77 protein-coding genes, 1 tRNA gene and 1 pseudogene (2 of these 79 cut by a window edge) are annotated in these 115,343 nt (G+C 67.4%); 30 read left to right on the top strand and 49 right to left on the bottom strand.

Annotated elements, in window-relative coordinates; all coding sequences use genetic code 11:
• Window positions 1–429, bottom strand: partial view of an ABC transporter ATP-binding protein/permease gene (locus tag GV792_RS09410; protein WP_163823662.1) — the beginning only. The gene continues 2,217 nt to the left of window position 1, outside the view; 429 of the gene's 2,646 nt are visible here — the first part of the coding sequence; the start codon lies at window positions 427–429; its stop codon lies beyond the left edge, outside the window.
• Window positions 430–695: 266 nt separating this feature from the next.
• Here GV792_RS09410 and GV792_RS09415 point away from each other — a divergent pair, with 266 nt between their 5' ends.
• Window positions 696–1,325, top strand: a complete 630-nt coding sequence (locus tag GV792_RS09415) for a DUF3558 family protein (protein ID WP_309139091.1) — start codon at window positions 696–698, stop codon at window positions 1,323–1,325.
• Between the two features lie 57 nt (window positions 1,326–1,382).
• On the opposite strand, the gene GV792_RS09420 is transcribed toward GV792_RS09415, so the two are convergent.
• From GV792_RS09420 to GV792_RS09440, 5 genes are all read right to left on the bottom strand, one after another.
• The gene (locus tag GV792_RS09420) at window positions 1,383–2,372 is read right to left on the bottom strand and encodes an ABC transporter substrate-binding protein (RefSeq protein WP_163823664.1); all 990 of its coding nucleotides are present in this window, start codon (window positions 2,370–2,372) and stop codon (window positions 1,383–1,385) included.
• A gap of 51 nt (window positions 2,373–2,423) precedes the next feature.
• On the bottom strand, window positions 2,424–7,988 hold the full coding sequence (locus GV792_RS09425) for a non-ribosomal peptide synthetase (protein ID WP_163823665.1): 5,565 nt from the start codon (window positions 7,986–7,988) through the stop codon (window positions 2,424–2,426).
• Between the two features lie 47 nt (window positions 7,989–8,035).
• Window positions 8,036–8,986, bottom strand: a complete 951-nt coding sequence (locus GV792_RS09430; RefSeq protein ID WP_163823666.1) for a methionyl-tRNA formyltransferase — start codon at window positions 8,984–8,986, stop codon at window positions 8,036–8,038.
• Window positions 8,987–9,049: 63 nt separating this feature from the next.
• Window positions 9,050–10,336: a SidA/IucD/PvdA family monooxygenase gene (locus GV792_RS09435; RefSeq protein ID WP_309139092.1), complete on the bottom strand. Its 1,287-nt coding sequence runs from the start codon at window positions 10,334–10,336 to the stop codon at window positions 9,050–9,052.
• A gap of 205 nt (window positions 10,337–10,541) precedes the next feature.
• Entirely contained in the window at window positions 10,542–11,450 is a 909-nt protein-coding gene (locus GV792_RS09440; protein ID WP_163823668.1) for an NADP-dependent oxidoreductase, read from the bottom strand.
• 115 nt (window positions 11,451–11,565) lie between these two features.
• Here GV792_RS09440 and GV792_RS09445 point away from each other — a divergent pair, with 115 nt between their 5' ends.
• On the top strand, window positions 11,566–12,006 hold the full coding sequence (locus GV792_RS09445) for a winged helix-turn-helix transcriptional regulator (protein WP_163823669.1): 441 nt from the start codon (window positions 11,566–11,568) through the stop codon (window positions 12,004–12,006).
• 56 nt (window positions 12,007–12,062) lie between these two features.
• On the opposite strand, the gene GV792_RS09450 is transcribed toward GV792_RS09445, so the two are convergent.
• Complete coding sequence (locus tag GV792_RS09450) at window positions 12,063–13,316, bottom strand: flavin-dependent oxidoreductase (RefSeq protein ID WP_163823670.1); 1,254 nt, start codon at window positions 13,314–13,316, stop codon at window positions 12,063–12,065.
• Window positions 13,313–13,861 carry a chorismate--pyruvate lyase family protein gene (locus GV792_RS30210; protein ID WP_163823671.1) on the bottom strand — a complete coding sequence of 183 codons (549 nt, stop codon included), beginning with the start codon at window positions 13,859–13,861 and terminating at the stop codon, window positions 13,313–13,315. Before GV792_RS30210 ends, GV792_RS09450 begins: the two co-directional genes overlap by 4 nt.
• A 227-nt stretch (window positions 13,862–14,088) precedes the next feature.
• Here GV792_RS30210 and GV792_RS09460 point away from each other — a divergent pair, with 227 nt between their 5' ends.
• The 3 genes from GV792_RS09460 (at window position 14,089) to GV792_RS09470 (ending at window position 16,354) form a co-directional block, all read left to right on the top strand.
• Complete coding sequence (locus GV792_RS09460) at window positions 14,089–14,529, top strand: TIGR03667 family PPOX class F420-dependent oxidoreductase (protein WP_163823672.1); 441 nt, start codon at window positions 14,089–14,091, stop codon at window positions 14,527–14,529.
• 81 nt (window positions 14,530–14,610) lie between these two features.
• Window positions 14,611–15,555 (top strand): RluA family pseudouridine synthase, encoded by a 945-nt coding sequence (locus tag GV792_RS09465; protein WP_163823673.1) that lies wholly within the window; start codon window positions 14,611–14,613, stop codon window positions 15,553–15,555.
• Window positions 15,556–15,607: 52 nt separating this feature from the next.
• A complete protein-coding gene (locus tag GV792_RS09470; RefSeq protein ID WP_163823674.1) occupies window positions 15,608–16,354 on the top strand; it encodes a CPBP family intramembrane glutamic endopeptidase in 747 nt (248 codons plus the stop codon).
• 79 nt (window positions 16,355–16,433) lie between these two features.
• Here the strand turns inward: GV792_RS09470 and GV792_RS09475 are convergent, their stop codons facing one another.
• From GV792_RS09475 to rpsJ, 13 genes are all read right to left on the bottom strand, one after another.
• Window positions 16,434–17,423, bottom strand: a complete 990-nt coding sequence (locus tag GV792_RS09475; protein WP_163823798.1) for an LLM class F420-dependent oxidoreductase — start codon at window positions 17,421–17,423, stop codon at window positions 16,434–16,436.
• A gap of 133 nt (window positions 17,424–17,556) precedes the next feature.
• Complete coding sequence (locus GV792_RS09480) at window positions 17,557–18,150, bottom strand: hypothetical protein (protein WP_256668014.1); 594 nt, start codon at window positions 18,148–18,150, stop codon at window positions 17,557–17,559.
• 158 nt (window positions 18,151–18,308) lie between these two features.
• The gene (gene rpsQ, locus GV792_RS09485) at window positions 18,309–18,581 is read right to left on the bottom strand and encodes a 30S ribosomal protein S17 (RefSeq protein ID WP_163823675.1); all 273 of its coding nucleotides are present in this window, start codon (window positions 18,579–18,581) and stop codon (window positions 18,309–18,311) included.
• Complete coding sequence (gene rpmC, locus GV792_RS09490; protein ID WP_036533190.1) at window positions 18,578–18,817, bottom strand: 50S ribosomal protein L29; 240 nt, start codon at window positions 18,815–18,817, stop codon at window positions 18,578–18,580. Before rpmC ends, rpsQ begins: the two co-directional genes overlap by 4 nt.
• Complete coding sequence (rplP, locus tag GV792_RS09495) at window positions 18,817–19,233, bottom strand: 50S ribosomal protein L16 (protein WP_163823676.1); 417 nt, start codon at window positions 19,231–19,233, stop codon at window positions 18,817–18,819. The genes rpmC and rplP overlap by 1 nt, the downstream gene beginning before the upstream one ends.
• A 3-nt stretch (window positions 19,234–19,236) precedes the next feature.
• Window positions 19,237–20,034 (bottom strand): 30S ribosomal protein S3, encoded by a 798-nt coding sequence (rpsC, locus tag GV792_RS09500; protein ID WP_163823677.1) that lies wholly within the window; start codon window positions 20,032–20,034, stop codon window positions 19,237–19,239.
• Window positions 20,035–20,433, bottom strand: a complete 399-nt coding sequence (rplV, locus tag GV792_RS09505) for a 50S ribosomal protein L22 (protein WP_014349057.1) — start codon at window positions 20,431–20,433, stop codon at window positions 20,035–20,037.
• A complete protein-coding gene (gene rpsS / locus GV792_RS09510) occupies window positions 20,430–20,711 on the bottom strand; it encodes a 30S ribosomal protein S19 (RefSeq protein ID WP_067861069.1) in 282 nt (93 codons plus the stop codon). The genes rplV and rpsS overlap by 4 nt, the downstream gene beginning before the upstream one ends.
• A 15-nt stretch (window positions 20,712–20,726) precedes the next feature.
• Window positions 20,727–21,563: a 50S ribosomal protein L2 gene (gene rplB, locus GV792_RS09515; RefSeq protein WP_163823678.1), complete on the bottom strand. Its 837-nt coding sequence runs from the start codon at window positions 21,561–21,563 to the stop codon at window positions 20,727–20,729.
• 33 nt (window positions 21,564–21,596) lie between these two features.
• Window positions 21,597–21,902, bottom strand: coding sequence for a 50S ribosomal protein L23 (gene rplW / locus GV792_RS09520; protein WP_014981657.1), 306 nt, complete (start codon window positions 21,900–21,902; stop codon window positions 21,597–21,599).
• Window positions 21,899–22,579 carry a 50S ribosomal protein L4 gene (rplD, locus tag GV792_RS09525; RefSeq protein ID WP_163823679.1) on the bottom strand — a complete coding sequence of 227 codons (681 nt, stop codon included), beginning with the start codon at window positions 22,577–22,579 and terminating at the stop codon, window positions 21,899–21,901. Before rplD ends, rplW begins: the two co-directional genes overlap by 4 nt.
• Complete coding sequence (rplC, locus tag GV792_RS09530) at window positions 22,576–23,241, bottom strand: 50S ribosomal protein L3 (protein ID WP_163823680.1); 666 nt, start codon at window positions 23,239–23,241, stop codon at window positions 22,576–22,578. Before rplC ends, rplD begins: the two co-directional genes overlap by 4 nt.
• A gap of 14 nt (window positions 23,242–23,255) precedes the next feature.
• On the bottom strand, window positions 23,256–23,561 hold the full coding sequence (gene rpsJ, locus GV792_RS09535) for a 30S ribosomal protein S10 (protein ID WP_003938093.1): 306 nt from the start codon (window positions 23,559–23,561) through the stop codon (window positions 23,256–23,258).
• 469 nt (window positions 23,562–24,030) lie between these two features.
• Between rpsJ and GV792_RS09540 the strand changes: the two genes are divergently transcribed.
• Window positions 24,031–24,507 (top strand): hotdog fold domain-containing protein, encoded by a 477-nt coding sequence (locus tag GV792_RS09540; RefSeq protein WP_163823681.1) that lies wholly within the window; start codon window positions 24,031–24,033, stop codon window positions 24,505–24,507.
• Between the two features lie 12 nt (window positions 24,508–24,519).
• Here the strand turns inward: GV792_RS09540 and GV792_RS09545 are convergent, their stop codons facing one another.
• Window positions 24,520–25,473, bottom strand: coding sequence for an esterase/lipase family protein (locus tag GV792_RS09545; RefSeq protein ID WP_175584173.1), 954 nt, complete (start codon window positions 25,471–25,473; stop codon window positions 24,520–24,522).
• 1 nt (window position 25,474) lies between these two features.
• Window positions 25,475–26,485, bottom strand: a complete 1,011-nt coding sequence (locus GV792_RS09550) for an alpha/beta hydrolase (RefSeq protein ID WP_163823682.1) — start codon at window positions 26,483–26,485, stop codon at window positions 25,475–25,477.
• A gap of 242 nt (window positions 26,486–26,727) precedes the next feature.
• Between GV792_RS09550 and GV792_RS09555 the strand changes: the two genes are divergently transcribed.
• Complete coding sequence (locus GV792_RS09555) at window positions 26,728–27,924, top strand: lycopene cyclase family protein (RefSeq protein WP_163823683.1); 1,197 nt, start codon at window positions 26,728–26,730, stop codon at window positions 27,922–27,924.
• Between the two features lies 1 nt (window position 27,925).
• Here GV792_RS09555 and GV792_RS09560 read toward each other — a convergent pair whose 3' ends face one another.
• From GV792_RS09560 to GV792_RS09570, 3 genes are read right to left on the bottom strand one after another with little or no spacing between them, the layout of a single operon-like run.
• Window positions 27,926–28,798, bottom strand: coding sequence for an ABC transporter permease (locus tag GV792_RS09560; protein WP_163823684.1), 873 nt, complete (start codon window positions 28,796–28,798; stop codon window positions 27,926–27,928).
• Window positions 28,795–29,610 carry an ABC transporter permease gene (locus GV792_RS09565; RefSeq protein WP_163823685.1) on the bottom strand — a complete coding sequence of 272 codons (816 nt, stop codon included), beginning with the start codon at window positions 29,608–29,610 and terminating at the stop codon, window positions 28,795–28,797. Before GV792_RS09565 ends, GV792_RS09560 begins: the two co-directional genes overlap by 4 nt.
• Window positions 29,607–30,590, bottom strand: a complete 984-nt coding sequence (locus GV792_RS09570) for an ATP-binding cassette domain-containing protein (RefSeq protein WP_163823686.1) — start codon at window positions 30,588–30,590, stop codon at window positions 29,607–29,609. Before GV792_RS09570 ends, GV792_RS09565 begins: the two co-directional genes overlap by 4 nt.
• Window positions 30,591–30,862: 272 nt before the next feature.
• On the opposite strand from GV792_RS09570, the gene GV792_RS09575 reads away from it, so the two are divergent.
• Entirely contained in the window at window positions 30,863–32,383 is a 1,521-nt protein-coding gene (locus GV792_RS09575) for an aldehyde dehydrogenase family protein (RefSeq protein WP_175582976.1), read from the top strand.
• Between the two features lie 120 nt (window positions 32,384–32,503).
• Here GV792_RS09575 and GV792_RS09580 read toward each other — a convergent pair whose 3' ends face one another.
• Window positions 32,504–33,727 carry a TetR/AcrR family transcriptional regulator gene (locus GV792_RS09580; RefSeq protein ID WP_163823687.1) on the bottom strand — a complete coding sequence of 408 codons (1,224 nt, stop codon included), beginning with the start codon at window positions 33,725–33,727 and terminating at the stop codon, window positions 32,504–32,506.
• 130 nt (window positions 33,728–33,857) lie between these two features.
• Between GV792_RS09580 and GV792_RS09585 the strand changes: the two genes are divergently transcribed.
• Together GV792_RS09585 and GV792_RS09590 are read left to right on the top strand one after the other, a co-directional pair.
• Window positions 33,858–34,649, top strand: a complete 792-nt coding sequence (locus tag GV792_RS09585; RefSeq protein WP_163823688.1) for an enoyl-CoA hydratase-related protein — start codon at window positions 33,858–33,860, stop codon at window positions 34,647–34,649.
• Window positions 34,650–34,699: 50 nt separating this feature from the next.
• Window positions 34,700–35,770 carry an SDR family oxidoreductase gene (locus GV792_RS09590; RefSeq protein WP_163823689.1) on the top strand — a complete coding sequence of 357 codons (1,071 nt, stop codon included), beginning with the start codon at window positions 34,700–34,702 and terminating at the stop codon, window positions 35,768–35,770.
• A gap of 63 nt (window positions 35,771–35,833) precedes the next feature.
• Here the strand turns inward: GV792_RS09590 and GV792_RS09595 are convergent, their stop codons facing one another.
• From GV792_RS09595 to GV792_RS09620, 6 genes and pseudogenes are all read right to left on the bottom strand, one after another.
• The gene (locus GV792_RS09595) at window positions 35,834–36,859 is read right to left on the bottom strand and encodes an alpha/beta hydrolase (protein ID WP_163823802.1); all 1,026 of its coding nucleotides are present in this window, start codon (window positions 36,857–36,859) and stop codon (window positions 35,834–35,836) included.
• Window positions 36,860–37,096: 237 nt separating this feature from the next.
• On the bottom strand, window positions 37,097–53,893 hold the full coding sequence (locus tag GV792_RS09600; protein ID WP_163823690.1) for a non-ribosomal peptide synthetase: 16,797 nt from the start codon (window positions 53,891–53,893) through the stop codon (window positions 37,097–37,099).
• A 249-nt stretch (window positions 53,894–54,142) separates the two neighbouring features.
• Window positions 54,143–66,673 (bottom strand): annotated as a pseudogene (locus tag GV792_RS09605) (amino acid adenylation domain-containing protein); the annotation flags it as partial.
• Window positions 66,674–67,137: 464 nt separating this feature from the next.
• Window positions 67,138–74,517, bottom strand: a complete 7,380-nt coding sequence (locus GV792_RS09610) for a non-ribosomal peptide synthetase (protein ID WP_163823692.1) — start codon at window positions 74,515–74,517, stop codon at window positions 67,138–67,140.
• A 194-nt stretch (window positions 74,518–74,711) separates the two neighbouring features.
• Complete coding sequence (locus GV792_RS09615; protein WP_163823693.1) at window positions 74,712–75,695, bottom strand: LuxR C-terminal-related transcriptional regulator; 984 nt, start codon at window positions 75,693–75,695, stop codon at window positions 74,712–74,714.
• 87 nt (window positions 75,696–75,782) lie between these two features.
• Window positions 75,783–76,655, bottom strand: a complete 873-nt coding sequence (locus GV792_RS09620) for a M23 family metallopeptidase (protein WP_163823694.1) — start codon at window positions 76,653–76,655, stop codon at window positions 75,783–75,785.
• A 228-nt stretch (window positions 76,656–76,883) separates the two neighbouring features.
• On the opposite strand from GV792_RS09620, the gene GV792_RS09625 reads away from it, so the two are divergent.
• Window positions 76,884–77,912 (top strand): nitronate monooxygenase, encoded by a 1,029-nt coding sequence (locus tag GV792_RS09625; RefSeq protein ID WP_175582975.1) that lies wholly within the window; start codon window positions 76,884–76,886, stop codon window positions 77,910–77,912.
• 75 nt (window positions 77,913–77,987) lie between these two features.
• Window positions 77,988–78,380 carry an SCO5389 family protein gene (locus tag GV792_RS09630; RefSeq protein WP_163823695.1) on the top strand — a complete coding sequence of 131 codons (393 nt, stop codon included), beginning with the start codon at window positions 77,988–77,990 and terminating at the stop codon, window positions 78,378–78,380.
• Between the two features lie 81 nt (window positions 78,381–78,461).
• Here the strand turns inward: GV792_RS09630 and GV792_RS09635 are convergent, their stop codons facing one another.
• Entirely contained in the window at window positions 78,462–80,108 is a 1,647-nt protein-coding gene (locus GV792_RS09635; protein ID WP_163823696.1) for a long-chain fatty acid--CoA ligase, read from the bottom strand.
• 385 nt (window positions 80,109–80,493) lie between these two features.
• Between GV792_RS09635 and GV792_RS09640 the strand changes: the two genes are divergently transcribed.
• Window positions 80,494–81,966 carry a flavin-containing monooxygenase gene (locus tag GV792_RS09640; protein ID WP_163823697.1) on the top strand — a complete coding sequence of 491 codons (1,473 nt, stop codon included), beginning with the start codon at window positions 80,494–80,496 and terminating at the stop codon, window positions 81,964–81,966.
• A 60-nt stretch (window positions 81,967–82,026) separates the two neighbouring features.
• Here GV792_RS09640 and GV792_RS09645 read toward each other — a convergent pair whose 3' ends face one another.
• Entirely contained in the window at window positions 82,027–82,599 is a 573-nt protein-coding gene (locus tag GV792_RS09645) for a TetR/AcrR family transcriptional regulator (protein WP_163823698.1), read from the bottom strand.
• Between the two features lie 78 nt (window positions 82,600–82,677).
• Between GV792_RS09645 and GV792_RS09650 the strand changes: the two genes are divergently transcribed.
• The 3 genes from GV792_RS09650 (at window position 82,678) to GV792_RS09660 (ending at window position 85,843) form a co-directional block, all read left to right on the top strand.
• The gene (locus GV792_RS09650) at window positions 82,678–84,357 is read left to right on the top strand and encodes a nitroreductase/quinone reductase family protein (RefSeq protein ID WP_163823699.1); all 1,680 of its coding nucleotides are present in this window, start codon (window positions 82,678–82,680) and stop codon (window positions 84,355–84,357) included.
• A 188-nt stretch (window positions 84,358–84,545) separates the two neighbouring features.
• A tRNA-Arg gene (locus GV792_RS09655) sits at window positions 84,546–84,618 on the top strand.
• Between the two features lie 292 nt (window positions 84,619–84,910).
• Window positions 84,911–85,843, top strand: coding sequence for a hypothetical protein (locus GV792_RS09660; protein ID WP_163823700.1), 933 nt, complete (start codon window positions 84,911–84,913; stop codon window positions 85,841–85,843).
• A gap of 278 nt (window positions 85,844–86,121) precedes the next feature.
• Here the strand turns inward: GV792_RS09660 and qcrB are convergent, their stop codons facing one another.
• Entirely contained in the window at window positions 86,122–87,750 is a 1,629-nt protein-coding gene (gene qcrB / locus GV792_RS09665; protein ID WP_163823701.1) for a cytochrome bc1 complex cytochrome b subunit, read from the bottom strand.
• Window positions 87,751–88,016: 266 nt separating this feature from the next.
• Window positions 88,017–88,733 carry a histidine phosphatase family protein gene (locus GV792_RS09670; RefSeq protein ID WP_163823702.1) on the bottom strand — a complete coding sequence of 239 codons (717 nt, stop codon included), beginning with the start codon at window positions 88,731–88,733 and terminating at the stop codon, window positions 88,017–88,019.
• A 258-nt stretch (window positions 88,734–88,991) separates the two neighbouring features.
• Here GV792_RS09670 and GV792_RS09675 point away from each other — a divergent pair, with 258 nt between their 5' ends.
• Entirely contained in the window at window positions 88,992–89,951 is a 960-nt protein-coding gene (locus GV792_RS09675) for a transporter substrate-binding domain-containing protein (RefSeq protein WP_163823703.1), read from the top strand.
• Between the two features lie 63 nt (window positions 89,952–90,014).
• Window positions 90,015–91,631 carry a BCCT family transporter gene (locus tag GV792_RS09680; protein WP_163823704.1) on the top strand — a complete coding sequence of 539 codons (1,617 nt, stop codon included), beginning with the start codon at window positions 90,015–90,017 and terminating at the stop codon, window positions 91,629–91,631.
• An 89-nt stretch (window positions 91,632–91,720) separates the two neighbouring features.
• Here GV792_RS09680 and GV792_RS09685 read toward each other — a convergent pair whose 3' ends face one another.
• Window positions 91,721–92,197, bottom strand: coding sequence for a YybH family protein (locus GV792_RS09685; RefSeq protein ID WP_163823705.1), 477 nt, complete (start codon window positions 92,195–92,197; stop codon window positions 91,721–91,723).
• A 198-nt stretch (window positions 92,198–92,395) separates the two neighbouring features.
• Between GV792_RS09685 and sigJ the strand changes: the two genes are divergently transcribed.
• Window positions 92,396–93,286 carry an RNA polymerase sigma factor SigJ gene (gene sigJ / locus GV792_RS09690; protein ID WP_163823706.1) on the top strand — a complete coding sequence of 297 codons (891 nt, stop codon included), beginning with the start codon at window positions 92,396–92,398 and terminating at the stop codon, window positions 93,284–93,286.
• Window positions 93,287–93,294: 8 nt separating this feature from the next.
• On the opposite strand, the gene GV792_RS09695 is transcribed toward sigJ, so the two are convergent.
• On the bottom strand, window positions 93,295–93,939 hold the full coding sequence (locus GV792_RS09695; protein WP_163823707.1) for a dihydrofolate reductase family protein: 645 nt from the start codon (window positions 93,937–93,939) through the stop codon (window positions 93,295–93,297).
• Window positions 93,940–94,046: 107 nt separating this feature from the next.
• On the opposite strand from GV792_RS09695, the gene GV792_RS09700 reads away from it, so the two are divergent.
• Window positions 94,047–94,757, top strand: coding sequence for a helix-turn-helix domain-containing protein (locus tag GV792_RS09700; RefSeq protein ID WP_163823708.1), 711 nt, complete (start codon window positions 94,047–94,049; stop codon window positions 94,755–94,757).
• On the opposite strand, the gene GV792_RS09705 is transcribed toward GV792_RS09700, so the two are convergent.
• Complete coding sequence (locus GV792_RS09705) at window positions 94,739–95,314, bottom strand: dihydrofolate reductase family protein (protein WP_163823709.1); 576 nt, start codon at window positions 95,312–95,314, stop codon at window positions 94,739–94,741. The two genes, GV792_RS09700 and GV792_RS09705, sit on opposite strands and share 19 nt — an antisense overlap.
• Before the next feature lie 168 nt (window positions 95,315–95,482).
• On the opposite strand from GV792_RS09705, the gene GV792_RS09710 reads away from it, so the two are divergent.
• Window positions 95,483–96,229: a DsbA family protein gene (locus GV792_RS09710; protein WP_163823710.1), complete on the top strand. Its 747-nt coding sequence runs from the start codon at window positions 95,483–95,485 to the stop codon at window positions 96,227–96,229.
• Window positions 96,230–96,316: 87 nt separating this feature from the next.
• Here the strand turns inward: GV792_RS09710 and GV792_RS09715 are convergent, their stop codons facing one another.
• Together GV792_RS09715 and GV792_RS09720 are read right to left on the bottom strand one after the other, a co-directional pair.
• Complete coding sequence (locus GV792_RS09715) at window positions 96,317–96,781, bottom strand: SgcJ/EcaC family oxidoreductase (protein ID WP_163823711.1); 465 nt, start codon at window positions 96,779–96,781, stop codon at window positions 96,317–96,319.
• A 76-nt stretch (window positions 96,782–96,857) separates the two neighbouring features.
• Complete coding sequence (locus GV792_RS09720) at window positions 96,858–97,433, bottom strand: nitroreductase family protein (protein WP_163823712.1); 576 nt, start codon at window positions 97,431–97,433, stop codon at window positions 96,858–96,860.
• A gap of 191 nt (window positions 97,434–97,624) precedes the next feature.
• On the opposite strand from GV792_RS09720, the gene GV792_RS09725 reads away from it, so the two are divergent.
• Complete coding sequence (locus GV792_RS09725) at window positions 97,625–98,032, top strand: nitroreductase family deazaflavin-dependent oxidoreductase (protein ID WP_163823713.1); 408 nt, start codon at window positions 97,625–97,627, stop codon at window positions 98,030–98,032.
• Window positions 98,033–98,093: 61 nt separating this feature from the next.
• Here the strand turns inward: GV792_RS09725 and GV792_RS09730 are convergent, their stop codons facing one another.
• Complete coding sequence (locus tag GV792_RS09730; protein ID WP_163823714.1) at window positions 98,094–99,683, bottom strand: GMC family oxidoreductase; 1,590 nt, start codon at window positions 99,681–99,683, stop codon at window positions 98,094–98,096.
• Between the two features lie 28 nt (window positions 99,684–99,711).
• The gene (locus GV792_RS09735; RefSeq protein ID WP_309139093.1) at window positions 99,712–101,427 is read right to left on the bottom strand and encodes an aldehyde dehydrogenase family protein; all 1,716 of its coding nucleotides are present in this window, start codon (window positions 101,425–101,427) and stop codon (window positions 99,712–99,714) included.
• 480 nt (window positions 101,428–101,907) lie between these two features.
• Between GV792_RS09735 and GV792_RS09740 the strand changes: the two genes are divergently transcribed.
• Entirely contained in the window at window positions 101,908–103,122 is a 1,215-nt protein-coding gene (locus GV792_RS09740; RefSeq protein ID WP_163823716.1) for a PucR family transcriptional regulator, read from the top strand.
• Window positions 103,123–103,186: 64 nt separating this feature from the next.
• Here GV792_RS09740 and ppnP read toward each other — a convergent pair whose 3' ends face one another.
• Together ppnP and GV792_RS09750 are read right to left on the bottom strand one after the other, a co-directional pair.
• On the bottom strand, window positions 103,187–103,498 hold the full coding sequence (gene ppnP / locus GV792_RS09745) for a pyrimidine/purine nucleoside phosphorylase (RefSeq protein WP_163823717.1): 312 nt from the start codon (window positions 103,496–103,498) through the stop codon (window positions 103,187–103,189).
• Between the two features lie 115 nt (window positions 103,499–103,613).
• Window positions 103,614–104,588 (bottom strand): SDR family NAD(P)-dependent oxidoreductase, encoded by a 975-nt coding sequence (locus GV792_RS09750; protein WP_163823718.1) that lies wholly within the window; start codon window positions 104,586–104,588, stop codon window positions 103,614–103,616.
• A gap of 84 nt (window positions 104,589–104,672) precedes the next feature.
• On the opposite strand from GV792_RS09750, the gene GV792_RS09755 reads away from it, so the two are divergent.
• The gene (locus tag GV792_RS09755; protein WP_309138487.1) at window positions 104,673–105,263 is read left to right on the top strand and encodes a TetR/AcrR family transcriptional regulator; all 591 of its coding nucleotides are present in this window, start codon (window positions 104,673–104,675) and stop codon (window positions 105,261–105,263) included.
• A 35-nt stretch (window positions 105,264–105,298) separates the two neighbouring features.
• On the opposite strand, the gene GV792_RS09760 is transcribed toward GV792_RS09755, so the two are convergent.
• Window positions 105,299–106,036, bottom strand: a complete 738-nt coding sequence (locus GV792_RS09760) for an HD domain-containing protein (protein WP_163823719.1) — start codon at window positions 106,034–106,036, stop codon at window positions 105,299–105,301.
• Window positions 106,037–106,309: 273 nt separating this feature from the next.
• Window positions 106,310–107,689 carry a glutamate decarboxylase gene (locus GV792_RS09765; RefSeq protein WP_163823720.1) on the bottom strand — a complete coding sequence of 460 codons (1,380 nt, stop codon included), beginning with the start codon at window positions 107,687–107,689 and terminating at the stop codon, window positions 106,310–106,312.
• Between the two features lie 148 nt (window positions 107,690–107,837).
• On the opposite strand from GV792_RS09765, the gene GV792_RS09770 reads away from it, so the two are divergent.
• From GV792_RS09770 to GV792_RS09780, 3 genes are all read left to right on the top strand, one after another.
• Window positions 107,838–108,761 carry a universal stress protein gene (locus GV792_RS09770; protein WP_256673788.1) on the top strand — a complete coding sequence of 308 codons (924 nt, stop codon included), beginning with the start codon at window positions 107,838–107,840 and terminating at the stop codon, window positions 108,759–108,761.
• The gene (locus GV792_RS09775) at window positions 108,758–109,636 is read left to right on the top strand and encodes a universal stress protein (protein ID WP_163823722.1); all 879 of its coding nucleotides are present in this window, start codon (window positions 108,758–108,760) and stop codon (window positions 109,634–109,636) included. Before GV792_RS09770 ends, GV792_RS09775 begins: the two co-directional genes overlap by 4 nt.
• A 99-nt stretch (window positions 109,637–109,735) precedes the next feature.
• Complete coding sequence (locus GV792_RS09780; protein WP_163823723.1) at window positions 109,736–110,902, top strand: thiolase family protein; 1,167 nt, start codon at window positions 109,736–109,738, stop codon at window positions 110,900–110,902.
• On the opposite strand, the gene GV792_RS09785 is transcribed toward GV792_RS09780, so the two are convergent.
• Window positions 110,903–111,487: a helix-turn-helix domain-containing protein gene (locus tag GV792_RS09785; protein WP_163823724.1), complete on the bottom strand. Its 585-nt coding sequence runs from the start codon at window positions 111,485–111,487 to the stop codon at window positions 110,903–110,905.
• A gap of 91 nt (window positions 111,488–111,578) precedes the next feature.
• Here GV792_RS09785 and GV792_RS09790 point away from each other — a divergent pair, with 91 nt between their 5' ends.
• The 3 genes from GV792_RS09790 to GV792_RS09800 form a co-directional block, all read left to right on the top strand.
• Window positions 111,579–112,175 carry a class I SAM-dependent methyltransferase gene (locus GV792_RS09790; RefSeq protein WP_163823725.1) on the top strand — a complete coding sequence of 199 codons (597 nt, stop codon included), beginning with the start codon at window positions 111,579–111,581 and terminating at the stop codon, window positions 112,173–112,175.
• 105 nt (window positions 112,176–112,280) lie between these two features.
• On the top strand, window positions 112,281–114,350 hold the full coding sequence (locus tag GV792_RS09795; protein WP_163823726.1) for a CocE/NonD family hydrolase: 2,070 nt from the start codon (window positions 112,281–112,283) through the stop codon (window positions 114,348–114,350).
• A gap of 70 nt (window positions 114,351–114,420) precedes the next feature.
• Window positions 114,421–115,343: the 5' portion of an adenylate/guanylate cyclase domain-containing protein gene (locus tag GV792_RS09800; protein ID WP_163823727.1), read on the top strand. It continues 85 nt past the right edge of the window; only the first 923 of its 1,008 coding nucleotides appear in the window; the start codon lies at window positions 114,421–114,423; its stop codon lies beyond the right edge, outside the window.

Here is a 115,343-nt window from a genome sequence, read left to right on the forward strand (position 1 = left end):
GTTGATCGCCGGGATCGACGCCGAATCGCCGATCAGCAGGTATCCGGCCTGCTCCTCGGCGACCGAGAAGCCCTTCGATCCGAACGAGGTGACCTCGATCGTTTCGCCGCCCTCGACGGCCATCGCCCAGGCCGATGCCGGCCCCGCGGGTTCGTGCAGGACGAAATCGATGGCGAAGCGCCCGGTCGCCAGATCCGCCTCGGCGATGGTGTATCCGCGTTGGAATTCGGTATCCGAGCCTGCGGGGTCGGGGAACCAGATCCGCAGCCACGCGGTGGGTTCGATGTCGATCTCATCGAACAGCGAGGGTGCACTCAGCCACACTCGCCGCATCCGTGGTGTCGTCTGCTCGGTGCTGAGCACTGTGGCGTCGTGGTACTGAACGCCGAACGCATTCAGGACCACAGCCGAGAAACCTCTGCGCGCCATGTATTACTCGTCCTCCATCCCGTATGCCGCGAGTAGCCGACCCGGCACAGCATCGATGGATGCGATCGGGCAGGGCGGTGGCGACGATCCGCTCATCCCAAAACTTAGGTAAGCCTACACATGGCAAATCCGAATAACCAGAGCGCGAGATGAGCTCGCACCCACCGAAAAGGGGCGTCGGCGCCCGTTCCGGGCCTATGGGGGCACTCCCGGTTTCGGGCAATGAGGCGGGATCGGTATCACCAGAACCGGTTGGGCAGTAGTCTGTGCGCGTCCGGCGGCGACAACCAGCCGCCAAGGAAGGGAAACCGTTGCTTCGCAAGGCGCTCACTGCATTCGCAGCTACCTCGGCCGCGGCGATCGCCATCGGCACTGCCGCCGGTCCGGCATCCACCGCTCCGGTCCATACGCAGGCGCCCACCGTCGTATCGCCTGCGGCATTCGAAGGGCTCGACCCGTGCGGACTTGTTCCGCCTGATGTGGCCGATCGGGTCAGCGGCGTCCCCGGAATCCAGCCGATCCGCCAACCCGGCCTCGCCCCCGGCCAGCACCTGGAGGACTCCGACGGCTGCAGCTGGCTCGTCGGCGACGCCGAGCGAATCAGCGTGATGTTCTGGGTCCGCCAGCGAGTCGAACAGTTCCCACAGAACCCCGACGACCCGACCGCGCGCCGCCTCATGCAGCAATTGGGCCGCCCGTTCCAGGTGTTTCTTCCCCACCCGGGCGAAACCACCGAATACTGCAGCATCACCGCCCCTTACAGCGCCAACCGGGAGGTGACGGTCATCCTGCGGCCGCCGGCGCCCGGCCCCGCTCCTGCCACCCCGGCCGACAATCCCTGTTCCCGCAATGCGGAAGCGCTCGGGGCAATTTTCGGCAAGGTCCCGTGGAGCTGAGCTCGCCGTTCAGATGGGCCGGGCACGCCCTGTTCGGGGTGCCCGGCCGATCGCGTCTTATTTACCGACCGCGGCGAAGGTCGGGTCGAGCTTTTCCAGCACGTACGGCACCGACAGCGCGGTCGGAGTGTTGATCGCACTGATGGTCATGGTGTCGAGGAAGGTCATGCCGCCCGACTTCACGGCCGGCAGGTCGTTGTACCCCGGCAGTTCCTTGAACTTCTGCTCGTAGGTGGGCATGGCACCGCACATCAGGATGTCTGAGGTCAGATCACCGAGCCGCTCCGGCGACAGCGCCAGCCGGCCGCCCTCGGGAGCTTCGTCCACGATGTTCTGCGGAATGCTCAGCCCCAGATCGTAGAACAGCTTCGATGAACCATCCTCGGGGTCGGCAAGCACCATGAGTTGCGAGGGACCGGTCAGCATGCAGGTCAGGAAGGTCTTTCCGGCCAAGTTCGGGTACTTGGCGGAGACGTCGCTGATCTTGGTGTCGACGTCGGCGATCACCTTGCCCGCAGCGTCCTCCTTGTGCAGCACCTTGCCGAGTGTGGTCACCTGATCGGTCCACAGGTCGACCTGCGCGCCCTCGGTGACGGGACCGATGGTCGGTGCCAGCTTGGAGAGCTTGTCGTACATCGCCTGATCCACCAGGAACGCGGGCACCAGAATCAGATCGGGTTCGAGGCCAGCGATCTGCTCGGCGAGATCGGAGCCCTGTTTCAGCACCGTGGCCTCGGACAACGAGTCCGGCTCCCATGGCACCTTCTGACCGCCCGCGAGGACGGAAACGTTGTCGGCGTAACCGACTGGCGTCACCCCGAGCGACAGGGTGGCGTCGAGCCACTGGTTGCCGATGGTAACGACACGCTCAGGCGTACCTTCGACGGTCGTTTCGCCGAGGCCGTGCTTGATCGTGACGCCCTCGCCACCGTCGCTTCCGGAGCCGGAGCCACAGGCCGCCACCGAGGCGGCGAGCGCCGTCGCGATCGCAGCCATTCCCAACCGCGCGAGCACGCCGCGCCGCGCTGTCGTTCGTGCCAATCTCATTCCGTACTCCTTGCGGTTCAACCCGACCAATTGAGCTGATTGTAGGTAAGCCTAAGCTCGCGCGAACGCGAGACATCCATCGGCGGTCCAACGCGCCGAATCTCCGGTGCGGAGCAGGCGTTGCCCGGGTTCGAACGGGTCGTCGACGAATACGCAGACCGCTGCTCCCCTCGTGAACTCCGAGGCCAGCGCGATCCCGCCGATGTAGACGTCACCGAGCACGCCGGGAGCCACCGGCCGCATCTGATCGTCGAGCAGCAAGATCTTCGCCCCTGGCACCGGGCGGGCCCGGCCGGTGTCGCGCAGCGGACCACGCGCGACAGCACCCAGATAGCCGGGCGCCCGGTAGGCGAAGGTGGCAACGGAAGCGGGCGCCAGCTCCCGCAGCCGTTCGGAAATGCCTGGGGTCCAACCAATTCCGGTGACATCCCAACGATGCACTGTCGGCAACAGCTCGATATCGCTTGCGGCGAGATCGGCGAGCAGGCGTGGCGATGCGATCACCTGCGTCACGGCATGCTCGATGACGACCTCCGCCAGCGCCGCCGGATCCGTACGCTGCACCTCGGTGGCGAGTATCAGGGTCGCACCGTCGGTCAGCGCAGCGAGCAGATCCGCGCCGAGCTGGGCGTCGCCGGGATGGAGCGCGAACAGCCGTACATCCGGGCGGCGGCGAGCCGGATCGGATCCCGCGCAGCGGCGGTCGGCGGCCACGGAACGGCGGTCGGCCACGGCCGCCGTGAGAGCGAGCGTGGATAAGGTCAGCGGACCGACAGTCACCTCCGGTATCGGGACGGTGATCTGCCGATCGAGTTCGGGTCGAGCGGATCCGGCGCCGAGCACGCCCACAGCCACCGGTGCAGTGGGCTGTGGCGCAAGCTCGGCCAACATACCGATCAGCCGGTCCAGCTCGGATTCGTTCGAAGCGCGCGTCCCGGCGGCATGGTCATCGAGCCGCTGGAACAGCTCACCGAAGCTGAGCATCTGCGCACCGTGGCGCAGGGCGATCCGGACGCCGGGCACCGCCCGGCCGTGCCGGAACACGGCCGCCAGTCCACGCAGGTCGGACGGCTCGACTCCGGTCGACCATTCACCGAGCACTCGTTCCTGCTCGGCCGAGGTCATCAGCCGCAGTTCGCCCACACCACGCTCGGGCAGATCGGCGAACTGCTCCAGCACATTCAGCAGGTAGCGCGCGATCATTCCGGCGGTCGCGGGCTCGTAGCGGCCGGCATCGGCGATCACACCGGCATCGACCTCACCGTCGCCGGATGGGGTGAACACGAAGGTCAGTGCCCGCCGCGCGACCGGTGCGGCAGGCAGTAGCGTCATGTGGACATCGTCGGTGAGCCAGGCAGCGCCGATGCCGTCCGCGCTATCGCAGCGGATCACCGCCTGCGGCAAGGACGTAGCCGGGCCGGGCCGGGAATCGGTCAGCAGATCCCCATTCCGGAGGGCACCGAGGGCCGCGTCGCGGGCGCGATCGAGCACATCGGCCAGGCTCGGATCGCCGGACAGATCGGTGTGCAACCGCCGCATCCCCGCCAGCGGTCCGACCAGATCGGTCGCCGCGGCGTCGGTACGCCCGCTATCGGGGATCTCGATGACGATATCGGTGCCTGCCCCGAGCCTGAACAGCAACGCGGTCACGGCCGCCTGATACAGCATGAAATCCGAAGCACCGCAGGCCTCCGCCCGCGCTTCGAGACGACGGCGCAGGCCGGACGGGATACCGAATGTGACGGTATGGGCACCCGCCGATGTTCCCGAGTCCGGTCGGTCGACGGTGAGTCCCGCGGACGCGGGAGGCTCCTGCTCCACTCGATGCGGGTCGCGGAGACCCACGATGTCGGCCGCCGCGGCCTGCCACAGCGTGAAATCGGCGTGGTCGATCGCGGGTACGCCCCACTGCGGTGGGTGCCCGGAAGTGATCCGGCATCCATAGGCGATCGCCAGATCCGAGATCACCGTGCGCAACGAAGGGTCGTCGGCGACCAAGCGGTGGGCCAGCAATGACAGCACACGGGCGCCGTCGTCCAGCAAGAACAGCCGTGCGGCCAGCAGCGGGCCAGAAGCGAGATCGAAGTGATGATCCCGCGCATCGGCCAGCGCGGCGGCCAACCCACCCTCGTCCACCGTGGTGACCGGAAGCCGCACCTCGGCCACGGGCTGGATCGACTGTCGCGGTTCACCGTCCTCGCTGGGGAAAACGGTACGCAGCGCGGCGTGGCGGCCGATCACATCGCCGAGCGCCGCGGTCAATACGGCCTCGTCCACCGGTCCGGTCAGCCGGACGGCGGCCTCGACCACACCCGTTGCACCCATCACCCATTCAGCACGCTGCGCCTGTGACAGCGGAATTCGTTCGGGCCGCTGATGTTTCGTCAACGGCGGCAAACCGTTCGGACCGATGGTCACCGGCGTGGACTCGATCAGTGCGGCCAGTCCGGCGACCGTCGGGGTGTCGAACGGAGCACGCACGTCGATCTCGACACCGAATTCGGCGCGGATCCGCACCACCAGCTGGTTGGCCAGCAGGGAATGACCACCGAGCTCGAAGAACGAGTCATCGGCGCCCACCTCGTCCCTGCCGAAGATCTCGCCGAACAGCGCGGCGAGACGAACCTCGGTGACGGTGGCCAGTTCCGTCCGGGTTCGGGCACCGACGCGGCGCGGCTCGGGCAGTGCGCGCTTGTCCAGTTTGCCGTGCTCGGTCAATGGAATTCGGTCGACCTGGGCGAACGCCGAGGGAATCATGAACTCCGGCAGCGAATTCGCCGCGTGATCACGGACATCGTCGAGGTCGAGCGCGCTCCCGGCGGGGACGACATACGCGGCCAGAGTGACCCCGAGCGCACGATCGGCCGTCGCGACCACCACACAGTGCGCGACACCGGGATGTCCCGCGATCGCGGCCTGCACCTCTCCCAGTTCGATCCGGTAACCGCGCACTTTCACCTGTTCATCGGCGCGGCCGACGAATTCGAGTTCGCCTGCGGAATTTCGACGCGCCAGATCACCGGTGCGATACAACCGTTTGCCCGGATCGAAGGGGTCGGCGACGAAACGTTCGGCGGTCTGCCCGCGTAGGCCCAGATAGCCGCGGGCCAGCTGGTCACCGCCGAGGTAGATCTCTCCGACGACTCCCGCGGGTACCAACCGCAGCCGTTCGTCGAGCAGGTAGGCGCACACATTGCGATTGGGCACACCCACCGGCACGATCCGGGTCCCCTGCGGGCCCTCGACCGGCATATGCGTCGCCGACACCACAGCCTCGGTGGGCCCGTAATGGTTACGCAGTTCGGCATCGAAGACGCCGGCGAACCGGTCGGCGACCTCACCGAGCAGCGCCTCACCACCCACCGGAACATGGCGCAGCGCACGCCATTCGCTCACCGCTGGCAACAGCAGCAAGGTGCTGAGCAGGGACGGCACCATATGCAGCACGGTGACCCCGTATCGGCTGATCAGGTCAGCGATATAACCGATATCGCGGAAGGCGTCCTGGCGTGGGATCACCAGGCGGGCACCGAGAGCCAGGGTGAGAAAGATATCCAGCAGCGAGGCGTCGAAACTCACCGATGACGACTGCAGCAGCCGATCATCGGCCGTCATGCCCCATTGCGCGCCGAACCCGATCAGATGATCGGCGATCGCGGCATGGGCAACGGGCACGCCCTTGGGCGTACCGGTCGAGCCGGACGTGTAGATGATGTAGGCGAGATTGTCCGGGTGCAACGGCCGGACCCGATCGCCATCGGCCGGATCGTGGTGCGGACGGGCGAGCGCCGACTCCTCGGCGGCGGCCAGTTCGACCCGGCCGAGCACCAGCCGTGGCTTCGCGTCGGCGACCAGGTGTTCGATGCGCTCGTCCGGATACGCCGGGTCGACCGGCAAATACGCTGCCCCCGATTTGAGCACGGCCAGCACCGCGACGACGAATTCGACGGAATTCGGAATGCGCAGCGCCACGATGTCTTCGGTACCGATCCCGGCGTTGATCAGCCAATGCGCCAACCGGTTCGCCCGCCGGTTCAGTTCGGCGTAGGTCAACTCCAGGTCGGAGGCGGGGCGTTCGGCGGGCGCGATAACGGCCACGGCGTCGGGCGCGGCCGTCACACGCCGCTCGAACAACGACACCAGCGTGTCCGGCACGGTCTCGACCTGCTCGCCGCGGGAGACCGCGAGCAACCGGGCCCGGCCGTCCGGGCCGAACATGTCTAGCTCGCCGAGATGCTGTTGAGGGCAGGCGAGCGCGCTGTCGAGTAGCTGAAGGTAATGACCGAGCATCTGCGCGGCCAGCTCGGCGTCGAGTCGGCCCGGCCGGTACTCGATGTCGATGCGCGGCGCTGCCGGATCAAGGGTGACAGTGAACCGCAGTGGCACCGGCAACCGCGGCCCGCCGAGCTCGAGCTTTGTCGCGGTGACACCGTCGAGCGCGAAACCCGAACCGCTGCCACGCACTCCGAAACCTACCTGCACCAGATGCTCGAGCCCGTCACGGGAACCGGTGCGGTCCGGATTGATCGCGTGGACGACACGGTCGATACCGGTGTGCTTGTGCGCGAACGCCCGCGCGCAGCTCGCGGTCACCGCTTCGGCGAAATCGGCGAAGGCACAATCGGTTCGCGGGGTGGCGCGCAGCAGGAGCGTATTGCCGTAGTAGCCGATGTGAGTGCCCGGGTCCGAGTCTCGCAGCGTCACCGGCATCGCGACGAGGAAGTCGGTTGCGGCCGTGTAGCGGTGGATGAGTGCGGAGTACGCGGCGAACAGGACAGCGGTCGGCGTCGAATCATGCGCACCGGCGTAGGCGCGCACTCGCTCCACCAGAGCAGGGGGGAGCGCACGGCCATGACATTCGGCTGCGCTCCCGGCGGCATCGGCCACCGGGCCACCCGGAAGTTCCAGCAGATCGGGCAGTGGGGTGAGTGTGCGCCGCCAGTAGTCGAGGGCGACGCTGTCGTCGGCACGGCGGATCGCGGCATCGCTGAACCGGGTAGGTGCGCGATGGGCGGGAGCCGAGACGTTGTAGGCGGCCTCGAGCTGCGCGGTGAATACGCTCAGCGATTCGTCGTCCCATGCGATCGTGTGCGCGACCAACACCAGCACGAATTCGTCACCGCCGGTGCGAATCAGGCTCAGCCGCAGCGGCGCGTCCGCGGACAGGTCGAACGGACGGCCGAGTTCCCGCCGCACCAGCACCTCGACCCGGCGGGCCAGCCCGGCCGCGGAACGCCCCGACAGATCATGTTCGCGCCAGGAGGGCGACAGGTCCGGGCGGACCACCTGATAGGCCTCGCCGTCGATGCCGAGACCGTAGCTGGTGCGCAGCATGTCGTGTTCGGCGACGACCGTTGCGACCGCGGTGCGCAACCGCGTCACATCGAGGGCACCGGAAAGCCGGTAGGCCACACCGATATTGAGCGAGGAACTGTGGGGTTCCCTGGTGTGCAGGAACCAGGCGCGGGACTGGCCCGGTGACAGTGGGCGGCGCGGTCCGGAGACCGGTGCGCTCACCGTCATCCGGCCGGTGACACCGGTGTCACCGCCGCGACGGCGCACCAGATCGGTCCGACGCGCCCGTGGACTCGCGGCGTCGTTGGCAATGGTCGACATGGTTCCTCCGGCCCCGCGCTTGGTCTTCGCCGCTGATCTGGTTGGCTCTATGCCGGCTCGGCCGGTGAATCGGTGAGATACCCACCGCGGCGGAAGAATTCGGCGCCGTCGTGTTCGACGCCGTCGGCGGTGCGCACCTTGGTGATCACCAGGCCGTGGTTACCGCCGCGGAACGCATCGGGGCCACAGACCACGGCGCCGCCGTCCTCCTGCACGATCACCCGGCCGGGAGTACCGCCGTAACGTGCGGACGACACCCGAGAGGCCAGGATCTCGACCTTCGCACCGCGGTAATAGCTGAACGCACGTGGGTACGGCGCGGACAGCGCCCGGACGAAACGCTCCAGATCGACTGCGGGCCAGTTCCAGTCGATGCGACTGTCACGCTCGGAACGCTTGTGGAAGTAGGTCCGCTCGGCCTTGTTCTGCGGCCGCCACACCGCTGTTCCGGAGGCGACGGCGTCCAAGGCCTCGTTCAGCGCGCCCGGGATCAGGTCCATGCCCGCCAGCACCAGCTCTGTGCCGGTGGCGTCCGGGCCGATGGGCAGCGAACGCTGCACGAGGATGTCGCCGGTGTCGAGCTGCTCGTCCATTCGGTGCACGGTGAGCCCGAATTCGCTCTCACCGCTGATCAGCGCCCACAGCACCGGAGAGAACCCGGTGAACCTGGGTAGTAGCGAGTCGTGCAGGTTGAGCGTGCCATGGGTGGGCATGTTGTACAGCTCCGACGGCATCCAGGTGTACCAGCTGTTCACCACGATGAGATCCGGTTCGGCCCGCTTGACCAGGTCGATGGTCTCCTCATCGGCCCGCTCGGTCAGATGAATCGGGATGCTGTGGTCCCGCGCCAGGTCCTCGACCGAATCCGACCAGATGCCCTTGTAGGAATGCTCACTGGCTGGATGCGTGACCGCGAGCACCACCTCGTGCTCGGAATCGATCAGAGCCTGCAGAGTCTTACGACCCCAGGTCTGGAAGCCGAACGAAACGATACGCATGAACCGAACCTCATTCCCGAAACTTAGTAAGGCAAGCCTAGCCTACGACCTGCCGGGCTGCGCTCAGGGGCGAGCCGCGTACGCGGACTCCACCATCCGCACACCCGCGGCCGCCGCCGGTGTCGCCAGGACCCGATCCGAAAGCTGGCCGAGACAACTGAGATTCGGAAAACCCGGGCCCTGCGCCAACCCCGCCAGATTGGGCAGATACAACTTGGCATCCAGCCCCTCGACAGCAAGGTCGTGCCCGATCGCGGTCTCGATCCGCGCCTGCGTGATCGGACCGCCGATAGCGAGTTCCACCAGATCGGCGGCATCGGCGTCGAACAGATCGAGGAACCACAGCGCCTGACCGCCGGTGGCATCGACCACCAGGTCGAACCCGTGCACCTGATCGGGGCGTAGTTCGTTGCGCAGGGTGAGCCCGACCCCATCACCCTGTTCCGCCACCCGGACGACGCGGCCCTGGAGGTGATGCACACGACTGTCGGCCATCAGTGCGTCCTGCACCCGCACCGAGAACACGCCGCGATCAGCGCGGCGCACCACATCCCGGCGCTCCTCGATACTCAGCGCACGCCATTTGGCCGGATCACTGAACAGGGAATTCTCGAAGTAGCTCTCGCCGCGCGTGTAGATGGTGGCGGCCGGTGAGATCACCGAGACGATCAACACATCGTGGCGAACCAGCTCATCCATCACCGAGCCCGCGGTTTCCCCGCCGCCGATCACCGCCGCCCGCGAGGACGCCGGTAGCTGACGTTTTCCGGCCAGGTCCCAGAATTCGGCGACGCTCAACACCTTCGGATGGCGGGCCAAGGCGCGACCGCTGTCGCCGGGGCCGGAAATCATGAGGCGATCGGTATCGATCTCACTGATCAGGCCGTCCGCGTCGGCCACGGTGACCAACCAGCCGTCGGCCGCGGCCGAGATCTTGCGCACACTTCCGGCAACCAGGTCGAGACCGATCTTGCGAGCGACCCACTGCAGATATTTGGCCCAGACATTGTGCTGCGGGCTTGGCCTGCCGCGGTCGATCCATTCGGCATAGGTGCCGCGCTCGACCAGGAACGAGGTCCAGCTGAAGGCCATCATCGCCTCGTTGATCGCCTGATTGTGACCGCGCGCCCAGGTGGAGTGATACGGGAACCCGATGTCCTTCTCCGGGCTGGTGCCGAGCCGATGCCGCCCGTCGGTCCAGCCGCCGGTTCCCAGCCAATTGCCTCCCACCGCATGCGGCTCCACCACCGTCACCTGCGGTGCGGGCAGGCCGAGCGAGCGCAGCACATGCGCCTTGGCCGCGACAGCCATCGCTTTCGGTCCGGCGCCGACTACGAGAAGTCTGTCCACTGGCTCTCCACTCTTTCGTCGCATCGCAGCCGCCGCGATTCCAGGCACCGCTCGGCTATCGATATCGGCGATCAGCTGCGGCGGCGCGGGCGCGGGACGCGCTGCCCCTCCGCAGAATCAACTACCCCTCCCAGGTTTGCATAGGCTTACCTTATACGGCGTGGGTGATGCGGCCCCGGACGGGTCCCCGCCCAGGCCACGATCCTCAGGGGCGCAGGACGTACTTGCCGCGCACGCCGCCCTTGGCGACAGCGCGGTGTGCGTCGGCAGCATCGACGAGTGGCACGACGGCATGCACCCGCGCAGGCAGGTGACCGCTCGCGGTGGCCTCGAGGAGCTGAGCCAGCCGGGCACCGTCGGGGCGAGCCTGCACCGCGTGCACCGTGATCCCCCGCTGCGGAGCCGGTGCCGCGCTCGGCCGCACACCGACGAACACGCCGCCGTCACGAACCAGCGCGAGCCCTTCATCCTGTAGCGCGGCCGCGTCGGCGACCGCATCCCAACCGGGCTCCGGCGACGCAGTGAAATCGGCGCCGAGTCCGCGGACGAACTTCTCATCCGTGGCCCGGGCGGATCCCGTCACCCGCCAACCACGATCCTGGGCGAGCGCGATCACGTATCCCCCGACCGTGCCCGCGGCCCCGGTGACCAGGAGGTCGCGCCCGGCGCTGTCACCGAGCAGGTCGACCAGCTGGGCCGCGGCCAGGCCATTGACCGGAACGGTGGCCGCCGCCACCAGGCCGAGACCATCGGGTACGAGCGCGATATCGCTCGCCGCGACCACGAGCTGCTCGGCGTAGGTGCCGTAGTCACGGTCGAATCCGGCGACCAGCCCTGCCACTCGACTGCCGACCGGTATGTCGACTCCGGGTCCGGCGGCGATCACGGTGCCCGCGAAGTCCCAGCCAAGCCCGACGTGGTCGGGCTGGTCGATCAGCCCGAGCTGATGGAACACCCCTGCGACCACCCCGAGGTCGACGGGGTTGACCGTAGCCCCGGCAATCTGGACCCGGACCTGGCCCGGACCGGGCTCGGCGACCGGAACGTCGATGATCTCGATGGACTCGGGGCCACCCGGGGTGCGGATGATCGCGGCGCGGAACGTACTGGGCATAACAGCCTCCTATAGATTTTCTGTCGTTGCCACTCCACAATGGATGTGTAACTCTCTATCGGGAAGCAGGCACTTCGGAGTGCGTAACTCTCCGCACGGTAGGAAGGAGCGGTCGATGCCGACGATGACGGCGGCCCAGCAGCGGGCACAGGCGAAACTGGACTACGACGCCTTTTTGGCGAAATGCCCCAGCCGTCAACTGCTCGACCGGATCTCCGACAAGTGGGTGGCACTGGTGCTGGCCGCGCTCGGCAGCGACGGCCCACACCCTCAGCCCGACGGCGCAGGCGAACCGCGCGCGATGCGCTACTCCGAATTGTCGCGGCGGCTGGCCGGGGTCAGCCAGAAGATGCTCACCCAGACGCTACGGTCCCTCGAGCGCGACGGGCTGCTCATCCGTACGGTGACGCCAACCGTGCCAACCACGGTGACCTACGAACTGACCGAACTCGGCCTGTCGTTGCATGGCCTCGTGTACGGCATCAAGCTGTGGGCCGAGGCTCATATGGACGAGGTGCTGGTCAACCGCGACGCGTACGACCGCGCGGCCGGCTGACTCCGCCGCGGTCGAGCCGTGCGTGACCGGCCCGATCACCATGCGGGGAAACAGCGTCAGCCCGGCGTCGAAGGCAGGCCGGCTCCCGGCCCCGAACCCGCCCCGCTGGTACGGCGGTAGGCCGTACCGATGGCGGCCAGTTCGTCGGTGGTGAGCACGTCTTCGATGCGGGTGAATCCGTTCGGCGCCCGTTCGGCGACCAGGTGCAGAACGAGGTCCATCGGCATGTCTCGGTTCGCGAGGACGATGGCGTTGGCCTGTTCGCGGCGAGCCGATTCGTAGCGGGTGAGGCCCGTGACGGGGTCCGGGGCTGCGGCGAGCTCGGCGGCAAGCACCCGCGCGCCGAGAATCGCCTGCGAACCACCGTTGGAGCCGATCGGATACATCGGATGCGCGGCGTCACCGACCAGCGTGATGCGACCGGTGCCCCAGTGCGGCAAGGGGTCTCGATCGACCATGGGGTACTCGAGGATCTCACCGCTGGCCGAGATCAGTTCGGCGACATCGAGTCCGGCGATCCGCCAGCCCGCGTAGTGGGGCAGTACGTCCTCGAGGCGACCCGTGCGATTCCAGTCGGGATCCTGTGCCGCCTCGTCGTCGACCCGGACTTCGGCAACCCAGTTGATCACTGCCCGACCACGCTGTTGCGCTGCAACGGAAATCGGGTAGGCGACGAATCGGGCCGCCGTGTTGGAGCCGGCCAGGATCATTGTCTGCCCGTCGAGGAAGGGATCGGCCTCGGCGATACCGCGCCACATGCGAATGCCGTTCCAGCGTGGGGCCTGCTCCCCCGGATGCAATTGCGCACGGACAGCGGAGTGCAGACCATCGGCGCCGATCAGCACGTCGGCGACCAACTCGACGGTGGTCCCGGCCGCGCGGTCGCGAACTCGGCAGCTGACATCGTCCGGGCCCTCGGTGGCGGCCTCGAAGCGCAGCCCTTCACGCACGGCGCCGTCGCCGAGACGCTCCCGCACCGCCCGCAGCAATATGGTGTGCAGCTCGCCCCGGTGGATCGAGTACTGCGGCCACCGATGGCCGGCGGCGAGACCGCGAGGATCGCTCCAGATCCGGTTGCCGAATCGATCGAAATGCACTGCCGCGGCGGTGGGAATCGCGCTGTCGGCCAGCGCCGCACCCACACCGAGCCCGGTCAGTTCCGCCACCGCATGCGGTAGCAGATTGATACCGACGCCCAGCGGGCGCAGCGCCCGAACACCATCGATGACCTGCACATCGATGCCAACGGCGTGCAGGCTCAGCGCAGTTGTCAATCCCGCTATTCCGGCTCCGGCGACGAGTACCTTCACCGCGCCGCACCGCTCGGGACCAGGGCAGGGTTGAACTGTTCGCGGATGTGGGCGATGGCGGTCGTTTCGTCGGACAAGACGTACTCCTTGTAGGCACACGCTGCTGCTTCGTCCCCGTGCCAGATATCCCAGCCGATGGATACGACGGTCCGGCCGAGAAACCGGCGTGAGGCCAGGAGACCGTGTCCGATCGGTATTCGGGCGTCGGTCAGAATCGCGGTCAGTTTCGGGTCCCGGCACGTGACGGTCACCTCGTTGCGCGATACCGCAGTGCCGTCGACGCGCAGTTCGGACCTCCTGGACACCACCTGTTCCTCACTGGTGCACGCCAGCAGCTCACGCACCCGGTCGGACAGTCCCGCCGCAGTCGAGATCCGCTGATCGAGCAGCGTGAGCGACACCGTCTCCCCGAGCAGAGCTTCCAGCATCCGAGTGGTCGACCCATCGGCGTGCAGCAGCATCCGCGTCACCGGCGGAAACTCCGCGGGCACCCCCGGTCCCGTATCGCCGTCGACGACCTGCCCATCGATGCTTCCGATACTCACCGAGCCGCACTCCCCCGCTTTCCAGGAACCACCAGCGCCGATCAACCGACACCCACCATCACGGCCGTCTGCACGATGCCGCCGAGGGCCGTCGACATTGAGCAGACCCGTTGTCGTGCAATGTCTTCAGCGTACTTCTCGCCGGCCGATGGGTCATGCCCGGGAATGGTGGTGCAGGTCATGGTGTTGTGGCTCGACAAGTGACCGCAACGACCGAGGAGATCACCATGACCACCACCGGATCCGCGCAACTCGTCGACACCTCGACCGAATTCGGCGCCCGCGTCGCCGAGCGCCTGGACAAGGAGCAGGTCGTCTGGCTCACCACCGTCGGCCCGACCGGGACACCTCAGCCGAATCCGGTGTGGTTCCTCTGGCACGACGGCGAGTTCCTGCTGTTCAGCCAGCCCGACCGCCCGAAGCTGCGCAACATTGCCCGCAACCCACGGGTCGCGCTGCACCTGAACAGCACCGAGTCCGGTGGCGATGTGGTGGTGGTGACCGGCACAGCCCGCGTCGACGACACCGATATCTCCGCCGAAGAAGCCGACGCCTACGTCGAGAAGTACACCGATGGCCTGGTCAGTATCTCCATGACCAGGGAACAGTTCTTCGACGAGTACTCGGTGCTCGTGCGCATCAGCCCGGACCGGTTGCGCGGATTCTGAGCCACCCATCCTGCGCCGACAGCTCGAGGGCAGTCGACGGTCGGCGGGCCCGCAACCGACCGTCGATTACTGTCGTTACCGATGAGACGAAGGCAGCAACCTCCGCTGCCGAAGCGGTACGGCTTGGATCCGGCCCGACTCCGGCTGCCGGAAGACGGCGAATGGGCGACGATCCGCGACCATCTGGTGCATCGTCTGCCCCGGGTGCCTGCCGCCCGCATCGATGAACTGCTGAGCGAAGGCGGCATCGTCGACCTGGACGGGCCGATCGCACCCGATGCGCCCTACGTTCCCGGCGGCGCGGTGTGGTTCCACCGGGATCTGCCCAAGGAGACCGAGGTCCCCTTCGACATTCCGATCGTGCATCGCGACGATCACCTGCTGGTCGTGGACAAACCGCATTTCCTCGCCACCATTCCGCGCGGTCAGCACATCCTGCAGACCGCACTGGTGCGGTTGCGCCGCGAGCTGGATCTGCCCGATCTGATCCCTGCGCATCGCCTGGACCGCGCCACCGCAGGTCTGGTGCTGTTCGTGATCGATCCCACCCGGCGGGGCGCCTATCAGACGATGTTCCACAAGCGCACCGTCCGCAAGGAGTACGAGGCGATCGCGCCCCACGATCCGGCTCTGGAGCTCCCGCGGACCGTGCGCAGCCGCATCATCAAGGAAAAGCAGGTGCTCGCGGCGCAGGAGGTTCCCGGTGAACCCAATGCGGAAACCCGTATCGAGCTACTGGAACACCGCGACGGACTCGGCCGCTACCGGCTCTACCCGCACACCGGCCGTACCCATCAGCTCCGGCTGCATCTGAACTCGCTCGGCGTACCCATCCTCGGCGACGACTTCTACCCCGTCATCACCGACAAACCCGTGAGCGACTTCACCCGCCCACTCCAGCTGCTCGCCTCCGCCATCGAGTTCACCGACCCGATCAGCCGGGAGCCGCGGCGCTTCGAAACCCACCGCACGCTGCAGGCCTGGGCCGATCCGGAAGGATGGGCACGCGGATCGATCACAGGGTGATCAGGATCTCGACGCCGCCGAACGCACAGGTTCGGTCCGTACACTAGCGGCGATGTCTTCCACCGTCCCCGACGCCGCGGTGCCGGTCCGTCGCCACAAGATCCACGCTTACCTCGACGTAGCGGTCGTGGTCGCGGTGCTGGCGGGTACCAATCTGATCGCGCATTTCACCACCGCATGGGCCAATATCGTCACCGTGCCGGTCGCGGCGCTCGTGCTGCTGACGATGATGCGGCGCCGTGGTCTCGGCTGGACCGAGCTCGGACTGTCCCGTCGACATTGGAAGCGCGGCGCCCTGTACGCCCTCGCCGCGGTCGGCGTTGTGCTCACCGTCGTCGCGATCGGTGCGGCGCTACCGATCACCCGGCCGTTCTTCATGGCCGACCGCTACGCCACCATCTCGGGCGCCCTCATCGCGTCGATGATCATCATTCCGCTACAGACGGTGATCCCGGAGGAGCTGGCGTTCCGCGGTGTCCTGCACGGCACGCTCGGCCGCGTCTACGGCGCCCGCGGGGTCTTCGCGGCAGGTTCGTTGCTGTTCGGTCTGTGGCATATCGCCTCCTCCCTCGGGTTGACCTCCGGCAACCGGGGCTTGTCCGAGATCGTCGGCGGCGGTGTCGCTGGCCAGATCGCGGGTATCGCGCTGGCGGTAGCGGCCACCGCGGTGGCGGGTGTGGTGTTCACCTGGTTGCGCCACCGCAGCGGCAGCCTGCTCGCGCCCATCGCGCTGCACTGGTCGGTCAACGGCGCCGGGGCGTTGGCAGCGGCCGTCGTCTGGCAGACGACGATCGCCTGAGACGGTCGGGCCCGGAGGCGGCAGCGCGCGTCACCATGTAGGTCCCCGGATCAGGCAGGACAAGCACGGCCTGAGACGCTCAGCGCAGCGCCGGGATGACCTCCCGCTCGAACAGCTCGATTCCGGACAGGTCGTAGGCGGCCTCGGGGAAGTAGCAGATCGCGTACTCCAGACCGAGATCGCGCAGCTCGGTCAGGTTGGCAATCACCTGATCGACCGTGCCGACACCGGGCATGCCACGGAATGCGCTCAGCGACGCCTCCACCTGCTCCGGCGGGGCGAACCGCGCCAGATGGGCGCGCAGATCCGCCAGGCGCTGCTGTACCTCGGCCTCGGTGCGCCCGATGGCGATGTTGTAGTCGGCGGTGCGGGTGATGGCCTCGAAATCGGTCCCGGCCTCGGCGCAGTGTTTACGCAGGATCTCGGACTTGTGCGCGAAGCCCGCGGGCGTGCCGTCGAAATTGGTGTAGTCGGCGTATTTCGCCGAGATGGCGAGCGTGACCTTCTCACCACCGCCCGCGATCCAGATCGGAATCCCGCCCTCCTGGAGCGGACGCGGGGCGACGATGGCGTCGTCGACCTGGTAATACTTGCCGTCCAAGCTCGCCCGGCCCTGTGTCCACGCCTGCCGGAAGATCTGCACGCCCTCGCGCAGCCTGCCCAACCGCTCCCCCGCGGACGGGAACCCGTACCCGTAGGCCCTCCACTCGTGCTCGTACCAACCGCCGCCGATTCCCATCTCCACCCGGCCACCGGAGATCACATCCGCGGTCGCCGCCACCTTGGCCAGGTAGACCGGGTTGCGGTAGCTCATCGCGGTACACATCTGGCCGAGGCGAATCCGGTCGGTCACCGCGCCGAGCGCAGACACCAGCGACCACGCCTCGTGGGTCGCCTCGTCAGTGGGGACGGGCACGGTGTGGAAGTGGTCGTACACCCACAGCGATTCCCATTCGGTGCCCGCGTCGGCTCGCAGGGCGAAGTCCCGGATGACCGGCCACTGACGCTGCGGTTCGATCCCCACCAGGTCCAGCCGCCACCCCTGCGGAACGAACATCCCGAATCGCATGATCACACCCATCCGTGTTGTCGAGCGCGCGCGAAACGCGAACGCGGCCGCCGTCAGCGACCGCGTTCCATCCTGCCCGCCCCGCCGTGCGCCCAGCAGGATTTACTGTCGTCCGCGCGGGCGCTACCGAACCTCAGCAGTGTTCGCAGATACCGGTGGCAGGCAGCTGGATGAAGCAGCTCGAACACACAACCGCGCGGCTATCCGGATCAGGCTTGGCGGCGGCGGTGCGGGTGCTTGTGCCGGTGCTGCGGCGGGCCGAACCTCCACGCGGGACGAGCGGCGGGATGCCACCGTCTGCGGGGACGTCGGCACCGTGGGCGGCGTAACAGGCCCAGCGAGCATAGGCGGCGTGCGATTCGATATCGGCGGGGATGGGGAGGGCGGCGAGTTCTAGCACGTATTTGTAGCTGTCGCTGACCTTGTGGTTCTGCTTGACGCACAACGCCGTCAGCGGCGGTTCGCCGGCATTGTGGCAGCGGCGCGCGACCTTGCGCAGGATCGCATCCATCCAGGTGCGGGTCGGTGCGTCGGTGCGCACACCCGTCACGGTCTGCACCCGTTCGGCCAGTTCCTTGACCGTCACGAAATGCCCATAGCCCGTGGCGGTTTCGGCAAGCACCTCATGCGCGGCCAAAGCCCACGCCACGGTTGCGTCCCGGAACATCACCCCCGAGCCGTCGTCGATCCGCCAGGCTCCCGATGTCGTCGTCGCAGCATCCCTCATAGCCCGTCCACGTTAGCCCCCGATACCCGCGACACGCCAAATCAGCCACGGCCATATCGTGTTTCGGCTTCATCACATTCCCGGAATAGAGCAAGAACGACGAAGGCCCGCTTCCGGAAAGGAAGCGGGCCTTCGAGACTCGAGCCGAAGAGAGAGCCTTACTTGGCCTTCTCCAGGACCTCGACCAGACGCCAGCGCTTGGTGGCCGACAGCGGACGGGTCTCCATCAGCTGAACGCGGTCGCCGATGCCGGCGATCTCGTTCTCGTCATGCGCCTTCACCTTGGAGGTGGTGCGAATGATCTTGCCGTAGAGCGGGTGCCGGTGACGGTCTTCCAGCTCGACGACAATCGTCTTGTTCATCTTGTCCGAGACAACGTAGCCGGTGCGAACCTTGCGGCTGTTGCGCTGTTCTTCGACTTTCTCGCTCATGCCGCATCTCCCTTGCCAGCGGGTCCGGTGGCCAGACCGAGCTCGCGCTCACGCATGACCGTGTAGATACGCGCGATCTCGTGACGCACCACACGCAGACGACGGTTGTTGTCCAACTGTCCCGTCGCCATCTGGAAGCGCAGATTGAACAGCTCTTCCTTCGACTCGCGCAGGCGGGCGACGAGCTCCTCTTCGGTGAGCTCACGGAGCTCTGCGGCCGGTGTTCCGGTAGCCATCAGAACTGCTCCTCCCTGGTCACGATCCTGCACTTCATGGGGAGCTTGTGCATCGCGCGGCGCAGGGCCTCGCGAGCAATCTCCTCGTTCGGGTAAGACATTTCGAACATCACGCGACCGGGCTTGACGTTCGCGATCCACCACTCCGGCGAACCCTTACCGGAACCCATGCGGGTCTCGGCAGGCTTCTTGGTCAGCGGGCGATCCGGGTAGATGTTGATCCAGATCTTGCCGCCACGCTTGATGTGGCGGGTCATCGCGATACGCGCCGACTCGATCTGCCGGTTGGTGACGTAGGCAGGCTCGAGAGCCTGGATCCCGAACTCACCGAACGCCACCGAGGTGCCGCCCTTGGACATACCGGACCGGCCGGGGTGATGCTGCTTGCGGTGCTTGACCTTGCGAGGCATCAGCATGCGTCAGCCCTCCTGTGTCTCTGCCGGTGCCTCCGCCACGGCGGTGGCGGCGCGGCCGGCCTCGGTGCTGGTCGCAGTGGTGCCAGCGGAACCGGAACGACGCGGACGGCTCGGACGCTCGCGGCGCGGGCGATCGCCGGCCGGAGCGCTCGGGGCGGCCAGCTCACGCTTGCCACCGACGATGTCGCCCTTGTAGATCCAGACCTTCACACCGATACGACCGAAGGTGGTCTTGGCCTCGTAGAGGCCGTAGTCGATGTCGGCACGCAGCGTGTGCAGCGGCACCCGGCCCTCACGGTAGAACTCCGAGCGCGACATTTCGGCGCCACCGAGGCGGCCCGAGCACTGCACGCGGATGCCCTTGACGTTCGGCGAACGCATGGCCGACTGGATGGCCTTACGCATCGCGCGACGGAACGCCACCCGGTTGGACAGCTGCTCGGCCACACCCTGAGCAACCAGCTGGGCATCGGACTCGGGGTTCTTGACCTCGAGGATGTTCAGCTGAACCTGCTTCTTGGTGAGCTTCTCCAGCTCGGCGCGGATGCGGTCGGCCTCGGCGCCACGGCGACCGATGACGATGCCGGGACGCGCGGTGTGGATGTCGACGCGAACCCGATCACGGGTGCGCTCGATCTCCACCTTCGAGATGCCCGCCCGCTCCATGCCGGTGGACAGCAGCTTGCGGATCGCGACGTCTTCCTTCACGTAGTCCGCGTACTGCTTGTCGGCGTACCAACGGGACTTCCAATCGGTGGTGATACCGAGGCGGAAGCCATGGGGATTGATCTTCTGTCCCATTTACTTTGCCCCTCCCTTCCGGCGGCTACGAGTGGCGCCGGCAGTGGGCACGCTCTCGACCTCGATGGTGATGTGGCTGGTGCGCTTGCGAATCCGGAACGCACGGCCCTGGGCCCGCGGCTGGAAACGCTTCATGGTGGCGCCCTCGTCGACGTAGGCCGTCGAGATGACCAGCGTGTCGGGGTTGAGGCCGAGGTTGTTCTCGGCGTTCGCCGCGGCACTCGCCACGACCTTGGCGACCGGCTCGCTCGCGGCCTGCGGCGCGAACTTCAGGATCGCCAGTGCGTCCTCGACTCGCTTGCCACGGACCAGGTCCACGACACGACGAGCCTTCATCGGGGTGACGCGCACATGCTTGGCGGTCGCCCGGGCAGTGGGGTTCTGAGTTTCGGTCGTCATCGCCGCTTGCTCTTCCGGTCGTCCTTGACGTGGCTCTTGAACGTCCTGGTCGGCGCGAACTCACCGAGCTTGTGCCCGACCATGTTCTCCGAGACGAACACCGGCACGTGCTTGCGGCCGTCGTGGACGGCGAAGGTGTGACCGATGAAATCCGGGGTGATGGTCGAACGACGCGACCAGGTCTTGATGACCTGCTTGGTGCCCTTGTCGTTCTGCACGTCCACCTTCGCTTGGAGGTGGTCGTCGACGAACGGGCCCTTCTTGAGGCTGCGTGGCATTTCTTACCTCCTCCTTCAGCGCTTCTTGCCGGTCTTGCGACGGCGGACGATGAGCTTGTCGCTCGGACGGTTGGGCTTGCGGGTGCGGCCTTCCGGCTGACCCCACGGCGAGACCGGGTGGCGACCACCGGAGGTCTTGCCCTCACCACCACCGTGCGGGTGGTCGACCGGGTTCATGACGACACCACGGACCGTGGGACGGCGTCCCTTCCAGCGCATACGGCCGGCCTTGCCCCAGTTGATGTTCGACTGCTCGGCATTGCCGACCTCGCCGACGGTGGCGCGGCAGCGCACGTCGACGCGGCGGATTTCACCGGAGGGCATACGCAGCGTGGCGTAGGGGCCTTCCTTACCGAGCAGCTGGATGCTCATACCGGCCGAACGGGCCAGCTTGGCACCGCCACCGGGACGCAGCTCCACCGCGTGGATGGTGGTACCGGTCGGGATGTTGCGCAGCGGCAGGTTGTTACCCGGCTTGATGTCGGCCGTGGGGCCGGACTCGATCGGGGTGCCCTGCTGGATACCCTTCGGCGCGATGATGTAGCGCTTCTCGCCGTCGCGGTAGTGCAGCAGCGCGATGTTCGCGGTCCGGTTGGGGTCGTACTCGATGTGAGCGACCTTGGCCGGGATGCCGTCCTTGTCCAGCCGGCGGAAGTCGATCAGCCGGTAGGCGCGCTTGTGACCGCCACCGCGATGCCGGGTGGTGATCCGGCCGTGGGCGTTGCGGCCGCCGCTCTTGGTGAGCGGGCGGATCAGCGACTTCTCGGGGGTCGACCGGGTGATCTCGGCGAAGTCCGAGACAGACGACCCGCGGCGGCCCGGGGTAGTCGGCTTGTACTTACGGATTGCCATGAGTTCTTCTCTACTTTCTGGATTCCCAGGCGCTTACGCGACCGGGCCTCCGAAGATCTCGATGGGCTTGCTGTCGGCCGAGATGGTCACGAGCGCGCGCTTGGTGTCCTTACGCTTGCCGTAACCGAAGCGGGTCCGCTTGCGCTTGCCCTGACGGTTGGCGGTGTTGACGCTGGTGACCTTGACGCCGAAAACCTTCTCGACGGCAATCTTGATCTGCGTCTTGTTCGAGTCCGGGTGCACAAGGAAGGTGTAGGTACCTTCCTCGATCAGCCCGTAGGACTTCTCCGAGATGACCGGCGCAAGCAGGATGTCGCGTGGGTCGGCGATGGTGGTCACTTGCTCTCCTCCTGTGCCGCCTCAGCCGGCCCGTGCACGAAGGCGTTGAGGGCCTCGACGCTGAACACGACTTCGTCGCTTTCCAGCACGTCGTAGGTGTTGAGCTGATCCGGCGCGATGGGGTGCACGAACTCGAGGTTCTGCACGCTCTTCCAGGCCGCGATGTCCTCGCGACCGAGCACGACCAGGAACTTCTTCCGGTCCGACAGCTCGGAGAGGAAGGTCTTCGCGGTCTTGGTCGACGGGGTCTGGCCCGCAACCAGTTCGGTGATCACGTGGATCCGCTCGTTACGCGCACGGTCCGACAGCGCTCCGCGCAGCGCGGCGCGGATCATCTTCTTCGGGGTCCGCTGGCTGTAGTCGCGCGGCTTCGGGCCGTGCACGGTGCCACCACCGGCGAACTGCGGCGCGCGGGTCGAGCCCTGACGGGCGCGGCCGGTGCCCTTCTGCCGGTATGGCTTCTTGCCACCGCCGCGGACCTCGCCGCGGGTCTTGGTGGAGTGAGTGCCCTGACGCGCGGCGGCGAGCTGCGCGACGACCACCTGGTGCATCAGCGCGATGTTGGCGGTCGCGTCGAAGATCTCCGCGGGGAGTTCGACGGTGCCGTTGCTCTTGCCACCAAGTTCCTTGACCGACAGGGTCAGGTTGGTCTTCTTCTCAGTGCTCACAGCGCTCATGCGTGCGCACCACCCTTCACGGCGCTCTTGACGATCACGACGCCGCCCTTGCGACCCGGGATCGCACCCTTGATCAGCAGCAGGCCGTTCTCGGCGTCCACCTTGTGAACCGACAGGTTCTGCGTGGTGACGCGGTCGTTACCCATGCGGCCCGACATGCGCATGCCCTTGAACACGCGGCCGGGAGTGGCGCAGCCACCGATGGAACCCGGGCGACGGTGCACGGCCTGCGCACCGTGCGAGGCGCCCTGACCGGCGAAGCCGTGGCGCTTCATGGTGCCTGCGAAGCCCTTGCCCTTGCTGGTGCCGGTGACGTCGACGTAGGTGCCCTCTTCGAACACCTCGGCGGACAGTTCCTGGCCGACCTCGAAGGTGGAGGCGTCGGCGACGCGGATCTCCGCGACGTGACGGCGAGGGGTCACACCGGCCTTGGCGAACTGACCGGAGACCGGCTTGTTCACCTTGCGCGGGTCGATCGCGCCGAAGGCGAGCTGCACGGCGCTGTAGCCGTCGCGCTCTTCGGTGCGGATCTGGGTGATGACGTTCGGTCCGGCCTTGATGACGGTCACGGGGACGACGCGATTCTTCTCGTCGAACACCTGGGTCATGCCGAGCTTGGTGCCCAGAATGCCGGCCGCTGGCCTGTTCTTGTTATCAGTCATGTCTCGAGTCCCCGTCACTGAATGTTGACGTCGACGCTGGCCGGCAGGTCGATGCGCATGAGCGCGTCAACCGTCTTCGGCGTCGGGTCGAGGATGTCGATCAGCCGCTTGTGCGTACGCATCTCGAAGTGCTCGCGCGAGTCCTTGTACTTGTGCGGCGAACGGATGACGCAGTACACGTTCTTTTCGGTCGGCAACGGCACCGGCCCGACGACCCGGGCCCCAGTGCGGGTCACCGTTTCGACGATCTTGCGCGCAGACGCGTCGATCGCCTCATGGTCATAGGCCTTGAGCCTGATGCGGATCTTCTGTCCCGCCACGCTAAGTGTCCTTTTCTCCGCTTACGTTCCGTGATCCGGAAGCTGGGCTTCCGTACCACCCTCATTTGCACAGTCCGAACACACGAAGACGTCTCAGTGGGAGACCACGACCGGGACGCACCCAGTCTTCGCCGCTGTTCATCTGTCATGGTTCTCCGGTCCACGCGGTCGGGCGTGTCGCCCGTCCGCTCATTCCTCGGCCCCGGAAATCAATCCATGTCAGGCTCGGAACACTGTCCCGGACGTACCCACACCGAAATCCGGTGAGGTACACGATTTGGTACTGCCTGCCCCACCCGACCAACCGCTTCAACGAAACGGGCACGGGCCGGTGCAAGGCAACCCGAACAGTATGCCCGAAGCCCCCAGCCCGATCAAATCGGGGTGCGCACGCCTACGAATACGGCGCTGACGTGCAACGTCGCAGCCTACCATCCCGGTATCTTACCGAAGAGTAAGATGCTCGCTCATGACGAAAGAGACCGCGACCTACCGCGGCTGGAAGAAGCTGCCGGACAATCGGCTCGGCCACACTCTGTTCTCGCTCGGCATGGTGGCGCGGGTGCCCTACTTCGGCACTGTGCTGCCAAACGTCGTGCGGCTGGAACCGGGATTGTGCGAGGTCACCTCACCCAAATGGTTCGGCATCCACAACCATCTCGGCACCTATCACGCGATCGCGGCCTGCAACCTGGCCGAGGTCGCGATGGGCATGCTCAGCGAGGCGACTGTGCCCGCCACGCACCGCTGGATTCCCAAGGCGATGAACGTGCAGTACCTCGCCAAGGCCGAGACCGGACTGCGCGCGGTGGCGAAACTGCCGCAGCTGCCCGACTTCGACGCCATCGTCGAGGGCACCGAGATCGTGGTGCCGGTGTCGATCTACGACAAACACGGCCTCGAGGTCGTGCACGCCGACATCACCACCTGGGTCACGCCGAAGTAGGCGCAGCAACGCTCAGCAGGGCAGCGGGCGATCCCCGCCGTCGAGCGCGTTGAGGACCAGCGTGATCGCTCGGGCGTCGGCGAGCATGGCGCTGTGATCGGCGACGTCGGCCGGGCAGCCGTCCTGCAGCCAGACATTGCGGTTGTCATCGTCGGCGCGTCCGAGCAATGCGGTGCTCGCGGGCGTGATCACCGTGTCGGCGCGGGAGGCGATCGCGGTATAGCCGATGCCAGGCACCGTCTCGCCGCCCGCGTTGAGCCGGCTCAGCAGTGGTGAACCCGCAGCCTGCTGCGCACCGGGAGTGCCGAAGACCTGGGTGGCGATCTGGGCATCGGTCAGACCGAGTGCCGCGAGATCGGGGTACATCTCCCGCAGCCCGTCCCAGGTGGTGCCGCGATAGGGCGTGCCGAGCGTCACCACGGTCGCGATATCCGCCCCACCCTGATCGCGCAGGTACTGCCGGATCACAGTGCCGCCGGTGGAATGACCGACCAGCGCCAGGCGTGCGGCGCCGGTGCGCTCGCGCACAGTACGTACGACAGCGGCCAGTTCCCCCGCCATGTTCTCGATCGACGCCACACCCCAGACCGGACGACCGGACAGCGCCGCACCGACCGGGCCGACACCGACCGAAGACCCCGCATGACCGCTGACCGCATCGACCAGTGCCGGCCCCTGGCCAAGATTCGCCGCGAAGACACAGTGCCCTTCAGCCTGCAGAGCGGGCGCGAGCACGCCGAAGCTGCGGGTGATGTCGGTACCGGAGCCGTGCACCAGAACGACCGGCTCGCGGTTCGGCCCGGTGACGCACCCCATGTCATTGGCGCCGGCCAACGGCGGGAACAAGGTTTGCGCCGTCCCGGACGGTGCGAGCGTAATTGCCGCGAATGCGACGGTCGTCACCACGAAGGCGAGGCGGCTCACCCCTCGGATGGCACGTCCGAGGGTGGGTATTCCGAGACGCATGTCATATCCCCAACGCCGGAGCCAACGTCGGCCAGGAATCCTTCAGCGCGTCCTGCCAGTAGCCCCAGGAATGCGTGCCATCGGGGCGGAAGTTGAAGGTCGCCGGAATACCGAGATCGGTCAGTCGGTCCTGCATATTGTGTGAGCAGTAATTCGTCGCGCCCTCGATGATTCCGCCGAGCACGATTTGATTCGCGAAAAGCCACGGGCCCTCGAGCGAATATTTGCCGCCGTATTGGTCGTACATACCGGGCAGGCCGCTGCCGCTGGAAATGTAGAGCGCCTTACCGCGCAGACCCTCGGCCTGTACATAGGGGTCGTTGGCGGCCCAGGCCGGGTCGCCCGGCGGGCCGTACATGTTGTCCTTCTCGGCCAGGCCCCACTCTTCGATGGTGAGCCGGACGAACTCCTGACCCGCGGGATCGCTGATCTGCGCGCATCCGCTGTAGGCGGCAGCGGCGTCGTACAGGTCACCGGTGGACGCCGCCATCGCGAGGCTGCTTGTTCCCGACATGGAGAATCCGGCGATGCCGTTGCGGCCGCTGGTGCCGAGGTACTCATCGATCAGCGGCGGAAGCTCGCTGGTCAGGAAGGTCTTCCACTTCTGCTTGCCCAGCCGCGGGTCGTCGTTGCGCCAATCGGCGTAGTAGCTGAACATCCCGCCGATCGGCGAGACCGCGTGCACATTCTTGTCCGCGAGGAAGTCGAGGACATCGGTCTTGGTCCCCCAGTTGGAGCCATCCACACCCCCGCCGGCACCCAGCAGCAGGTACAGCACCGGCCGCGGCACCCCGGTGTCAGCCGCCCGCATCACCTCGACCGGAATATCGATATCCATCGCCGCCGAATGCACGGTGAGCGTCACATTGCGTGCGTCGCGCTCGGAAACCGAAACGATGGACGATGCCGCAGGTGAATCCTTCGGCTCGGCCTGTGCCGAGACGGGCAGAATCGCGGCCGTGGTGACGGCGGCGGCCAGCAGGCCGAGCTGCCGGAGGTATCGACCTCTCATGATGTCCCTTCTTCCCAGTGGAACATCTCGATGCTCCGAAGGCAACGCTATGTTGCGGCACAACAACTTTCACGACTGGAATTGCGGGGACACCAGAAGTAGGGGCACCTGCGAGCAATCGATCGGCGGGAATCGGAACAGTTCGAAATTTTCTGTAACACCGACACTTTCCGCATCGATATATCCCGGCACACACGCCGGGATGGTTGCGTCGGCGCGTCGGATGCGGTTTGAATGCCTCTATGGCAGTCAGCGCGGTCCACAACGTCGACGTATGTGTCGTCGGGCTCGGCCCGACCGGCCGAGCGCTGGCACATCGCGCCGCCACCGCCGGCCTGACCGTCGCAGCGATCGATCCACGGCCGGACCGGCTGTGGCCCCCGACCTTCTCCTGCTGGGTCGACGAACTGCCCGAGTGGCTGCCCGCGACCGCCATCGCGACCCGGATCGAGGCACCTACCGTCTGGGCCAGGAGCGAGCACCGTATTCCCCGGCCGTACTGCGTGCTGTCCAAGCCCGGATTACGCGATGCGCTACCGCTGGACCCGGCCACCATTCGTGCCGGGCGCGCGGTGCGGGTGGAGCCGCATGTGGTGGAAATGGCCGACGGATCGGTCATCTCGGCCGAAGTCGTCGTCGATACTCGCGGCCTTCCCTCACTCGGCTCGCGTCGCGCCGCCAGCGCACACGGCATCTTCGTCGACGCCGAGACCGCGGCGCCGATGGTGACCGATGGCGAAGGCCTGCTGCTGGACTGGCGGCCGGACAACGGTGCGAGCGATGACGAACCGCCGTCGTTCCTGTACTCGGTGCCCCTCGGCGACGGCACGGTGATCTTCGAGGAGACCAGCCTCGGGCTGCGCGGTGGTATGCCGCAACACGAACTACGCAGGCGCACTCTCAACCGGCTCGCCGCGCACGGCATCCGGCTCACCGGCAGCGAACCGACCGAGGCAGCGCACTATCCGCTGGATCAGCCGCCACCGAAGAAGGGCACCGGCCGGGTCGTCCCGTTCGGTTCCCGCGGCGGCATGATGCACCCGTGCACCGGCTACAGCGTGGCGGACTCGTTGGCCCTGGTCGATACGGCGGTCGACGCGATCATGCGCGGCCGCGATCCGGTCGCCGCGCTGTGGTCGCCGCGAGCCCGGTTCGTCTACTGGATGCGGATGCGCGGGCTGTGGGGGCTGGGCAGGCTGACGACCGAGCAGTCGATCGCCATGTTCGAGGCGTTCTTCACCGCCTCACCCCGCGGCCAGCGCGCGCTGCTGTCGGCGCATGACGACTACGCCGCACTCGGCGCCGTCCTGGTCAATACCGTCGCCCACACCTGGCCCTTCCGCTGGCGCTACGACCTGGTCGGCTGGACCAACCGCAACCGCTGGGTGGGCTACGAGTACGAACCCGCGCCCACCCGCGAAGCCCGCCACATCGGCTGAATCAGGCACCGGTTTCGGCGGCTCGCCGATAGCCGCGCACTGCTGGGTAGCCGAAGACAACGACGATGCCGATGGTCCACAGCAGGGTCTTCACCATCGGTTCGGCCACCGGGCCGCCGTAGGACAGCCCGCGCATGGCGTCGATGGCACAGCTCATCGGCTGGTTGGCGACGATGTCCTGCAACCACACCGGATAGGCGTACACCGGAACGAAACCAGAGTTGAAGAACATCAGCAGGGTGTTGACGATGCCGATGATATTGACCAGCATGACGCCCTCGGTGAGGGTGGCCAGCGCGGTCACGAACACCGCGAACGCGACGCCGAACAGCACCGGAATTCCGATCAGCGCGAGCGCGGCCACAAACCCCTGATCGAAGCGGAAGCCGATGGTGAAGCCGACCGCGATCACGAACAGGGTGGTGACCAGGACGCGGACGGCCTCGGCGAGCAGGCGCCCGGTCAGCCCGGCCGCCCGGTGCACCGGCATGGTCCAGAACCGACCGAGCAATCCGGTGGCCTTTTCGGTCTTGAATCCGAGTGCGCTGACCACCGCGCCGGCCATAGCGGCGACCAAGGTGATCATCGGGACGGTGCCGTAGACGCTCGGTTTACCGGTGGCCGCGGTGATCGAGTCACCGAGCACGATCCAGAACATCAGCAGGGTCAGCGCCGGATACAGGATGGTCTGGATGGTCGTCGCTGGATCGCGGGCCCACACCAGCAGCAGCCGCTTGCATTGGATCAGGCTGTGGGTCGCCCAATTGCCGAGCGAGCTCTCCGATCGCGCGTGCACGATCGGCAGCGGGGTCTTCCACCCCGACTCCGGCGCCTCGGACATCTCGACCGCCGCGGTTGTCTCGACTGAACTCATGACCGCCTCACACTCGCCCAGACCGCCAGCGGGGCGAAGACCACCGCGGCACCGATCAACCACACCATCGGCACCCACAGCACATCCCACGTCACGCCGTCGGCGGCCATATCGCGCAGTGCGAACGACAGCTGGGAAATCGGCTGGTTACGCACGAACGGCTGGATCCATTCCGGGAATCCGGATTCCGGCACGAACCCGCACGACAACATGCCGAAGATGAGGGTCGGCAGGGTCAGTGCCTGGCTCAGCGATTCGGGACTCTTGGTCAGGCTGCCGAGCGCGTCGGCACCCAGTGACAGCACGACGCTTATGGCCAGCGAGAACACGCAGAACAGGATCGCCTGCCCCCAGCCCGCCGAAAACCGGAACCCGATGACGTGGCCGTAGATCAGTGCCGCGGTCAACGAGCACACCGAACGCACCACACCGGCCGAGATCCGCGCCGACAGCGGCACCATGGCACCGATCGGCATGGTCTGTAGCCGGGTACTGAGCCCGGTCAGCGCTTCGAACGCCGACAGCTGCGCGTTGGACATCATGGTGAAGGCCATCGTCTGCAGCACGATGATCGGCATCACGAACTGCGCGTAATCGATGCCCTGGAACTGCATCACGTAACGCAGCGGCAGATAGAAGCCGAGCGTGAACACCAGCGGGGTGACGATCGCGACGATCAGCTCACCCTTGGTGGCCATGGTCCAGATGATGCGCCCGGTCAGCGCCCGCCACTGGGCGAAGGAGGACAGCTTGGCGACGGGCAGTTCGGCGAACAGCTGGGTGCCGCCGGCCTCGGTGGTGGCAACACTCACGCGTGACCGCCCGAATGGCCGGTGATGGAGAGGAACACGTCGTCGAGCGAGGGCCTGCGCAGCGCGATATCGGCCAGTTCGATTCCGGCCGCGTCCAGCCTGCGCAGCGCCTCGGCCAGGGTGGTTGCCCCTTCCGGCGCCGGGATGGACAGCCGGTCGCCGCCGTTGAGCTCCGCCGAGACCGCCGCGGGCACCAGATCGCCGAGTGCGGTGGCCGCCTTGGTCAGATCCGACGGATCGAGCGGGACGACCTCGCAGTAGCTGCCGCCGGTCTTCTCCTTGAGTTCGTCGGCGGTGCCCTCGGCGATGACGGTGCCCTTATCGATGACGATGATGTTGTCGCTGAGCACGTCGGCCTCTTCGAGGTACTGCGTGGTCAGCAGGACGGTGATGCCCTGGTTCTTGAGCGCGTTGACCAGATCCCATACGCCCTGGCGGCTGCGCGGGTCGAGGCCGGTGGTCGGCTCATCGAGGAAGACGACCTCGGGCCGGACCACGAGGCCGCAGGCGATGTCGACGCGCCTGCGCATGCCGCCGGAGTAGTTGCGCACGGCGCGGCGGCCCGCGCTGACCAAGTCGAATTCCTCGAGCAGGGTATCGGCGCGCTTACGGGCGGCCGATTTGGTCAGGCCCATGAGCCTGCCGAACAGCTCCAGGTTCTCGCGGCCGGACAGATTCTCGTCCAGCGCGGCGTACTGGCCGGTCATCATGATCGAACGGCGCACGCCTGCGGGGTCCTTCTGCACGTCGTGACCGGCGACGATCGCGGTGCCGGAATCCGGACGCAGCAGCGTGGACAGGATCTTGACGGTGGTGGTCTTACCTGCCCCGTTCGGGCCGAGGACGCCGAGCACACTTGCTCGCTCGGCGGTGAAGCTGATGCCTTGCAGCGCGTGCACCTCACCGAACGACTTACGCACGTCCGTGACCTGGACCGCGGGTTCGCTCGCGGGCGACTCGACTTGATTCGAACTCGGCATCAACTCTCCACTATCGGCCGGGCAGGGGCGGGGATGTCGGAGCGCACGCAGCGACGTCCCGCATGGTGATCCGTACCGCCGGGCGCGATGTTACCGGCCCTGGCATTTCGCTCGGACGGGTCCGGCCGCACCGGAGACCGGCCCGCTCAGCTGTGCGCTTACTCACACTATCGGTAGGGGTTCGAATAGGCGCAGGTACGGCGGGTATTCGGCAGTGATATGGCAGCGGAGGTACCTTGTCGGCCGGTGACCGCGCCCATACTCTTGGGTCCATGGCCGAGTCCGCGCAGCCACATGTGGCGGCGCGTTCGGGAGGATCGGGCCGACCGAGCGTGCTTACGTCCTACGACCCACGCACAGGGGAAACGGTCGGCAGCTATGCCGTCCAGGGTTCCAGCGAGCTGAAACGCGCCGTTCGTGCGGCACGCGCAGCCGAAAAGTGGTGGGCCCAGCTGAGTTTCGGCGCCCGAAAGCGATGGCTGCTGGATTGGAAACGCAGCATCTCCCGGCGCGCAGGAGAACTGATCGACCTCGTTCGCGAGGAAACCGGCAAACCCGAGGCCGATGCCTCCATCGAGGTGATGCTGGCCATCGAGAACCTCGACTGGGCCGCGCGTAACGCCGGGCGCGCCCTTGGCAGGCGCGTCATCGATTCGAACTGGCTGACCCGTAATCAGCGCGCGTCGGTCGGATATCTGCCGCTCGGTGTGGTCGGCGTGATCGGCGCCTGGCACAACCCGGTCTTCACGCCGATGGGTTCCATTGCCTACGCCATGGCCGCGGGCAACGCTGTGGTGTTCAAACCGCATGAATTGACCACCGGTGTCGGTGTGTGGCTGGCCCAGACTTGGTTGGAACTGGCTCCCGATCAGCCGGTGCTGCAGGCGATCACCGGCGACGGCACCACCACCGCGGAGCTGTGCCGGTCGGGGGTGGACAAGATCGCCTACGCGGGCCCGGAAGCCGAGGGCCGCAGGGTGATCGAGATGTGCGCCCAGACCTTGACGCCGGTCGTGGTCGAGTACAGCGGTAAAGGCGCCATGGTGGTGCAGGTCGATGCGAGACTCGACGACGCCGCCGAGGCCGCGGTGTTCGGCGCCATGGCCAATGCCGGCCAGAACGCCGCCGGTGTGCAGCGCGCCTATGTCGCGGAGTCGGTGTACGACCATTTCCTCGAGCTCGTGGTCGAGCATGCGCGGCGATTGCGGCCCGGTGCGGCCAAACACGCCTCCTACGGCCCGATGATCCTGGAAGAGCAGACCGATGTGGTCCGCAGGCAGGTGCGCGACGCCCTCGCGCGCGGCGGGCGCGCGGTGGTCGGTGGGCTCGATTCGATTCGCGAACCGTACGTCGAGCCGATCGTGCTGACCGACGTGCCGGAGGAGAGCCTGGTCGTCAGCGGCGAGGCCATCGGCCCGGTGCTGGTGGTGAACAAGGTCGCCGATATGGATGAGGCGGTGCGCCGGGTGAACGCCGTCGGCAGCGGGATCTCGGTGTCGGTGTTCACTCGCGATATCGCCAGCGTCGAATCCTTTGCCGAACGTTTGCGAGTGGGCGTGGTGACCGTCAATTCCGCGACCGCGTGTACCGGGATTCCGGCGCTGCCGTTCGGCGGGGTCGGCGAGTACGGGCAGGGCCACAGCCATGGCGAACTCGGTCTGCTGGAGTTCACCCGCACCCTGGCCATCGCGCGCACCAAATATCGGGCGCCGCTCAAGCTCGTCACTTTCGAGCGCAATCCGCGTCAACTCCGGCTGGCCCGGGCCATGTTCCGGCTGCGGCACGGGCGCTGAAGTGTCGTCGCAGCCGACCACGGAGCACTCCTGGACGGGGCACCGCTTTCCACTGCCGTCGCCGACCCCGGCCTGATCGTCGCCGGGCACCAGCGCCCAGCGACGTCGCCTCGGTAAGGCTCAGCGCGACGGGCCGAGCATGACCGCCATCATCAGCGCGTGCACCCTGGCGATGTGCTCGGTGCGCGTGTCGAAGCGGACCAGTCTGCCCACATCGATGACCTGGCCGATCGCCGCATGCACCCGGAAGCGGGCCTCGATCGGGTCGCCGTCGAGCAGGTTGGCCCACTCGAGCACGTTCTGCCGCTGGATTGCGCGCAGTTTGTGCTGCTCGGCCTGCGGCAGGTTGCTGAACTCGGCGTAATAGACCGGCATGATCTCCGGCATCGCGAAACTGAGCCGCAGGTACCGGTCGGCTATGCGGTCGACGGCGTCGGCGCGGCCGGTCGCCTCCGCCAGCGCCTCGCTGATGGCGATGGCGAGCCGGTCGCCGGTGCGATGGAAGGCCGCCGCCAGCAGATCGGATTTGCTGCTGAAATAGCGGTAGACGCTGGAGGCATTGATCCCGACGGCCGAGCCGATCTCCTCGATGCTCGCCTCGTGGTAGCCCTGTCGGCCGAAGATCCGAATGGCCTCGGTGAGCAGCTGTTCACGCTTGGAGGTGACCGGCAGGCCACGTGGCTGCTGCGCCGGATCGGCGGCGCTCGGCGCGGGCGGCAGTTCGGCATGCACGATCGCGGTGGACATGTCCCGCAGCAGCGGCAGCAGCCGGGCCGTGGACAGCGCGGTGCGATGGGCGGAGATGCTGCCGACGGTGCTGAGCACGCCAGCGGCGAGCAGGGCGACGTCCTCCGGCGCGGCGTCCGGACGCAGTTGCGCGATCGGGGCGGCGAAGGTCGCGTTGAGGCCGTCGTAGAGCTTCTTGATCCTGGTGCGGTCTTCTTTCTCCAGATACCGCCGCTCCCAGCGGTACAGGCCCGCCTCCCGCCGGATGTCGATGGTGTGATCGGCGACGGCGCGGATCAGCGTGTCGAGGCGATCGGCCGGGTCGAGTGCGGGATCGTCGGCGGCGGTGGCGACGTCGAGCAGCTGGCGCGCACCCTCCTCGGCGGCGGCGACCAGCAGCGCGTACTTGTTGGCGAAATGGCGGTACAACGCCGGACCGGAGATGCCGACCTCGGCGGCGATCTCGTCCACCCCGACCGGGTAGTACCCACGCTCGCTGAAGGCACGAGCCGCCGCCCGGATGATCTGGACCTTGCGATCCTTTGGCCTGCGGCGCACGGTGCGACCGCCCGCCGGCCGCGTGCGCACGAGGTCGACCTCGCTGCGATCGGCGACCATGTTGCTCTCCGTTCTGCGGCGGCGCCACCGGTTGACAGCGCCGGACAAATCATCCTAAGTTAACCACAATTCGCAAAGTTAACCACGATTCACGGTCGGTGTCCGCCGAATCGCATTACAGGGAGCGGAAATGGTCAGCCACGATTCATCATCCTCGGCCGCCGGGTTCACCGCGGTTCGGGACGGCCGGGTCCTCCGGGTCACCATCAGCAACCCCGGCCGCAAGAACGCGATCTCCTACCAGACGATGGTCGCCCTCGGCGATACCTTCCTCGCCGTAGCCGATGACCCCGCCGTACGGGTGGTCCTGCTGACCGGCGACGGCACCGACTTCTGCACCGGCGCTGATCTCGCCGCCGACGCCAACGGCATCACCCCGGAGATGACGATGGACGCCGCGAACCGCCTGGTCCGCGCGATCGTCGACTCGCCGGTGCCGGTCATCACCCGTATCCGCGGCGCTGCCGCCGGAGTCGGCGTCGGCATCGCCCTGGCCGCCGACCTCGTCTACGCGGCCGAGGACTCCTATCTGCTGCTCGCCTTCATCAATATCGGCCTCATGCCCGACGGTGGCGCTGCCGCCTTGGTCGCGGCGGCGGCCGGGCGGCCACTCGCCAACGAAATGGCGCTACTGGGCAAGCGCCTGCCCGCTCCAGCGGCAAAAGCGGCGGGACTGCTCACCGCCGCGCTACCGGTCGACGAACTCGACCGCGTCGTCGAGGCCGCGGTCGACAAGATCGCGACCGGGCCGCGCCGCGCCCTCGAACTCACCAAGAAGGCACTCAATATCGCGACGCTGCGCGCGCTGGACGAGGTACTGGACGCGGAGAAGACCGGCCAGGTAGAGCTGCTGGGTTCGGCGGACTTCCTGGAGGGCGCGACCGCCATGCTCGGTAAGCGCAAGGCCGTTTTCGCCGACTAGCCGCACCTGCAGGTACCGGCCCCGAAAACCAGGGACTATGTTGTCCTGCTATGACTTACCTGGTTACCGGGGCAACTGGGTTCATCGGTCGGTTCCTCATCCCCGAACTACTCAAACGTGCGGATGACATCCATGTAGTCGTGCGGCCGGGGCCGAATTCGGCCGCACGCTTCGAATACTGCGCCAGGGAATGGTCGGCCGACGACCGGGTGCGGCCGGTGCCGGGTGATCTCGGTGCGCCGTGTCTCGGCATCGACCCGATGTGGTTGGCCGAGCATCGCGGGCGCATCGACCACATCTTCCATCTGGCCGTCGGTTTCGACGAGCAGCGGTACCGGACCGAGGACGGGCACCCGCCGGACGTTCTCGGGCGGCAGGCGGCGAACGGTACCGCCAATGTCGTCGAGCTGGCGGCCGATCTGCGCGCCTCGACGCTGCATCATCTGTCGACGGTCGAAGTCGCGGGCCGCTTCGAAGGGCTGTTCGCCGAGGACATGTTCGATATCGGCCAGGCGCCTGCCACACCGGCGCAGCGGGCCGCTGTCGAGGCAGAGCGGATCGTGCGCGAATCCGAGCTGAACTGGCGCATCTACCGGCCCTCGATCGTGGTCGGACATTCGGTGACCGGTGTCAACGACCGGGTCGACGGTCCCTACTACTTCTTCCGGCTGCTGCGCATGGCCGCACAGCTGCCGCGACTGCTGCCGGTGCTGGTACCGAAGCTGGGCGAGACCAATATGGTTCCGGTCGATTTCGTCGCCAAGGCGCTGGCTCATCTCGCCCACCTGCCCGGACCGGGCGGGCAGACCTACCATCTGGTCGATCCGCGCCGACGTGGCGCGGTGGCGGCATTGAACCTGTTCGCCGACGAAGCGGGCGCGCCCCATCTGGTCGAAATCATGCCCAAACGCACCCTCGACATGATGCTGCGCCTGCCCGGCGCCGAACGGGTACTCCCCCGCGTCGGCGTTCCGCTCGACATCCTCGAACACAGTGAGTTCAGCTGCTGGTTCGACTGCCGCCACGCCACCGCGGCGCTGGCCGGTAGCGGGATCTCGGTGCCGCCACTGGAGGCGTATGCGCCGGTGCTGTGGCGGTACTGGATCGAGAACTGGGTCTAGGACTGCTGAAACGGCGACGGCCGCCCCGGTGTTACCGGAGCGGCCGTCGTGCGTCGGAAGGGATCAGATCCCGAGGCCCTTGGCCAGCACCGGCCAGGAGCGCTGGAACTCGTCGCGCCAGTAACCCCACGAGTGGGAACCGGAATTACGGAAGTTGTAGGTGGCCGGGATGCCGAGCGAGTCGAGCTTGCCCTTCAAGTTGTTCGTGCAGTAGTTGGTGCCCGCCTCGATGACGCCGCCGATGACGATCTGGTTGGCCAGACCGTAGGCGCCGGGCAGCGCGTAGGGGCCGTTCAGCGTGTCGTACTGGCCGGGCAGGCCGTTGCCGGTGGAGATGTAGAGATCGAGGCCGCGCAGACCCTCGGCATTGACGTACGGGTCGTTCTTCACCCACTCCGCGGAGCCCGCCGGGCCCCACATGTTCATGGTGTCGCCGCCGCCCCAGGTCTCGACGGTCAGCTTCACGAACTCCGAGCCGACCGGGTCACTGGTCTGGGCGCAACCACTGTAGGCGGCGGCAGCCTTGTACAGGCCGGGCTTGGCGATGGGCAGCGCGAGCACAGTGGTTCCGGAGGTGGACAGGCCGGCGATGGCGTTCGTGCCGTTGGTGCCGAGCGCACCGTCGACCAGCGGGGGCAGCTCCTCGGTGAAGAAGGTCGTCCACTTGTTGCGGCCGAGCACCGGATCGTCGGCGATCCAGTCGGTGTAGTAGCTCCACTTACCGCCGACCGGCTGCACGACGTTGACGTTCTTGTCCGACAAGAATTCGAGGGCGTCGGTCTTCACCTGCCACGAGGCATCGTCCTCGCCGCCGCCCGCGCCGTTGAGCAGGTACAGGGTGGGGCGGGGCACCGAGGCGTCGGCCGGACGCTGCACGTCGATCTGGACGTTCTTGTCCATCGCGGCGGAGTAGACGTGCAACCGGATGTTGCGGTCGTCCTTGTACTCGGCCTTGACGATGCGGGAACCGTCGGGCGCGGTGGGGTCGCCGAGCAGCGTCCTGTTGTCGATGATCGGGTCAGCTGCCGCCGCCGGGGATGCGCCGAGTCCGGACATGACTCCCGCGAGAACTGCCGTTGCCGCGATCATCGCCGCGGCACGAGTGCCGCCGCGCCGGGTGAGTCGACGTGTCAATTTCGCACCTTCGCTTCTTCTCGAGATTTCATCGGGCATTCCCATGACGACTGCTGTCGGCGGGCATACCGGTTCCAGGCCGGGACAGACACCGCCGCGTCACGCCCGACCATACGGTCTATGTAGTCGTGACAACAGGGGGCATCGTTACCACACCGTTGCCACCATCATGCCGGAACCGCTCATATCTGATCATGATCGACCCGCCGTCCGGGCCGGATCCAGCCGGTCGGCCAGCACCGGACCGATCTCGGCCAGCGCCTCCGGTGATGTCATCTGATCGTGATCCGCCGGCACCGGATGATCGGTGACGGTGCCGTCGACATAGGCGTCCCAGTTGCGGGCCGCTGTGTCGTGCCCGGCGGCGCTGAAGTAGTCCAGCCTGCCGCGGAACACCCCGGGCCGGTGCTCGGCGATCAGCTCGGCCGAGCGGACAGCGCTGCGGTAGATCCGGCGCACCCGTTCCGGGGTGAGGACCGCCATATCCGGGGGGATGGTGGCGTGCAGCGCGGCCAGCGCCTCCTCGGTCAGGTCGTGGATGTCACCGTCGGGCAGCTGGGCGTCACCGATGCCGAGTTCGGCCAGTGCGTCGCGGATGGCGGCGCGGAAATCGGTGACGTCGATGGCCGGATGGCTGTCCAGCATCGCCAGCAGCGTGACCTCGTGGCCTGCGGCCTGGAGTTCGGTGGCGACCGCGTGCGCGATCACCCCGCCCAACGACCAGCCGAGCAGCCGGTACGGCCCCTCGGGCTGCACGGCGCGGATCTCCGCGGCGTACCGGCGCGCCATCTCGTTCAGCGAGCGCGGCAGGTAGCGCTCCTCCGACAGGGCGGGCGACTGCAGACCGTAGATCGGGTACCGAGCGGGCAGGTAACGGGCGAAGCCGGCGTAACACCAGGACAGTCCGTACATCGGGTGGATGCAGAACAGCGGGTCGGCCGCGTCGGTGTCGTGCGGCACCCTGGTCCGGATCGGCAGCACCACACCGAGTGCGGCATTGGAGTCCAGGTCGTAGTCGTGCTCGCCGGCCAGTACCGCCAGGATCCTGGCCGCGAGGTCGGCCGGGGTGGAGTCGGTGAAGAACCACTGCACCCGGATCTCGGCGCCGGTGCGGGTACGCAACCTGCTCACCGCACGGGTCGCGGTGAGCGAATTGCCACCGAGGTCGAAGAAGTCGTCGTCCATGCCGACCCGTTCGGCACCGAGAACTTCGGCGAACACCTCCGTGATGGTGCGTTCCAGTGGCGTCGTCGGCGCGCGGAACGGACGCCCGGACACATCGGGCACCGGAAGGGCCATGCGATCGAGTTTGCCGCTGGCATTCAACGGCATCCGCTCCAGTACCACGATCGCCGACGGCACCATGTAGGACGGCAGGGCAGCACGGGTGTGGGCGAGCAGTTCGCGCTCGTCCACGGTGCGGCCCGGCGCGGGCACCACGTAGGCGACCAGCCGGTCGCCGGTGGCGGCACGAACCAGCGAGACCGCGGCGTGGCGCACCGATTCGTCGGCGAGCAGCACCGTTTCGATCTCACCGAGCTCCACGCGCTGGCCGCGCAGCTTCACCTGGAAGTCGCTGCGGCCCAGGTACTCCAGCGCGGCAGCCGAACCTTCACCTGCCCACCGGACGACGTCGCCCGTGCGGTAGAGCCGGGTCCCGCCCTCGCCCGCGACGAAGCGTTCTGCGGTCAATGCCGGACGATCGTGGTAGCCGCGGGCCAGCTGCACACCCGCGACATACAGTTCACCGGCCGCGCCCGGCGGTACCGGCCGCAGCTGGCGATCGAGCACGAGCACCCGGGTATTGGCCACCGGAGTGCCGATCGGGATGGCGGTGACCGAGGTGTCGGTGACCGGGTGGTCGGTGACGACGGTGGCTTCCGCTGGCCCGTACCAGTTGACCAGCTCGGTGCCTGGCAGTGCCGCACGGAACGTCGCGGCGGTCTCGCCGGACAGCGCCTCACCAGCGGCGAACACCCGGCGCAGCGACGGGTAATCGGCCGCGGTGGCTCCGCTGGCCACCGGGTCGAGGAACGCGTCGAGCATCGACGGCACGAAATGCACCGTGGTGACGGAATATTCGGCGATGGTCCGGGCCAGGTAGGCCGGATCGCGGTGACCGTCGGGTTCGGCGATCACGATGGCCGCACCGGTGTGCAGCGGCCAGAACAGCTCCCAGGTGGAGATGTCGAAGGTGATCGGCGTCTTGTGCAGCACCACATCGGTGCTGTCGTGTGGATAGGTGCGCTGCGCCCAACGGAACTGGTTGGCCATCTGCCGGTGCGTGATCATCACACCCTTGGGGCGTCCGGTGGATCCGGAGGTGTAGATGACATAGGCGATGTCGTCGGGTCGCACAGTGGCGCGGCTGAAGCCGTTGGCGGGCGCCAGGTACAGCGTGTCCACGGCGATCACCGGAACCCCGGTGCCGGTGGTGAACCCCTCGGCGGTGGTGGTGAGTACGCAGATCGGTGTGGCGCCGGAGAGCACGTATTCACTGCGCTCGGCCGGATGATCCGGATCGATCGGCACATAGCCCGCGCCCGCGCGCAGTGCCGCGTAGATCGAGACCACCAGGTCGATACCGCGCCGCATGGCCACGCCGACCAGCGTGCCCGGCCCGACGCCGAAGTTGGCCAGCTCGGCGGCCAGCGCGCGGGAGCGGGCGTCGAGCTCGCGGTAGCTGAGCAACCTCGCTCCATAGCGGACGGCGGGCGCATCCGGTGTGCGGGCCACCTGGGCGTCGAACAGCGACATCAGCGTCGCATCGTCGAGCAGCTCCGGCACGTCGGTGGCGTTGCGCGCGGCCAGTTCGGCAGCCTCGGCGGGCAGCAACGCGTCGATATCGGCGACCCTGGCCTGTGGATCGGTGACGAACCGGCCGATCAGTGCCTCTAGCCGCTGCGAGAGCGCATCGGCGGCGTCGGTGTCGAACAGGTCGCGCAGGTATTTCACCGACACCCGCAGCTGATGGTCGAGCACCACCATGACCGTCACGGGATAGTGCGTGCCGTTCACGGCGCCGACGCCGGTGATGTTCATACCGTCGATGGCACTGGCCTCGGCCAGCCCTTCGCGGTCGACCGGGAAGGACTCGAACACGACAAGCGAATCGAACAGCCCCTCCACACCCACGGCATCCTGGATATCGCTGAGGCCCAGGTAGTGGTAGTCGAGCAGATCGGCCTGTTCGGCCTGCAACTGCCGCAGCAGCCCGCCGAGAGTGTCGGTGGCGCCGAGCCGGACCCGCACGGGGATGGCATTGAGGAACAGCCCGACCATGGCTTCCACACCGTCCAGCTGCGGCGGGCGGCCCGACACTGTCGCGCCGAACACGACGTCGTCGCGGTCGACGCTGCGCCCGATGAGCAGACCCCAGGCCGCCTGGACCACCGTGTTCACGGTGACGCCGAGATGGGCGGCCAGACGGGTCAGTGCGGTCGTATCGGCCTGGGACAGTTCGAATCCGACCTCGCCGACACCGGCCGAGATCTCCCGGCCCGGATCCACCGGCGCCAGCGGCGTCGGCTCGGTGATACCTGCCAGCGCGGTGCGCCACGCCTGCCGTGCGGCCTCGGCGTCCTGGGCGACCAGCCAGGACAGGTAGTCCCGGTATGGCGGAACCTGCGGCAGATGCCGCGAGTTGCCGCCGAGGGCGTAGAGGGTGAGCAGATCCTTCATCAGCAGCGGCATGGACCAGCCGTCGATCAGGATGTGATGGCTGGTGACCAGCAGCTGGTAGGCGCTCTCGGCGTCGATACCCGCTGCGCTGGTGCGGATCAGCGCGAAACGCAGCAGCGGCGCGGACCGCATATCGAAATGGTCGGCCAGGTCAGCGGCTGTGATGCGTTCGGCCTCGGCCACCGCGGTAGCCGGATCCAGATGCGAGAGATCGATCATCCGCCACGGGACCTCGATCCCGTCCTGCACGATCTGCACCGGAGCCCCGTCGGCGTCGTCGGCGAAGGCGACCCGCAGGTTGGCGTGGCGATCCAGCACCGCTTGGGCGGCGGCCTGCATGCGAGCCGGGTCTACGGTGCCACCGAGATCGAGGACGAACTGGGTGGTGTAGACGTCGACGGACGTGTCGGCGAGCAGGGCGTGGAACAGCATGCCCGACTGCAACGGCGTCACCGGCCAGGCGTCGGTGAGCTGCGGGTAGTCGCGGGCGAAGCGATCGATATCGTCCTGCCGCAGCGAGACCAGCGGGAAGTCCGACGGACTGAACCCACCCGCGTCCGGACGCAGCCCGTGCTCGGCCAAGCCACCGAGGGCCCGAATCCAGTGCTCGGCGAACGTCTTCACCTCGTCGGCGGCGAATACCGCTGCCGCGTAATCGAATCGGGCCAGCAGACCGTCATCGGTGGCGTCGACGGTCAGCGCGAGCAGCAGATCGTCGGTGGGGACATCGGTGTGCACCCGAGCCGGGCGCAGGTCGCGGTAGCGCAACGCGAACCGGCCGCGGCCGAAATCACGCAGGCCCGCGGCGGCCTCCGGGTTCAGGTAGCAGAGCAGACCGTAGCCGACACCGCGACCCGGCACCGCACGGTGCAGTTCCTTGACCTGGGCCAGCGCGGCGCCCGCACCTCGGCCGCCGACCAGGGCGTCGGGCACATCGACGCCGTCCAGCCGCAGCGGCAATGGATAGGCGGTGCGGAAGCCACCGACGATATTGCTCGCATCGATATCGGCGATGGCGCGGCCATCGGCATCGAGCCGGATCACCGAACCCACCGCGCGGGTGACGGTTTCGTGCTGTGCGGTGTGCAGGGCCAGCGCGACCGCGGTGAGCAACACGTCGTCGACGGTCGCGTGATAGGCCTCGGCAACCGCCGCCACGGCTTCGGTGCCCTCGGCGGTGATGGTGAGCGAGACGCGGCGCCGCGAACGCAGATCAGCGGCACCGGTCGGCAGATCGTCGCGGGTGGCGGCGGCCAACTTCTGCTGCCACCACTGGGCTTCCTCGGCCATGGCCGGCGAGGTCGCCCGATCGGCCAGCGCCCGGATGAGCGCGCCGAGACCGGATTCCGGCGCGGCCGGGGCGGCGTGCCTGCCACGGTTCCAGGCGGCGGTCAGCTGGTCGATGATGGTCCGCCAGGACAGATCGTCGACGACCAGCGCGTTGGCGACGACCACCAGCCGGAAGGCCTCCGGTGTTCCGGTGGCCACGAAGTGGATGTTGCGACCCTGTTCGGGATCGAGCGCGTCGATCGCCGCGCCGACCACGTCATCGATGGGCAGGGTGGTCTCACCCCGTTCGGGGTCGAGCCAGCTGAACTGGCGATCGACCCGATCGGCGACGGCGGGAATACGCAGCCGCGGCGCGGCGCCCGCGCGGTCGAGGCGCACCCACAGCATCGGATGCTGGTCGAGCACGGCGCCGACCGCGGTCTCCACATCCTCGGCCGGGCAGTTGCTCGGCACGTCGAGCACGATGGCGCGCGGTTCGACACCGGTGCCGGTGTGTTCGAGCAGCCGGATCGCGGTCGGGGTGGCGGGCAGTTCGCCCGCTTCGTCGCCGGGTGCCCCCGCGACGGTGGCAGCGGCGGCCAACGCCTCGACGGTCCTGGACTGGAACACATCGCGCGGGGTGAAGCCGACACCCTTGGCCCTTGCCCGCGATACCACCTGGATGGAGACGATGCTGTCGCCACCGAGGGCGAAGAAGTCGTCGTCGAGGCCGACCTGTTCGACACCGAGTACCTCGCCGATGACCTCGGCGATCACCTGTTCGGCCTCGCTGCGTGGGGCGCGGTAGGCGCGGGTCTCGAGTACCGGCTCCGGCAGCGCGCGCCGGTCGAGCTTGCCGACCGGCGTCAGCGGAATCTCGTCGAGTACAACGATCGCCGTCGGCACCATGTATTCGGGCAGCACCCGCCCGAGCTGCGCGGTGAGCCCGTCGACGTCGGGGGTGACGCCGCGCTCGGGCAGCACATAGGACACCAGAATGGTGGCTCCCGCGGCGGTCTCGCGTCCCATGGTGACCGCGAAATCGATGCCGGGCTGTGCGACCAGGGCGCTGTCGATCTCACCGAGTTCGATCCGGAACCCGCGCACCTTCACCTGGAAGTCGTTGCGGCCCACATATTCCACTTCGCCGCCGCGCCAGCGCACCACGTCGCCGGTGCGGTAGAGCCGCTCGCCCGGCGCACCATAGGGGTCGGCAACGAACCGAGCCGAGGTCAGGCCCGGTCGCGCGTGATAGCCACGCGCCAGCTGAATACCACCAAGGTACAGCTCGCCTGCGACGCCCTCCGGCACCGGGCGCAACCGCGCGTCGAGCACCAGCGAACGCATGCCACGGATCGGTGCGCCGATGGTCACCGGATCGCCGGGACGCAGCGGGTCGCTGATATTGGTCATGATGGTGGTCTCGGTGGGGCCGTATCCGTTGTGGAAGGCCCGGTCTCCTGCGCCACCCCATTTGGCGACGAGGTCGGCCGGGACGGCTTCACCACCGGCGACGATGCCGCGCATCCCGGACAGCGCCGCCGAATCCAGCGAGGCCAGCACCGACGGGGTGATGAACGCGTGCGTGACACCCTCGGCGCGGATGAGTTCGGCCAGTTCGTCACCGCCGAACATCAGCGGCGGCGCCACCACAAGGGTTCCCGCCGAACCGAGTGCGAGCAGCAGTTCAAGCATCGATGCGTCGAACGACGGTGAGGCGAAGGCCAGTGCGCGGGTGGAGGTGTCGAGCCGATAGCGCCGCACCTGCTCGGCGCTGAAGTTCGCCAGGCCCGCGTGGGTGACCACGACGCCCTTGGGCAGACCGGTCGAGCCGGAGGTGTAGATGACGTAGGCGGCATTGGCGGCGCGGATCGGCCCGCGCCGATCGGCAGCGGTGATCGGTGCGACGGACCGTCCGGCGACGTCGGTGGTGAAGCCGATGTCATCCATTCGGATCCAGCCGCCACCGGTCATCGGCGGCAGCTCGCCGAGCTCGGCCTCCATCGTGATACCGAGCGCAGCACCGGAATCGCGCACCATGTGTGCGATGCGGTCGGCCGGATAGGTGGGGTCGATCGGCACCAGCGCGGCACCGGTCTTGGCCACCGCCCACAGCGCGAGCACCGATTCCACCGAGCGGCGCAGTGCCACCGCGACCAGCACATCAGGTCCGGCCCCGCGCTCGATCAGCGCACGGGCCAACTGGGTGGAGGCGGCATCGAGTTCGGCGTAGCCGAAGGAGCGCGCGCCAACCACGACAGCGGTGCCGGTGGGGTTGGCGGCGACGGCGTCGGCCATCAGCTCGGGCAGGGTGCGCACCGGTTCGGCCGGCGCACCGGCGCGGTGCGTCAGGTCGACGCGTTCGGAATCGTCGAGGATATCCAGATCGCCGACGGCACGGCCGCTGTCGCGGGCGACGGCGGCGAGCACGCGGCGGAATCGGTGGCCGAAGCCAGCCACCGTCGATTCGTCGAACAGGTCACGCGCGTAGGTGAATTCGGCGGCGATACCCGCTTCGGCGCCGTGTTCGTCGCGCTGCTCACGCACGGTGAGCAGCAGATCGAACTTGGCGGCGTCAGCGGCCGGATCGAGGGCGGCGAAGCTGAGGCCGGGCAGTTCGAAGCTGCTCGCGGCCAGGTTCTCGAACGACAGCGCCACCTGGAACAGCGGATGCCGTCCGGCCGAGCGTTCCGGGTCCAAGGCTTCGACCAGGCGCTCGAACGGGATGTCGGCGTTGGCGAAGGCGCGCAGATCGGTTTCACGGTTGGCTGCGAGCAGCTCGTCGAAGGTCAGCTCCGGTGCCACCCTGGTGCGCAACACGAGGGTGTTGACGAACATGCCGATCAGATCGTCGAGCTCGGCCTCACCGCGGCCGGCGATCGGGGTGCCGACGGCAATGTCATCGGTTCCGGACATGCGGGCCAGGAACACCGTCAGCGCGGTGTGCACCACCATGAACAGGGTGGCGTTGTTGGTGCGGGCCAGCTCGGTCAGCGCTGCGTGCACATCGGCGGGGACGACGAATTCGCTCTTGCCACCCGCGAAGCTCTGGGCCGGCGGGCGTGGCCGGTCCGACGGCAGGTTCAGCTCGTCGGGCAGGTCGGCCAGTTCCTCGGTCCAGTAGTCGAGCTGGGCGCCTGCGACCGATCCCGGATCGGTTTCCTCGCCGAGCACCTCGCGCTGCCACAGCGCGTAATCGGCATACTGCACCGGCAGCGGTGTCAAGCTCGGCTCGTTGCCGCCGCTGCGGGCGGCGTAGGCGAGCATCAGATCGCGGGTCAGCGGGCCCATGGACCAGCCGTCGGCGCTGATGTGGTGTGCCACGAACACCAGCACGTACTCGCTGCCTGCGAGCTGGAAGAGCCTGGTGCGGAACGGCACCTCGGCGGTGACGTCGAATCCGGCGCCGACCACACGAGCCACCTCGTGCCCGACACGCTCCTCGCCGATCTGCGCGGGCGTCAGGTCGATCGGCACCTCCCCCGGCGCCAGCACCTGCTGGACCGGGCCATCGGGGGTGTTCGGGTAGATGGTGCGCAGGATTTCGTGCCTGGCGACGATATCGCCGACGGCCTGCCCAAGCGCCACCACATCGAGGTCGCCGGAGAGCCGGATGGCGGCCGGAATGTTGTAGACCGCGGCGGCCGTGTCGAACTGGTTGAGGAACCACATCCGCTGCTGGGCGAACGACAGCGGAATCCGGTCCGGCCGTGGCCGGGCGAGCAGCGGAACGCGGACGGTGTCGGTGGCGGTGTGCTCGACCTTCACCGCGAGACCCGCGACCGTGGCGGCCTCGAACAGCGCACGCACCGGGACCCGGGTCTCGAGCGCCGCACCGATGCGGGCGGCGACCTGAGTCGCCAGCAGCGAGTTGCCGCCGAGCGCGAAGAAGTCGTCGTCGGCACCGACCTGGTCGACGCCGAGGACCTCGCCGAACACCGCGGCCACGATCTCCTCGACCGGGGTCGACGGTGCACGGAATTCGCGGGCCTCGAACTCCGGCTCCGGCAGCGCCTTGCGATCGAGCTTGCCGTTGACGTTGAGCGGCAGCGCATCAAGCACCACGAATGCCGACGGCACCATGTACGACGGAAGCGCCATGGTGAGCCCGGCAAGCACCTGAGGCAGATCGAATGCCGCGCGGTCGGCGCGTCGTTCCAGTCCGACCTCGTCCACCCGGGCGGCACGTGCGGCAGGCACCACATACGCGACGAGCCGGTCACCGGTGTGCGGATCCGAGGTAGCCAGCACCGCGGTCTGCGCGATCTCCCGCATCGCCAGCAGCGCCGACTCGATCTCGCCGAGCTCGATCCGGAAACCGCGGATCTTCACCTGGAAGTCGGTGCGGCCCCGGTACTCCAGCTCGCCTGCACCGTTCCAGACCACCAGGTCGCCGGTGCGGTACATGCGCTCGCCGGCACCGAACGGGTCGGCGACGAATCGGTCGGCGGTCAGGTCGGGCCGACCGAAGTAGCCGCGCGCCAGCTGCGCACCGGCCAGGTACAACTCACCGGGCACACCCGCGGGTACCGGACGCAATCGCGCATCGAGGACGTAGGCGCGGCTGTTCCACTCCGGACCACCGATCGGAACCGTTGCGCGGTCGGCGTCGGTGACGAGGTGGCTGGTGATCGACACCGCGGCCTCGGTCGGGCCGTACAGGTTGTACAGCGCCACCGTGGGATTCGCGGCCCGGAAACGCTGGGCCGGACCGGCGGGCAGCGCCTCACCGATCGCCAGGACCCGCCGCAGTGCCCGCGGGGCGGTGGCGGCGGTGACCAGCAGCGCGTCCAGCATGGACGGCACCACATGCAGCGTGGTGACCTGTTCGCGCGCCATCAGGTCGTGCAGATAGGCGGGGTCGCGATGGCCGTCGGGTGCGGCGATGACGAGCCTGCCGCCGCTGACGGCAGCCGACCAGAACTCCCATACCGACAGGTCGAAGGTCGCGGCCGTCTTCAGCAGCACGGCGTCATCGGCGCCGAGATCGAATTCGGCGGTCTTCCACTGCAATTGGTTGACGATCGCACCGTGCGGGACTGCCACACCCTTCGGCCGTCCGGTCGATCCGGAGGTGAAGATGACGTAGGCGGTATGGCCGGGGCGGATCGGCGCGACGCGTTCGATATCGGCGATGGGTGCCGTTGAGGTCGCCGGATCGACGTCTTCCAGGTGCACCAGCAGCGCTTCGGACGTGGTGAAACCGGTGGCGGCGTCGGTCAATACACAGACCGGTCGCGCGATGTCGAGGATGTAACCGGTGCGATCGCCCGGCTGATCCGGGTCCAGCGGCACATAGGCGCCACCGGCCCTTGCCACCGCGTACATGGCGATCACCAGTTCCGGTGACCTGCGCAGGGCGAGGGCGACCCGGGATTCGGGGCCGACGCCGAGCGCCAGCAGGTGCCTGGCCAGGCGGTTGACCCGGGCGTCGAGGTCGGCATAGGTAACCTCGACCCGCTCGCCGTCCTGGTCGGCGACGATCGCGACTGCGTCGGGGGTGGCGGCGACGGTGCTGTCGAGCAGCGTCACCAGGGTCGTGCGGTCCGCGTCGGGCAGCGCCCGGCCGGTGTCGTTCCAGGCGGTCAGAACATCGGCGCGTTCGGTGGCGGCGAGGATGTCGATATCACCGACCGGTGCGGTCGCGTCGGCCACCACGGCCGTCAAGAGGCGCGAGAGCCGCTCACCGAACACGCGCACGGTGTCGGCATCGAAAAGGTCGGTGGCGTAGGTGAAGAAGCCAGCGATGCCCGTGGGCGCACCGGACTCGTCGTAGACATCGGAGACGATCAGATGCAGGTCGAACTGCGACACAGCCAGATCGGCATCCACACCGCTGACGCTCAGACCCGGCAGTTCCAGCGCGGCACGCGCCACGTTCTGGAAGGAGAGCCCGACCTGGAACAGCGGATGACGGGCGGTCGAACGCGGCGGGTTCAGCACCTCCACCAGACGTTCGAACGGCACGTCGGCGTGTGCGAAGGCCTGTAGGTCGACCTCACGCTGACGGGCAAGCAGGTCCTGGAACGATTCACCGGCGTCGACCAGGGTGCGGAATACGACGGTGTTCACGAACATGCCGATCACATCGTCGAGTTCACGCTCACCGCGACCGGCCACCGGCGTACCGACAGCGATATCGCCCGACCCCGACAGGCGCGACAACAACACGGCGAACGCGGTGTGCACGACCATGAACAGCGTGGCGTTATGGCTGCGCGCCAGGCCAACAAGACCGGCATGGGTGTCCGCGTCGATCGACACATCGACCCGTCCACCGGCCATCGAAGCGACGGCGGGCCGCGGCCGGTCGGCGGGCAGCTCCAGCACATCCGGCAGATCGGCGAGCTGGTCACGCCAGAAGGTGATCTGGCGTGCGGCCACCGATTCCGGATCGGATTCGTCGCCGAGGACCGCGTGCTGCCACAGTGCGTAATCCGCGTACTGGACCCGCAACGGAGCCCAGGACGGCACCTCACCGGCGACACGCGCCGCGTAGGCCACCATCACGTCCCGGACCAGCGGACCCATCGACGACGCGTCGCCCGCGATGTGATGCACAACGACCGCGAGCACATACTCCGGCGCGGAACCTGCTGCGATATCGGAGATCTCGATCAGCCGCACCCGGACCGGGACTTCCTCGGTCACATCGAACGGCTGTGCCGCCAGCGCGTACACCGCGCCGGTGACATCGACCTGTGCGAGCTTGCGCACCGCCACATCGAGGCCGACCTGAGCGGCGGGCAGCACGACCTGCACCGGCCCCTGCGGCGTCTCGGGATACACCGTGCGCAGCACCTCGTGCCGGGCGACCACATCGTTGAGAGCGGCGCCGAGGGCCGCGCTATCGAGCGAACCGGTCAGGCGCAACGCGAACGGCAGGTTATAGGCCGCCGAACCCGCTGCCGCGGCGGCTCCCTCGCCCTGATCGAAGCGGTTGAGGAACCACATGCGCCGCTGCGCCAGCGACAACGGCAGCTGCGGCGGGCGCGGGATGCTGCCCAGGGCGAGGCGGTCCTCGGTGTGGGTCTGCGAGTCGATGGCACCGGCCAGTGCCGAGACCGTCGAGGTCTCGAACAGCGCGCGCACCGGGATGCGCGCCCCGACCGCCGCACCGAGTCGCGCGACGACCTGGGTGGCGACCAGCGAGTTGCCGCCGAGCGCGAAGAAATCGTCATCGGCGCCGACCCGGGTCAGCCCGAGCACTTCACCGAACACCCCGGCGACGATCTCCTCCACCGGAGTGGACGGCGCACGGAAGGCGCGCATCTCGAACACCGGCTCCGGCAGGGCCTTTCGGTCCAGCTTGCCGCTCGGGTTCAACGGGAAGGCATCGAGCGCGACGATCGTCGCGGGCACCATGTAGGCGGGCAGTGTCTCAGCGACGGCTTCCAGCAGCACGGTCTGATCGACGGTGTGACCGGGGGCCGGCACGGCGTAGGCCACCAACTGGTCGCCCAGCGCGGTCGGCACGACCAGCGTCACGGCTTGGCTCACCGACGGCTGCGCGAGCAGCGCGGTCTCGATCTCGCCGAGTTCGATGCGCTGACCACGGAACTTCACCTGGAAGTCGGTGCGGCCCAGGTAATCGAGGCGGTGCGGGGTGGTGCTGGTAGCTTCGCGCCAGACACACAGATCACCGGTGCGATACATGCGCTGGCCGTTGCCGAAGGGACTGGCCACGAACCGGTCCGCGGTCAGATCGGGCCGACGCACGTAGCCGCGGGCCAGCTGATCGCCGCCGAGGTACAGCTCACCGGCCACACCGGCAGGCACCGGACGCAGCCGCGCATCCAGCACGTAGACCCGGGTATTCCACTGCGGCAGGCCGATCGGCACGCTGCGCTCGACCGATCCCGCGGCGGGCCAGAAGGTGACCGAGACGGCGGCCTCGGTGGGGCCGTACAGGTTGTGCACGTTGGCGTTCGATACCGCACGCAACGCGGTGACCGTCTCGGGAGGCAGCGCCTCACCGATGACGAACACCTCACGCAGCGTCGGGCAGGAACCGGGTGCGGTATGCGCCGCGAATACGGTCAACATCGAGGGCACGAAGTCGGTGACCGTCACCCGGTGTGCCGCGATGGTCTCGGCGACATAGGCCGGATCGCGATGGCCGTCCGGCGTGGCGACGATCAACCGCGCGCCCGCCCGCAGCGGCATGAAATAGCCCCACAGCGACACGTCGAATGTGGTCGCGGTCTTCTGCAGGTACACGTCGTGGAACCCGAGCGGGTACTCCGCGAGCATCCAGGTGATCTGGTTGTGGATGGCGGCGTGCGAGATGGCAACGCCCTTGGGACGGCCGGTGGACCCGGAGGTGAAGATGACGTAGGCCGGATGATCCGGGCGCACCGGGCGCAGCAGCTCCCGCGGGCGCACCGGGGTGGCGTCGAAGCCGTCGAGATCGGCGGTATCGATGTACAGCGCCGGGGTGCCCTCGGGCAGCGACCGGCCGTCGGTCGTGGTCGTGACGACGGTGACGGGCTGCGCGGTATCGAGGATATGCGCGATCCGCTCGGCAGGATGATCCGGATCCAACGGCACGTACGCGCCACCGGCGGTGACGATGGCGTACATGCCGACCACGAGATCCAGCGAACGCCGCACCGCCAGACCCACCAGTGATTCCGCGCCGACACCCTGCGTGATCAGCAGCCGGGCCAGCTGGTTGACCCGGTCGTCGAACTCGCGGTAGGTCAGGTCCTGGTCCTCGTACACCACGGCCACGGCATCGGGACGCTGTTCCACCGTGCGCCGGTAGCCGTCGAGCAGCAGTTCGGGACCGATCGGGAAACGGGTGTCGTTCCACTCCCGGAGGATCCGGTCCCGGTCGGCCTCGCCCAGCAACTCGATCTCGCCGACCGGAGCCTGCGGATCATGGGTGACCCCGGTCAGGACCCGGGCGAAGCGTTGAGCGAACTCGGCCACCGTCGGTTCGTCGAACAAGTCGGTGGCGTAGGTGAACTGGGCCGAAAGCCCGGCGGGCGCGCCGTCGGCGGTGCGGGGCACGATGGTCAGCTGGAGATCGAATTTGGCGACGGCACCGGAGAATTCGACGCCCTCGGCGGCCAGTCCGGGCAGTTCCAGTCGCGGCGCATTCATGTTCTGGAAGAACAGCGCCACCTGGAACAGCGGATGGTGTGCCTGCGAACGCACCGGATCGAGCACCTCGACCAGCCGCTCGAAGGGCAGTTCGGCATGGGCGAAGGCCGCCAGATCGGTGTCCTTCACGGTCTCGAGTAGCGCCGTGAACGAGGAACCGGTGTCGATCGGGGTGCGCAGCACCAGCGTGTTGACGAACATGCCGATGAGCGCGTCGAGTTCGCGTTCGCCGCGGCCAGCGACCGGCGTGCCGATGGTGACGTCGTCGGTGGCGGCCAGCCGCGCCAGCAGCACCGCGAAGGCGGCGTGCACGACCATGAACTCCGAGGCACCGGTGTGCTGGGCGATCTCGGCCAGGCGCGCATGGGTCTGCGCGTCGATGTCGAAGTCGTAGACCGCGCCGCGTCCGGAGGCGATCGTGGGCCGTGGCCGGTCGGCGGGCAGTTCGATCCGATCGGGGACCCCGGCGAGCGCGTCGCGCCAGAAACGGATCTGGGTGGCGGCGGGCGAGTCCGGATCGTCCTCGGATCCGAGCACCTCGCGCTGCCACAGCGTGTAATCGGCGTACTGCACCGCCAGCGGGGCCCAGGACGGCCGTGCACCATTGCGACGAGACAGGAACGCCGACAGCAGATCCCGCATGAACGGCGCGACCGAGGCGCCGTCGGCGGCGATATGGTGCACCACCACGGCGATGACGTGCTGTCCTTGCCCGACCTCCGCCAGCGCTATCCGCAACGGCACCTCGGCCGCCACATCGAATCCGGTCAGCGCGAGTTGTCCGAGCCAGTCGGGCAGTTCGGCCTCCGCAACCGGCTTGGCCGCCAGATCCGGCACCACTTCGGCCGCGGGCACGACCACCTGGTAGCCGGTGCCGTCGATGGCCGGGTACACCGTGCGCAGCGTTTCGTGACGTTCGATGACGTCGGTGACCGCGGCCTGGAGGGCAGCCACATCGAGCATGCCACTCAGCCGCACCGCGAACGGGATGTTGTTGGCCGCCGAGGCGGGATCGAACTGGTTCAGGAACCACATGCGCTGCTGCGCCAGCGACAGCGGAATGTGATCCGGGCGCGGCATCGGGGTCAACGCCCGGCGTCCGCCCGCACCCTTCAACGGCTCGAGCTTCTTGGCCAGGCCCGCCACCGTCGGCGATTCGAAGATCAGCCGGGCGGGCACCCTTGCACCCACCGCCTCACCGAGGCGTGCGGCTACCCGGGTGGCGATGAGCGAGTTGCCGCCGAGTTCGAAGAAGTCGTCGTCGGCACCGACCGGTTCACCGGTGCCGAGCAGTTCGTCGAAGACCTCGGCGACGGCCTGCTCCAACGGCCCGGACGGCGCGCGGAACACCCTGGTCTGCAACTGCGGTTCCGGCAGCGCACGCCGGTCCAGTTTGCCGACCGGGGTCAACGGGATCTCGTCGAGCACGGTGATCGCGGTGGGCACCATATGTGCGGGCAGACTGCGTTCGGCGAACACATCGAGCGCCGCGGTATCGATGACAGCACCCGGCGCAGCGTGCACGTAGGCGGCCAGGATCGTGGCGCCGCTGTCGAGCCGATGCCCGATCGTCACAGCGAAATCGACGGTCTCATGCGTGGCCAGTACCGCGTCGATCTCGCCCAGTTCGATCCGGAAGCCGCGGATCTTGACCTGGAAATCGTTGCGACCCAGGTACTCCAGCGTGCCCTCCGGCGTGACCCGCACCAGGTCGCCGGTGCGGTAGAGCCGGGCGCCGCTCGGATCGAAGGGGTTGGCGACGAAACGAGCCGCCGTCAACGAGGGCCGGTCGTGGTAGCCGCGCGCCACCTGGGCGCCCGCGATGTAGAGCTCACCGACGACACCGTCCGGGACGGGGGCAAGGCGCTCGTCGAGCACATGCTCGGTGATGGCGCGGATCGGCCCGCCGATGGTCACCGGTTCGCCCGGCACCAGCGGCGCGCTGATATTGGTCATGATGGTGGTTTCGGTGGGACCGTAACCGTTGAAGAACTCCCTGGTCCGCCCGTCGGAGATGGGCAGAACCCAGCGCCGCACCAGCTCCGGCGGACAGGCCTCACCACCGGCGACGACCACACGCAGCTCGTCCACACCGGCAGGATCCACCGATGCCAGCGCGGCCGGAGTGATGAACGCGTGCGTCACGCCTTCGCGACGCAACAGGGCAGCCAGTTCGTCACCGCCGTAGACCGTTGGCGCGACCACCACCATGGTGGCCGGGCCACCCAGCGCCAGTAGCAGTTCGAGTACCGACGCGTCGAACGACGGGGAGGCGAAGTGCAGGGTGCGCGACTCGGATGTCACCCGATAGCGCTCGCGCTGCTCATCGCAGAAACTCGACAGCCCGGCCTGGGTGACGACCACGCCCTTCGGCTTACCTGTCGACCCCGAGGTATAGATGACGTAGGCCGGATGTTCGGCGCGCAGCGGCCGCACCCGGTCGGTGTAGGTGACCGGGTCGACCGGGTAGCTCTCCAGCGTCCGAGCCGTCTCGGCGGTGTCGATCAGCAGCCATTCGACCCGATCCGGCAGATCATCGCGGACCGCCGCGACGGCGAGACCGAAGACCGCACCGGAATCGGTGACCATGTGCTCGACCCGGTCGGCAGGATAATTCGGGTCGACCGGAACGAAACCGGCCCCGGTCTTGGCGACCGCCCAGACCGCGACCACCGACTCCAGCGACCGCGGAATCCCGACCGCGACCAGGTCCTCCGGACCGATCCCGCGCGCGATCAGCAGATGCGCCAGTCTGGTGGAGCGTTCGTCCAACTCGGCATAGGTGAGGGTGCCGAGCGTCGTGGTGGCGTCGGCGAAGGTGACCGCGATGCCACCCGGATTCGCCTCGACGGCGGTGGCCAGCAGTTGCGGCAGGGTGGTGACCCGCGGACGCCGGATGCGGGTGGGGCGAACTCGTGCCGGACGCGTCATGCCGGCATCGTCCCCCGGACCTCGCCGCGCCACTGCCCACCCACCGGTTTCATGTAGCTGCCTCACCCTGCCTGTAGTCGTGTCCTCGGCCTGCCGGACCGATCGACGCAGTACGCCGTCATCACTGCATCGAGTGGGCGCGTGCCGATCGTTACCGTTCGTGGCGGTTCATCGTTGCCACCGACGAACTACCGGGCCCGATTATCCCCCGCCCGCGCAAGACGCGGGCGGGCACGGCCAACGTCCGCCTCAGGCGGACGGTTCGAGCAGGGCGGCCAGGCGCGGGCCGATCACTTCCAGCGCCGCGGGTGCGGTCATTTGATCATGGTTCACCGGAACAGGGTGGTCCATCACCGAACCGGAGACATACGGCTGCCAATCCGCAGCTCGCGGCGACCCGGTGACCTGGCGCGGATGCGCGAGGGCGGCGCTGAAGTACTCGACGGTCCCGTCGAAGACGCCGGGTCGATATCCGGAGATCAACTCGGCCGAGCGGACCGCCCCGCGGTAGACCCGCCGCAAACGTTCCGGGGTGAGCGCGAGCAGTTCGGACGGGATCATCGCGTGCAATGTGGCCAATGCCTCGTCACCGAGGTCGTAGACATCATCGCCGTCGCCGAGCACCTCGGTACCGAGACCGAGTTCGGCCAGCGCCTCCCGTACGGCGGCACGGAATCCGGCGACATCGGGGTCGGGATGGCTGTCCAGCATGGCGAGCAGCGTGACCTCTTCGCCCGCGGCCTGCAGTTCGGTGGCGATGGCATGTGCCAGCACACCGCCGAGGGACCAGCCGAGCAGCCGGTACGGGCCGTGCGGCTGGACCGTGCGGATCTCGGTCAGATAACGATGCGCGAGCTCGGCCAGCGTCTCCGGGAGCTCGCCCTCGCCCGAGAGTGCGGGCGATTGCAGCCCGTACAACGGCACCCCTGCGGGCAGATGCCGAGTGAGTCCGGCGTAGGACCAGGCCAGCCCGTACATGGGGTGGACGCAGAACAGCGGTTCGGCCGCACCCTCTGGGCGCAGCGGCAGCAGGACCTCGAGGGCGGCACCGGCGTCGAGCTCCGGTGCGGGCGATTCGAGCCGGGTGGCCAGGCCCGCGACGGTGGCGTCGGTGAAGAACCACTGCACCGCCACCGAGACGCCGGTGACCGCACGCAGGCGGCTCACCGCCCTTGTCGCGAGCAGCGAATTGCCGCCGAGGGTGAAGAAATCGTCGTCGAGTCCGACGCGGGTGGCGCCGAGCAGGTCGGCGAACACCTCGGCCACCGCCTGCTGGAGTTCGGTTTCCGGGGCGCGGAAGGTGGTCGCGCCCGCGAACTCGGGTTCCGGCAGCGCGCGGTGGTCGAGTTTGCCGTTCGGGGTCAGCGGGAGGGCATCGAGCACCACGAAGGCGTCCGGAACCATGTAGCCGGTGAGGAACTCTCCCACCTGGGCGCGCAGTTGTGCGGTGTCGAGCGTGGCACCCGCCGTAGGGACGACGTGGCCGATGAGCCGATCGCCGGTGGTGGCGTCGGTGTGGACCACGGCGACGGCGTGGCCGACGCCGGGGCAGCGCAGCAGGGCCGCTTCGATCTCGCCGAGTTCGATCCGGAATCCCCGCAGCTGGACTTGCTGATCGCTGCGACCCGCGTACTCCAGAGCCGTCGGTGCGACAGTGTCACGCCAACGACCGACGTCACCGGTGCGGTACATCCGGGAGCCCGGCGCACCGTACGGATCGGCCACGAACCTCGTCGCGGTCAGGCCAGGACGGCCGAGGTAGCCGCGGGTCAGCTGGGCGCCGGCGACGTGGATTTCGCCCTGCACACCCGCGGGAGCGGGATGCAGCCGATCGTCGAGGACCCTGGCATCGAGTCCGGCGATGGCGCGGCCGATGAGGCCGGAACGCCGCGCGGTGTCCTCCTGCAGCGACAGGAACGACACGTGCACCGTCGTTTCGGTGATGCCGTACATGTTGACCAGCCGCGGCGCGTCGAGCGGATGACGTTCGTACCAGCGGGCGAGCCTGCGGGAGTCCAGCGCCTCGCCACCGAATATCACATAGCGCAGCGACAATTCGCCGTCGGCGTCGCGATCGGCTTCGGCCAGCTGATAGAACGCCGACGGCGTCTGGTTCAGCACACTCACCTGTTCGCGGATAAGCAACTCGCGGAACAACTCCGGAGATCGCGAGGTGAGGTAGTCGACGACAACCACGCTGCCGCCGTGGGTGAGCGCACACCACAGTTCCCACACCGAGAAGTCGAAGGCGTAGGAGTGGAACAGCGTCCACACATCGCCGGGTCCGAACCCGAACAGCGGCTGGGTATTCGCGAACAGCTCCACCACATTCCGGTGCGTGACGCCGACGCCCTTGGGGACGCCGGTGGAACCGGAGGTGTAGATGACGTAGGCCAGGTTGTCCGCGCGCAGCGGGGCCGTCCGGTCGGCGTCGTCGATCCGGGCGTCGGAATAGTCGGCGGTGTCCTCGAGCAGCACCACCGGCCGCTCCCCCACCGGGACGCGATCGCGTTCGGCGGAGGTGGTGAGCACGCAGACCGGGGTTGCGTCTTCGAGCAGGAACTCGAGCCGCTGGGCCGGGTAGGTGGCGTCGATCGGTAAGTAGGCCGCGCCGGTGGCGAGCACACCGAGCAGGGCCACCGGCAGGTCTTCGGTGCGCGCGACCGCCACCGCCACCAGAGATTCGGGTCCGGCACCGCGTGCGATGAGGGCACGGGCGACCCGGTTGGCTCGCCGCTGCAACTCGGCGAAGGTCAGCGTGGTGTCACCGGCCCGGATGGCGACGGCGTCGGGGCGGCGCCAGGCCTGCTCGGCGATGAGATCCGGCAGCGTCGTGCCGGGCACCCAGGCGCCGGGGGTGTTCCAGGCGTGCAGCACGCGATCGCGTTCGCCGGCGGCGAGCAGGTCGATATCACCGATGACGGTGCCCGCGTCGGCCGCGACGGCGGCGAGAACCCGCCGGAAGCGGTCGGCGAACGACCGCACCGTCGTGGCGTCGAACAGGTCGGTGGCGTAGGTGAACACCGCGCTCATGCCCGCGGCGTCGGGCTGCTCGGCAATGGTGACCTGCAGATCGAACTTGGCCACCGCGACGTCGAGGTCAACGGCCGATACGGTGAGACCGGGCAGGGCCACCTCGGTCTGCGCGAGGTTCTGGAAGGTCAGCATCACCTGGAACAGCGGATGCCGCGCCGCCGAGCGCACCGGGTCGAGCAGCTCGACCAGCCGCTCGAACGGGACGTCGGCGTGGCCGAACGCCGCCACATCGGTACCGCGGACCTCCCGCAACAGTGCGTCGAATCCGGCGGCGGAATCGACCTCGGTGCGCAGGACCAGCGTGTTGACGAACATGCCGATCAACTCATCGAGTTCGGCCTCACCGCGACCGGCGACCGGCGTACCGACCGCGATATCGGTGGTGCCGGACAGCCTCGCGAGCAGTACGGCGAGTGCGGCGTGGACCACCATGAACAGCGTCGCATCGTGTTCGGCGGCGACGCGTTCCAGAGCGGCATGCAGTTCGGCATCGAGGTCGATGGCGAAGGTCTCGCCGCGATAGGACGCGGCGGCAGGGCGGGGCCGGTCCGCGGGCAGCGGCAGTTCCTCGGGCAGGCCTGCGAGCGCGTTGCGCCAGTAGCCGGTCTGGGTGGCGAGGACGCTGTCCGGATCGGCTTCGTCGCCGAGGGTTTCGCGCTGCCACAGGCTGTAATCGACGTACTGGACCGGCAGTGGCGTCCACCGCGGATCGTCGCCGCCGCTGCGCGCCGCGTAGGCGAGCATCAGGTCACGGGTGAGCGGGCCCATGGACCAGCCGTCGGCGCTGATGTGGTGGGCGACGAAAACCAGGACGTGGTCGGTATCGGTGATGCGCAATAGTCCGGCGCGGAACGGGAGTTCGCACGTCACATCGAATCCCGCGGTGACGATGTCGCGTACCGCGTTGACCACCTGGTGCTCGTCGACCGGCCGTGCTGCCAGGTGGACCGACACCGTGTCGGCGACGGATTGGATGGGGCCGTCGTCGGTCTGTGGGTAAGTGGTGCGCAGGATTTCGTGCCGCGCCACCAGATCACCGACTGCCGCGGCCAGCGCTTCGGTATCCAGGTCCCCGGTCAGCCGAATGGCGGCGGGAATGTTGTAGACCGACGAGGCGGTGTCGAACTGGTTGAGGAACCACATCCGCTGCTGGGCCAGCGACAACGGGATGTTGTCCGGCCGTGGCATCGGGGTAAGGGCGTGGCGGCCGGAACCGGCATGCTGCTCCAGCTTCAGCGCGAGACCCGCGACGGTCGATGCCTCGAACAACGTCCGCACCGGGACCCTGCCGTCCAGCGCCGCACCCAGCCGGGCAGCGACCTGCGTCGCCAGCAGTGAATTGCCGCCGAGGGAGAAGAAGTCGTCGTCGGCACCGACCTGATGGGCGCCGAGGACAGCGGCGAAGACATCGGCAACGATCTTTTCGGTCGCAGTCGACGGCGCGCGGAACTCCTTGGCATCGAACTCGGGCTCCGGGAGCGCCTTGCGGTCGAGCTTGCCGTTGACGTTGAGGGGCAGCGCGTCGAGCACGACGAATGCGGATGGCACCATGTACGACGGAAGCGCCTCCGACAGAGCCATTTTCACCGCTGACACATCGACGGCGAGCGATGAGGACTCGTGCGCACGGTGCCGCGACCGATCGTTCGCCGCCGCACCATCGACGACGAGCGGCGAGGACTCGTGCGCATGATGTCGAGACTCGTGCGCCCCGTGCCGCGGACGCTCGCTCGTCAGCTCGCCGTCTGTTTGGTCGGCAAACCCGCCCGCTGTGCCGCCGAGACCCTTGGGGCGAACCTCCGGCACTGCGGCGGCATGCCGCGGCTCGACGGCAGAGTCCACCGAGTCGGGCACGAGATAGGCGACCAGCCGGTCACCTGTGTGCGTGTCGGGCCTGGCCACGACCGCAGCCTGTGCCACCCCAGGCAGCGCCAGCAGGGCGGCTTCGATCTCGCCCAATTCGATGCGGAAACCACGGATCTTCACCTGGAAGTCCGTGCGGCCCCGGTACTCCAGCTCACCCGCTCGGTGCCCGCCCGTCGCCCGGCCACCACCCCTCATCGAATCGCTGCGCGATGCAGCCACCCATCGGGCGAGGTCGCCGGTGCGGTACATGCGGGTGCCGGGTTCGAAGGGGTTGGCGACGAAACGTTCGGCGGTCAGGTCCGGGCGGGCGACGTAGGCGCGGGCGAGCTGGGTTCCGGCGAGGTACAGCTCGCCCGTAACGCCGGGCGCGACCGGGCGCAAACGTGAGTCCAGCACGTAGACACGGCTGTTCCATTCGGGCGCACCGATGGGTACCGACGCCTGGTCGGCCGGGGTGACGCGGTGGGCGGTAATCGAGACGGCCGCCTCGGTCGGGCCGTAGAGGTTGAACAGTTCGATACGCGGGCGCTCCCGCAGCACGCGTTGGGCCAGGGCGCCGGGCAGGGCCTCCCCGATGGCGAGGACGCGGCGCAGCGAGCGGGGCAGGCCTGCGTCGGCAAGGGCGTCGAGCATGGACGGAACCGCGTGCAGGGTGCTCACCCCCTGGTCGGCGATGAGCTCGGCCAGGTAGGCGGGGTCGCGGTGGCCGTCAGGGGTGGCGATGACCAGGCGTCCGGCGCATGTGACGGCAGACCAGAACTCCCACACCGACAGGTCGAAGGTGGCGGCCGTCTTCAGCAGTACGGTGTCATCGGCGGTCAGGCCGAATTCGGCTGTCTTCCAATGGAGTTGGTTGACGATCGCGCGATGCGGTACCGCGACACCCTTGGGGCGTCCGGTGGACCCGGAGGTGAAGATCACATACGCGGTGTGATCCGCGCGCAGCGGCGCCACCCGATCGGCATCGGTTATCGCCACGGCGCTGAACGCATCGAGATCCAGGTCGTCCAGCGAAACCACCGGCGCGCTGACCGATACGAATCCCGCCTCGGCGTTGGTCACCACGCACACCGGATCGGCCGTCTCGAGGATATAGCGCGTCCGCTCCGCTGGCTGGTCGGGATCGATCGGAACGTAGGCGCCACCGGCACGGATCACCGCATACATCGCCACGACCAGATCGATCGACCGTCGCAATGCCAGCGCAACCCGAGCCTCCGGGCCGACGCCCGTGGCGATGAGGTGGCGGGCGAGCCGGTTGACTCGCGCATCGAGTTCGGCATACGTGAGGCTCACAAGGCCAGGGCGAGCCGGGCTCGCGTCGCGCGTCGGTGCGGGTCGGTCGCCGGCGTGGGCGGACTCGGTCTGCGGCTCGGCGCTCTGATCGGCAACGAGCGCGATGCGGTCCGGCGCGGCTGCGACGGCCGCATCCAGGATCGCCGCCAGCGTCGGGGCGGCGTCACCGGCGAGCGTGTGCTCGGTGGCGTTCCACCCGAGGGTCACCCGCTCGCGTTCGACGGCGTCCAGCACGTCGATATCACCGACGACGACGTCGGGGCGTGCCACTACCGCGGCCAGCACGCGGGCGAGCCGGTCGGCGAAGGCACGAACGGTGGACGCGTCGAAAAGATCGGTGGCGTAGGTGAAGAAACCGCCGATGCCCGTGGCCGCACCCGAGGAGTCGTACGCATCGCCGACGATCAGGTGCAGATCGAACTGCGACACATCCAGATCGGCGTCCACAGCGCTGACAGCGAGGCCGGGCAGCTCCAGTTCCGCGCGCGCGACGTTCTGGAAGGACATGCCGACCTGGAACAGCGGATGATGGGCGGTCGAACGCGGTGGGTTCAGCACCTCTACCAGGCGTTCGAACGGAATGTCGGCGTGCGCGAAGGCCTGCAGGTCGGACTCGCGCTGCCGGGCGAGCAGATCGGCGAACGATTCGCCGCCCGCGACCTGAGTGCGGAAGACGACGGTGTTGACGAACATGCCGATCAGATCGTCGAGTTCGCGTTCCCCGCGCCCGGCCACCGGCGTTCCGATGGCGATATCACCGGACGCCGACAGCCGAGACAGCAGCACCGCGAACGCCGTGTGCACCACCATGAACAGCGTGGCATTGTGCGCCCGCGCCACTGCGACCAGACCGGCGTGGGTGTCGGCGTCGATCTCGAACGGCACCCGGGCACCGGCCATCGACGCGACCGCAGGCCGCGGCCGGTCGGCGGGAAGCTCGAGCACATCGGGCAATCCGGCCAGCTGCTCGCGCCAGAACGTGATCTGCTGCGCGGCAACCGAATCCGCATCGTCTTCGGCGCCGAGTACTTCGCGCTGCCAGAGCGCGTAGTCGGCGTATTGGACCGGCAGCGGCTGCCACTCCGGTGCCGCACCGGCGGCCCGCGCGGCGTAGGCGACCATGACGTCACGAACGAGCGGTGCCATCGACGACGCGTCACCTGCGATGTGGTGCACCACGACCGCGAGCACATAGGTGCCAGCACGACTACCGCCGGTGAGCCGCCCCGCGGTCTGGCCGTCGACTCCGCCGGCAGGCCTGACGATGGCCGCGGCGTCCGCATCCTGCACGCGCAGCAGCACGGCCCGCAACGGGACCTCGTCGGTCACGTCGAACGGTGTCGAGGCGAGCGCGTATACCGCCTCCGGAACTTCGGACTCGGGTACCGAACGCACGCTCAGCACCGGAGCACCCGCATGCGGTGGCAGCACCACCTGCACCGGACCATCCGTGGTCTCCGGGTACACCGTCCGCAACACCTCGTGCCGCGCGACCACATCGGCCAGCGCCGCACCGAGTGCGTCGACATCGAGGGCGCCGGTCAGCCGCAGCGCAAACGGCAGGTTGTAGGCCGCCGAACCCACGGCGGCGTCCTGGTCGAAGCGGTTGAGGAACCACATGCGCCGCTGCGCAAGTGACAACGGCAACTGGTGCGGCCGTTCGATACTGCCAAGCTCGACCGTCCGGCGGCCAGGTGTCTTCGATTCCACCGCGGCCGCAAGCGCCCCGACGGTGGGTGCCTCGAACAGAGCCCGCACCGGCACCCGAACCCCAAGCGCGGCACCTAGCCGCGATATGGCCTGTGTGGCGATCAGCGAATTGCCGCCGAGAGCGAAGAAGTCGTCGTCCACGCCGATCCGGCCGATGCCGAGCACCTCGCCGAACACCCCGGCGACGATTTCCTCCGCCGGAGTCGACGGTGCGCGGAACTCGCGGGATTCGAATACCGGCTCCGGCAACGCTGTACGGTCCAGCTTGCCGCTCGGGTTCAACGGGAACCCGGCCAACGCGACGATCGCGGCGGGCACCATGTACGACGGCAGGGTATCGCTGACCGCCGCGCGCAGCTCCTGCGGATCGATCATCATGCCCGGTGCGGGCACCGCATAGGCAACCAGCTGGTCACCCAGCGTGGTCGGCACGACCAGCGTCACGGCCTGGCTCACCGACGGCTGCGCGAGCAGCGCGGTCTCGATCTCCCCCAGCTCGATGCGCTGACCACGGAACTTCACCTGGAAGTCGGTGCGGCCCAGGTAATCGAGGACGGCGTCATCGGCATGACCACGCCAGACCACCAGGTCACCCGTGCGATACATGCGCTCGCCGGCGCCGAAGGGGTTGGCCACGAAGCGATCAGCGGTCAGGTCCGGCCGACGCACATAGCCGCGCGCCAGCTGATCACCCGCGAGATACAGCTCACCTGCCACACCTGCGGGGACCGGCCGCAGCCGCGAATCCAGTACGTAGACCCGGGTGTTCCACTGCGGCAGCCCGATCGGCACCGACCGCTGCTCGGCCGGGTCGGCCTGCCAGTAGGTCACCGAGACCGCGGCTTCGGTGGGGCCGTACAGGTTGTGTACCGCGGCATCGGTCACCGAGCGGACCGCTGCGACGGTCTCCGGGGGCAGCGCCTCACCGATGACGAACAGATGCGCCAGGCTCGGGCAGGAGCCGGGCGCGGTGTGCGCGGCGAACACCGTCAGCATCGACGGTACGAAGTCGGTGACCGTCACCCGCTGCGCGGCAATCGTTTCCGCGACATACACGGGATCGCGATGCCCGTCCGGCGTCGCGATGACGAGCTTGGCGCCTGCCCGCAACGGCATGAAGAAGCCCCAGAGCGACACGTCGAACGTCGTCGCGGTCTTCTGCAGGTAGACGTCATCCGGGCCGAGCGGGTACTCGGTGAGCATCCACTCGATCTGATTGTTGATAGCGGCATGGGTGACCGCCACACCCTTCGGGCGCCCGGTGGAGCCCGAGGTGAAGATAACGTAGGCGGGGTGCTCCGGGAGCACCGGACGCAGCAGCTCCGACGACCGGAGCGGCGTCGCGTCGTAACGCTCCAGGTCAACGGCATCGATGCGCAGAACCGGGGTTCCCGCAGGAACTTCCACCGCATCGGCGGTTGTCGTGACGACCGCGACCGGCTGAGCCGTATCCAGGATGTGCGCGATCCGCTCGGCCGGATGATCCGGATCCAACGGCACATACGCACCGCCGGCGGCCACGATCGCATACATACCGACAACAAGATCCAGCGAACGCCGTACGGCGAGGCCGACCAGCGACTCCGCGCCCACACCTTGCTCGATCAGCAGCCGGGCCAGCCGATTCACCCGCTCGTCGAACTCGCGGTAGGTCAGCTGCCCGCCCTCGTACACCAGCGCCACCGCGTCGGCGTGCGCGGCGACGGCATGCCGGTAGCCGTCCAGCAGCAACTCGGGGGTCAGCGGATTGCGGGTGTCGTTCCACTCGTGCAGGATTCGGTCCCGCTCAACGATCGACAGCAGATCGGCATCGCCGATCATCCGGCTCGGATCGGCGGCAACCGCACGCAACATTCGACGCAGCCTGGCGGCGAACTCGGCCACCGATGACTCGTCGAACAGATCGGTGGCATAGGTGAACATGGCCGACAGGCCGCCATCCGCCTGCGGTGTGACGGTGAGCTGGAGATCGAATTTGGCTACTGCGCCATCGAATTCGACCGCAGTCGCCGTCAGGCCGGGCAATTCCAACGCCGGCGCGGTCATGTTCTGGAAGAACAGCGCGGCCTGGAACAACGGATGATGCGCTTGTGAACGCACCGGATCCAGTGCATCCACCAGTCGCTCGAACGGCAGCTCGGTATGGGCGAACGCCGCGAGGTCGGTGTCCTTCACCGCGGCGAGCAGTTCGGTGAAACTCGCGTCCGGATCGATCTGGGTCCGCAACACCAGCGTGTTGACGAACATGCCGATCAACCCGTCCAGCTCACGTTCACCGCGGCCGGCCACCGGCGTGCCGATGGTGATGTCGCCGGAACCGGACAGGCGGGCCAGCAGCGCGGCGAAACCGGCGTGCACCACCATGAACAGCGAGGCGCCCGCATCCTGCGCGATGCGGTCAAGGCGGGTCATGGTTGCGGCGTCGATCGCGAAAGTCAGGGTGCCGCCCCGTCCGGACGACCGGGTGGGACGCGCGCGGTCCGCGGGCAGGTCGAGCCGATCCGGAATACCGGCCAGGGCCTCACGCCAGAAGACGAGTTGCTGGGCCGCGAGCGATTCGGGGTCGGTCTCGTCACCTAGCACATCGCGCTGCCACAACGTGTAGTCGGCGTATTGCACCGGCAGCGGTTCCCACCGGGGTGCGTCGCCCTCGATCCGCGCCAGGTACGCCGTCACCAGATCTGTCGCCAGCGGCGCCATCGACGTACCGTCGGCCGCGATGTGGTGCACGACCACGGCAAGCACATGATCGTCGGAGCCCAGCTCGGCCACCTCGATGCGCAGCGGCACCTCGGCCGCCACATCGAACCCGGCCAGCGCCCGCTCGACCAGCCATCCCGGCAGCCGCTCGGGCGACATGGGCTCAGGCGTGAGCTCCGGCAGCACCTGCTCGGCAGGCAGGATCACCTGATACCCGGCACCATCGGTCGCCGGATACACCGTGCGCAGGCTCTCGTGCCGGTCGAGCACATCGCCGATGGCCGCGCGCAACGCGGCGAGGTCGAGAGCACCGGTAAGCCGCAGTGCGAACGGAATATTGTTCGCGGCCGACGCGGTATCGAACTGGTTCAGGAACCACATCCGCTGCTGGGCGAGCGAGAGCGGAATGTGCTGCGGCCGGTCCATCGGCGCGAGCGCGCGGCGCCCACCACTGCCGGTCTCGTCGTCCAGGCGTTCGGCCAGCGCCGTCACGCTCGGCGATTCGAAAATCACCCGCGCGGCGATCCTGGCGTCGACGGCGGCGCCGAGCCGCGCGGCGGCCTGGGTGGCGATCAGTGAGTTGCCGCCGAGCTCGAAGAAATCGTCATCGGCGCCGATCGGGGCCTCTGTGCCGAGCAGTTCGGCGAACACCTCGGTAACCAGCAGTTCGGTCCGGCCCGATGGCTCACGGAACGTCTTGGTCTGCAATCTCGGCGTAGGCAGGGCGCGCCGGTCCAGCTTGCCGACCGGGGTAAGCGGGATCTCGTCGAGGACCGTGACCGAGGTCGGCACCATATGGGACGGCAGACTGTTGCTCGCGAACTCCAGCAACGCGGCCGTATCGACCGTAGCGCCGTCGGCGAGATGCACGAAAGCGGCGAGAATCGTTGCGCCGCTGTCGAGCCGGTGCCCAACGGTCACAGCGAAGTCGACCGACGCGTGCCGGCCGAGCACGGCATCGATCTCGCCGAGCTCGATCCGGAAGCCACGAATCTTGACCTGGAAGTCATTGCGGCCCAGGTACTCCAGGTCCCCAGCCGAATTCCAGCGCACCAGATCACCGGTGCGATACAGGCGAGAACCATTGTCATCGAACGGATTCGCGACGAAGCGCTGCGCGGTGAGGCCCGGCCGTTCGTGGTAGCCGCGTGCCAGCTGCGCACCCGCGATGTAGAGCTCGCCGGCCACCCCGGTCGGCACCGGAGTGAGGCGCTCGTCCAGCACGTATTCGGTGATCGCGCGGATGGGGCCACCGATGGTAACGGTGTCGTCCGGGCTCAGTGCCGCACTGATATTGGTCATGATGGTGGTTTCGGTCGGACCGTAACCATTGAAGAATTCCCTGGTGCCGTCCGCGACCGGGCGCACCCAGCGCCGCACCAGATCCGGCGGGCAGGCCTCACCACCGGCCACCACGACCCGCAGATCGTCCAGCCCGGCCGGATCCACCGAGGCCAGCGCCGCAGGCGTGATGAACGCGTGCGTCACACCCTCACGCCGCAGCAGGCTCGCCAGCTCGTCGCCGCCGTACACCGTCGGCGCCGCCACCACCATGGTCGCCGCGCCGCCGAGCGCGAGCAGCAGCTCGAGCACGGACGCATCGAATGAGGGTGAGGCGAAATGCAGTGTGCGCGAACCGGTACCGACCCGGTACCGCTCACGCTGTTCGTCGCAGAAGCTCGAAAGCCCCGCCTGGGTAACGACAACACCCTTGGGCAGACCGGTCGAACCCGACGTATAGATCACGTAGGCAGGATGTTCGGCCCGCAGTTGACGCACTCGGTCGGCGAAGGTGATCGGTTCCGCCGTGTACTGATCACGCACCCGCGCCCCGGCCTGGTCGTCGATGACCAGCCAATCAACATGTCCCGGAAGGATTTCCGCGACGGCGCCGACGGTCAGGCCGACCACGACGCCGGAGTCCTTGACCATGTGCTGGACCCGGTCGGCGGGATAGTTCGGGTCGATCGGCACGAACCCGGCGCCCGATTTGGCCACAGCCCATACGGCGACAACGGATTCGATGGAGCGGGGTATGCCGACAGCGACCAGATCCCCGGGTCCGACACCCCGGTCGATCAGCAAACGTGCCAGCCTGGTGGACATTTCGTCCAATTCGGCATAGCCCAGCTGACCGCGGGAGGCGCCCGCGTCGGCGAAGACGACGGCACGACCGCCCGGATTCGCCTCGACAGCAGCTGCCATCAGTTGCGGAAGTGTGGTTACCCTCGGCCGCCGGGTACGGGTCGGCCGTACACGAGCGGGACGAGTCATCGGCGGTAGCTCCTACGGCATCCTCCGACACCGATCACCGAGGACCGCCGCTCATGAGTCAGTCGTCCATCGACTGCACGAATCATGAAAGTCTGCCCACCTAGCTGTCGAACACGTCTTCGCCAGGCTTCCAGCGCTTCTGCCCATTCGCCAAACCGATAAGCTGTGTCACTTATCACAAGCCTTGCCCACCTGCACCGACCCGAGTTATCGGGGCAAGAATTCATGGGGCATTCACTGAGCGAAACACTGGCTGGTCACTTGACCAGCCAACTCTTCGACGGTTTGGGCCCGGACTGCACGACGGCGTCGACCGTCCGGCGGGCGGATCGAGACCCGCCCGCGGGACGCCAGAAACGCGCTCAGCCGCGACGCAGATCCGACAGCGTCAGCACGGTCTCGACACCCGACCACGCGGCGGGCGCCGGACCGTCACCGTCGATCACCACAGCCCGCAGATCCTCCAGCGCCGCCGGGTCGATGGCGCCGAGGCCCGCCTGATCGGTCAGCACATGCGTGACCCACTCGTCGGCCAGCTCATCGGTGAGCCCCGCCGTGCCAGGCACCAGCACCACCGAGGCGCCGACCGAACCTGCCGCGACCGCCTCGACCAGCGCACCGAACGCGGCGGCGCTGCCGTGCTGGAACAGCCGCGATTCGAAGGTCAGCTCGGCTGTCGCGACGAACCGCGCGGCCGCGGCGGCGAGGTCGTCGTAACTCACCGACATCGCGCCCGCGTAGGCGAGATCGGAGCCACGCAGGGCACGGGTGCGATGGGCGTAGGTGACCGGCCGCGGTGATTCCGCGGCGATCTCAGCGCTCACCGACGGGTCGTCGACCACGAGCCAATCGACACCGGCGACCGCCTGAACTCCGCCGGCGGTAATACCGACCTTGACCTCGAGGCCCGCCGCGGTCGCCGCGCCGATCGCCTCGAACGGCACCACCGCGGCACCCGCCTTGAGCACCGCCCAGGCGGCGACCATCGCGTCCACGCCGCGATCCAGCCGTACCGCGACACCCGCACCGGGACCGCTGCCACGAGCGATGATCACCCGCGCCAGCCGCGACGACTCGGCGTCGAGGTCCTGGTAGGTGAACACCTCCGCCCCGGAGACGACCGCAGGGCCCTCGGGATCGTCTTCGACGGTGGCGGCGAGGGTCTGGCTCAGTGCGGTACCCGCCGTCACGGCGACCTCGGCCTGCGCCGGCTTGGCCACAGGCGCGGCCGTCATCCGTTCCCGCTCGGCGGCATCGAGGATATCGATATTGCCGATCCGGATCTGCGGGTCGGCAGCCACCGCGGTGAGGATGCGCTCGAAGCGTCGGCCGAAGGCCTGCGCGGTCGACTCGTCGAACAGGTCGGTCGCGTAGGTCAGGACGGTGATCAGGTCACCAGGGGTCCCGTCGCCCTCATGTCGCGGATCGACATTGACCTGCAGATCGAACTTCGCGGCGATGGCGCCCGCGTCCAGCGCGGTCACCGTCAGGCCGGGCAACTGCAAACTGGGCTGCTCGTTGTTCTGGAACGAGAGCACCGTGCCGAACAGCGGATTGTGCGCGGTCGCCCGTCCGGGTGCGACGACCTCGGCGACCCGCTCGAACGGAATGTCGGAGTTCGCGAAGGCCGCCAGATCGGTCTCCCTGGCCCGGTCGACCAGCTCACCGAAGGTGCCTGCGGCCTCGACCCGGGTGCGCAATGCCAGTGTGTTGACGAACATGCCGACCAGATCGTCGAGTGCGCGTTCGCCACGACCGGCGATGGGCGTACCGACGGCCACATCCACATCGCCCGACAGCCGCGACAGCAGAACCGCGAGTGCGGCGTGCACGACCATGAACAGCGTCGAATTGTGCTCACGCGCAAGCCGGGTCAGTGCCTCGTGTACGTCGGCGGAGACGGCGAACCCGGTCGACGCGCCACGCATGGACGGGATGGCCGGACGCGGCCGGTCCAGCGGCAGCTCCAGCTCGCCACTCAGACCGTCGAGCTGATTGCGCCAGTACGCCAACTGCCGTGCGGCAATCGAGTTCTCGTCGTCATCGGTCCCGATGACCGCACGCTGCCAGATCGCGAAGTCCGCGTACTGCACCTCGAGCGGCGACCAGCGCGGCGAATTGCCGCCGATGCGCGCCAGGTAGGCGGTCATCAGATCGCGGGCCAGCGGCGCCATGGACGCACCGTCGGCGGCGATGTGGTGCACGACCATCGCGAGCAGATGTTCGTCGGCGCCGTTGCCGAGCAGCAGTGCGCGCACCGGAACCTGTTCGGTGACATCGAATCCGGTAGCCATCAGTTCGGTGATCCGGCTGATCGGGTCCGCGGTGGTCACCGTCTCCAACCCGCCGGGCAGTGCGGCGCTCACCGTCAGGATCTCCTGATAGGCCACCTCGTCCCGACCTGATGCCGCCGGGTAGCGGGTACGCAGGGTCTCGTGCCGTTCCAGCACATCGGCCACCGCATTACGCAGCGCGGGCACATCGAGCGCGCCCGAGAGCCGGATGGCCAGCGGAATGTTGTAGGCGGGCGAGGCCGGATCGAACTGGTTGAGCACCCACATCCGCTGCTGCGCCAGCGACAGCGGCGCCCGATCGGTGCGCTCGGCCCGTTTCAACGGCGGCCGTGCGGCGCCACCACCCACACACGGCTCCACCCGAGCCGCGAGCTCGGCGACGGTCGGGGCTTCGAACAGCTCGCGCACCGCGAGATCGGCATCGAGTGCCTCGTTGATCCGCGCCACCGCACGAGTAGCGAGTAGCGAGTTGCCGCCGAGACCGAAGAAGTCGTCGTCGAGACCGACCTCGGCCGCGCCGAGCAGTCCGGCGAACACCTCGGCCACGGCCTGCTCCACCGGCGAACCCGGCGCGCGGAAGGCCGCACCGGACACGAACTCCGGTGCGGGCAGGGCCCGGCGGTCGAGCTTGCCGTTGGGGGTCAACGGCAGCGCGTCGAGTACGACGATGGCGTCGGGAACCATATAACCGGTGAGGAATTCACCGACCTCGGTGCGCAGCGCCACCGGATCGAGGTCGGTGCCGGGCGCGCGATCCGCGGCGGGCACGACATAACCGATCAGCCGGTCACCGGAGTGCTCATCGGAGCGGACCAGCGCGACGGTCTGGCCGACACCTGCGCAGCGCTGCAGCGCCGCCTCGATCTCGCCGAGCTCGATGCGGAAGCCACGCAGCTGCACCTGCTGGTCGCTGCGGCCCGCGTATTCGAGGTTGGCCCGACCGCCGAAACCGACCCAGCGACCGATATCGCCGGTGCGGTACATCCGGGATCCCGGCGCGCCGAACGGGTTTGCCACGAACCTGGTCGCCGCCAGCCCTGGCCTACCGAGGTAGCCGCGCGAGAGCTGGGCACCCGCGACGTAGATCTCCCCCGCCACACCGACCGGCGCGGGATGCAGCCGGTCGTCGAGCACGAAGGCATCGAGCCCGGGCAGTGCCCGGCCGATGACGCTGGCCGGGTTGTCCACCAGCTGCTCGTCGACCGACAGGAACGACACGTGCACCGTCGTCTCGGTGATGCCGTACATGTTCACCAGCCACGGCGAGCTGTTCTCCGCCGCATCGGGACCGCCGTGGCGCTCGTACCAGCGCCGCAGCTGACGCAGATCCAGCGCCTCACCGCCGAAGACCACGTAGCGCAGCGCGAACTTGCCCTCGTCGTCGGGATGGACGGCCCGGTCGGCTTCGGCCAGCTGGTAGAACGCCGACGGCGTCTGGTTCAGGACCGTCACCTGTTCGCGAATCAGCAACTCGCGGAACTGTTCCGGAGATCGCGAGGTCAGGAAGTCGACCACGACGACAGCGCCGCCGTTGGCCAGCGCGCACCACAGCTCCCACACCGAGAAGTCGAAGGCGTAGGAGTGGAACAGCGTCCACACATCGGTTTCGTCGAACTCGAACTGCGATTGGGTATTGGCGAACAGCTCCACCACATTGCGGTGGGCGACGCCGACGCCCTTGGGTACACCGGTCGAACCGGAGGTGTAGATGACGTAGGCCAGATTGTCCGGCCGCAGCTTGGCGATCCGGTCGGCATCGGTGACTGTACCCGCGGAGAAGGCCGCGGTGTCCTCGATCAGCACCACCGGAATGTCACCGGCCGGAACGGCATCGAGTTCGGAAGCGGTGGTCAGGATGCAGGTCGGTTTCGCATCATCGAGCATGAACTCGAGTCGCTGCGCCGGGTAGGTGGTGTCGATGGGCAGATAGCCCGCACCCGCGGTGAGCACGCCGAGCAACGCGACCGGAAGCTCCTCGGTGCGCGGCAGTGCCACGGCGACAAGGGTTTCCGGACCCGCTCCCTTGGCGATGAGGGCACGCGCCACCCGATTCGCACGACGCTGCAACTCACCGAAGCCGAGGCTGGTGCCGTTGAATCGGATGGCGTCGGCATCGGGGCGCCTGCGCGCCTGCGCTTGGATGAGGTCGACCAGCGTCACCTCGGGGATCGACACACCGGGGGTGTTCCATTCACGCAGCACCAGCTCGCGTTCGCCGGGTGCCAGCACATCGACATCGCCGATGATCGCGGTGGAATCGGTGGCCGCAGCGGCGAGGATGCGACCGAAACGGTCGGCGAAATCCTGCACGGTGGCGGCGTCGAACAGGTCGGTGGCGTAGGTGAACGCGGCCGAGATGCCCTGCGGCGCACCATGGCGGTCGATGTTCTCCGCCAGCGCGAGCTGCAGATCGAACTTGGCCAGCGGCACCGCGAGATCCACCCCGGCCACCTTCAGCCCGGGAAGTTCCAGCTCGGTCTGCGCGAGGTTCTGGAAGGTCAGCATCACCTGGAACAACGGATGCCGCGAGGCCGACCGCACCGGATCCAACAGTTCGACCAGGCGCTCGAACGGCACATCGGCGTGGCCGAAGGCCTCCACATCGGTGCGGCGGACCGCGGCGAGCAGCTCATCGAAGGACGCGCCGGGATCGACCTCGCTGCGCAACACCAGCGTGTTGACGAACATGCCGATCAGATCGTCGAGCGCGGCCTCACCGCGGCCCGCGACGGGCGTGCCGATGGCGATATCCCTTGTCCCCGACAGCCGGGCCAGCAGTGCGGCCAGCGCGGCGTGGACGACCATGAACAGGGTCGAATTGTGCTGGTGGGCCAGGCGGGTCAGCGCGGCGTGCACGTCGGCGTCGATCTCGAAGCCGAGCGTTGCGCCGCGGTGGGATGCCACGGCGGGACGCGGCCGATCCGCGGGCAGCTCCAGCTGCTCGGGCAGGGCGGCCAATTCGTTGCGCCAGTAGGCGATCTGCTGGGCCAGCACCGATTCCGGATCGTCCTCGGTGCCGAGGATCTCGCGCTGCCAGATCGCGAAATCGGCGTACTGCACCTGCAACGGCGGCCATTCCGGGGCGCCGCCATGCGTGCGATCCACATAGGCGGCCATCAGATCGCGGGTCAGCGGGCCCATCGAGAAACCGTCACCGGCGATGTGGTGGATGACGCAGATCAGCACATGCTCGGTTTCGCTGAGCACCAGCAGCCGCAACCGCACCGGCGGCGCGGCGGTGACATCGAATCCCGCTGTCACCGCGGCCGCCACCAGCTCGGGCACCTTGGAGTCGGTTGCGGGCTCGACTGTCAGCGCGGGCACCGCACGCGGGTCGCCGATCGGCAGCACCAGCTGGTAGCCCTCGCCGTCGACCTCCGGATAGCGAGTGCGCAGCACCTCGTGACGTTCGGTCAGATCACGCACCGCGGCGCGCAGGGCGTCCACGTCCAGGCGGCCGGACAGGCGCACGGCGACGGGGATGTTGTTCACCGCGCTGCCGGGATCGAAGCGGTTGAGGAACCACATCCGCTGCTGGGCGTAGGACAGCGGAATCCGCTCGGGGCGAGTCGCTGCGGTCAGCGCCCGACCGGCGGCCGAGCCCGAATGCTGTTCCACCCGTGCGGCCAGCGCGGCGACGGTGGTCGCCTCGAACAGCAACTGCACCGGCACCCGCACATCCAGTGCCGAGCCGATCCGCGCGGCGGCCTGGGCGGCCAACAGCGAGTTGCCGCCGAGCTCGAAGAAGTCGTCGTCCGCACCGACCCGCTCGTCCGCACCGGAGACCAGCAGCGCCGCGAAAACGTCGGCGACGATCTCCTCCACCGGTGTGGACGGCGCGCGGAAGGCCCGCGCGGCGAAGACCGGTTCGGGCAGCGCGGCCCGGTCGAGCTTGCCGACCGTGGTCAGCGGAATCTCGTCGAGCACCATGATCGATGCCGGAATCATGTATCCCGGCAGCGATTCACCGATAAAATCGGCCAGTTCGCCGGTGTCGACGGTGGTCCCGGCGCGCGGCAGCACGTACGACACCAGCGCCGTCGCGCCCGAGGGCAGCGACTTGCCGAGCGTGGCCGCGTAGTCGATATCCGGATGGCCGGTGAGCGCGTTGTCGATCTCGCCGAGCTCGATCCGAAATCCGCGAATCTTGACCTGGAAATCGGAGCGGCCGAGGTATTCGATGACCCCGCCGTCGGCCCCCCCGGTTTCGGTGCGGCGCACCAGGTCACCGGTGCGGTACAGCCGCGCACCTGGGTTGCCGGTATCGGCGCCGAAGGGGCTGGCAACGAACCGCTCGGCGGTCAGGCCTGGACGCCCGAGGTAGCCCTGCGCCAGCGCGGGGCCGGACAGGTACAGTTCGCCGACCACACCGGCGGGCACCGGCCGCAGCCGCGAATCCAGCACGAACGCACCGACGCCCGGGATGGCGGAACCGATGGTGATCGGACCGTCGGCGGTCATCTGCGCGGTGCTGGTGGCCAGGATGGTGGCCTCGGTGGGGCCGTAACCGTTGTAGAACTCCTGCCCATCGGCCCAGCGCCCGACCAGTTCGGGACCGAACTTGTCGCCGGCGACCACGACAACCTCGAGGTCGTCGAGCCCGGTCGGATCGACCGATTCCAGCGCGCCCGGCGTGATCAGCATGTGGGTGACCTGCTCGCGGCGCAGCAGATCCGCCAGCTCGAACCCGCCGAACACCGTCGGCGGCGCGATCACCAGCGTCGCACCCGAGGTGAAGGCGAGCAGCAGCTCCAGCACCGAGACATCGAAGTTCGGCGAGCAGACGTGTAGCACCCGCGAGTCCTCGGTCACCCCGTAGTGCTCGCGTTCGGCGGCGACCAGGCCGGCCAGACCGGTGTGGGTGACCACGACGCCCTTGGGTCGCCCGGTCGAACCGGAGGTGTAGATGACGTAGGCGGGATGGCGTTCGTCCAGCGGACGCACTCGGTCGGCATAGGAGATCGGATGACTCGGCCGCTTCTCGATCCGCTCCGACAGCACCGGATCGTCGAGCACCACCCAGTACACGCCGGTGCCGAGCACCGGACGATGCGCCATGGTGGTCAGGCCGATGGCAGCGCCGGAATCGGAGACGATGTGATTGATGCGGTCGGCCGGATACCCGGGGTCGACAGGTACATAGGCGGCGCCGGTCTTGGCGACGGCCCACACTGCGAGCACCGATTCCAGGCTGCGGGCGATGCCGATCGCCACCACATCACCCGGACCGACACCGCGGTCGATCAGCTCACGTGCGACCTGCGAGGACGCCTGATCCAGTTCCTGATAGGTGAGGGTGCGCTCGTCGGTGGGTTCACCCGTTGGGTTGAACCGGATCGCGACCGAGGAAGCCGAGGACTCCACCGCTGCGGTGAGCAGCTGTCCGAACAGCGGGCTGCCCGAGCGGCGGCGACGGCTACCACGAGCGGAGCGGCGGGCAGTTTCCATTCGAGTGCATTCACCTCTCGCGTCGAGCCAGAACCCGGCCCTGCCCCAGATCCGGGGCGCTGTCAGCCCGGGCCGGCGCGGTCCGGGCCATCATATAAGTGCGCAGGCTATCCCCACGCCCGCTCATCGGTTGCAGCCGGTATATCGGGACGGCTGGTCCGATGTTGCAGGACTACCCGTTCTGATGAGTCTCCTCACAGCCAGCCGCGACGGATTGCCTGCACGCCGGCTTGGAACCGGGTACTGGCGCCGAGCCGCTCCAGCAGCCGCGCGGTCCGGCGCACGACGGTGCGCCGGGACATGCCGAGCCTGCGCGCGATGGTGTCGTCGGTGGCGCCGAGTCCCATCAACGTCAGGATCGCGCGATCGCGCTCGTCGAGGTCGGTCGCGGCGGGATGTACCGAGATCGGTGCGGCCAGTGACCACAGCACATCGAACGTCTTGACCAGCAGATCCAGCCCGGGCGAGCGGGTGATGCGCAAACCCATGGGGTCCGAGCGGCGCTCATCGGCGTGCAGTACCAGGCTGGCGCGCTCATCGTCGGCGACGATGAGCTTGAACGGCGGCTCGGGCAGGGTGCGGGCGCTCGCGCCGCGGGCATTGGTGGCCAATGCGTGCCGCAGTCGCTCCCCATCCTGATAGATGGTGTCCTGATAGAGAGTGCGGTAACGGATCCCGTCACCGATGCGGGACTGCTTGAGTTCGAACAGCCGCCGTTCGCGTTCCACATCACTGAGGAACGGGCCGCGTTCGATGATCTTCACTGTCCGCCGAGCGCCGACCTGCAGTTCTTCGAAATCGGCCAGCATCTCGAGCCGCTCATAGACCGGAACAACCGCGCCGCTGCCCCGCGGTGAGCGGCGCACGGAACGGAAGGTCTGGCTCAGCCGCGCGGCGGCGGCGTGCATGGTGGCGATTTCCTGCTGACGGCGCCTGGCCTCGGCCTCGGACAACGCTTCGGGTGCGTGCGCGTCCCAGACCGGGGTGCCGTCGGAATCGGTGAGCCGGACCGCGGCCTGTACGTCACAGAGCCGTTCAAGCGCGGTGCGTGCCTGTGCCTCGGAAACGTCGAGGTGGTCGGCGATATCGGGGAGCCTGGTGCGTGGATGGTGGACGAGCAGCGTGTACAGCCTGCCGTGCAGCGATCCGGGCTCGAATATGTCGGCGAGTTCGGTCATCGGCCACACCTCGCGGCCGGCTGATGGTCCCGAAATCCGGGCGAGCGCCAATGTCTCAATTGTCCAGGAGAAGGAGTCGCGGCCGGATCAGTGCGACGACGGGCCCCATTCCATGGGCACGCCTTTGGAGGCCAGGTACGGAATCGGGTCGATCTTGGCGCCGCCCTGGTCCCAGATCTCCAGGTGCAGGTGCGGGCCGGTGGACTGGCCGCGGTTGCCGACGGAGGCGATGACGTCACCGGCGTTCACGCGCTGACCGGCCTGCACGAACATGTCGTTCACGTGGCCGTACACGGCGGTGGTGCCGTCGTCCTGCAGGACCCGTACCCAGAGGCCGAAGCCGGAGGCCGGACCGGCCTCGACGACAGTGCCGCTGCTGACGGAGTGGATGGGCGCGCCGAGCGCATCGGCGAAGTCGATGCCGTAGTGCATCGCGCCCCAGCGGCTGCCGTAGGAGGAGCTGACGGCGCCTGCGACGGGGCGAACGGCGGCGGCCGGAGCCACCTGCTGCTGCAGATCCTTGAGCACCTGCTCGGCGTGTGCCAGCGGGCCCGCGATCTCGGGCGGCAGACCGCCGAGACCGAACGGGGCGGCGACCGGAGCGGCGGCGACCGGAGCGGCCACCGGGGTGACGGCCTCGGCGATCGGCGCCGCAGCGGCAGACGCCTCGGCGGCCGGGGCCTCGGCGGCGGGCTCGGCGAAGGCAACGGGCGCGACGTCGTGGTCGGCGTCGTTGTCGTTGTGCGAACCGGGCAGCAGCGGCGACGCGTAGGCGATGGCCGGGGCGACCTGGGCGGCGGTACCGATCAGTGCGCCCGCGGCGACGGCGGCGGTGGCCGCGGCCTTGACGCGCTCGACGCGGCCGGCTTCGGCGCGGTGCCGCGTCGGCCGACCCTCGGCACCATCGCCGATGAGGCTGGAGACGGTAACGGAACTGGGGCCTACTCGGTGCTGCGGCAAAGCTTCGTCCTAGCGTCCGATGAACAATGGTCACGAATACCGATCCGGTGCCGACCGTCGGTAACGATCCGCCGGAACCGAACGAAATAACGTTTCGGCATCCGTTGTGACGGGAACTCTACCCCGTCGTGACCATTTCGCAACCTTCGATGCCGTTTGGATCACGTATGCGCAGGTAATCGCCAGTTCAGGGCTGCGCATCGTTGATAACGGGACGAGACTCGAACCGTGATCATCGACGACGTCAACGTTCCGATCGTGCTCGCACCCATGGCGGGCGGACCCTCCACGCCCGAACTCACCGCCGCGGTCGCCGAGGCAGGCGGATTCGGCGTACTCGCCGCCGGATACCTGACCGCGGCCGCCCTCGCCGACCGCATCGCCGCCACCCGAGCGGCCACCTCGGCGCCGTTCGGCGTGAACCTGTTCGTGCCGAGCGCACCCACCCCGCCGGGCGCGTTCACCGGATATCTGGACAGACTGCGCGCACGGTTCCCGGTGGGCGAACCGAAGCACGACACCGATGACTGGGACGCCAAGCTGGACCTGCTCTCCGCCGATCCCGTCGCAGTCGTGACGTTCACCTTCGGTTGCCCGTCGGCGGCGGAAGTGCGGCGCATGCACGAGGCGGGCTCGGAGGTATGGGTAACGGTCACCTCGCCCGATGAGGCAATGATCGCCGTGGCCGCCGGCGCCGACGTCCTCGTCGCCCAGGGCGCCGAGGCGGGTGGACACCGGGCCACCTTCGTCGACCGCGTCGAAGACGATGCCGCCGATCCGCTCGGCCTGCTGACCCTGCTGCAACTGCTCACCGCATCGACGGACCGGCCGATCATCGCCGCGGGCGGCCTTGCCACCGGCGCCGGGATCGCCGCGGTCCTCGCCGCCGGTGCCACCGCCGCACAACTGGGCACCGCGTTTCTCCGATGCCCGGAAGCCGGCACCAATCAACTACTGCGTGACGCGGTCGGCGGCGACACCCCGACCATGCTGACCCGAGCCTTCACTGGGCGACGAGCACGCGGCCTGCGCAACCGCTTCCTCACCGATTTCACCGCCGACGCACCCGTCGCGTATCCGGAGATCCACTACGCCACAGGGCCATTGCGGGCCGCCGCCCGAACCGACGGTGACGCGGATGCGGTGAACCTGTGGGCCGGGCAAGCACATTCGCTGACCAGGCCACTCCCTGCCGCAGAGCTGATCGCGACACTCGCGGCGGAAACGAAAACCGCACTGGAATCGGCACTTTCATAACGAATCCAGTCTTGTTGACAACGACTTTCGTTTAGACTCGAGTCGCAGATCGCAGCGAACCGACAGGAGAGCGTTATGTCCCTCGATGTCCCCACCGCCCTGCTCGAACGCGCCGAACAAGGCGAGGTAGACGACGCCGAATTCGTCGAATGTGTCAAGAACTCACTGCCCTACGCCTGGGAAGTGGTGAGCCGCGTCGCCGGCGAATTACAGTCCGGGACAGCCGAATTCGCCGACAACGAGGTACCGCCACCGGACGAGGTCGCCCGCGGACAGCTGCTGCGCGCCCTGGCCTCCGACGCCATCCGCGGCGGGCTGGAACGGCATTTCGGCGTGAAGCTGGCCTTCCAGAACTGCCACCGGGTGGCGGCGTTCCCGCTGTCGGCCGTCGGCGGGGAGACCTATACGACGTTCATCGGAACGCGGGCTCAGCTGCTGAACCAGAGCCCGGAACTGCGTAACTGCTAGTCACGCCACCGCGTACGGGTTGCGCGGAACACGACGAACGGCCCCGCCCTGACATCAGGGCGGGGCCGTTCGTCGTTCAACTCACGCGAGCGTGATCACCGACAGATCACCGTCGGCGTACTGGGCACGCAGCCGCTTCTTGTCGAACTTACCCACGCTCGTCTTCGGAACCTCCGCGATGAACGTCCAGCGTTCCGGCAGCTGCCATTTCGCGAACTTGCCCGCGAGGTACTCGCGCAGTTCTTCGGCCTGCTTCTCCGCGGCCTCCGTGCCCTCGGCGAGCACGATCGCCACCAGAGGACGCTCGTCCCACTTATCGTCCGGCACACCGATGACCGCGGCCTCGGCGACCGACGGGTGGCCCATGACGGCGTTCTCCAGGTCGACCGAGGAGATCCACTCACCACCGGACTTGATGACGTCCTTGGAGCGGTCAACCAGGGTGAGATAGCCGTTCGGGCTGATCTTGCCGACGTCGCCGGTGCGCAGCCAGCCGTTGTCGAACTTGTCCGGGTCGACCGCGGAACCGTCGGGCGAATAGTAGGAGCCGGTGATCCACGGCCCGCGCACCTCGAGTTCGCCGAGGGATTCACCGTCGTTGGGTACCACGCTGCCGTCGTCGGCGACCAGCCGCGCCCGCACACCGGCCGGGAAGCGGCCCTGGGTGATCCGGTACGCCCATTCCTCTTCGCCTTCGACGCCGGCGGGCGGATGCGCGACACTGCCGAGCGGCGAGGTCTCGGTCATGCCCCAGGCATGGATCACCCGCACACCGTGCTGCTCCTGGAAGGCGCGCATCATCGACGGCGGCACCGCCGAACCACCGACGACCACCGACCGAAGATGAGTGATGTCCTGAGGCGAAGCAGCCAGCCCGGCCAGCACGCCACCCCAGATGGTCGGCACCGCGGCGGCGAAGGTCGGCTTGACCGATGCCATCATCTCCAGCAGCGGGCCCGGCTGCAGGAAACGGTCCGGCATCAGCAGATTCGCGCCCGCCATCAACGCCGCGTACGGCAGGCCCCACGCGTTGGCGTGGAACAGCGGCACGATCGCGAGGATGGTGTCGGTGTTGTAGAGCCCCATACCGTTCGGGGAGGCGACCTGCGTGGCGTGCAGCCAGTTCGAGCGGTGTGAGTAGACCACGCCCTTGGGGTCTCCGGTGGTGCCGGAGGTGTAGCACATCGCGGCGGCCGAGCGTTCGTCGATGACCGGGAAGTCGAAGGTGTCGGACTGCGCGTCCAGCAGTTCCCGGTAGGAGTGCACCTGCACGCCCTCGGGTGCGGTGAGGGTGGAGGCATCGCCATTGGCGACGATGACGTGGCGGACCGTCGTCAGCCGCGGCAGGTACTGGGCGAACATCGGCACCAGCGTGCCGTCGACGATCACGACCTGGTCCTCGGCATGGTTGGCCACGAACACCAGCTGATCCGGGAACAGCCGGATGTTGAGCGCGTGCAGCACCGCGCCCATCGCAGGGACAGCGACGTAGGCGACCAGGTGCTCATTGTTGTTCCACATGAACGTGCCGACCCGGTCGCCTTCACCGATTCCGAGCCCACGCAGCGCATTCGCCAGCCGCGCCGAATCGGCGCCGGCCTCGCGGTAGGTCATGGTGCGCAGGCCGTCACCGGTCCAAGTGGACACGGTGGCATCACCGACGAACGTCGACGCGTAATTCAACAACGTCGCCAGCGACAGCTGGTCGTCCTGCATGGTGCTCAACATCGAAATGGACCCCTCACTCTCGGGCGAACGGTCATGTCCCGGCACCTCGACCAGGACATGAGCCACATCACACCGGGGAGCCTACCCAAGAGTAGGTCGAGTGGGTGGGGAACTTCGTGGCGGCGAGAGATGCCGCTGACCGGACCTACCGAGACCGAACCGGGCTGTCGAGTTCCGGCCCGACGTGCCGGCGGCACCCCCAGCTTGCCGCCGGCACCGGATCCCGGTGACCGGGGCCCGTCACGTGTCTAGTGGCAAGGGCGCTGTCGTGCCAACTTTCAGGCAGCTACGGCTACACCCAACGGATGGACAGAGTGGCCGGAAATATGGATTTGTTGTCCGTCGATCTCTTCGGACCAGCCCGTTTCCGGCTTACTCTCGAACCATGACATCGCCGTCGATCATCATCATCGGAGCCGGTTTCGGCGGGCTCGGTATGGCCATGGAGCTGCGTCGAGCCGGGATCGGTGACTTCACCATCCTGGAACGCGCGGCAGACCTCGGCGGCGTGTGGCGGGAGAACACCTACCCCGGCGCCGCATGCGATGTGCCGTCGCCGCTGTACTCCTGGTCCTACGAACCGAAATCCGATTGGCCGCGGCGGTTTTCCGAGCAGGCCGATATCCATGCCTATATGCAGGGAGTCGCCGACAAGTACGGGCTGACGCGGCATATCCAGTTCGGCACGGAGGTCACCGACGCCGAATTCGACGAACAGTCCGCGCAGTGGCAGATCCGACTCGCCGACGGCTCCCGGCTCACCGCCGATGTGCTGATCTCCGCGGTCGGCCAACTCTCCCGTCCGGCCATGCCGAATATCGCTGGCATGGACTCCTTCGCCGGGCCCGCCTTCCACTCCGCCGAATGGGATCACGGCGTCGACCTGACCGGTAAACGGGTGGCCTGCATCGGGACCGGCGCCAGCGCGGTCCAGTACATTCCGCGCATCCAGCCGCAGGTCGACAAGCTGACGCTGTTCCAGCGTTCGGCCGCCTGGATCATCCCCAAGCCCGATATCGCCTACAAGCCGATTCACCACACCATGTTCAAATACCTGCCGCCGCTGCGGATGGCCGAACGGTTCGTGGCGTGGTCGTTCTTCGAGCTGATCGCCCTGGCCATCACTGATGTGCCCGGACTCAAGGGACCGGTCGTCGCGATCGCGGACCGCCACCGCGAGAAGCAGGTCCCCGATCCGGAACTGCGTGCCAAACTGACCCCCGACTACGAGGCAGGCTGTAAGCGCGGGCTGCTGTCCAACGACTACTTCCCCGCCCTCACCCAGCCGAACGTGCACGTGGAAACCACCGCCATCACCGAGATCACACCCAACGGCGTGCGCACCGCTGACGGTGTGGAACACGAGGTCGACGTCATCATCTACGGCACGGGATTCAAGGGCACCGAATTCCTGGCCCCGATGAACATCTACGGCACGGGCGGCCGCAAGCTCGCCGACACCTGGGCCGACGAGGGCGCCCGCGCCTATCTCGGCGTCTCGGTCCCCGACTTCCCGAACCTGTTCATGATGTACGGCCCGAACACCAACGTCGGCTCCGGTTCCATCATCTACATGCTCGAAGCCCAGGCCCGCTACATCCGCCAGATCATCGAGTACCTCACCACCCGGCCCGGCCGCGCCGTCGCCGCCCGCCCCGACACCGAGCAGGCCTGGGACGACTGGCTCCAGAAGCGCCTGAAGGACACCCCCTGGAACTTCTGCTCCAGCTGGTACCGCAATGCCTCGGGCCGCATCACCAACAACTGGCCCGGCGCGACCTTGCTGTATCGCTGGAAGACGCGGCGTTTCGACCCGGCGGATTACACGGAGTCGCGGGTGCCCGCAGCGAGCCGCTGAGCCGGCTACCGCCACAGCCGATCCGCGCATGCAGTGGTACGCGACCGGACGGTTCCCCGCTCAACTGGCGCGTTCGGCCGGTAGGTGCAAATCGAGTAGTTCGCCGAGATGCCTGCCGACCTGATCCAGCGGTGCGGTGGAGTTCTGCGCCATCGAGAGGATGACAGCCCCCTCGACCGCGGCGAGCATCGTGGTGGCGAGCGATTCCGCGGTCTCGGGATCGAGGTCGTGCTCGGCCAGCCGGTCGGCCAGGATTTGCTGCCATTCCTGATACGTCTGTCTGGCGACCTCGGCGGCCTCGGGTGCGACGGAGCGGCCGAGCGATGCCGCGACCACCGGGCAGCCCGCGGTGAAATCGCTCGTTTGCAGCACCCCCTTCCAGCGGCCGACGAAGGCGGTGATGCCCCGCCGGGGGCTACCGGCGGTGAGTTCGCGCAGCCAGTCACTCATCGCCTTCCCCGCTACCCGGGTCGATTCGGCGATCAGTTCGGCCTTTCCGCCCGGAAAGCTCAGATAGATCGAGCGGCGGGAAACTCCGCTGTGCGCGAGCAGTTCGCTGAGTCCGGTACCCGCCACACCATTGCGCCGGACCAGTTCGATTGCACTGCCGATCAGGCAGTCACGTACGGCCACCCTTGCGACTATACCGATCGATCTACTACCCTCGCTCCCGACTAGACCAATCGGTTTACCAGCGAATCAGGAGCCGCCATGACCGTCCTGCACGAACCACTCGAGCTCGGCTGCGGACTGGTGCTGCCGAACCGGATGATGAAGTCCGCGCTCAGTGAAGGACTCGGCACCGCCGGGCAGGGACCGGACGAGCGAATCGAACGCCTGTACACCCGCTGGGGACGCGGCGGATACGGGCTCGTGATCACCGGCAATGTCATGGTCGACCGGCGCCAGCTCGGCGAGCCGGGCAATATCGCGATCACCGACGACCGCGATCTCGACGGCCTGTCCCGCTGGGCCAAGGCCACCAAAGACGGCGGCGCGCCGATCTGGATGCAGCTCAACCATCCGGGCAGACAGGCCAATCCGCTGGCTACCCGGCATCAACCGATGGCACCATCTGCGGTCGCGATGAATATCCCCGGCCTGCCCGCGCCGCGGGCGCTGGCCGAAGCCGAGATCGAGGAGATCATCGACCGGTTCGCCGCCGCGGCCAAGATCGCTGAAACAGCAGGCTTCGACGGCGTGCAGATCCATGGGGCCCACGGGTACCTCGTCTCCCAGTTCTTGTCGCCGCTGACGAACCGGCGCACCGACGGCTGGGGCGGCGATCCGCAGCGCCGAATGCGCTTTCCGCTCGAGGTCGTCCGCCGGATCCGCTCCGCGGTATCGCCGGGTTTCGGTGTCGGGATCAAACTGAACTCCGCGGATTTCCAGCGCGGCGGGTTCACCGAGGAGGAATCCCGCGCGGTGATCGAGCAGATCGCCGCCGAGCACGTCGACCTCATCGAAATCAGCGGCGGCAGTTATGAATCACCGGCCATGATGGGGCGCGCCGCCAGTACCCGGGCCAGGGAGGCGTACTTCCTGGAGTACGCACAATCGGTGCGGGAGCTGGCGTCCACGGTGCCCCTCGCGGTGACCGGCGGCTTCCGCAGCCGGACCGCGATGACCGAAGCGGTGGCGAGCGGGGCCTGCGCTATCGTCGGCGTCGGACGCCCGGCCGCTGTGCACCCCGAGGCCGCCGCCGCGATCCTCGGCGGCACCAACCGGCTCGACACGCCGTCGATCCGGCTCGGGCTGCCCCGCCGATTGACCGAGGCCGCGGGCGTGAAATCCCTGGACGGCGCCCTCGACCTGCAATGGCATTCCGATCAGCTGCACCGGATCGGCGCGGGTGTGGATCCCGATCCCGCCAGGTCGCCGTGGTTGACGGCGCTGACCATGGTTAAACGCAACGGTATCGATTCGTTCCGCAGCCGGCGTTCCGCTGGAGCGGAACCAAGTCGCGATATCCGGCGTAAGTTCGTGATCGAACGCGCCGTCGGCCGCTATGTCGCCAATCCGGCCGTGCGGGCACTCGGCCGGATCGGCGTCACCACCTCGGCCGCTGCCGAGCTCGAGACCACCGGCCGCAAGAGCGGCCTCACCCGCAGGGTCCCGGTCTCGGCCGCCTTCGACGCCACCGGAGCCTGGCTCATCTCGCAGCATGGCACCCGATCGGGTTGGGCGCTCAATGTCGGCGACGAGCCGAATATCCGGATCCGCCAAGGCAATCGCTGGCGCACCGGCACCGCCGTACTGCGTCCCGATGACGATGTCGCCGAACGCGCTCGCGCCTTCGCCCCGCATCCACTACTCGCCGGACTCAGCGCCGCCACCTTCCGAGCCCTGCAAACCGACCCCATCTCGGTACGCGTCACCTTCACCGACTGACCCTTCCCGAGGGAGACACGACGGACGCCCTCGCCGGAACCCGAGCCGACGAGGGCGAGCGAGTACCTTGCCGGGCCCGACCCGGCCGCGCATCCACCGTGTCGCGTGGCACAGGCCCTACAAGGTAGGCTCTCCAACCGGGATCGGAGTCCGGCCGGCGAAGAAGCCGTCCAGCGACTCGGTATCCAGCCCTCGTAGCTCAGGGGATAGAGCACCGCTCTCCTAAAGCGGGTGTCGCAGGTTCGAATCCTGCCGAGGGCACAGCAGGTTGCGGAACAGGCAAACCACGGTCGCTTACCGCCGCGCCGCCTCCCACACCGCGCCCGCACCGACATCCACAAGGCTCCTCACGCTCACTGTCGGCGACGCGTCACACCACCAAGTTGAAGCTCTTAGCCCGGGGAAGCATCAGTGACATTGCTGCGCACTTCGGGGACAATCGATGCGTTGGCCATCTTGTCGATATCGATACGAATGGATTGTCGCGTCCCGGAGTCGAATTCATGGCGACTCCGACGCGATGACATCGGCGAATCAACAGGAGGCTACGGTCATGAGCTACGAAGAACGCCCACAGGTCGAGATAACTTACGACAAGGATGTTCCCGAAGATACGCGCGGAGTGATCGACAAGTCAGTCGGGTCACTCGTCGAGCGTTCCACCAGAAATATTTCACGACAACGAACCCAGCGGGCGCTTCACAGCGAATTTCGCGCCGCCGAGAAGGAGCATCTGAGGCGGCAGATAGAGTTCGATGCCGAATCGAAAAGAGCCTTCGACGAAGCCAAGGCGAACTTGAAGACGACTGAGCTGAACACCGAGTTGCTCGGGCCGTCTCCGCTCGACGAACAGACGCTGAAGACCGGAGATCTGATCAGATTCGGTACTGCTACGAAGATATTCACCACGTGCCATTTCGCCTGGCGCTGGGAAACCCACGAAGGGCCATTCTCGCTTTCGGACGCAGCAACCGTCGGGAGTCCCGGAAACGGCGGTTACGCAGGCATAAGCGCGTACGTCAACGCCGACGTCGCACATCTCAACGCACATACGGGAGTCGGCGTAGCCCTCACGGTCGCCGATGTGAATTCGACTACCCCGGTTTTCGTCATGGGACGCGCGCTGCGATGGGTGCGGCACGAGTACTCTGTTTTTGCCGCACCAGGGAACGGAGATGGTACGAGCGAGGGTGGCGTCGAGCTCACTGTCTTGGAGAACGGGAATTTTCTCGCCGCCTCCCCCCTGCACAAGATTTGGCGACTCCGCCTCAGCAATGCAGAAGTCGGATCAGGCGGAAATCTTCAGGACGGGTTCGCACTGGATGATCCATCGCTCTCGGTCTTCTGGACGATGAATCCCGGAAGCACCTATACATTCAACCTCGGGGTCTGGTCATTCGTTGATTGCGACGACGGAATCTATGGAAACAGCTCGGCGTATGGTTACATCGACTCGAATATCGGGTTCCTCAGCGTATTCAAATAGAGCGCATGCGCACCTCGGATCACAGACGGGGTACGCACCCTACATCGTGTGCTCGCAGATCACGCGGTAGGCGCGTGCCGCATCGCGAGGGAAGACCAGTACCCGGAAACGGTTACGCTCGGGATGCCGGAAGGCGGGGCCGATGGTTGAGCGTATTCCGTTGGTGCGGAGTATATTCCGCACGGTTCGGGCTGTGGTGTCGCTGGATACTGTCGCGGCCGCTACCAGGAGGCCGTAGTCCTCGGACTCCGGCACCGCGGATCGGTTGATCCGCGCGCTCATTTCCCCTCCACCTGGCCGTTGCCGTTGCTGCTGTTGCGATCCTGGTACTCCCGCAACACGGCCAGCTGCCGGTGCTCTTCGTGATGCTCGTAGGCGGTGAGTTGCTCGGCCTCCAGCACCGGGTCCGCTCTGAGGAACGAGCCCGCACCCGGCCTGCCGGCCGAGCCGAGCTTGTTCATCTTCTTGGGCACCGGAGCACCCTGGTATTCGAGCGGGATCGGGTGGCCGTGCTCGTCGACCGGACCCAGCGGTTGGTGCATTTCGATGTACTCACCGTGCGGCAGCCGCTTGATGATGCCGGTCTCGATGCCGTGCTCGAGTACCTGACGATCGCTGCGCTGCAGGCCGAGGCACATCCGGTAGGCCAGGAAGTAGGCAAGGGGCGGGCCGATCAGCAGCGCGATGCGGAAGAACCAGGTGGTCGCGTTGAGGGAAACGTTGAACTGCAACGCGATGATGTCGTTGACACAGGCCACCGTCAGCACCACATAGAAGGTCAGCGACATAGCGCCGATCGCGGTACGCACCGGCACATCGCGTGGCCGCTGCAGCATGTTGTGGTGTGCGCGATCCTTGGTGAGGCGCTTCTCGATCCACGGGTAACAGATCATCAGCGCGAAGACCACCCCCATCAGCACCACGACCGAGTTCGACGCGGGGATGGTGTACCCGAACAGATACGCCTCCCACGGCGGGAACAGACGCAGGAACCCGTCGGTCCACATCAAATAGAGGTCGGGTTGGGTGCCCGCCGACACGTGGGAAGGGTTGTAGGGGCCCATGTTCCAGATCGCGTTGATCTGCAGGACGCCGCCCATCAGCGCGAGCACGCCGAGGGTGAACATGAAGAACGCGCCCTGATCGAGCGAGAACACCGGAACGATCCGGGCACCGATCACGTTCTTCTCGGTGCGACCGGGCCCCGGGTACTGCGTGTGCTTCTGGTACCAGACCAGCGCGATATGGGCCGCGATCAGCGCCAGCATGATGCCGGGGAACAGCAGCACATGTGCGATGTACAGACGCGGGATGATGATGTCGCCCGGGAAGTCGCCACCGAACATCAACCACTGCATCCAGGTGCCGATCACCGGAATTCCCATGGTGATGCCCGAGAACGCGGCCCGCAGGCCGGTACCTGAGAGCAGGTCGTCGGGCAACGAATAGCCGAAGAAGCCCTCGAACATCGCCAGGATCAGCAGCAGCGAGCCCAGCACCCAGTTTGCCTCGCGGGGCCGGCGGAAGCCGCCGGTGAAGAAGACACGGCACATGTGCACGATCATCGAGGCGGCGAAAAGCAGGGCAGACCAATGGTGTACTTGCCGCACGAACAGACCGCCACGCACCTCGAAGGAGATGTTCAGCGCCGTCTCGTAGGCCCGCGACATGCCGACACCGCGCAGCGGCTGATAGGAGCCGTCGTAGACGACGTGGCTCATCGAGGGATCGAAATACAGGGTCAGATACACGCCGGACAGCAGCAGGATGATGAAGCTGTACAGCGCGATCTCACCGAGCAGGAAGGACCAGTGGGTCGGGAAGACCTTGTTGATCGACCGTCTGACGAACGCGGCGGCCTGGTACCGCTGGTCCAATGCGTCCGCCCGGTGTGCCACGGTGCTCATGGATGCCCGACCTCCTGATCGACCGACAAAACCGTGTGCACGTAAGACGTCGCCGAATTCTGCTTCGTGACGCGGTATGGCCACCGTCACATCTGGGCGACAACGCATCGGTCCCCGTGACGCAGACGCACGCCGTCATCACCACGACATGGGCCGCCCCCAGCACTGCTGGCAGCGGCCCATGCTCTGGCGCCTGGCATCGCGTCGGTCAATTGCCCGTCAGCTCATCTACTGACGAGGACCGCGGCGATAACGGGATGGCGGGTTCAGCCGGCGGAATGGCCGTCCCACGACATGAGCTTCCAGCCCTTCGCCGGGCTGCCCTTCACGACCACCCGGCCGGTGTTGTGCAGCGGATCGGACTGCAGCTTGCTCATGTCAGGATTGGAGACGGACATGAGTGCCCAGAACATGATGGCACCGCCGTGGGAGAAGATCACCGCACGCTTGTGGCCGCGGTCCTGGATATCCTGGATGGAGTCGTCCATGCGCTTCTTGAACTCGTGGCCGTTGATCGAGCCGGGGATCCGGGCATCCAGGTTGCCCTGGAGCCACTGGATCGGTGCGGCCAAGTAGCCCTCGCGCGCGTCCTTCTCCGGCGTGCCCTCGTAGTCGCCGGCCTCGATCTCGTGCAGTCCCTCTTCGACGACTGTTGACAGACCACACAGCTGCGAGGTCGGCTCCGCCGTCTGCTGGGTCCGGACCATCGTCGACGCGTAGACGCCGTCGAACTTGCAATCGGCCAGCAGCTGGGATACCGCAGCGGCTTGCACCCGCCCCTTCTCGGTCAGGCCGGGTCCGGGGACAGAAGTGTCGATCAGACCGGACGTATTGCCGGCCGATTCGCCGTGGCGGACAAAGGTGAGGAACATTTCACCGGTTTTCGGCTCTGCGGCCGCGCTACCTGCTCCGGCTGCCATGAGCGCCACCGCCGCGATGATCGCTCCGATCATCGCGAAAAGGCGAGACTTCATCAGGTTCATAGGGACTCCCTTGTGGGTGGTGCAGGCCATACTGGAGCATCCCAGTGGCCGGAGTCACACTAAGAGCGGCTAGACCGGAGCCCAAGAACGTCTCCCGGTGGGCGGGAACCTTCGGCGACGTTCCTACCCGCCCACACCGCGGTGCGGGCGAATCCGACCACTGACCGACGCCGGGCGCGGCAGCGCGAAATTCCGCACAGTCGGCACCTCCACATGGATCATGGACGTATCCACGTTGTCTGCGGAGGGTGAGCGCGTATGACGGAAGCCTGGTCGAGGCGGAGGTTCCTGAGCGCAAGTGCGGTGGGCGTCGGGCTACTCGCCGCGCCCGGGTTGATCGGATGTGACGCGGTCGGACTCGGGAACACGCTCGACAAGATCACAGAGGCGGGGGTGGTCAAGGTTGGATACGCGGGCGAGCGGCCCTACGCCTATGACGACAACGGCTTGGTCGGCGCGATTCCCGCCGTCGATCGCGCGGTTTTCGAGCGGATCGGCGTCGGCAGGCTGGAGGGGGTGCTTGTGCCGTTCCGAAGCCTGATCGGCGGTGTGAACTCGGGCGCCTTCGACGTCATATCGGCGGGCATGTTCGTCAACAAAGCGCGGTGTGAACAGATCGCCTTCAGCGAGCCGATCTACTGTGCACAGTCCGGGCTTCTCGTGCGGAAGGAGAATCCGAAGGGGCTCTCCGACTTCGCTTCTGTCGCCCGCGCGGACGCGACGGTCGCGGTCCTCGCCAGTGCGGTGGAGCAGTCCTATGCACAAGCGGCCGGGGTTCGCGACGAGCAGATCCATGTGGTCGGTGGTCAGGACGAAGGCCTGGAACAGGTCGCTCTCGGTCACAGCGATGCGTTCGCGCTGACGAGTATTTCGTTGCGCACCATGCTCGAGCAAGCCCGACAAGCCGGGCCCGGCGGGCCGGACGGCGGCCCGGCGGAATGGGCAGCCGAGGTCGAGCTGTTGCCGCCGTTCACCGCCGTGGTCGACGGGCGGCGGCAGCTCGGTTGCGGCGCTGCGGGTTTCCGGAAGACCGATGGCTCTCTTCGAGACGCCTACAACCGCGAGTTGGCTGTGCTGCGTGCGGAAGGCCGCATCCTCGAGCTCACCGCACCGTATGGATTCACCGCGGCGGAGATACCCGAACCATCGGTGCGGACGGAGGATTTATGCACAATCGATAGCGGTGGTGGGAGCGTTCGCGGCCCACTACCACGGTAAGTTCCGCTCGCAGGACCTTCGCACGCCCAACGTAACTCGATCAGCTGACTGATGTGGGGATCAATGGGAGCTTCACGAGAGCACGAAGTACAGAGTCGGCGCACCGGAATAGACATCCCGGTCACGGCCGTCGCGGCCGCGTTCACCTTGTTGTTCCTTATTGTCGGCGTGACGTTCTCGGATCAGATGCGGGTCGCGGGCGAGCACATATACGCCTACATCGCGAAAGAGTTCGGCTGGGTGTTCGTGTTGTCGACGGCCGGCTTTGTCTTCTTCATCCTCTATCTCGCATTCAGCAAATACGGACGCGTGAAGCTCGGCGACCCCGGCGACAAGCCCGCGTACTCGACGTTCTCCTGGATCGCCATGATGTTCGCACTCGGCGTGGGCATCGGCTTGATCTTCTACGGCGCGTACGAACCGGTGACCCTGTGGGCAGAGCCACCACCCGGTGGGCCGGAGCCGCGCACCGACGAGGCAGCCGTCGTCGGCATGCAGTATTCGATCTTCCATTGGGCGCTGCACCCGTGGGCGTTCTTCGGTGTCGCCGGGCTCGCGTTCGCGTACACGACGATCAAGAAGGGACGACCTTCCCTGGTCAGCGCCACATTGCAGCCATTGATCGGCACGCGTGCAGAAGGGCTGACCGGCCGCGGTATCGATACCTGGGTCATCGTCACCACCATGGTCGGCAATGCGGTGACCCTCGGCCTCGGAACCCTCCAAATCATCGCCGGACTCGGCTTCATCTCGGACATCGAGAGTTCCACGCTTGTCCTGATCGTCGTGGTCGGCTTGCTCACCACGGCGTTCATCTTCTCGGCCGTCGCCGGTGTGGACAAGGGCATCAAGCGACTCGCCGATTTCAACACCCTGCTCGCCATCGCTCTCGGACTGTTCATCCTGGTACTCGGCCCGTTCTCGTTCATCTTCAATCTCATGTCGCAAGCGTTGGGCGGCTACATCTTCAACTTCCTGCCCATGTCATTCCAGACCGGCGCCTTCGCCGACGGCCAGTGGATGCAGGACTGGACCGTCTTCTTCTGGGCGTGGGGAATCTCGTGGGCGCCCTATGTCGGCAGCTTCCTCGCGAAGATTTCCCGCGGCCGAACTATCCGCGAATACGTCTTCGGCGTACTGATCGCGCCGAGCATCGCAACGATCGTCTGGTTCTCCATCCTCGGCGGCGCCGCCTTGGATTTGCAGCTGAGCGGTGAACGCGACATAGCAGCCGTGGCATCCGAAAGCGCTCAAGCAGCGTTCTTCGAAGTCCTGGCCGCATTTCCGCTGTCCACCGTCACCAGCCTCGCGGTAGTCATCCTCGCCGGAGTGTTCTTCGTCAGCGGCGCCGACGCTGGCGCCATCGTGCTCGGCACATTCTCGTCGAAGGGCAGCGAAGAACCACAGAAGTGGTTGGTGGTCGCCTGGGGCCTGCTCGTCGGCGCGGTCGCTTTGACGCTGCTGGTTGTCGGCGGGCTCGACGCATTGCAATGGGGCGCAATCGTTGTCGCATCCCCGTTCGTTTTGATCCTGGTCGCGATGTGCGTCGGGCTGTTCAAAGAACTACGGGCCGATGTGAGGGCAGGTCGGGTCACGTTGGAAGGTAAGCGCTCGGACAGGCCGCCCGCCCGAACCGGACCCCCGTCAGTATCGGTGGTGCGCGAGCACGAGGAGCAGTAGATGCAGAGCCCGCTCGCCCCGTTCGCATCAGACGCCGGGCCGGCCGAGGTCAGATTGCGCCGAGGTCGGGCAGTCGCCCAGCCGCAGAGCTACGTTTCCACTGGCGGCTCGAGGTCTACGACCCCTTTCCCGCTCGCGATGTCGAACGGCACCGAGACCTGGTCGTGGGCAATCAACCAGGTCTGATCGATTTTCCGCATGCCGTAGGTGACGCGCACCCACATGCCGCCTGTTTCCGCGCCGTTCTTCAGCGTGCCGCTCAGACGAGCGAAGGCGTGTCCGAAGGCCACATCGGCGCCGACCGTGACCGTCAAGTCGCGGACCTCGTAGTTCACGCGCTCGAAGACTTGGAACACCCTGGCCCAGTTCTCGAGTTTCGCCGCAATCCCGACATGCTGGAGTGGCGGTTCGACGTCGAAGGACACGACGTCGGTTGTGTACAGCTGTCGCACGGCCTCGAGGTCCTTGGTGTGCAGTGCTTCGACTGCTTTGTCGATGTGGCGGCGGATCTCGGCCTCATCCGCATCGATATCAGGGCGTGACGGAAAGCTGTGCGGTGTCGTCATGATCGGTTCCTTCGGAGGTGATGTGGTTGAGGGTCCGGCGAAACGGCGCGAGCGCGTTGCTCCATCGGAACTCCGCAGCTCTGCTGAATGTGTCACGACCTTCCGACGACACAGCGGTCCGGAATGTCAGGCCGGCTCACATACCGGGCCGCTGATTCGTCTATTCAGTGAGGGCCACACAGACCGAAGGAGCCGACAATGACCGACCCGCACCTGCCCGCGGTGATCAGCGAACGTCGTCAGCTGATCAATCTCGCCTACCGTCTGCTCGGCTCACTGACCGAGGCCGAGGATGTGGTGCAGGAGACCTATGCGCGTTGGTATGCGCAATCGGAGAGTCAGCGGGCGCAGGTGGCCGCACCCGGCGCGTGGTTGACCACGGTCGCCAGCCGGATCTGCCTCGATCTACTCGGCTCGGCGCGCGCACGGCGGGAACGTTATGTGGGCGACTGGATTCCGGAGCCGGTACCCGGCCGAAGCGAATGGCTCGATGGTTCCGGGAGCGCAGACCCCGCAGACCGGGTGACCCTCGACGAGTCGATCAGTATGGCGTTTCTGGTGGTGTTGGAGTCCATGACGCCGGCCGAACGGGTGGCGTTCGTGCTGCACGATGTGTTTCGCTACTCCTTCGCCGAGGTCGCCGACATCGTCGGACGCTCCCCCGCGGCCTGTCGCCAGCTCGCCTCCAGCGCCCGCCGCCGCATCGATACCTCGCAGCGGCCATCGAACACCGAGCGCGCCGAGGTGGTCCGGGACTTCAAACGAGCATGGGAGGCACAAGACATCGAGGCCCTGATCGGGCTGCTCGATCCGCAGGCGACCGCCACCGCCGACAGCGGCGGCCTGGCACCGGCCTTCCGTGACCCGATCACCGGTGGCGTCGACATCGCCCGCGCATGGATCGCGATCGCCACACACGGTCCTCGGGTCGCGCTGATCGAGCGCACAGTCAACGGTCAGCCCGGCCTGATAGCGCAGCTCGGCGACAGCATCATCTCGGTCTATGCCTTCGACATCACCGACGGCCGGATCACCCGTATCTGGGTGATCCGGAACCCGGAGAAACTAGCGCCGTGGGCGGTCGGCTGAACGACAGCTCAGCGGGAGAACGTGACGTGAATCGTCCCGCTTTCGGCGACTTCACTCTCCACCTCATACCCGCTCTCCAACTCCCGCAGTTCCTCCCACAACCGCACACCACGGCCGAGCAGGATCGGGACGATCGCGACGTGTAGCTGGTCGACGAGACCCACCGCGAGATAGGTGCGCACCACCGACGCGCCGCCGCCGATGCGGACGTCGAGGTCACCTGCGGCTTTCGTGGCCAGGGCGAGCGCTTCCTCGGGGGTGTCCTGGACGAAGTGGAATGTGGTGCCGCCCTGCATTTCCAGTGTGGGTCGGTGCTCGTGGGTGAGCACGAAGACTGGGACGCCGAAGGGCGGGGTCGGGCCCCACCAGCCCTGCCAGTCCGGGTCGCCGGGGTGGGCGTGCAGGCCGAACATGCCCGCGCCCATGATCTCCGCGCCGATGCCTTCGAAGTACGCCGCGGCGTACTTCTCGTCCACGCCTGTCGTGCCTGCGCCGGAGGTGTCGCCGAAGACGCGCTCACGGAAGGTCCGGGTCGCCATATAGGCCGAGACGAGGCGATCCCAGTCCTTGCCCATCGGATCCTCCGGCGTCTGATCCGTGGTGGTCGCGTACCCGTCCAGGGAGATATTCAGATCGACACGAACCTTGCCCATGACCACTCCTTCAAGTGCTTGCAAAATGCAATCACTAAAATAGGTGGACCATCGCGCGGTGTCAAGGCACGAGCGCCCGGTCGACCCGACCCCTTAGGATTTCGGTGGTGGGACTGCTTTTCCAGACGCGCGCGTCGGATTCACCGTGGATCGAATCCGTCTGGACGTGCCGCGCCGAGCAGGTCTCGACGATGACTTCGGTCGCCAGCCAGACATGGGGGCTGGTGTTCTGGGAGCAGGAGGGGCGCCAGTTCGCGGCGGTGACGGGTCCGGAGACCCGCAGTGGCACCGCACCGGTGCCCGAGGGGGCGGAATTCGTCGGCATCCAGTTCGCGGTCGGCTCGTCCCTGCGCGCACTGGAGGCACCGACGTTGGTCGATGGTGGAGTCGTGCTGCCCGATGTGAGCGAACGGAATTTCTGGCTCGACGGCGCACACCGGGAGATTCCGGGGCCCGACGACGTCGAGGCTCTCGTCGATCGGCTCGTCCACGAGGGTGCCGTCGTCCGCGATCCGCTGGTCGCGGCAACACTCGAGGGCTCGCCGCCGGCGGTGAGCGAGCGGACGCTCGAGCGCCGGTTCCGGGCCGCGACCGGGCTCACCCACGGCACCGTCCGGCAGATCGATCGTGCCCGTATCGCGGCATTGCTGCTGTCCTCGGGTGAAGCGCCCGCCGATGTCGTCGACAAGCTCGGGTACTACGACGAACCACATCTCGCTCGCGCGCTGCGCCGCTACGTCGGGCGGACGGCCGGACAGCTGCGGGCCGGGGAAGGCGGCGTGATCGCGCTCGATCCCGGTCAGCGCACTACGTCGTAGATCAGCTTGGTCACCCCATTGGAATAGCTCGCCGACTCCCGCAGCCGCAGCCGCTGCTTATCTCGATCCGACCGGGCGAACAGGCTCTTGCCCGCACCGAGCAGCACCGGGAACACCAGCAGGTTGTACCGGTCGATCAGGTCGGCATCCGAGAGACGCCGGGCCAGCTCGGCGCTGCCGTGGATGAAGATGGCGCCGCCGCCGGTCTGCTTCAGCTTCGCGACGTCGTCCTCCGATCGCAGGATCGTGGTCGGGCCCCAGCCGTCGATCAGATCGATGTCGGTCAGGCTGGAGGACAGAACGTACTTGGGCAGGTCCTTGTATGCGGCGTGATCCTCGGAATCGCGCCAGATCGGTGCGAACGCCTCGTAGCTGCGGCGGCCGAACAGCAGGGCCGTCGTATCGGCGAGCTCCTCCGCCTTGAGCGAGTAGGCCTCCGGCACGAACTCGGTGTCCATCACCCAGCCCCCGCTGCGGTGCCCCTCGGCCGTGCCGCCGGGCGAGTCCACGACGCCGTCCAGCGACATGAAACCGGTGTAGACGAGTTCGCGTGTCATCAAATCCTCCTGAGTATCAGCTTCGGCCATTTGCCTGGTGTCAGCCTATGAACCGCCGCGGCCGCTGTCTTGGACGAAACCGACACCAGTGGATCCACTGCCTTCGCGCTGGTTCCCGTGCGGCGCATTAGGCTGGCGAAGAATGTCCGGCGAGCGGGAAGCATGTGAATGAGCACCAATCCGGGCGGGTGGCCACCGCCGCAGAGGACGAGCCCCAACCGTCAACTTCTCGTCATCCTGACGCCCATCCTGGTGTTGGTGGTGGTTGCCGCCGCGATCGGTATCGGATTGCTGGCTCGCGGTGCGGTGACGACGAAGGTCGACGGCATCGCAACGGCGGCCAGCGACGACTCCGCGCCCAAGAATGTGCTGGCCGATGGCGCTGTGCGGGTCGGCGAATCCGACGCGAAGGTGACCGTCCGGGTCGTCATGGACCTGCAATGCCCAGCATGTAAAGCATTCGAAGAGGCCAACGGTCAGGTCCTAGAGGACGCCGTGCGCGACGGCACCGCCACAGTCGAATACAGCGTCATCAGCTTTCTCGACCGCGCCAGCGAAACCGAGTACTCCTCCCGGGCCGGTAACGCATCGTTCTGCGTCGCGGACTCCGGCCTGGCCAACTACCAGGCCTGGCTGTCCGACATGTTCGCCCGCCAACCGAGCGAAGGTGGTGACGGCCTGCCCGACAGCGAACTGATCGAGATCGCCCAATCCGCGGGTTACACCGATTCCGCTGTGGCCGAATGCATTACCAACCGTCAATACGACAGCTATCTGCGCGCGAAAACCGATGAGGTACTCGACTCCGGTCTTCAAGGCACCCCCACCGTCTACGTCAACGGTGAGGAGATCACCGACCGTAACGCCATCATGGGTCAGGGCGGGCTAGCACCGGTGATCGCGGCAGCGCAATGAATCAGGCCGCAGCCGGCCGAGCGCTATACGCACCTCGGGCTGTGTCCGACGTGTTCCAACCGACCGGACAGCACCGTGGCGGGGCGGCTATTCGTTCGCTGTCTCGATCTGCCGCATCGTTTCCGCGACATTGGTGTTGTGGGCCGAACAAACCCACCATGCACCGTCCCGGCGAATGAGTACCCAGGTGCCGCGGTTGGTGATCGAGAAATCGGGGGTGCGCAGAGTTTGTTCGATATTGACGATCGCGTCGGCGGCGGTGAGGTGGCGGATGGCGATGATGTCGTAGTGTGCCTGTGCTCCTGGGGATTTGCCGAGCACGGCGCGGTGGTAGCTGTGGAGTTCGCTCCAGCTGCGAAAGATTCGGCCGGCCGGATTGATGAACACGATGTCTTCGGTGAAGACATCGTCGAAGGCAGCGGCGTCTTTGGCGATCAACGCCGCTTCCAGGCGTCGGAATAGTGCCTCGATCTCGGCGGCGGCCGTCGGCTCCGGTTCGACCGTCGATAACGAAGGCCGGGCTATTGATCGGGTGGATACGGTGTCGTCCATCGATTCGATGCTATGGGTGTCGCGCGTGGTACGCGAGTCCATGAACTCCCATGGATGAACCGCGGCCTGGCCCGGGCTATGGCCGGTTGCCGGTGCCACGGCTGGCCCATGGCGCTGCCCGTAGGTCGTTGGTGTCACGGCGATTGCGGGCGGGCGGGAGCGCCGAGGCGGGGGTGCCGACCGCGATCATCGACACCACTGCCCAGCCCGGGTCGGGTTGCAACATGGTGGTGAGCCCGTCGGAATCGAAGGCTCGGAATTGGTGGCAGGCCAGGCCGAGAGCTTGTGCCTGCACTGTCAGGTGGGCGACGGCTTGGCCGAGGTCGTAATCGGCGAATTCCGAGTACTGGATAGTCGGGTCGTCGACGAAACGGCGGGTAAGGGTCACGATCAGGGCTCCGGCATCCGGCGCCCAGCGCGCCGAGCTCGCGGCGAGATGACGGATGAGCAGATCATGTTCGGGTTCGCTGGGGCGCGCCGGGAAGAAGGCCCATGGCTGGGAGTTTCCCGCCGATGGCGCCCAGCGCGCGGCCTCGAGCAGCAGTTCCAGTTCCTCATCGCCGACTGTTCCTGCGGGATCGAAACGATCCGGACTGAATCGCTGCGCCAATAACGGGTGGAGGCCGGACCGGAGAGTCTGCTCGAGCGTCACGGTTGTGCACAACCCACAGCAGGCGCCGAGTATGCCCGGCAACCGCAGGAAATTCCGTGAGAGCTCCCGTCCGGCCCGGTTACCGACCGGAGCGAAGTCGCCATTTTGATGGACGCGAATTCGGAATACCCCGCAGCCCGGTCCGAGTTGGCATTCGGGACCGAGACCTTCGAAGAACGTGGAGAATATGTATGAGCGACTTCAATGCCGATGTGATCCGGCAGTTCCGCGCGAACGGCGGACGGGTCGGCGGGATGTTCGAGGGCCGCGACAATATGGTTCTGATCACCACGACGGGCGCCAAATCGGGGCGGCGGATCACCAATCCCCTGGTCTACGTCCCGGACAACGACCGCATCGTGCTGATCGCCTCCAATGGTGGGGCCGACAGGCACCCGGCTTGGTATCACAACCTGAAGGCGAACCCGGCGCTCACGGTCGAGGTCGGGACCGAATCCTACGAGGCGACCGCCGAGGCCCTCACCGGCGAGGAGGCCGATGTGCTGTTCGACCGGATGGTCGAGCTCATGCCCGCGTTCGCCGACTACCGGGCGAATACGACCCGCCGCATCCCGGTGGTCGCGGTGCATCGCGCCTGAAGTCAGGGACTCGCGGACAGCTACCGCTGGGACGCGCCAGTGGCACTCCTCGACCCGAGCTTCAGCGATTCGCGGCCCTGATCAGGTCGGCGGCCTTCTCGCCGATGACGACGGCCGGGGCGTGGGTGTGGCCGCGGATGATGGTCGGCATCACCGAGGCGTCGGCCACTCGTAGCCCTTCGACGCCGCGGACTTTCAGCTCGGGGGTGACGACGCTGGTTCGGTCGGTGCCCATTCGGCAGGTGCTGGTCGGGTGGTACAGGGTGTGCGAGTGCCAGGTGAGGGCATCTTCGAGGGTTTCCGCAACCGTCGGCTGCTCCCGCTTCGGCTGTAGGAACCGCCCGACCCGGGAGCCCAACGGATCCGCGGTGGCGATGCGATGCGCAACGTCCAGTCCGGCGAGCATCGCGGCGCGGTCGATGCCGTCGCTGTCGGACAGGTACTTCGGGTCGACAATCGGCTTGGCGACGGGGTCGGCGGATGCGAGTGTCACGGTGCCGCGACTGCGGGGCTGGAGCAGGATCGGGCCGAGTGCGATGCCGTGACCGGGCGCCACGCCGATTCCTTCGTCATAGAACGGGGCGGGCCCGAAGATGATCTCCAGATCGGGCAGCTCTAGCTCGGGCCTGCTGCGCACGAAACCGTAGGCCTCACCCACATTGGAGGTGAGCATGCCGCGCCGCCTGGCGAGATAGTTGATCACTTCGAGCGGCTTCTCCGCATCGAATAGTGTGCCGGAGTCGACAGCGAAACCGAGCAAGGCGATCAGGTGGTCGGCGAGGTTACGGCCAACCTCGGGCACGTTGCGCACCACCGGAATGCCGTGCGCGCGAAGGTGCGCCTGGTCACCGATTCCGGACAGTTGCAGCAGCTGTGGGCTGTTGACGGCGCCGCCACACAGCACTACTTCCTTGCGGGCGCGGACCGTCTGTTTTCTCCCGTCCCTGAGATATTCGACGCCGACAGCGCGGGTGCCGTCGAACAACACCTTGGTCGCGTGAGCGCCGGTGAGCACGGTCAGGTTGGAACGTTTGCGCGCGGGCTTCAGGTAGGCGTCCGCGGTACTCCACCGCGCGCCGCGGTGCTGGCACACCATGGTCTGCGTAAACCCTTCCGGCTGCGCAAGATTGGCTCGTTCCCGCTTGTAACCGGCATGCTCGGCTGCGGCGAGGAAGTCCGCGGTCCAGTGGCTGGGGCTGCGCTGCTGCGATACGCGCAGTGGTCCGTCGCGGCCTTCGTCGGCTCCCTGCGCGCCCTCGACCGCCTCGATGCGCTTGAAGTACTCGACGACGTTCGCGAACGACCATCCTTCGCCTGCGGCCCGAGCCCACTCGTCGTAGTCGGCGGCATAGCCGCGCACCCACATCATCGCGTTCATCGATGACGATCCGCCGAGCATCTTGCCCCGCGGCCAGAAGACCTGGCGATCGCCGAGCTCGGGCTGCGGGGTGGTGAGGTAGTTCCAGTCCAGGTCGGTCTGGAACAGTTTGGAGAACGCGGCCGGAATGTGAACGGCCTGATTCTTGTCCTCGGGCCCGGCCTCCAGTGCGATGACATCGTCGGCCCCGCGCTCGCTGAGCCGGGCGGCGACCACGGCGCCGGAAGAACCGGTGCCGACCACGACGTAGTCGGCAATGGTGTTGGTGCTCATGTGTTTCTCCAGTCCGGAAGTGGTCGGCTCAACCGCGCAGCGCGGAGGCGAAGATCATGGGCAGGCGACTCCAACCGGGGTCCGCGGCGAATCCGGTGAGCAGCTTGCCGGTGCTCGCGGCGGTCTTGTTGCCCACGAACCACGGCGGTTTGGGTGAGATGGCGAGCTCGCCGTGCAGCAGCGACCGCGGCGCGGGGCGGAACGGGCCGCGCACGACGGCGCGCTCGACCCGGTCGATCAGCCACGCGTTGTGCACCACTCCGATGCCGCTCTGCACATCCGCGAGGGTGTGGCCGGGGAAGGCACCCCAGGACGCTGTGGGCGTGAGGTAGCCAACGCCGGTCCAGGCGTTGATCGCGACCGTGCCGTAGCGCAGATCCTGGATCAACTCGTCGAAGGCAACGCCGAGCTCGGACATGGTCGCAGGCTCGGCGATGATGTTCACTCCGAGCGTCCCGGTGCAGGCCTCGTTCGCGGTACGGGCTGCCGCTCGGGTGATGTCGGCCCCGGTTCCGGGTAGCTCGACCACGCCGAACACGGGTGCGAAGTACTCACCGGCCAGCAGCGGTTCCTCGGGGGACGGCGCCAGTCCGGTGACGAGCAGGCGCTCGCCGGACGATCCGAGGCGTTCGGCGCGAGGGTAGGACTTCTGCGCCTTGGCGACGCGGTCATCGCTGCCGGGGTAGTACGCGCGGCGAGCGGGCGCTTTCGCGATGGCTTCGCGCAACGCGGTGAGGAACTGATCCTTCTGCGGCCAGTCGGAGGACATGATCAACGCCTGCGCGGCGACGCAGTTGTAGCCGCCATTGTGGAGCCGCTGCGTCGCCACATGCTCGGCCTGAAACGCGATATCGGCCGAACTCCACTGCCCTGGCAGCACGATCGTCGGCGACACACCGCCGAGCTCGCTGGTGACCGGCTTGGTCAGCTTCGGCGTGCCTGCCTGTTTGCGTTCGGCTACTTCGGCACCGGTCCCCCACACGATCGCGTCGTGCGTCTTGGCGCTGCCGGTCATGTGCACATGGGCGACGAGATCGTGCTCGACGAGATAGCCGCCGACCTCCGCCCCGCCCGTCAGCAGCCGCACCGTACCCAGCTCGATCAGCGGCGCGAGGATCGCGGTGTACACCGGCAGCAGCGGGTCGGTAATCGGATTCAGCTTGAGCGCGACGACCCGGTTATGGGCGATCAGCTCATATAGCGTGTCCAACGGCGCGATCGAGGTGATATTCCCTGCGCCCAGCACCGCACCGATGCCATTGGTGCGTCGTGGATCCAGCTGTGCCAGACCGGCATTCGCCTTCGCCGCAGCGTTGCTGACACCCCGTTGCAGCCAGACCTGAGCGCTGAATCCATTGAGCAGCAGCCCGTCGAACAGGCTTGCCGGGAGAACGTCGACGGTGACGTGATCGCCGACCGCACCGAACGAAGCCTTGTCGAGAGGGGACTTTCCCTGTTCCAGCGCCTCGAGTGTTTCCGACAGTGCGCCGAGACTGGTGGCCAGTACATACGGACCCGAGATCCACTCCTCACCCGCCAATGGCGACGACGGGTCGAGGCCCTTGATCGCGAGGGCTGCGTCTACCCAGTCCTGAGCGTGCCGATGCGTGAGTTCGCGAACCCGGTCGAGCAGCTCGCGTCTGCCGCGCAACGGGAGGGCCGCCCACTGCTTCTCGCCATCGACGAGTTCGGTCAGGGCAGCGTCGACAGCGGCGTGTGTCGAGGGCGCCACAGTGGTAACCACGTTCGATCCTCCAAGACGTCGGCGGTCCGCGCGGACTTCCGCCGCGGATTGGATCGACCAATTGTGTGTCGCACACCACTCTCGGGGCCATGTGCCACCGTTGCGGACCCGGTACGCATCGATTGTGCTCGAGCACAAAGACGCCATGATGGCCTATGGCCGCGACAACCGTCCGACAGCCCCGGCCACAGCACAGAGCACGCGGAGCCCGGGCTGATCAACGGTCACAACGCGGTCGCACCGACCCGCGCCTTCAGGCCAGCGACCAACTCGCAATCGGTATCTACGTCGTCTTTCGCGATTACGCGGATCCACGCCGAAGCCGTGGCGACCACCTGCCGCGACCGATCGGGCACTGATGACGCGAAGGGCAGATCCCGATGCTCGACCCTGGTCGACAGCCACCGTCAACGCACCATATTGTGCTCAGCAACAATTCAGTGGTGGCGCAGCTCACCCCCGGCCGCGTACGCTGACCAGGTGACCGCATCATCGCAAACGATTCCAACGCGCGCGGCTCGACCTGCGCTGGAGCTGCTCGAGCGCGTCGGGGAATTGGCCGACGAGCTGGTCTCCCGGATTACCGCCGCCGACCGCTCCTACGGTGATTCCGGTCTGCTCACCGCCGAGGAACTACGCGAGGCGTGCCTGACCAATCTGACCGCGATCATCGGTGCACTCGGTGGCACCGAGCCCGCCCGGCTGCAACCGGCGCGCGCGGTGGGGCGGCTCAAGGCCGAGCGCGGCGTCCCGATCGCCGCACTGCTGCATGCCTTCCGGCTCGGTGGCCGCTTGATCTGGGAGCAGCTGACCACGCGCTCCCCCGTGCCCGGCGATCCGGAGGTCCGCGATCTCGCCACCTCGCTGTGGGAACTCATCGATACCTACTCCGACACCGCGGTCGAGGCCTATCGCGAGACCGAGATCCTGCTCGCCCACGCCGACGCGCAGGCCCAGAGCCGATTGATCCGGACCCTCTTCGACGACAACTCGGGCAACCCTGCCCGCGCCCTGACGGCGCTGCGGACTCTCGGCCTGCCGGAGCACGGAACCTACGCCGTGGTGTCGATCGAAACCGACGATCCCGGTACGGCATTGCCCGGCAACCTCGTCACCACGGTGAAGGATGCCGGGGCTCGCTCGGTCTGGGATTCACAGATCGATACCCACGCCGGGTTGCTGTGCACCGGATCGACCGCGGCGATCGACCGTGCCGCGGCGACGCTGGCAGGCCTTGTGGCCGGGCGGATCGGCGTGAGCACGAGTTTCACGAGTCCGCATGCCATCCTCGGCGCGCTGGCCGAGGCTCGCCTCGCCGCGCGGAGCGCACGGCCGGGTTCGGGCCGGGCCGTCCGATTCGGTGACGACCCCGTCGCCCACCTGCTGGTCATGCTGCCCGAGGCGAGCAGACAGGCGGCGACCCAGATCCTCGGCCCGGTGCTCGACCTGCCCGCACCCGAGCGCGACGACCTGATCGTGGCGCTACAGGCCTGGTACGCATGCCACGGCTCGACCGCCGCGGCCGCCGAACAGCTACATTGCCATCGCAATACCGTGCGCTACCGTCTGCGCAAGATCCGCGACCTCACCGGCCGCGACACCGCCGATCCCGCGCGGTCGGCGGAGCTCCATCTAGCGCTACAGGCCGTCACGCTCCTCGGGCCCGGCCCCATGCCGGCCGACACTTCGGCTTAGCCGGGTTACCCGGCGGCGCATCGTTGTGTCGGCGGCCGGGATCGCCGTGCCGAGTGCGCGAGGACTATCCGTAGTGGCAGACGTAGTGCATGGTCTCGCGCACCTCGATGTCGAAGGAGCTGTCACCCGGGACGGAGAACGATTCGCCCGCGCGGTAGACCACGGCCTCATCGGCGCCGGCGAAGGTGACCGCGCATTCGCCCTCGATCAGCTCCATGACCTCGGGCGCTGCCGTGCCGAACGTCAGAGTGGCGGGCTGGATGACGCCGACCGACTTGCGGGTGCCGTCGGCCAGCTCGAGGCTGTAGCTGACGCACTTTCCGTCGAAGTAGACGTTGGCCTTCTTCGCGACGCTGACATTCTCGTACTTCGACATGTTCCCTTTTCCCGTGGTGAGCTGGAGGGCGTCAGCCTACTTCAGCCCCGCGCGGCCCCGGCACCACAGTGGACACGGCCTGAGTGCGGGACATCGACGGCGCGCGCTGCCCGAGTCACGCCTGGTCGAGCTGGGCGTTGACCAGAGCCTCGAATTGGTCGCGACCGGAGGCTCCGAGAGCGCCGCCGATGGCCGTCGCCAGGCGGTCGAAGGGGTCCTCGAGTGGGAGCTGTTCGAGGTGCGCGGCGAGCTCGGCCATGGTCCACAGGTCGTCGGTCTTCTCGATCCGCGCTCCACGGGACCAGCCGTGGTTGAGGGCGATCGATCCGCCGCGCACCGACAGCACCTGGCCCGTAAGTGGACAGGATGAACCGACGAGGTAGGCGACGAGGGGGGCAACCATCACGGGGTCTGTCGGATCGAGGCCATCGGACGGCGTCTCGGTCATCCCGGGCACCTGCTCGGTGAGGCGGGTGCGGATCATGGACGGGCTGACGCAATTCACGCGCACCCCGAGGCGTCGCAGCTCGAGTGCGTGCACCGTTGTCATCGCGGCGACGCCCGCGTTGGCGGCCGCGTAGTTGGTCTGGGTGGGCAGCGGATTCAGCAGGCCCGAACCCGATGCCGAATTCACGATCGCGCGGTCGATCCGATCGCCGGCCTCGTAGCGTTCGCGCCAGAATGCGGTGGCCCAGCGGCTGACGGCGAAGGTTCCCTTCAGCTTGACCGCGACGACATCGTCGAATTCGGGCTCCGACAATCGTTCCAGGCCCTTGTTGACCTCGATGGTGGCGTTGTTGACCACGGCATGCAGGTCGCCGAACTCCGTGACCGCCCGTTGCACCATCCGCTCGGCCGCGCCCCAATCGGTGACGCTGCCATTGTCGGCCACCGCGTTCCCGCCGGACGCCCGGATTTCGCCGACCACGTCGGCGGCGACGGAGCTGTCCCCACCGGACCCGTCGATCGCGACGCCCGGATCGTTGACGACCACATTCGCTCCGGCAGCAGCCAGATAGATCGCCTCGGCCCTGCCGATTCCGCGGCCCGCGCCGGTGATCAATACGGTCCGGCCGGTCAACTCACCCATGTCGGTGCCCCTTTTCGGTAGATGTTGCACTAGTGCATTTCTACACTAGTGCAATCAATTGCGATAGGGGCTACTCTGCCTCTCGTGAGCGAGACGATCGGCCTGCGACAGCAGAAGCGCCAAGCGACCCGAGCCGCGATCGTCCGTGCCGCGACAACGCTGTTCCTCGAGCACGGATTCGCAGCCACCTCGATCACGGATATCGCAGCGGCGGCAGGGGTTTCACGCCGGACGTTCTTCCTGTACTTCCCGTCGAAGGAAGATGTGCTCTTCCACCACATCGAGGAGTACATTCAGGCCGCCACCGGCACGATCGTGCGGCTCGATGCCGACGCCACCCCCTGGGATGCGGTGCAAGCCGCCATGGCGACACTCATCGACGCGTTCGAAGCAGCCACCGCCCGCACCGACGAACTCGCCGACCTGCGCGCCGAACTGTTCCGTTCCACACAGGGACTCCCCGGATCGCTGATGGCCCGCCTGCAATCGGTGCACACAACGGTCCTCGACGCGATTCACACCCGCTTCCCCGATTCTGTCGATCAGCCCGCGACCACCGCCCATCTCGGCGCCTGCCTTGGCGCGACCACCGCAGCCGCCACATCCACCGCCGCAGGCGAACGCGCGACGGCGATGCGCGCAGCCGTCCGCCGGGCAGGTATCGGATTCCGATAGCCGACGAACGGCCGAGCTCTCACCTTCGGGATCGATCAGTCGCCCCACCCACCGGCATCGATGATTTCGTCCCAGGTCGAATAGGGCAGATCAGGGTGGCGCTGGTGCACGATTTCGCCGGGGAGGGTGCCGGGGAAGGCTTTGCGAGGGTCGGCCAGGGCTTGAGTTTCGATGACGTCGGTGAGGGCTCGGGTGCCGCCGAGGCGGGGGTAGCCGGCGTGGACGAGATCGGCATAGCCGGGTGGGAGGTCGCCGGGGCTGCCGCCCACGTCGATGCCGATACCTTCCACGGCGATCCGGATCTCCGCGGGTCGGCGGCGACGGTAGACGGGGGAATCACTGAAGGCCGAAGTATGTCCCGCGATGGCGTCCCACACGGTGTCGACCCTTGCGTCGGTGACGCCGTTGCGCTCGAGGAATTCGGCCGCGTAGTCGGCGCCGTCGACCTCGAATCGCTGATGGCCGTTGGCGATATCGCCGAGCCCGATGTCGTGCAGGGCGCAGATGAGGTACATGACCTCCTCGTCGTAGTCAGCGCCCGGTTGCAGGCCTTGCGCGCCGGCAATCGCACGGCCGAAGAGGAACCCGCGGATGCTGTGGTTGCGCACCGGCGGCGTGAGGGACGTGTCGATCAGATGTCGCGTCGCCGCAGCTATCGGCGAGGTCGGCAGCGCGAGCGCATCCGGTTCGGCGAATGCCGTGGTTCTCGGTAGCGCGACGGCCGCACCGGCCAGAGCGGCGGTGCCGAGTGCTGTGCGGCGAGGGATTTCCATGACTGCTCCGATCACGAAGGGTCCTGACGGTCCGCTGGGCGCGAAACCGGCCCGAAGGAACGCGGTTTCGTCTCGCACCGCCAGACAACCTTCAGGCTCGTTGAAGCATAGCCATGGGCTTCAGTAAAGTTGAAGGATGTGATCGAAGACTCGGTCTGCCAGCGTGATTCAGCCGCTCGTGCTCCTGCTCGCCGCATGGTTGGCGCGAACAGGTGTCGGCATCACCGCCTGACCGACCGCCGGCACTGTGCCCGGCTCGCCGAGCACACCGACTCAGGGCACCATCGGCGTCGCGTCATGGGTGAACCCGCCCGCATCGTGGCTGGTCAGCGGCACCGACTGTGGGTGCACCGTCAAATGATCAATACCGCGACGCACGTCGTCGAGCAACAGGTCGACCATGTCGTGGGTGAACCCGTGGCGCAGGACCGCGCGCATGATCACCTCCTCGTCGCGGTTCTTCGGCAACGGATACGCCGCGATCAGCCAACCTCGGGATCGCAGCCGGTCGGACAGCTCGTAGAGATTGAATCCGGGATCGCCGGTGAGCCGCCAGGACACCGCGGTGATACCGCGGTTCGGGTCGCCGGCGTGGATGAGTTCGAACGGGCCAAGCTCGGCCAGCCCTTCGGCGAGATGACGCGCGACGTGGTAGATCGCGGACTGCAGCCGGGTGTAGCCGAGGCGCCCGAGCCGAATGAACTCGTAGTACTGGGTGATCGCCTGGCCACCGGGCCGGGAGAAGTTCACGTTGAACGTGGCCATGCTGCCACCGAGGTAGGTGACGTCGAATATCAGTTCGGCGGGCAGATCGGCGGCTTCGCGCCAGATCGCCCAGCCGACGCCGAGCGGCGCGAGACCGGTCTTGTGACCGGAGGCGTTGATCGATTTCACCCGCGGTAACCGGAAGTCCCACACCAGCTCCCGCGCGGTGAACGGCGCGAGGAAGCCGCCGCTGGCCGCGTCGACATGGATCGGGATATCCAGTCCGGTGGAGGCCTGAATATCGTCGAGCGCCTTGCTGATTCCCGCGACATCCTCGAACAGACCGGTGAACGTCTGGCCGAAAGTGGGCACAACCATGATCGTGTTCTCATCGCAGTGGGCGGCGATATCGTCCGGATGCATCGTGTACTGGTCGCCGCGCAACGGGATCTGGCGGATCTCCACGTCGAAGTAGCGCGCGAACTTCTCCCAGCACACCTGCACCGGTCCGCAGACGAAATTCGGCACACCAGTACCGCCGCCGCGGCCGCGCCAGCGGAATTTGGCCGCGAGCCCGCCGAGCATGGCCGCCTCACTCGACCCGATGGTCGAGGTGCCGAGAGTCGCGGCGGGGTCGGGTGCGTGCCACAGGTCGGCCACCATCCGCACGGCGCGGTGCTCGAGTTCGGCGGTCTGCGGATACTCGTCCTTGTCCACGATGTTCTTGTCGATCGACTCGAACATCAGGCGCCGGGCCTGATCGTCGATCCACGTCGTACAGAACGTAGCCAGGTTCATCCGAGAGACGCCGTCGAGGGCGAGCTCGTCGTGCACGATCTCGTAGGCGACCTGGGGTAGCAGTTCCGGTTCTGGGAAGCCGGCCTTGGGCGCGGCCCGGCCGAACGCGGGTAGAGCGAATAGATCGTCGGCGTCGCGTGATGTCGCCATCGGACCTCCACACCTTGTGTGATGCTTGAACCGCATGACCGTCCAAGCATGCCACGGCTAGGCTGGTCGCTGCGTCACCAGATGAGATCAACCGCACCTCGCTTCGGTCGGATACTCGCTCGGTCCGGCCTCGACATGGGAGGCCGCCTTGTCGGAACAGCCTGTTGGACACTCCGCCGGGGACGTAATCGTCGGTATAGACGGTTCGGCGGGTTCGTTGACGGCCGCGCGCTGGGCGGCCGGGTTCGCCACCGAACGCGGCCGCGCACTGCGCCTCGCGCACGGCATGGAGCTGGTCGGCACGGCGAAGCTGGTCAGCACCTCGGGCGGCGTCACATCGTCGCTGCTGGAGGCGTTGAAAGAGAACTCCCGCCACCTGCTGGACCGAGCCGAAGAAGCCGTCACCGCGGAGACGCCCGATCTGGCCGTCTCGACGCGTGTTTCGGTGGGTAGTGCAGCCGCCCTGCTGATCGAGGAAAGCGCAGGGGCCTACGCGGTGATACTCGGCGCCACCGGGAACGTCGGCGTTCTCGGCCATATCGGTTCGACGCTACTGACGGTGGTGTCCCGAGCACACGGGCCCGTCATCGTGGTGCGGACCGACGCCGAGGGGGCGATTCGGTCGACCGGCCCCGTGGTCGTCGGTGTGGATGGCAGCCCGGTCAGTGAGGCCGCTCTCGCCACCGCCTTCACCGAAGCCGCCGTCCGCCGCACCGATCTGGTCGCAATCCATGTGCACTACGATCGACGGCTCGAATCCGAACGGCTGCGAAAATTTCTGCCCGAGATCGAGGTCGAAAACGCCGGCCAGGAGGTGCTCGGCGAGCGCCTGGCCGGTTGGCAGGAGGAGTTTCCCGACGTCACCGTTCTGCGTAAGACCTACAGCGACAATCCGACCGCACGGTTGCGTGAGTGGTCTGATAGCGCCCAACTCGTCGTGGTCGGCAGTCGCGGCCGCGGCGGATTCACCGGTCTCCTGCTCGGCTCCACCTCGCACTCACTGGTCCAGCATGCCGGATGTCCGGTGATGGTCGTCCGGCCGGAGAATTCCACGGAAGGACGCGACCGATGACCACACCGATCAAGCCCGCCGATGCGCCCATCGTCGTCGCGGTCGACGGCTCACCGCAGTCCATGCACGCGGTGGCCTGGGCGGCAGCCAACGCGGCGTCGCGGGCACGGGCGCTGCGTATCGTCGCCTCGCCGGAGCTGCCCCCGGATATGCGGCCGAGTGTGCTGTTCTCCGCGGAGGACATCGCCGGGTCCCGCAGCCGGTCCGAGCAGACGCTGGCCAGGGCCGCGGAGGTCGCCGCCTTGAGTGCGGTGCCCGAGATCTCGACCGAGCTGATCGACGGGCGCATCGTGCCGTACCTGCTCGAGCGTTCGGCGGATGCGGTGATGCTTGTGGTGGGTAGCCGCGGGCTCGGCGCGTATCGGCGCAGTCTGCTCGGCTCGGTCAGCACCGCCGTGACAAGGCATGCGAACTGTCCGGTCGCGGTGATCCGCGAGGTGTCGGCCACCGATGTGGTGTCGGCGGCCAAACCGGTCCTGGTCGGCGTCGACGGCACCCGCAACAGTGAGCCGGCCATCGAGATGGCCTTCGACGAAGCGGCCCGGCGCAAGGTCGGGCTGATCGCTCTGCACTCCTGGACCGACGTCACCGGTATGGACGTGCCGATGCTCGATTGGGTGGACAGTGAGGACATCGAGGCGGCGACACTGGCCGAGTCCTTGGCCGGATATGCCGAGCGGTATCCCGACGTCGAGGTGCAGCGCGTGCTGGAACGCGACCGGCCCGCGCGCTCACTTGCCCGCGAGGCCGACAATGCCCAGCTGGTGGTGGTCGGCAGTCACGGCCGCGGCGGATTCACCGGCATGTTGCTCGGTTCAACCTCGGAATCGGTGCTGCACTCGGTGGAATGCCCGGTGATCGTCGTTCGTGGGTGAGGATGTGATCGACCTTCTGGCGAACGGCTGCGAATCCGTGTTAACTTAGTGCGGAATGGTCATTAACTTGACCGGTCGGCCGGAAGTCAGGAGTTGGTCATGGAGACCGCGGTCATCGTCGACGTCGTGCGCACACCCTCGGGCAAGGGGAAGGCCGGTGGCGGACTCTCCGACGTGCACCCCGCCACGCTGTTGGCAGGCGTGCTCTCGGACCTACTCGGCCGCAACGACCTCGATCCCGCCCTGGTCGACGATGTGATCGGCGGCTGCGTCACCCAGAGCGGTGAGCAGGCGTTCAACATCAGCCGCACCGCGGTACTCGCGGCCGGATTCCCGGAGTCGGTGCCCGCCACCACCGTCGACCGCCAGTGTGGATCGAGCCAGCAGGCCGCGCATTTCGCCGCACAGGGTGTGATCTCGGGTGCCTACGACATCGCCATCGCCTGCGGTGTCGAATCGATGAGCCGCGTGCCGATGTTCTCCAATGCCGCCGGCCAGGACGCCAACCGCGGCCCCATCGCGAACCGCTACCCGGAAGGCCTGGTGCAGCAGGGCATTTCCGCGGAACTGCTGGCGGCACGATGGAAGCTGGACCGCGCCCGGCTCGACGAGTTCGCCGCTCGCTCACATCAATTGGCCGCCGAGACCGCCGCGGCCGGTGGATTCGATCGTGAACTCGTCACCGCGGGACGCCTCGATGCCGACGAGACCATCCGTGGTGCGACGACGGTCGACAAGCTCGCCGGACTGAAGCCCGCCTTCACCGACGAGACCTACCTGCAGCGGTTCCCGGAGATCGAATGGTCGATCACCGCGGGCAACTCGTCTCCACTCACCGACGGCGCCTCGGCCGCGCTCATCATGAGCGAGCGGATCGCGAACAAGCTCGGCCTCCGGCCGCGGGCGCGGTTCCATTCGTTCGCCGTCGTCGGCGACGATCCGCTGCTCATGCTCACCGCTGTCGTCCCGGCCACCCGTAAAGCGCTGGACCGAGCCGGTTTGAGCATCGACGATGTGGATGCCTACGAGGTCAATGAGGCCTTCGCCCCGGTACCGCTGGTGTGGCAGCACGAACTCGGCGCCGACCCGGCCAAGCTGAACCCACGCGGTGGCGCCATCGCCCTCGGTCACCCGCTCGGCGCCTCCGGCACCCGCATCCTGACCACCATGGTCAACCACCTGGAGCAGACCGGCGGCCGCTGGGGCCTGCAAACCATGTGCGAGGCGGGCGGTTTGGCCAATGCCACCATCATCGAGCGACTCTGATCACTCGGGCCGGTAGCGGGCCCTGATATGGAAGCGCTCACCCTGCGGCCCGTAAATACTCAGGTACTCGACGGGGTGTTCGTCGGCATTGCCGAACCAATGCGGCAGATGGGTGTCGAATTCGGCGACCTCGCCCGCGGTCAGAACCATGTCCCGGTCGCCGAGGATGAGGCGCAGTTTGCCGTTGAGCACGTAGAGCCAGTGGTAGCCCTCGTGCGTGCGCGGATCCGGTTCCCGGTCGGCGGGGCGGCCGGCCAGGATCTGCTTCCATGCCTGCAGCCCGCCCGGCTTTCGGGTCAGCGGGACGACGGTCTGGCCGTTACGGGTGAACGGACGCGCATAGACCCTTGGATCGCCGGTCTCGGGTGCGTTGACCAGCTCGTCCAATGGCACCTGATGGGCCTTGGCCAGCGGCAGTAGCAGTTCGAGGCTGGGTTTGCGCTGCCCCGACTCCAACCGTGACAGCGTGCTGACCGGGATGCCGGTCAGTTCGGAGAGGGCGGCCAGGGTGGTGCCGTTGCGGCGGCGCAGGTCGCGCAGCCGCGGCCCGACCGCATCGATCACCTCGTCGAAATCCCGATCCATACCGATATTGCAGTTCTGGCAAATTTCTTTGTCAAGTCCGCATGGTTGCTCGCATGCTGGTCATGCCACGACCTACGGATGGAGAAACGGGATGGACCAGCAGTTCTGGGATGAGATGTACGGCAGCCGCGAGCAGTTGTTCAGTGGGCTACCCAACGATGTGCTCGTCGCCGAGGCGGGAGAACTCACTCCGGGACAGGCACTCGACGTCGGTTGCGGTGAAGGCGCCGACGCGCGCTGGCTGGCCGAACAGGGCTGGAAGGTGACCGCTGTGGATGTGTCACAGGTGGCCCTGGAACGCGCCGCCGCAACCAACCCCGAGGTGGCCTGGTCCCATGCCGATCTCACCGCCACCCCGCCGCCGGCGGATTCGTTCGACCTGGTCTCGGCGCACTACTTCCCGATCGAGCTGGAACCCGAGCACACCACCATTCGCGGACTCATCGCCGCGGTCGCACCGGGTGGCACCCTGCTCGTCGTCGGTCACGATCCGGCCGACTTGCCGCACGATCACGACAACGGCTTCGACCCCCGCGACTACTACCAGCCCGGCCAGATCGCCGACCTGCTCGGCGCCGACTGGACGGTCCTGGTGCACACCGCCCGCCCCCGCACCCGCCCTGGTCCGCCGGGAACCCACCACACCACCGATATCGTGCTGCGCGCCCAGCGCAAACCCGTGAGCTGATCGGCGGCGCCTTCTGGCGAGTCGTCCCCGGGTTTCCAGAGCAGATTGCTATGGTCTGGGTCACATGTGCGCCGGAGGCGAAAACCATGAGGCGGAGGGGTGTCGATGCGGTTGACCCGGCGGGTCCAGGGTGTGGCGGCAGCGTTCGTGATCCTGATGACCGGCGGGGCAGCCGCGGTGACAACCGTTGCCGATCGCGAGGTCGCCCATGAGGCGCTCGCGCCCGCTGTCGCGCCGGACGAACTGGCGCGGCAGTGGACGCACACCCACGACGGGCCGCAGCCCTACCCCGACGTGCACATCGATTGGGATGTGCCGATCGCGATGAGCGACGGCGTGGTGCTCAAGGCCAACATCTACCGGCCGATCGGCGCTGACGGTCAGGTCGAGACCAAGCCGCTGCCGACCATCGTCAATCTCACGCCGTACACGAAACTCATGACCAACCTGATCGACTCGGCCATATCCATGCCGGGGCTCCAGCAGCTCACCATGGATCTGATCGGCCGAATCAATCTCTCCGGCACCCCGGTCAGCGGCTTCGAGGACCTACTGCACGCCCTCGACGGTGGCACCATCCAGACCGTCCTCGGCCTGGACCGCAAGCTGATTCGCAGCGGCTACACCCAGGTCGTCGCCGATGTACGCGGCACCGGTTTTTCGCAGGGCACCTGGAACACCCTCGGCGCGCGTGAACAACTCGACACCCGTGAGGTGATCGACTGGGCCGCCGCACAGCCCTGGTCCAACGGCCGGATCGCGATGAGCGGCGGCTCCTACTCCGGAATCAACCAGCTACGCGCGGCCGAAGATCCGCCGCAGGCACTGCGCGCTATCTTCCCGGTGGAACCGGGCAGCGACCTCATGCGTGATGTGGTGGCGCCGGGCGGCGGTATCGGCACCACCTTCCTGCCGATGTGGCTGAACTCGGTGAACAACGCGAAACTGATGCCCGATATCGGCTCCATGCTCGATGGCACCTTCGACTGGCGCTGGTTCAACGATCGCCGCCGCGACCCACTCACCAATGTCGATCTGCTCGCCCAGGCCCTGCTCACGCCGTCCCTGCACAATGTTCCGCCCGCGCTTGCCGCCGCACTCGATGACGACAGCGCCTTCCGCGAGGGCATCATGGGCCATCCCGACCAGGTCGGCGTCCCCACCTTCGTCTACGGCGGCTGGCACGACATCTTCGCCAACAGCGCCACCTCCCTCTACAACGCCATCCCGCTGCCCGCGGACCAGAAGAAGCTGGTTGTCGGGGATACCTATCACGCGAATCCCGGTGCGGGGACCGGTGTTCCGGGTGCGCCAGCACGGTTGGACGTCCTCCAGCGGGCCTGGTTCGACTACTGGCTCAAGGACATCGACAACGGCATCACCGGCTTCGGGCCCGTGACGGTGTGGCAGCAGGGTGGCGGCTGGGTCACCCTCGGCGAGTTCCCGCAGCCGGGCATGACGCATCGCCGTGTCTACCTGTCGGGTGCACCAAGTGGGACGACCCGCGACAGCCTGCACGACGGCTCGCTGACCGCGACACCGCCCGCCGAGACCACCCGGCTCACCGTCGCACCCGGACTCACCACCGCATGCTCCCGCGACGCCGCTCAGGGCTCCGCCGGTATGACGGCGGTGATCGACGCCTGCGCCAAGGATTCCCGGATCGCCGAACGCAACGGGCTGACCTTCACCAGCGCCGAGATCACCGAGCCGACAGTGATTTCCGGGCCGATCAACGTCCACGTCAATACCGTGCACGATGCCGCCGACGGGTACTGGAACGTCACCGTCAACGATGTCGCGCCCGACGGAACCTCCACGGTGCTCTCGACCGGGCAGCTCACCTCCTCGCTGCGCGCGATCGATGAGGCGAAGAGCGTCCGCTCGGCCAACGGTGACCTCACCGCGCCGCATAATCCGATCACCTTGGACAGTGTGCTGCCGGTGTCGCCGGGCGAAGCGATCGCACTGGATATCGCGGTTATCCCGACCCAGGCGGTGCTGCAGCCGGGACACCGCTTGCGGGTGGACGTCTTCGCCGGGAATTCGCCCAAGGCGCTGGCCTTCCGGCCGATGCTCAATGCCAGCGAACTCAAGCCGCAGCATCTGGTGCTCGAGCCGAACGTGCCGAGTTTCGTCAACCTGCCGTCCGATCGACCGATCAGGTTCGGGTGATTTCGTGTGACGCCACAATGTCGTTGTGAGGCTCTCGTTCGGCGGGGCCGGGAGCCGTAGGGTTTCGGGCATGGTGTCGCCGGAAATGTCGCAACTGGTGCAATCGGTGGTCGAGACGTACCTGTTGGACGGGACGCGGCGCTACAACCGCGACGATGTAGCGCGCCAGAGCGGTGTGCCGGTCGAGGTGTCGCGCCGGTTGTGGGTCGCGCTCGGATTTCCCGCCGGAGCCGACGAGCCGACACTTGATTACACCGACGCCGATGTCCGCGCGGTCCGGGAATTCCGTGAGCTCGGTGTGTTGGCGTCGGCGGACATCCGCCAGCAGGCCGCGACCGCGCGAACCATCGGTCAGACGATGGCACGGCTGGCCGAATGGCAGGTGGATCTGGTGCTCGACGAGATCACCCGCCGGGTCGCCGCCGCCGACCCGGACGCCGATCCGGCCGAGATCGCCAGAAAAGCCACCGAGGCGACTGTGCCGATTCTGGAAGAACTACAGGCCTACGCCTGGCGCAGGCATCTGGCCGCCGCGCTGGCCCGCTCGCTCGACGGCGCGGGCACGGCCGCCGATTCGACCAGAGAACTGGCCGTCGGGTTCGCCGATATGGTCGGCTACACCCGGTTGACCAGGCATCTGCACCCGGATGAGCTGTCGACGCTGCTCGAGGCGTTCGAATCGACGACCACCGCCGCCATCGCCGAGAACGGTGGCTGGGTGATCAAGAACGTGGGCGACGAGGTGATGTACGCCGCCGATACCGCACTCGCGGCGGCCCGGATCGCGCTCGCCATTCAGGAGACCACCATGACCGTCGGAGACACGCCGGAGTTGCGGGTCGCGGTCGCCTACGGTCCGGTGCTGCAACGGTTCGGAGATCTGTACGGGTCGGTGGTGAACATCGCCGCCCGGCTGACGGGTGTGGCCCGGCCTGGCACCGTGCTCGTCGATGACGCCGCGGCCGCCGAGCTGGCCGACGAACCCGAGTTCGC

Source organism: Nocardia cyriacigeorgica, assembly GCF_010868145.1.
In the GTDB taxonomy this organism is placed as follows: domain Bacteria; phylum Actinomycetota; class Actinomycetes; order Mycobacteriales; family Mycobacteriaceae; genus Nocardia; species Nocardia cyriacigeorgica_D.

Coding starts and splice junctions, on each gene's coding strand:
- GV792_RS09420 (WP_163823664.1), bottom strand. CDS start 2,372: ATGAGATTGGCACGAACGACAGCGCGGCGCGGCGTGCTCGCGCGGTTG.
- GV792_RS09425 (WP_163823665.1), bottom strand. CDS start 7,988: ATGTCGACCATTGCCAACGACGCCGCGAGTCCACGGGCGCGTCGGACC.
- GV792_RS09430 (WP_163823666.1), bottom strand. CDS start 8,986: ATGCGTATCGTTTCGTTCGGCTTCCAGACCTGGGGTCGTAAGACTCTG.
- GV792_RS09440 (WP_163823668.1), bottom strand. CDS start 11,450: ATGCCCAGTACGTTCCGCGCCGCGATCATCCGCACCCCGGGTGGCCCC.
- GV792_RS09445 (WP_163823669.1), top strand. CDS start 11,566: ATGCCGACGATGACGGCGGCCCAGCAGCGGGCACAGGCGAAACTGGAC.
- GV792_RS09460 (WP_163823672.1), top strand. CDS start 14,089: ATGACCACCACCGGATCCGCGCAACTCGTCGACACCTCGACCGAATTC.
- GV792_RS09465 (WP_163823673.1), top strand. CDS start 14,611: ATGAGACGAAGGCAGCAACCTCCGCTGCCGAAGCGGTACGGCTTGGAT.
- GV792_RS09470 (WP_163823674.1), top strand. CDS start 15,608: ATGTCTTCCACCGTCCCCGACGCCGCGGTGCCGGTCCGTCGCCACAAG.
- GV792_RS09475 (WP_163823798.1), bottom strand. CDS start 17,423: ATGCGATTCGGGATGTTCGTTCCGCAGGGGTGGCGGCTGGACCTGGTG.
- GV792_RS09480 (WP_256668014.1), bottom strand. CDS start 18,150: ATGAGGGATGCTGCGACGACGACATCGGGAGCCTGGCGGATCGACGAC.
- rpsQ (WP_163823675.1), bottom strand. CDS start 18,581: ATGAGCGAGAAAGTCGAAGAACAGCGCAACAGCCGCAAGGTTCGCACC.
- rpmC (WP_036533190.1), bottom strand. CDS start 18,817: ATGGCTACCGGAACACCGGCCGCAGAGCTCCGTGAGCTCACCGAAGAG.
- rplP (WP_163823676.1), bottom strand. CDS start 19,233: ATGCTGATGCCTCGCAAGGTCAAGCACCGCAAGCAGCATCACCCCGGC.
- rpsC (WP_163823677.1), bottom strand. CDS start 20,034: ATGGGACAGAAGATCAATCCCCATGGCTTCCGCCTCGGTATCACCACC.
- rplV (WP_014349057.1), bottom strand. CDS start 20,433: ATGACGACCGAAACTCAGAACCCCACTGCCCGGGCGACCGCCAAGCAT.
- rpsS (WP_067861069.1), bottom strand. CDS start 20,711: ATGCCACGCAGCCTCAAGAAGGGCCCGTTCGTCGACGACCACCTCCAA.
- rplB (WP_163823678.1), bottom strand. CDS start 21,563: ATGGCAATCCGTAAGTACAAGCCGACTACCCCGGGCCGCCGCGGGTCG.
- rplD (WP_163823679.1), bottom strand. CDS start 22,579: ATGAGCGCTGTGAGCACTGAGAAGAAGACCAACCTGACCCTGTCGGTC.
- rplC (WP_163823680.1), bottom strand. CDS start 23,241: ATGACTGATAACAAGAACAGGCCAGCGGCCGGCATTCTGGGCACCAAG.
- GV792_RS09540 (WP_163823681.1), top strand. CDS start 24,031: ATGACGAAAGAGACCGCGACCTACCGCGGCTGGAAGAAGCTGCCGGAC.
- GV792_RS09545 (WP_175584173.1), bottom strand. CDS start 25,473: ATGCGTCTCGGAATACCCACCCTCGGACGTGCCATCCGAGGGGTGAGC.
- GV792_RS09550 (WP_163823682.1), bottom strand. CDS start 26,485: ATGAGAGGTCGATACCTCCGGCAGCTCGGCCTGCTGGCCGCCGCCGTC.
- GV792_RS09555 (WP_163823683.1), top strand. CDS start 26,728: ATGGCAGTCAGCGCGGTCCACAACGTCGACGTATGTGTCGTCGGGCTC.
- GV792_RS09560 (WP_163823684.1), bottom strand. CDS start 28,798: ATGAGTTCAGTCGAGACAACCGCGGCGGTCGAGATGTCCGAGGCGCCG.
- GV792_RS09570 (WP_163823686.1), bottom strand. CDS start 30,590: ATGCCGAGTTCGAATCAAGTCGAGTCGCCCGCGAGCGAACCCGCGGTC.
- GV792_RS09575 (WP_175582976.1), top strand. CDS start 30,863: ATGGCCGAGTCCGCGCAGCCACATGTGGCGGCGCGTTCGGGAGGATCG.
- GV792_RS09580 (WP_163823687.1), bottom strand. CDS start 33,727: ATGGTCGCCGATCGCAGCGAGGTCGACCTCGTGCGCACGCGGCCGGCG.
- GV792_RS09585 (WP_163823688.1), top strand. CDS start 33,858: ATGGTCAGCCACGATTCATCATCCTCGGCCGCCGGGTTCACCGCGGTT.
- GV792_RS09590 (WP_163823689.1), top strand. CDS start 34,700: ATGACTTACCTGGTTACCGGGGCAACTGGGTTCATCGGTCGGTTCCTC.
- GV792_RS09595 (WP_163823802.1), bottom strand. CDS start 36,859: ATGATCGCGGCAACGGCAGTTCTCGCGGGAGTCATGTCCGGACTCGGC.
- GV792_RS09600 (WP_163823690.1), bottom strand. CDS start 53,893: ATGACGCGTCCGGCACGAGTTCGCCCCACCCGCATCCGGCGTCCGCGG.
- GV792_RS09610 (WP_163823692.1), bottom strand. CDS start 74,517: ATGGAAACTGCCCGCCGCTCCGCTCGTGGTAGCCGTCGCCGCCGCTCG.
- GV792_RS09615 (WP_163823693.1), bottom strand. CDS start 75,695: ATGACCGAACTCGCCGACATATTCGAGCCCGGATCGCTGCACGGCAGG.
- GV792_RS09630 (WP_163823695.1), top strand. CDS start 77,988: ATGTCCCTCGATGTCCCCACCGCCCTGCTCGAACGCGCCGAACAAGGC.
- GV792_RS09635 (WP_163823696.1), bottom strand. CDS start 80,108: ATGTTGAGCACCATGCAGGACGACCAGCTGTCGCTGGCGACGTTGTTG.
- GV792_RS09640 (WP_163823697.1), top strand. CDS start 80,494: ATGACATCGCCGTCGATCATCATCATCGGAGCCGGTTTCGGCGGGCTC.
- GV792_RS09650 (WP_163823699.1), top strand. CDS start 82,678: ATGACCGTCCTGCACGAACCACTCGAGCTCGGCTGCGGACTGGTGCTG.
- GV792_RS09660 (WP_163823700.1), top strand. CDS start 84,911: ATGAGCTACGAAGAACGCCCACAGGTCGAGATAACTTACGACAAGGAT.
- qcrB (WP_163823701.1), bottom strand. CDS start 87,750: ATGAGCACCGTGGCACACCGGGCGGACGCATTGGACCAGCGGTACCAG.
- GV792_RS09670 (WP_163823702.1), bottom strand. CDS start 88,733: ATGAACCTGATGAAGTCTCGCCTTTTCGCGATGATCGGAGCGATCATC.
- GV792_RS09675 (WP_163823703.1), top strand. CDS start 88,992: ATGACGGAAGCCTGGTCGAGGCGGAGGTTCCTGAGCGCAAGTGCGGTG.
- GV792_RS09680 (WP_163823704.1), top strand. CDS start 90,015: ATGGGAGCTTCACGAGAGCACGAAGTACAGAGTCGGCGCACCGGAATA.
- GV792_RS09685 (WP_163823705.1), bottom strand. CDS start 92,197: ATGACGACACCGCACAGCTTTCCGTCACGCCCTGATATCGATGCGGAT.
- sigJ (WP_163823706.1), top strand. CDS start 92,396: ATGACCGACCCGCACCTGCCCGCGGTGATCAGCGAACGTCGTCAGCTG.
- GV792_RS09695 (WP_163823707.1), bottom strand. CDS start 93,939: ATGGGCAAGGTTCGTGTCGATCTGAATATCTCCCTGGACGGGTACGCG.
- GV792_RS09705 (WP_163823709.1), bottom strand. CDS start 95,314: ATGACACGCGAACTCGTCTACACCGGTTTCATGTCGCTGGACGGCGTC.
- GV792_RS09710 (WP_163823710.1), top strand. CDS start 95,483: ATGAGCACCAATCCGGGCGGGTGGCCACCGCCGCAGAGGACGAGCCCC.
- GV792_RS09715 (WP_163823711.1), bottom strand. CDS start 96,781: ATGGACGACACCGTATCCACCCGATCAATAGCCCGGCCTTCGTTATCG.
- GV792_RS09725 (WP_163823713.1), top strand. CDS start 97,625: ATGAGCGACTTCAATGCCGATGTGATCCGGCAGTTCCGCGCGAACGGC.
- GV792_RS09730 (WP_163823714.1), bottom strand. CDS start 99,683: ATGAGCACCAACACCATTGCCGACTACGTCGTGGTCGGCACCGGTTCT.
- ppnP (WP_163823717.1), bottom strand. CDS start 103,498: ATGTCGAAGTACGAGAATGTCAGCGTCGCGAAGAAGGCCAACGTCTAC.
- GV792_RS09750 (WP_163823718.1), bottom strand. CDS start 104,588: ATGGGTGAGTTGACCGGCCGGACCGTATTGATCACCGGCGCGGGCCGC.
- GV792_RS09760 (WP_163823719.1), bottom strand. CDS start 106,036: ATGGAAATCCCTCGCCGCACAGCACTCGGCACCGCCGCTCTGGCCGGT.
- GV792_RS09765 (WP_163823720.1), bottom strand. CDS start 107,689: ATGGCGACATCACGCGACGCCGACGATCTATTCGCTCTACCCGCGTTC.
- GV792_RS09775 (WP_163823722.1), top strand. CDS start 108,758: ATGACCACACCGATCAAGCCCGCCGATGCGCCCATCGTCGTCGCGGTC.
- GV792_RS09780 (WP_163823723.1), top strand. CDS start 109,736: ATGGAGACCGCGGTCATCGTCGACGTCGTGCGCACACCCTCGGGCAAG.
- GV792_RS09785 (WP_163823724.1), bottom strand. CDS start 111,487: ATGGATCGGGATTTCGACGAGGTGATCGATGCGGTCGGGCCGCGGCTG.
- GV792_RS09790 (WP_163823725.1), top strand. CDS start 111,579: ATGGACCAGCAGTTCTGGGATGAGATGTACGGCAGCCGCGAGCAGTTG.
- GV792_RS09795 (WP_163823726.1), top strand. CDS start 112,281: ATGCGGTTGACCCGGCGGGTCCAGGGTGTGGCGGCAGCGTTCGTGATC.